This window comes from Leeuwenhoekiella polynyae (assembly GCF_004104075.1).
Lineage (GTDB): Bacteria > Bacteroidota > Bacteroidia > Flavobacteriales > Flavobacteriaceae > Leeuwenhoekiella > Leeuwenhoekiella polynyae.
Genome location: NZ_QOVK01000008.1, coordinates 1 through 115,343, shown reverse-complemented (window position 1 = coordinate 115,343; position 115,343 = coordinate 1). Strand labels below are relative to the sequence as shown.

Here is a 115,343-nt window from a genome sequence, read left to right as displayed (position 1 = left end):
CCACTCGTGGCCACTCTCGTGAATGATGATATAATCAAATTTTAAACCCCATCCGCTACCAGAAAGATCACGACCTAAATAGCCATTTCCGTAAGCATTACCATAGGTGACATTGCTTTGATGCTCCATACCTAAATAAGGTACTTCAACTAATTTATAGCCGTCTTCATAAAATGGATAAGGGCCGAACCAATATTCAAAAGCTTCAAGCATTTTAGGTACTTGCTTGAATTGTTCTTTGGCTTTTTTAAGGTTTTTCTTTAGTACATAAAAGTTTAAGTCCAGACTTCCTTTTTCACCTTCATAAATTTCTGAGAAGTGCGCATAATCTGCAATATCAGCACTAATACCGTAATTATTGATAGGATTTTTAACAGCCCAGTGAAAGGTTGTTTTATCTTTAGTTGAAGTAGAGTCTATGAGTTTACCATTGCCCACGCCTGTCAAGCCTTTAGGAACTGTAATATAGAAATCCAGACTTTCTATTTCGTCATAAGGAATATCCTTGTTAGGCCACCAAATTGACGAACCCACACCTTGATTTGCGTTAGCTGCAAAGGCTTTGCCGTTAGTGTCTTCTTGCCATGTCCATCCACCATCCCAAGGTAAGCGTTTACCAACCACGGGTTTTCCTTCAAAATTTACTTCGAGTTTATTTACAGCATTTTTTTTCTGTTTTGCTTTCAGCGAAATAAAATGGGCTGCTCCATCTTGTTTGATCGCTAATTTTTTACCGTCTTGAGTCGCACTCAAAAGTTTCATGGGCTCTTGCAGATCGATTTGTATCGTTTGGTACGGATTGATCACTTTATAGGTAATAGTATTAGTTCCTGAAATAAATTCTTTATCAGGATCTATATCAACCTTTAAATCATAATTGGAAACATCCCACCAAGCACGCTCAGGAGTGATACTACCTTTTAAAGTATCTTGATGTGTGAAGGTTGTTTTTTGAGCAATTGCTGACACAGTTAATAGCCCAAGTGCCAGAGAAAGTAATTTATGCATGGTATGTATTTAGAATATGGAATTCAAAAGTTGTTCCAAATATTTTCTATCTCATTATTTCATTAGGAAAAACTACTGGACTCTCGTGACCATTTGCACCTACCGCTGAAACACCAAAGAATGAATTATCAATTACAATCCCGTCTAAAGTTATTTCTGAAATATCACCCACATAACGGCTGTGGTCCCAAGTAGGAGATGTAGTATCTCTCCAGTAAACTTTATAACCAAAAGCACCTTCTACTTTAGTCCATTGCAGTTTAACGTCTGCCTCTACGATGCCACCAATTTTCACTGTTTTGGGTGCTGGTGGTGCCCAGGCTAAGCTTGCCAGATTAATAGCGTTAACTGCTGTAAGCTTTGCTGCGTAAGGGAAATTAACGTGCTCAATAACGTCTCCATATTCAATACCATCTTCCGTACGGATGTCTTGATGCTGTTGTGTATAATTTTCATGAGCTTCCATAATTCTGATTCCGGCGAAGCCTAAATCATTAAAAGGTCTATGATGACCACCACGTCCAAAACGATCCAAACGATAAATCATCATCGGGTTCATTTCGGGCATATAATTAGAGACATTTTTATGAATGTAACGCGCCAATTGGCGAGAATTTCCATCAACTTCACCCCCGTAAAAACGACGGGCATTACGCTGTTTTTCAGTTTCATTGGCCGGTACCGGTTCAGAGAAAATTCTAAAATCCCGATTACTGATTACTCCATCAACACCTTCAATATTACCAATCATATCGTTGTTTAAAATCCCGATGATATCCCAACCTTGTTTAACCGCATACTCTGCCAATCCTTTCCCTCCAAAAAGTCCTTGCTCTTCACCAGATAAGCCTACATAAATGATGCTATTCTCAAATTTATATTTAGAAAGCACACGAGCAGCTTCCATAGTTCCTGCCATTCCGCTTGCATTATCATTTGCTCCGGGAGCATCTGTTGTAAAATCTGTAGCATCACTTGCGCGAGAATCTATATCACCGCTCATAATAATATAGCGGTTAGGGTATTTAGTTCCTTTTTGAATCGCAACAACATTTACCACATAGGTTTCTTTAGGAATACGGCCACCCATATCTGGAGTAACTAAATCTTTCTGATAAAACACATCTAGGCAATTTTCGCAGTTTTGAGAAGTTTTTTCAAATTCAGCTTTAATGTATCTTCTAGCAGCTCCTATACCGCGTGTATTACTTAAGGTGTCGCTAAAGGTGTTTCGGGTACCGAAACCTGCAAGAGTGCGTACATCTTTTTCTATGCGATCTGCAGATACCGCATCAATAATCCCATAGATGCGTAAATCTGTTTCTGAAGGGACATTGTTTTGAGCCAGAAGGACTGTAAAACAAGAAAGAAAAATAAAAGTAAATGTATATTTCATATCAATTGTTAGGATTAAAAAAGGCAAGCAGAAATTTAAAATAAATCTGCTCGCCATAAAAGTAAATCATCTTGGGTCAAGCCTAAAAGACATTATAAAGAAATAGACCTTGATTTCGATGCAAGCCTTAAAAGCGTTAAAAACTTGATTATCGAGTAAATTATCTAAGTATAATTTTATTAGGTTGTTGCAAACTTTTTAAGCAAATCACGCACACGGTCTGTATCATCTACATAATATTTAGCTGCTGTTTTTTGCAGACCAACTTTAATAGTAAATGCATCATCGGGTAAATCCTGAAACATGTATTCATCGGTCCAGTCATCACCTATTGCAAACTTAAAACTATAGTCTTTGCCAAAAATATGTTTGGTAACCGCCTTACCTTTATGAATCGTACTGTCTTTAATTTCCAATACTTTGTTCCCGTCTAAAACACCCAACTCATTATTTGCTGAAAGTTCTTTAAGAACATTAGAGAGTTCGCTAGCTCGTTTCTCACCTAAATCTGGATCAGCATTGCGATAATGCCAAGCTAAAGAATAGTTTTTTTCTTCGATGAATGTACCGGCAGTACGGTCTACAAACTGTTCAAGAATAGGCCGAACCGTATCCATCCAATCGTTTTTAAGATTTTCTGTGACAGCCCATTCACCGCCAACAGGTCTTTTCCAAACACCGTGTTCTGCGATAAGCGTTATAGGTACATCTTGCCACCAGGTTCCTAAAGTATGGCGGTCACGACCGCTTATGATTACTACTTCGGTATTATCTTGATTGTGTATGGTTCTAACCAATTCTATTAAATCATCGTCAGGACTGGCATCTTCAGGGTTGTTTACAAAACCTCTTAAAGTTCCGTCATAATCCAAGAAAAGAATACGTTTGTCTGCTTTTTTATAAGTCTCAAACATTTCATCTTCCTGATCAGTGCGCATACGTATTGCTTTTACGATGTCTGATTTGTGTGCAGTATCACGTAATGAGGTCATAAAGTCGTTAGCCCATTTTTCTACGTTATATCTTTTTAATCGTTTTTGAAGAAATTTATTGCGTTTGATTTGTTCAGCTTCAGGCATTTCTATTGCTTGTTTTAAAGCATCTGCAATTTCCTCAAAATTATTCGGATTTATAATGAGTGCTTCACTCATTTCTTGAGCAGCACCGGCCATTTCACTCAATATCAAAACTCCTTTTTTATCGGTTCTCGTTGCGACATATTCTTTAGCAACCAGATTCATTCCGTCTCTAATAGGCGTTAAAAGTGCCACTTCACAAGTGGTGTATAAATCAATTAAGTTTTCAAAAGGCATTGAGCGGTAAAAATACCAAATCGGTGTCCAGCTTACGGAAGCAAACTTTCCGTTAATACGACCTACCAGTTCGTCAACTTCTTTTTTCAACAATTGATATTGCGGAACATTAGATCGGGAAGGAACAGCAAGCATAACCAAGCGAACTTTCTCTTTAAATTCAGGATACTTTTCAAGGAAATATTCATAAGCTCTGATGCGGTTTGCGATTCCCTTACTGTAATCAAGACGATCTATAGAAAGAATCATTTTTGCATCTGGCGTAGAATCTATATGCAGATCGAGACGGCGTTGCAATTCTGATTGGTTTTTTGCTGCGTCGTGTTTTGCCGCAGCTTCAGAGAATTTATTATAGTCAATACCCATAGGGTACGAGTTAACCGTAACAATACGATCTTTAAGAGTAATTTCGTTAAAGCTGACTTCGTTTCTTAATATACGAGAAACAGAACTTAAAAAGTGACGCTGATAATCATAGGTATGAAAGCCGATTAGATCTGAACCTAATAACCCCTTTAAAATTTCTTCTCTCCACGGAAGGGTTCTGAAAACTTCATAAGAAGGGAAGGGAATGTGTAAAAAGAAACCAATTTGTACATCTGGTCGCTCTTTTTTAATAAGCGCCGGAAGCAGCATCAACTGATAATCGTGCACCCAAATCGTATCACCTTCTTCAATATTATCAAGAACTACCTCAGCATATTTTTGGTTTACGGTAACATAGCTTTGCCAACTTTCTTTTTCGAACTCTGTATATTCCATAAAATAATGGAAAAGCGGCCAAATAGTACGGTTGGAGAACCCGTAGTAAAAGCCTTCAATATCTTCTTCTGTCAACGAAACAGGTACACATTGTTCTTGTATTGTGGCTTCAACAACTTCATCGCGCAGGTCTGCAGGAATTTCTTCTTCGGTAAGACCGGTCCAACCAATCCAAATACCATTACTGTCGCGGTGAACTGATTTCATCCCCGTTGCTAAACCTCCAACACTTGGAGTTGCTTTAATGGTTTTATTATCGATTTGTAATTGTAAAGGCAGTCGATTTGATATAATGATAGTTTTACTCATAAAAACAGGTAATCGGAGGGTTAGATTTTTTGTTAATGCTTAAATTTCGGAAAATCGAAGCGGTTACACTAGCCGTTTAATAGAACTTTAGAATATTTTAAAAATTTTCATGGATAATTTAAACTACGGAATCATAGGAAACTGCAAAAGCGCAGCCTTAATATCAGAAAAAGGATCTCTCGATTGGTGTTGTCTTCCCATCTTTGACTCTCCATCAGTTTTTGCAAAATTACTGGATGAAGAAAAAGGAGGTTCTCAGAGTTTTGAAGTGGGGGAGGACTATAAAATCTCTCAAAAATACATGTGGCAGACTAATATTTTGCGCACTATGTATGACAACGGGACTGATGCTTTTGAGGTATTTGACTTTATGCCGCGTTATGAAAAAAGAAGCGGGTCTTTTTATGCTCCGCCAGATATCATCAGGTTCATCAGATTAGTAAAAGGTGCACCCAAGTTTGTTTGCAACTACGATCCTAAGTTAGAGTATGCCAGTGTAAAAACGATTACCGTAAACAAAGGAGAATATATAGAAAGTTATACCGATGATGGTAAATACGATTCGCTCTATTTATATACGAATCTCGAAAAAGAGGATATTCTCAATAAAAAGACCATAACACTAGAGGCAAATGCTTTTTTGTTGATGTCGTATCACGAGAAGTTGATGGAACAAACACTAGATCGTGCGTATCTTAAATTTCAGCGTACTAAGGTCTACTGGATGAACTGGAGTGAGGTGACTACAAAATATCCGCTTTATCAAAATGAGATAATGCGTAGTGCACTCACTCTAAAAGCACTCACGTTTGAAAAATCTGGAGCGGTGCTTGCTGCTGCGACAACCTCCTTACCAGAAACTATAGGTGAAGTGCGCAATTGGGATTATCGTTTTTGCTGGGTACGCGATGCATCGATGGTGATACGCGTGATTTCAAATTTGGGACACACGAAATATGCACATAATTTTTTGCAATTTATTATAGACACCTTGCCCGATAAGGATGAGAAAATGCAAATAATGTATGGTATTAATGGCGAAAAGAATTTAGAAGAATATACCCTAGATCATCTTTCTGGTTATAAAGATTCTGCACCGGTACGTGTAGGAAATGCTGCGTACATTCAAAGGCAAAATGATATCTATGGAATTCTGATGGAAGTTATTTATCAGCAATTTATACAATTTGAGACTACTTTAGAAAACAGTGAAGAACTTTGGACGGTTGTTCTGGGAATTATCAAAATTGTAAAACAACACTGGCGAGAACCCGATAAAGGGATCTGGGAACTACGCACTGAAGACCGCCATTTTACATTCTCTAAATTATTATGCTGGGTTGCGATAGATCGTGCTATTAAAATAGCCGAAGTTTTAAAACGCCACCGTAATCTGGAAGAATGGCAAGCGCTGCGAAAAGAGATTCACGATGATATCTGCGAAAATGCCTGGAACGAAGATATGCAGGCTTATACCCAATATTACGGTTCAAAAGATCTGGATGCTTCTACCTTACTGATGGAACAATACGGTTTTATAGATGCGAAGAATCCACGGTTTGTATCTACAGTTGAAGCAACAGAGCGCGAACTCTGTAAAGACGGTTTGATGTATCGATATAAGAATGAAGATGACTTTGGAGAGCCTAGCTCGTCTTTTACCATTTGTACATTTTGGTTTATTGATAGTTTATTTAAAATAGGAGAGCGCCAAAAAGCAATCAAATATTTTGATCAATTGTTATCGTATAGTAATCACTTAGGTTTATTCAGTGAAGATATTGATTTTAAAACCAAGCGTCTGCTGGGGAATTTTCCGCAGGCATATTCACACCTCGCCTTAATTGAAACAGCAACGAATTTCGCCAAGTATGGAGGGGATGAGGAAGAAGAAATTCATTTTAAACCGATATTGTATTAAAAAGTATACGTATTTAGAAAGAAATCAAAACCCCGTATTTACGGGGTTTTTTGATTTTAAAAAGTCTATTAATATCTTGCTTCCATAATACGCTTCATACTTACATCTTCATAATTACGCTTTACAAAAGCCAAAGCAGTTTTTACGATTTGCCCCATAGACTTTGCACGCTTAAATTTCATATCCATCGTGTAGTCGTATAACTGACTACGCAGTTGTTTGAGGTTTTTTTCTGAAGAAATTTGGTCTTGCGTCATACATTTTAATAGACGGCGTAAGCGATTTTTAGAAGTGATAATTCGTTTTGCGAGTACAGCACGTTCTTCTTCACGGTATTGCTCTATAGATTTATCTCTCAGTCGGTTAGAAACCAGTTCTACCATTCTAAAGTTCTCTTTAAAAATGTGTGGTTTATAGACTTTAAAATTTCCTTCATAACACTGTTGATCAAAATCAATAGCGCGTATTTTATACTTAATATGATCAAAATCATGAGTAGGAATCACGACGTAGTTATACGATCGCATATCGCCTAATAACAATATCATACAGCGCTCATTAAACTTTACAAATTCTTTGGCCAATTGCGCTTTACCTACATCATCACAATCTTCCAGATAATCTGAAATAAAAACATCACCGGGAATACCCACAATATGTTCCTCTATAAGCGTGTCTTTATAAACCAAAAAGTTAATGCGGTTGGGAGATAAAATATGCTCCAGGTCTAAACCATAGATTCTGCTTGCATCGGCTTTTTTGACATAGAAATACGTATAGTTGTCGTTAAAAATATTATTGACTTTTATGCGGAAAGGCTTTGAGTTACCAAAGGTGCAATAATCAATTGCCGTAACACTTAAGAACGGCAGTACATTTTCATTTCCATCAGAATGTAGAATGGCATAAACACGCTTGAGGCTTTCTTCAATCTCTCTACGTTCATGTTCTGGGTAGTACACACTGATCCATAAGGTATCTTTATCATTTTTATCGTAAATATTTATTCCGCCGGAAAAGCGCAATAAATCATCATAAAAGACAGGGATTTGTGTAGCTCTGTTATACTTGTTCAAATATTCCTGAAGCTTCTCACCAACGGGATAAGTTGGCTTTTTGCGCGACATTAATTTCTCTTCCATAGACTACATATTTAAGCTCAAACTCAGACTTTTTTAATATCCAAATAAGTCAGTTTGAATTGTAAAGGTACTAATGTGATGTAACAAAATAGTGGTTCTTCCGTCTTGTTACTGAACGTTAATTCTAAAAATACGCTTTTGGAAACAATTCTTACACTAAATAATCTCACCAAACATTACGGTAAAGTAAAAGCGGTCAATGACTTGAGCTTTACTATTGAGAAAGGCAATGTCTACGGTATTCTTGGTCCTAACGGAAGTGGTAAATCTACCACTTTGGGTATGGTTCTTAATGTTGTGAATGCAACCTCTGGCGATTTTAAATGGTTTGACGGGAGTGATACCACACACCATGCACTTAAAAAAGTAGGAGCTATTATTGAGCGACCTAATTTTTACCCATATATGACTGCTGCTCAAAACCTCGAATTGGTTTGTACGATAAAAGATGTTGACACCGGTAAGATTGAAGAAAAATTAGAAGTTGTTCACTTACTGGATAGAAAAGACAGTAAATTCAGCACTTTTTCTTTAGGAATGAAGCAACGCCTGGCAATAGCTTCGGCTTTGCTTAATGATCCTGAAATTTTGATTCTTGACGAACCAACTAACGGTTTGGACCCTCAGGGAATTCACCAAATCAGAGAGATCATAAAAAATATTGCAAGGGGCGGTACCACAATTTTACTCGCTTCACATTTGCTAGATGAGGTTGAAAAAGTGTGTTCCCACGTTGTAATTATCAGAAAGGGAATTAAACTCTACGCAGGCCCTGTAGAAGAATTAAATGCCAGTCACGGCTTTTTTGAGTTGCGTTGCGAAAAGCAACAAGAACTTATAACAGTTCTCGAAGGGCATCCTGATTTTACTTCGGTTAAAGAAGAGAACGGTCTTGTAACAGGATTTCTTAAAAACCCCCTTTCTGCAGAAGCCTTAAACACATTTTTATTCAATCAGGGATTGGTGCTTTCTCATATGGTTAAACGTAAAGAAAGCCTAGAAGAACAATTTTTACAACTTACTGCCAACCTAAATTAAGCCACACATGCTACGATTACTTACTATAGAATTTTACAAACTAAAACACAGCCGTTCTTCAAAAGTATTGAGTATCGCTTATTTTGTGATTTTATCTTTTATAGCCCTTATCGCTTCAATAGAATTTAATCTTGGAGATTTTCAGATACGTATTGCAGATCAAGGTATTTTCAACTTTCCGTTTATTTGGCATTTCAATACCTGGGTGGCAGCGACGCTTAAATTCTTTCTAGCCATTGTAATCGTTTCGATGATTTCAAATGAATACAGCAATCGTACACTCAAACAGAACTTGATTGATGGGTTGAGTAAGAAAGAATTTATGCTTTCTAAGTTCTATACTGTTGTGGCTTTTGCTTTACTCTCTACACTGTTTATTTTTATAATGAGCCTTATTCTGGGTTATTCCTTTTCAGACTACACAGAGTTTAGTATTGTTACCCGAGAAATGGAATTTCTACTTGCATATTTTTTCAAGCTGGTTGGTTTTTTCTCATTCTGTTTGTTCTTAGGAGTTTTAGTGAAACGTTCTGCTTTTGCATTAGGGTTTTTATTCGTTTGGTGGATTTTTGAAAACATAACCTACGGTATTTTACGTTGGAAAGGCAGCGCTGAAACAGCAGATGCTATCGTGCAGTTTTTCCCGCTTGAAGCGATGAAAAATCTGATTAATCTACCTTTTCAGCGTTTAAACTTTATTGAAACAGCGGCCAACCAGTTACAGGCAGATATCGCTATTGATTATGCTGTACATTGGTATGAAGTAGCAATTGTTTCGGTATGGATATTTTTATTTATTTATGGAGCATATGCTCTGCTTAAAAAAAGAGATTTGTAAGTGTTGAGTTTACCGTTTTAAAGCTTTGCTTTGCCGAAACTATTTCGCTAAACGAAGAATATCATTTAAATTGTAATTGTATTTAAAATAACTACAATCACACGGTCAAACTTTTTAATGCGCAGCATTCCCTTTTTTTTGTTTTTCTTCCTTTCGGTAAGTCTCAATACTTTTTCACAAAGTCAGGCGAATAACTGGTATTTTGGGAATGGAGCCGGCTTAAACTTTAGCTCAGCTACACCAACGGTACTTACAGATGGTCAACTTAACACGCTAGAAGGTTGTGCAACAATATCTGATGATGACGGTAATTTACTTTTTTATACCGATGGCATAACTGTTTATGCAGCAGACCATTCTATAATGCAAAATGGGACAAATTTATTTGGAAATCCTTCAAGTACCCAGTCTGCCATAATAATACCCCAGCCCAATACACCGGGTATATATTACATATTTACAGTTGATACTCGAACACAACCAAATGAGGTAAGTGAGGGGCTAAATTACAGTATCGTGGATTTTAATTCCAATCCTGATGGTGTTGTAACTACAAAAAATAATAAGCTTTTGAATTTCTCTTCAGAAAAACTGAGTGCGGTGATCAAGAGTTGTGTTACTAACAGCGTATGGATGGTAACTTTCTCTAGCGCTAGCGGTAATGAGAATTTATTAAATACGATATACGCATATGAATTGAGTAATACAGGTTTAAATACTACACCTGTAAAATCACAGATAACTGTGGCTGTTCAGGATCCAAGAGGTAATTTAAAATTCTCTCCAGATGGTTCAAAATTGGCAATAGCAAATGCTGCAGATGGATTATTTTTGGCCGATTTTGATCCGAATACCGGAATAGTTTCTAGTGCTAGTCGTCTTGCGATTAACGGAACAAACTATGCATCTTATGGCGTTGAGTTTTCTCCTAATAATCGTTATTTGTATGTAAGTAGTTCAAATAATGAAGATTCTAGATTACCACCTGGAAACCATTTTTCAACTTTACTTCAGTACGATACCGAAGCTACAGATATATCTACAAGTCAGGTTGTGTTAGATGAACAAAGCTATTATCGCGGTAGTTTACAATTGGGGCCTAACGGAAAAATATATAGAGCTTTAAGTACTGCGTATCAAGTGGGTTCTAATTATTTAGGCGTTATTGAAAATCCTAATAGTGCAGGATTGGCAGCCAATTATAATGATAAGGCAATCAATTTAGGAAGCGGCATAAGTTATCAGGGTTTGCCTCCTTTTAATCAGTCTTTATTTAATGAGCTTGATATCATTCAAAATGATCTGGATAGTAAGAAGTTAGATCTTTGCGATGGAAATAATTATACGTTAGGGTATGAACCCGTTACAGGAGCATCCTATTCCTGGTACAAAGATGATGTTTTAATCGCTGGTGAGACGGGTTATGAAATTGATATCACTCAACCTACGGGAGTTACTTTACCTTATACAGAGACGTATGAGTTTAGATTAGATCCTAATGATGGTAGTTGCGAAAAAGTAGGAGTAGCACAAGTAACGTATTACGCGTATCCACCTAAAAACCCCACAATATTAACTCAATGTGAAGATGCTGCTACTGCAGATGGCTTTAGTATATTTAACCTTACGGAAGCTGAAGAGCAATTAACAGGTAATGATCCAGATTTTACAATTACGTATCACGAGACCTTGAATGAGGCTCAATTGAATTTGAATATATTGGACCCCATAGGTTATAAAAATACAGCACCAACCCAAACGTTATATGCTCGAATAGAAAATCCGGCAGGATGTGCAGTTTCGGTAGATGTGACCCTGGTTGTAAGTAGTACTGTTGCAAATTCAGCTTTGCTAGAGGATTGTGACCTCGATGATACCGGCTTTGGAGAATTTGATCTAAGTGAAGCTAATACTCAGGTTTTGGGTGGAATTTCAGGAAGTTATACTGTAAATTATTATCCTAGCGAAGAAGCAGCACTGCTTGAAGATGCTAATCTGAAATTGCCAACAATTTATACCAATCAAACACCTTATAAGGAAACCGTTTATGCACGAGTTGAAAATAATAATGCTTGTTTTGCAATTAGTCCGGTTGCTCTTGTATTGATTCCCAGACCAGATTTTAGTTTAGAAGAAGAAGCTATTTACTGTGCTGTAAATTTTCCGGAGTTAGAAACGTATTATCCTGATTATTCTAATTTAGATACATCAAGAACCTACATCTATAAGTGGCTTCCTGAAGGTCAGACTACACCATACTTGGAAACCAATTTGGCAACTACACACACTTTGAGGATAACAGATGTCGTGTCGGGATGTTTTAGAGAAGAATCAATCACTATTTTAGAAAAAGGACTTGCAGTTATTGAAAATATAGAAGTTACAGACGCTACTGAAAATAATACCGCAACATTTACCATTTCAGGAAATGGCGAGTACGAGTTGGCGATAGATAACGAGTTAGGGCCTTATCAGGACGACACAACGTTCTACAATCTTGCTCCCGGCTTTCATAGGGTTTATGTAAGGTCTAAAGAAAACTGTGGTTTCATTGAACAAGAATTCAGTATCATTGGTTTTTCAAAATATTTTACGCCTAATGGTGACGGTTATCACGACTACTGGCAGATACAGGGAATAAGTGATTTAATACAGCCTAATACAGTCATTCGTATTTTTGATCGCTATGGTAAATTATTAAAAGAACTGAATCCATTATCAGAAGGCTGGGACGGAACCTATATTGGTGAAAATTTACCGTCTGATGACTATTGGTTTCGAGTTTTACTTGAAGATGGTCGGGAATTCAAATCGCACTTCACTTTAAAACGCTAAATAGTCCTTTTATAAATTTTAAGTTAATCCTAAGATAGCGAGACTTTACCTTGACCTTCAAATAGTTTAATTTTACGTAAGAACCGAGATTCAAAACATTTCATGTTTTATTGGCATCGCCAAAGAGTTCAATACCCTGAGGCTTGCCACCAAATTGAAAATTTGTTTCTAACGAATGCTTTATGGGCTTTCCACGAGGTAGTTTATAAAAAAATAAGAACTCGGAATCAAGTTTAAAACTGCTATACTTTGAAATTTAAGATACAATCAGAATTTAAGCCTACAGGAGATCAGCCATCAGCAATAAATCAGCTGGTGGGCGGTATTGACGCTGGCGAGCGCTACCAGACTTTATTAGGTGTTACGGGTAGTGGTAAAACCTTTACAGTGGCAAATGTCCTACAGGAAGTTCAAAAGCCTACATTGGTTCTGGCGCATAATAAAACATTGGCCGCACAGCTCTACAGTGAGTTTAAGGCTTTTTTTCCTGAGAATGCGGTTGAGTATTTTGTGTCTTATTATGATTATTATCAGCCGGAAGCTTATATCCCAACTTCAGGAACATATATTGAAAAAGATCTTTCAATAAATGAAGAGATCGAAAAATTACGACTGAGTACAACATCCTCGTTACTATCTGGGCGTCGTGATATCATCGTGGTGGCTTCGGTTTCTTGTTTATATGGTATCGGTAATCCGGTGGAATTTCAAAAGAATGTTATTGCTCTAGAGCGAGATATGGTAATTTCTCGAACCCAATTACTGAAACGTCTCGTGCAAAGTTTATACAGTAGAACCACTGCTGAATTCAATCGGGGTAATTTCCGCATAAAAGGGGATACGGTAGATATTTACCCGGGATATGATGATCATGCATTTAGGGTGCATTTTTTTGGTGATGAGATCGAAGAAATTGAAGCTTTTGATGTAACTACAAATGAAATTCTCGAGAAATACGACCGCTTGAATATTTACCCTGCAAATATGTTTGTGACCAGTCCGGATGTACTGCAAGGAGCTATTGATCAGATTGGCTTTGATATGGTAAAGCAGGTAGAATATTTCAAAGAAATTGGCAAACATTTAGAAGCAAAGCGGCTGGAAGAACGAACTAATTTTGATCTGGAAATGATTCGCGAACTTGGCTACTGTAGCGGAATTGAGAACTACTCGCGCTATCTCGACGGGAGAGAGCCGGGAACACGTCCTTTCTGTCTTTTAGATTACTTTCCTGATGATTATTTGATGGTGGTTGATGAAAGTCACGTAACTGTTTCTCAGGTAAGCGCAATGTATGGTGGTGACCGAAGCCGTAAAGAAAATCTTGTAGAATACGGATTTAGGCTTCCCGCAGCGATGGATAACAGACCTTTAAAATTTGAAGAATTTGAAGCCTTACAAAATCAGGTGATTTATGTGAGTGCAACACCGGCAGACTACGAATTGCAAAAATCTGAAGGAACTTACGTTGAGCAAATTATAAGACCTACCGGACTGCTTGACCCAATTGTTGAGGTGCGTCCCAGCTTGAATCAAATAGATGATTTGATTGAAGAAATACAAAAGCGGGTTGAAAAAGATGAACGTACTTTAGTCACTACGCTTACTAAACGTATGGCTGAAGAACTTACTAAATATTTGACGCGTGTAGACATTAGAACGCGGTATATACACTCTGATGTAGATACGCTAGAGCGTGTAGAAATTATGTCTGATTTGCGTAAAGGAATTTTTGATGTTCTCGTAGGTGTAAACCTTCTACGTGAAGGACTGGATTTACCTGAGGTTTCGTTAGTAGCTATCTTAGATGCAGATAAAGAAGGCTTTTTGAGAAGTAACCGTTCTTTAACTCAGACTATTGGTCGCGCTGCACGTAATATAAATGGACTCGCGATTATGTATGCAGATAAAATTACTCGGAGTATGCAAGAGACCATTGATGCGTCAGAATATCGCAGACAAAAGCAAATCGCATATAATGAGAAGCATGGATTAAAACCAATGGCTATAAAGAAATCACTGGATAGTGCTTTAGCTAAGAAGGAAAAATTCAAGTTTGAGGCAGAAGAACTTACCAATATGGCAGCAGAACCCGACACGGCTTATATGAGCAAACCGAAGTTGGAGCAGTTGATACGCGATACCCGTAAGAAGATGGAAACCGCTGCGAAAGAGCTTGATTTTATGGAAGCGGCAAAATTACGCGATCGTATAAAATCATATCAGGAGCAGGTTAAGGAACTGGCTTAAACTACTCGTACTTTGTCAAAAATTTTAAAACGGAATCTCGATAGCTTCGGCTTATGGGTAATGTTTTTGACTTGAGTTCTATATGTTCTGCGGTATAAGCTTTAATTGCCGAAGCAGCGATGATAAAAGAGCGGTGGATGCGTATAAATTGGTTTACGGGTAACTTTGCTTCAAAATTAGAAATCGTTTCTCGGGTAACGTGAGTCTGTGTTTGGGTATGAATTTTAATGTAATCACTCAGACTTTCCACATAAAGAAGTTCGCTAAAATCAATTTTAATCATTTTTCGATCAGAACGTATAAACACAAAGTTGTTGGCGTCTTCCTTTGCAATTATTAATTCTTTTTGTTGTTGCTCAACATCTTGTCCCACACATTTATAAACGGCCTGCAGCAAACGGTCAAATGAAATAGGTTTCAATAAATAATCTACCGCCTGAAGCTCAAACCCCTCTAGAGCATACTCGCGATGCGCTGTTGTAAAAATGAGTTTGATTTCTTTTTGAATAAGTTTTCCTAATGACAAACCTGAAACTTCAGGCATATTGATGTCTAAAAAGATTATGTCAACCGTATTTGTCTTCAAAAAGTAAAGCGCTTCCAATGCATTTTTAAATTCTCCCTCAATGTGTATTAACGCGATATTTTTGAGATGAGTTCTCAGAATTTCGCGCGCAGTGGGCTCGTCATCTACGATTATAGCCTTGAGTTGTTTACTCATGAAGATCGATTTTTAATGCTGCAACAAATCTATTTTTAAATTGCGTTGTTTTTAACTCGTAACGATTTGGGAATAAGAGATCCAGTCGTTTTTTGATATTTTCTAAACCTATACCGTTTTGATGATTTTCTATATTTTCAGTGATCGTGCTGTTTTCAATTCTGAAATTCAGACGTGAATCTGAAACCTCAAAATCGATCCTGATCTTTAGTTTTCCATTTAGAATATTTCCGTGCTTAAAGGCATTTTCAACAAACGGAATAAAAAGCATCGGCGGAATACTGCAATTTTTTTCTATTTCGTCTTTATTGATAATCACGTCTAACGTGTCCTGAAAGCGAATTTGCTCCAGACTGATGTACTCTTCAATATGATCTAATTCTTGTTGAAATGACACTTGCTTTTCTGAAACCTGATACAAAATATAATCAAGCAGATTAGAAAGTTTTAAGATGATTTCTGGGGTTTGAGCAGATTGTTTCAGGGCAAAACCGTAGATGGTATTGAGTGAATTGAATAAAAAATGTGGATGAATTTGTTTCTTGAGATAGCTCAGTTCTTGTTCTTTTATGTGGAGCTGTGTATCTAAAATTTTATTCTCTAAAGCTTTGTTTTGGGTAAGTGTATTGAAGTTGTGATTCAAAATATGAATGAAACTGACAAGACCCACAACCAGATAAATAAGTATGAGAATAAAAACGAGATTTCTACTCATCATTGGTGTGTCTTCAACATTGAGGTTAGAAATAAAAATAAAACTGCCTATCATCGTAACTGTTACGAGAAAAGCAGTAAAAATCACTACATAAACTGAATATAATCCAAAAAGCCAATAGCGTTTTTGAAGTAGGAATTTTGGAATTAAATAGTAAACTGTTGCATATGTTGTAAGCATGGTTAAGGGTAGTAATATACTTGAAAACCAAGTGACATACAGCGTATTATTTGTGTTATAACTAAAGAAATACATATAAAAAAACCAAACACCAATCCATAATAGACAGTGGGATGCAAATAGTTTAGTTTGATTAAATTTGAGTAAATCCATCACTGCAAGATGCTAAAAATTGCTAAATATCAATTGGTTTTTGAGACGAATGACTGTTTAAATTGGGTTTTCTCCAGCGCTGTGCTTATTGTCAAATCCCTTAATAAACACGTTACTGGTCGCAAATAAAAATGAAGAGCTTTTAAAACGAATACTTTTGGAGTGTATTCATTCTTAAAAAAATCAAATTATGTTAGACAGAATCCAAGAAGGAGGTCCTTTTTTTATGTGGCCTATTGTAATTATTTTTATCATTTTAGTAGCCTTGTTTGTTCGACAATTGATAACCAAAGGAGATAAAGCACATACTATTGTTTTACTAAGCAACATCAGTTTATTCATTCTGAGTTGGGGAATTTTAGGAAGTGTGATTGGCTTAATAGAAGCATTTGATGCTATTGATTCTATGCAGAACGTTTCTCAGGGAATGATGGCTGGCGGCCTCAAAGTGGCTTTTTTATGTACTGTGTTTGCACTGGTTACGTTTATTTTCGGTCGCTTGTTTATTCTGATTCTCAATCTCAAAAAGTAATTCTCATTCATCAATCAAAAACGAAAAAGCCGAATCTAATTTTAGATTCGGCTTTTCTATTATTAATTTTAAGATTTTTGTTCTTTATTGAAATAAACCAGATAATAATACATCTGTCTTTCTTCGTCCCATCCTTTTTCTACAAATTTCTCTGCACTTTCCGGATTGACAAAGTCCAGTTTTATCTGAATGTTAGTGTCTAATTCAATTACGCTTTTAATACGTTTACGTGCACCGGTTACCGCGGTATTTGAAATCGGGAATGTGGTAAGATCTTCAATTTTATACTTGGGCGCTTTTTCTATTTTATAATTGTTGAATTCAGGAATGAGCGCAGGATTTTCCATCACCTCATTCATAAAATTTTGCTCTACAAACTCATCATTTTTAGCAAAGTGATTCACAGCACGGTTCATAAACATCACCTCTTCCTTTTTATCTTCTGCAGGTAATACCACATCTTTAGCGAAATCCTGACAGAATTTTAAATACTTCTTGGTGTAGAAATTTTCATCAGCAAGAATATCTACTCCTAAGAAATTTTCTAACCAGTATTTAGTGTCATATCGGTTAGAATCTATAGAAAGAATTTTATAACCGTTTTCAGAATTCTTATTCAAGATCAGACAACCTTTGTCTAATTTATTCAGGTTAACGCCTTGTTCTAATTGCATTTTCAGGTTGCTTTCCCCTTCCTGGAACTGTAAAAAATCTTGTTTTAATTCCGATTTAAAAATTCCAATAGCATCAACCTTTTCATTATCTGCCATTACATTTTCAATATGTGCAACATAAACCTCACCCGGTTTTATATGAGGATGACTAGATTGTTCATAAAGCAATTTTGCAACTTCTATAGAAAGCTCGTGCGATTGAGCAGGATTATTAAAAATTGAAGCAATAAGGTTAGCTAACGAGTGAAACTCCAGATCTGCCTCGTGAACAAATTGATAGTAGTTTTCTTCTTTATCTCTAAAAGGCTTGAAGAAAAACTCTTTGATCAAGGGTGTGATCTCGTCATTGAGTTGGTAACGTTCTTTAGAGAGAAACGCCCCTTCGTTACGACTTTTATTTCCAATACGGTGTATAGAAAGCGACTCTATCTGAGCCGAATATAAGTTGATCATTATTTTGTTGTATTTAGATTTTAAGATTTAGTAGTTAGACTTCTTATGTCTAAAATCTAATATCTATGATCTGAAGTCAATTTTTAGTTCCAGTTTTCGTCAAAGTCGAGGCCATCATAATCTTCAATGTCGTAGTCATCGTCATCATCAGCAAAAGGATCATCCTCATCAAAATCATCTTCATCACCAGAAAAATCAGCTTCAGGAGCTTGAGCGGGAATCTGCCCATGAACGTACATTAAATTAGGATAGGATTTGCCATCTTCAACTTCAGCAATCTCACCAAGTTCTACAAAAAACGTCCACAGATTTAAGAAGTCATAGACATAAATCATACGGGTCTGATCTTCAGAAAGAACTTCTTCAAGGGGCGTTTCAATCATAGTGCGTAAAGGTGTCTGACCTTCTCCCATATCAAAAAGTGCGATCTCTTCGCCCTGACGCCACTCATCGTCACTTATGTAAAATGAAGCCATTTCGGTTCCGTCAAAACCAAAACTCTGCGTGATGCTGTTGTGCAGGTCTTCACAGGTAGCAGTTTGCTCGATCTCGATATCTCTAAAGATATCCTCTTCGGTATCTAAAATGATGCGAAAACGGTAAATCATATTCAAAATTTTTTAAGCGGGTAAAGATACAATTTAGTGTGCAGCTGCCACGGTAGGCTTGGTATTTTCTTTAAAGGCAGTAAGCAAAACATAAAACTGAATGCCGAATAAAACCGAAGCAATTACTAAATGTAGCGGCTGGGTTAAAAACGGAAAATCAAAATAATACATTAAAATACCGGTTAAAATTTCTATGGAAATTAAAACTACGACCCAATTGAAGGTTTTATGACCTAAAACAGATTTTCGATTCTTGTAGAATAACCACATATTTAGTAGAAAAACCACAACTGAAAAAGAGCGATGTAGGTAAAAAGAAACTTCGGGATTCTCAAGCCAAAGTGACTTTGCCGAATAGCCAACCAAATCCACTTGCTCGTCTATATGTTGTCTTACTTGTGTTCCTAAAACAATCTGAATCAGGGTTAGCACAATTGCAACCAGCATTCCTGTTTTAAATGATTTACTGAATTTAAACCTGTTTTTTAGGTTAGATGCTTCATAGAGCATGTAAATAAGCAATGCAACAATGAGCAAAGCAATAACCATATGTATAGAGATACGAATAGGTGATAAAACTGAATAGACCACAGTAGCACCGATCCATCCTTGAAAACCAATCATAAACACGGCAAGTAGCGATAACAAAATGCGTTTGCGATTTCGTTCTTTAAAAATAGCAGCGACTAGCATAACGAGAAAAGCAATACCAGCCAGAGCTCCACAAAGTCTGTTTATATATTCGATCCACGTGTGCCATGGGTTAAATATAGCGTAGTCGTGTTTATCGTAACCATTCCAGTTTTGTGGGTTGAAGGTGTCTGCTGTTGTAAAATCGGTTTTGGCAACGCGTAAGGTTTCTTCAACAATAATAACCTGACCTTTTTCAAAGGACTTTTCTGCTTTCCAGAGGAGTTCACTGGCATCAGTAGGAGGAATGATATAACCAAAACATTTTGGCCAGTCTGGACATCCCATACCGCTACCTGTCATACGAACAACCGCACCGGCAATGATTACCAGATAGATAAGAATGAGCGAGACAAAGATTGATTTTTTATACACCCGATTTGAATTATAATTACATTTCTTAATAATCTTCTTTCTGAAATCAGCCTGCGACTTCAAGCCCCAGATCAGCTCCTTTTTTAAGCATAAATGCGTGAGCAGCTTCGTACTCATTAGGGATTTCACCTTCGAGAATTGCTTCTTTAATCGCTTCTTTAATAATTCCTATCTCACGGGAAGGCTTCAGATTGAAAGTCTCCATAATTTCCTCTCCACTAACCGGCGGTTGAAAATTGCGTAAATGATCGCGTTCTTCAACTTCTCCAATTTTTTGACGAACCGTCTTAAAATTATTGTGATACCTGCGGTATCTCTTAGGGTTTTTCGTCGTAATATCTGCCTCACAAAGCGTCATTAAATCTTCAAGATATTCTCCAGAATCAAATATTAACCTTCGCACTGCGCTATCTGTCACAAAATCCTCAGCGATAACGATAGGGCGTGAACTCATCAAAACCAATTTTTGAACGAATTTCATTTTTTCATTCAACGGCATTTTTAACCTTTTGAAAAGTTTGAATACCATTTTAGAACCTTTAAACTCGTGCCCGTGGAATGTCCATCCTATTTTTTTATCAAAACGCTTAGTAGGAGCTTTACCAATGTCGTGTAATAAAGCAGCCCAACGCAGCCAAAGATCTTCAGTGTTTTCTGAAATATTATCTACAACTTCAAGCGTGTGGTAAAAATTGTCTTTATGCTTCTGACCTTCTTTTTCTTCTATTCCTTTTAAAGCAGTAAGTTCCGGAAGAATGTACTTTAAAAGGCCTGTTTTTTCTAAAAGTAAAAATCCTTTTGACGGCTTTTTACTCAACATTATTTTGTTGAGTTCGTCTACAATGCGTTCATTCGTAATAATCTTGATGCGTTCTTTATTTTCAGAAATGGCGTCTAAAGATTTTCGCTCAATTGTAAAATCCAATTGCGTAGCAAAGCGTATTGCACGCATCATTCTTAAAGGGTCATCACTATAGGTGATATCAGGATTTAAAGGGGTTCTAATAATCTCACGCTCTAAATCAACAAGACCGCTAAAGGGATCAACCAGATTTGCACGAGTAGCTTTGTTAAGACTTAGAGCCAAAGCATTAATAGTAAAATCTCTGCGGTTCTGATCGTCTTCCAGAGTGCCATCTTCTACTACCGGGTTGCGGCTGTTCTCATTGTAGGACTCTTTACGTGCACCTACAAATTCAATTTCGATATCACCATCGCGCAGCATGGCAGTACCATAGGTTTTAAATACCTGAACTTTGGGTTTATGCGGAAGTAATGAAGCTACTTTTTGAGCAAGTTCAATACCGCTTCCTACCGCAACAATATCAATGTCTTTAGCAGCACCTCTTTTAAGTAAAAAATCTCTAACATAACCCCCAATGACGTAGGTTTCAAGGTTTAATTCTTCCGAAGCCTGCGTGATTGTATCAAAGATTTTTGGCTTTAAAGCCTCCGGAAAATGGGGAACTGGCATGTACTCTTATTTACTCGGTAATCGAGATTAATATTTCAGGTCAAAACCCGAATTTAAATATTGACTAATACGATCTTTTGGAATTACCCTTAAGACTATTTGCGTAAAACCTTAACCTGACCATCATTACTCAAGCGTATAATCGTAGAGGATTTGGTCGATTTATGTTTACGCTGCAAATTTACGATATAGTCTACTCCTTCCAAAATAGGTTGGCTTATTTCGGGGAAGCGCATAGGAGTTTTTTCTCCACTGATATTTGCCGAGGTAGAAACCAATGGTTTACCAAGTTTTCTTATCAGAGCCCGGCAGAATTCATCTTGCACAATGCGAATGCCTAAGGTATTGTCTTCAGCGATTAAATTTTCAGCAATTCGTATAGGATCGTCATAAATGATAGTGGTAGGCTGATCTGCGTACTTCAAAATATTATAAGCAACCTCAGGGATTTCTTCAACAAATTGGTTGAGCATTTTCATATCGCTTACCAGACAAATGAGTGCTTTACTTTCCTTACGCTTTTTAAGCGTAAAAATTTTATCTATCGCCTCAGCATTAGTCGCATCACAGCCAATACCCCAAACTGTATCTGTAGGGTAAAGTAGGAGACCACCGCGTTTTAAAACAGCCAGGGACTCATTTACTTCATTAATTATATTCTGATCGTATCTTTTTTTTGCCATTTTACTTAAAGCTTAGAAGCTGCAAAGTTATTCTTTAAAGATTGTTTTTAAAGCTTGTTGATCTCTTAATTCATACTTTAGCAAACCAGAAAACAATAATTTTAATTATGACAGTTGCTTTAATAATACCTACTTATAATTGGTGCCAAGCATTAGAAGTGATTTTTTTAAGTGTATTGAATCAAAGTATTTTTCCTGATGAGATTTTAATAGCTGATGATGGCTCCGATAAGAATACTAAAAAAGTTGTAGAAGAGTTTCGGGAAAAATTTAAAAATAAAGTTTATCATATTTGGCAAGAGGATAAAGGTTTTAGAAAGTCTAAAATCCTTAATAAAGCTTTGGTTGCGACTTCTTGCGATTATATAATTCAAATAGATGGGGACTGTATCTTGCATCCAAATTTTATACAGGATCATATTAAATTTTCTGAACCAAATACATTTCTATACGGGAGCAGAGTTAATATTCAAAAAAGTCAACTAAAGTCTATTTTTGAATCGAAGCAAGTTAAATTTTCTGCTTTTTCTAAAGGGATTAAAAAAAGAACTAGAGCATTACATATACCTTTTTTAAGCTCAAGATACAGACCTTTACCTGACTTATCCTCTAAAATAAGAGGCTGTAATTTTTCGTATTGGCGAGAGGATGCTTTGGCAATTAAAGGTTACGATGAATTTTATACGGGTTGGGGAAGAGAAGATTCTGATTTTGCAGCTCGACTTTTACATAATGGAATAATGAGTAAGCGGATACGATATGCGGGAATTATTTATCATATTTGGCACAGTGAAGCATCTAAAGACAATGTAGATCAGAATTCAGCTTATTTGAATGATGTATTAGAGGAGAAGCGTATATATCCGAAACAAGGAATTTAGCGCTTGAATATTTCTTTTATCCAAGAGTTAATTTCGTACTTCTTAATTATTTCTTCAGGCACAGGATCATAACTGGAATTTATGAACTCTTTCAGTATGACTGGATTCTGCGGATCTACAACCAAAATATTTGAAGGATTATAAAAATCGTAAGTGACTATGTCTGGATTGGTAGTGATTAATTTTTTATTATAACCAAGGGATTCCAATGCTCTAAAACTTAAGCCATTCTGGTCAGATCGTTGAATATCAAGTAAAGCTTTACTTTTTAAAAACCTTTTATGCACTTCAGAAATGCTCAGTTTTTGATTAATGAATGTGACTAAACTTGATTTTCTTTCTTTTTTTGAGAAAATCAAAAACTCATACTCAATATTATTTTGTGTCAAATTTTTAGCAATATTTTTGATGTCTGAAAATCTATTATCAAGGGAGGAGATATTGAAGACCTCAGTGTCTTTTGTATAATTTTTACTTTTATCGACACAGCGAGGAATAAAGTTTGTCAAGAATGTATAACCTTGTTCTTTGCAATCTTTCTTTTCATAAGAAAATACTTCATCAAAATATTTAAGTACAGGTTTTTGCCGCGGCATCTTAGCTAAACTATCAAAAAGAAATGTTTTATACCTGTTTGTAATTGATTTGAGAAAGCGATGTGTCTTTTTAGGCAAATATTGAGGATGAATAATTAGAATCTGATCAAAAGTATCATCTTTAAATTTATTTATAATAGCATTGTGTCTAAAGTCCATTTTTGCATTTCTACCAAAGCCCTTCATTATAAAAGCAGAAAGGTGATGAGCTTTACTTTGATACTTGAAATTCAAGGGGGCTTGTCCTAGATAAAGGATTTCAGCATCTATGTTGTTTTGTAAAAGTACGGGTTTTATCAAATCAATATATCCGAAAATATAGCTAGATATAATTAAAACTTTCATATAGAAGTTGATTGTTTAAAAATTCTAATAGTGATTTAGTTACTTTTGCAATCTAAATTTTCTCAATGAAAATCGTTGTTCACAAATCGGTTAAAAATAGTCTTTTAAAACTAAAGGAGTTTTTCTTCAGTTTTGAAAATATGGGAAGCATTCTAGCAGATGGAAACCGAAATCAAATTAAAGTTTTTGAATTAGAGGGTGAAAAAGTTACCATCAAGGCTTTTAAAGTTCCTAATCTGATAAATAAGATTGCGTATCAGTATTTTAGAAAATCTAAAGCGCAACGCTCCTATGAATATGCGTGCAAATTGCTTGAAAAAGGCATTTTGACTCCGTTTCCTTTAGGTTATGCCATAGAAAACAAAGGTTTACTTTTCGGTAAAAGTTTTTACGCGTGCACGTTGGTTGAAGCAGCTGCAACATACCGTACCCTGGTAAACGATGAAAACTACCCCGATAGATTAGAAATTCTCAGAGCATTTACACGCTTTACCTACGACATGCATCAAAAAGGAATTCACTTTTTAGATCATTCTCCGGGCAACACGCTTATTGTTAAAACTGCAGAAGGATATGATTTTTATTTGGTAGACCTAAATAGAATGGAGTTTAAAGAACTTGATTTTGAAACTCGAATCCAGAATTTTGCACGTTTGACTCCTAAAAAAGAAATGGTTGCAATTATGGCTGAAGAATACGCGCGTGTAGGGGGTTATGATACCATTAAAATTAAAAATGCGATGTGGACGGTAACACAAGATTTTCAAGAGTCTTTTAAGAAAAAACAAGAGTTGAAAAAGAAACTCAAATTCTGGAAAAAATAGCACGCTACTTTTTAGATTTTCTTAAAATCCATAATTTAATATAGCGCATAACTACAGCATATGCCTGTAAATAGCTTATGGTAAAACCGGGCAGACCGTCTCTAAAACCTTGCTGCACCAAGTAATGTTTTATAAAACGCCAAGTAGGCTTAAAGAATAGGTGATAAGGTGTAATACGTCCGGTTTTATAATCGTAGTCCTGAGCCTGCCAATTCGCGTATCGGTTTAACTTAGCGATATATTGATCTACAGATATAAAGCTAAAATGCTCCAGTTTATGTTTTAAAAAGGCGAGATTACCTGAAGTCTCAATCTCCGCGTGAACCCTTTTATCTTCATACTGGCATTGATTTTTTTTGAAAAGTCTAATCACCTTATCATTCTGCCAGCCGCTGTAATTAATATGCTGATTGACAAAATGATTTTTTCTGTACACCCAAAATCCGGTTATAGTTTCAGGTGGATTCTGAAGTATTTCTAGAATTTCTTCTTTTAATTCGACAGTAACACGCTCATCGGCATCTAAAATAAAAACCCAATCGTATTTTGCTTGTGGAATTGCCCAATTTTTCTGAGAAGCTGAATATTCATAATCACGCTGAATAATTGTTACCGGGTATCTCTTTGCTAATTGAATAGTTTCATCAGAACTAAAAGAGTCTACAATTAGTATTTCATCAGCAAATAAAACCGACTTTATCGCAGCTTCAATATGAAGCGCTTCGTTATAAGTAGGTATTATTACGGTGAGTTTTTTCATAAAATGTTTAAAGCTAATTAAAATGTGGATTTAGTTAGAAATTTCTTTTCTTTGATTTATGATGGAGAAACCACAAATCGCAATTATTATAAGCACCTATAATGCCGTAGAATGGTTAAAAAAAACATTATGGGGTTACACAAAGCAGAGTTTTACAGATTTTGAATTGATTATTGCAGATGATGGGTCTGATTATCGGACAAAAGCTTTAATTAATAGCTTATCGTCGCTTTTTAAAAGACCTATCGTACATGTATGGCATGAAGATAACGGGTTTCAAAAATCAGTAATATTAAATAAAGCATTATTAGTTTGCAAAGCAGATTATATCCTAATGTCTGATGGTGATTGTATTCCAGAAAAGGATTTTGTTTTGACACATATCAAATATAGAAAACCTAATTATTTTCTCTCTGGAGGCTATTTTAAATTACCAATGGTAGTTTCTCAGGCCATCACAAGAGAAGATATTGATTCACAAAAATGTTTTGATATTAACTGGTTAAAATCGCAAGGTTTAAAAAGATCTTTAAAGAATAAGAAACTTTCAGCTAAAGGAATCCAATCTAACTTTCTTAACATGATTACTCCTACAAAAGCTAGCTGGAACGGACACAATGCTTCTGGTTGGAAAAGCGATATACTAGCTATAAATGGTTTTGATGAGCGTATGCAGTATGGAGGTCAGGATCGCGAATTGGGAGAACGTTTGAAAAATAAGGGAGTGCAGTCAAAACAAATACGCTATTGTGCAATTTGTGTTCATCTTGATCATGCTCGTGGATATGTAAAAGAAGAAATGCTTAATAATAATGCCCGCATCAGAAAAGAAACAAGAATAATGAAAAAGACTTATACTGATTATGGAATTGTCAAGAAATAGTCTCTAAAAAATGTTTAAATTTTGAACTCAGTAATTGAGGTGTAAATATCTTATATAGAGCATCAACATTTGTTTTGATTTCTTTTGTTTTTTTTGATTGAAATAGTTCAGGTTTAAAATCTTTTATGTGTACAGAAAGGTTTTGATCATCACTAAATAAAGCCCAAGCTTCTTTTGATATCCACGGAGAAAAAATCGCAAAAGTAGATACGTTAAGGGCCTTAGCCATATTTACTGCGCCGCCTTCATTACCTATAAGCGCTTTGCAAAAGGATAAGACAGCGATGAATTTTCTTAAATCTTTAGCGTAAATTTCAGGGAAAATTTTGGCTCTTAACTCTGTAGAGCAATATTCTAAAAATTTATTAACTGATTCTTTTTGGTTGGGGATGTAATTCAGTAGTAATTGAGCTTCAGGGGCTTTTTTAACCATAGTTTCCAACAATTCCGCAAGATATTCTAAAGGATAGGTTTTAGTATCAGAACTACCCAGTAAGCCAATCATAAATATAGGTCTATTGAGGTCTAAATTAGATATAGTTAGAAAAGCTTTAGCCTCGTCAAGTTCCACTTGGCTAAGGTATATTTTTGGTTTAATACTTTCTTTAAAGGTTTCTGGAAAAAGTTCTAATAACTGCAACCTGTTTTCAATAGCTAAACCAGCTTGTGTTTTTGGCTCTTTAAGTGGAGTAACGGTTTGCGAGTAAGCAAAACTAGTATACCATTTTTTGTAGCTTATGGTTTTTGTGTTACTACGCAAACAGATATAAGCAGTTCCTAATTTAGAGTATACATCTAGAATATGAGAGTATTTTTCATTTCTAATGCGGGATGCAAATGCATTAAGGCTAACCGGCTTGCCACTTGTATCAGTATTGTCAAAAATAAATTGATTTATAAACGGATTGTTTTTAACGACTGCAAGGGTATGCGGCTTAATAAGGTAGTGTAATTCAGCTTCAGGGTACTTTTGACGTATGGCCTTAAAAAGGATAGATGACGTTAGAACGTCACCTATCATCTTCTGTTGAATTACTAAAATTTTCATATTCTGTAAATGCTATACTGCAACATCGTACTCACGAAGCGCGTCGTTAAGCGATGTTTTCTTGTTTGTACTTTCTTTACGAGTACCTATGATTAATGCACAAGGAACATTGTATTCTCCGGCTGCAAATTTCTTAGTATAACTGCCAGGAATTACTACAGAGCGGGGAGGTACGATTCCCTTCATTTCTTTAGGTTCATCACCAGTTACATCTATGATTTTAGTAGATGCAGTAAGTACCACATTTGCTCCTAAAACGGCTTCTTTACCTACGCGTACCCCTTCTACAACGATACAACGAGAACCAACAAAAGCATTATCTTCAATAATTACCGGCGCTGCTTGCAGAGGTTCTAAAACACCACCAATTCCTACACCACCACTTAAGTGAACATTTTTACCTATTTGTGCACAACTCCCCACAGTTGCCCAAGTGTCTACCATAGTACCTTCATCTACATAAGCACCTATGTTTACATAGCTTGGCATCAGGATAACACCTTTAGATATAAAAGCTCCATGGCGCGCCACAGCGTGAGGTACAACACGTATTCCTTTATCTTGATAACCTGTTTTAAGAGGCATTTTATCGTGGTACTCAAAAATACCAACTTCTAATTTTTCCATCTTTTGAATAGGAAAATACAGAACAACTGCTTTTTTCACCCATTCGTTAACCTGCCAGTTATCTCCTTTAGGTTCTGCAACGCGCAGCGTACCACCATCTATAAGTTCTATAACTTCACGTATAGCATCTTGAGTTACTTTATCAGAAAGTAGGGAGCGATCTTCCCAGGCTGCTTCGATAAGATTTTTTACTTGTTGCATTTTTAAACTTGTTTTTAGTTGATTAGTTCAATTTTTGCGGCTTCAAATATAGCCTAGCTAATTTTAAAAAACCAAGATACAGGTATTTGTTTTCCTTATTAGAGTAGGATTAAACGTTATGCCAGGAGATAGGGAGTTTCAATAAAGAATCCACATTGCAGGTGAATTTATTTCCCTTAAAGCCTGTGTTTTTATTTTAGACTGAAGACTTGATAATCGAGTAAAAGGAATATCAGGTGTTTAAATTCCCTTTGAATGCCTTATTTTTGCCAAAAAATAAAATGGGGCGTATTCTTGCTTTAGATTTTGGTACAAAACGCACAGGTATTGCGGTGACTGATGAACTGCAGCTTATAGCTTCTGGCCTTACGACTGTAAATACTAAAGAGTTGCTGGCTTTTTTGAAAGATTATTTTACTAAAGAATCTGTCGAACTCATTTTATTAGGTGAACCTAAGCGCTTGAATAATGTCGCTTCAGATGTTGAAGTAGATATAGCAAAATTTCGCGAAAGCTTAGAAAAGATTACCACAATTCCCATTGAGCGTATTGATGAGCGATTTACTTCAAAAATGGCTGCTCAATCAATGTTAGATGGTGGATTGAAAAAGAAGAAGAGAAAAAATAAAGCACTTCTTGATGAGATAAGTGCAACTATAATTCTTCAATCGTATCTGTATAGATAACCTTTTGATCAATTAATAATTACGAAAAGAAGTTTAAAATGATATTACCCATTGTTGCATACGGCGATCCTGTTTTGAGAAAGAAAGCTGCTCCTATAACTCAAGATTATTCCAAGTTAGATGAACTTATAGCTAATATGTTTGAGACTATGTATGGCGCGAGTGGAGTAGGACTTGCTGCTCCTCAAATAGGAAAAGCAATTCGGATTTTTGTGGTTGATGCAACTCCTTTTGCAGATGACGAAGATTTGTCTGAAGAAGAACAAGCACAACTTAAAACATTTAAAAAGGCATTTATAAATCCCGAAATTATCGAGGAAACCGGTGACGAATGGGCTTTTAGTGAAGGTTGTTTAAGTATTCCTGGGATTAACGAGGACGTTTTTAGATGTCCCAATATTAAAATTAAATACCAAGATCAAGATTTTAAAGAACACGTTGAAGAATTTGACGGCTTATTAGCAAGAGTGATTCAGCATGAATATGATCATATAGAAGGGATTTTGTTCACAGATAAATTGAGCAGCCTTAAAAAACGAATTATAAAAAGTAAACTGGCAGGCATCAGTAAAGGAAAAACCAATGCAGACTATCGCATGCGTTTTCCGGATAAAAAAGGACGCTAATAAGAAGTGCTGATTTTTTATTTTGATAATTCAAAAAGAGCCTAGATATTTGCGCCCTTTTAAAATAGAAAGTTTACAAATCCGTTTTAAAAAAGTATCCTGAGGAAAGACCGTAGGGAATTATAAAGAAAATACGTTTAGTTTCGAGTTAAATACAACATATGAGTTTAGATAAAATAGTTTCGATTTCAGGAAAACCCGGTTTATATCATTTAAGAGCGCAAACACGTTCTGGCTTTATCGCAGAGTCTTTAACAGACGGCAAGAAAATACCTGTAGGTTTGAGACATAACGTAAGTGTACTTTCAGAAATTTCTATTTACACTTTAGATGGTGAAGAGCCGTTACGTGAAGTATTTGCTAAGATTTCGACTAAAGAAGACGGTGGTAAAGCGATTGATCACAAGGCCTCTAAAGATGAATTAGAAGCTTACTTTTTTGATGTGCTTCCTAATTTTGACGAGGACCGTGTATATGCGAGTGATATTAAAAAAGTGATACAGTGGTATAATTTGCTTCAGGCAAATGATCTCATAGAAGCGCAAGCCGAAGAGGTTTCAGAAGCGCCAAAAGCAGCTGAAGAAGAATAAAAGCTTCAGCATAAACTAGTTTAAAAATCCTGTGATTCTGTCATGGGATTTTTGTTTTTAGAATAATCCTGAAGCGTATTAATACTTAAATTGCAGCTATGAACACTAGAGAAAACCAGTTACAAGCCATAGACCGTTTACTAACCATAATGGATGAACTGCGGGAGCAATGCCCGTGGGACCGTAAGCAGACGATACAAAGTCTGAGACATCTTACTATTGAGGAAACCTATGAGTTGGGTGATGCCATTTTAGACAACGATTTGGAAGAAGTAAAAAAGGAGTTGGGGGATTTGCTTTTGCATATTGTCTTTTATGCTAAAATAGGAAGCGAAACCGAAGACTTTGATATTGCTGATGTAGCTAACGGAATCTGTGAAAAATTAATTTCCCGGCATCCACATATTTATGGGGATGTATCTGTTGAAAATGAAGATGATGTAAAACGAAACTGGGAAAATCTAAAGCTGAAGGAAGGTAAGAAATCAGTTTTAGAAGGAGTTCCAAAATCTTTACCTGCTCTTGTAAAAGCAAGTCGCATACAAGATAAAGTTACCGGCGTAGGTTTTGACTGGGAAGAACCCGATCAGGTTTTTGAAAAGGTTCAGGAAGAGTTGGGAGAATTGAAAGATGAAATTCACGCACAGGATCAAGAAAAGATAGAGGCTGAATTTGGTGATGTGCTTTTTTCAATGATTAATTATGCACGTTTCTTAAAAGTAGATCCAGAAAGTGCATTAGAGCGTACCAATAAAAAGTTCATCAAGCGGTTTCAATATTTAGAATCAAAAGCTAAAGAGAGTAATAAAGAACTTCGGGATATGACTTTAGGCGAAATGGATGTCTTTTGGGAAGAAGCTAAAAAGCTATAGGATTAAACCATCAATTATTGATGGTTTAATCCTAAATCTCTTGTATTCTAATGAGTAAAGTCTATTTTTGAAATTAAACCAACTTTATGGATTTTACAAACCCTTTAATTTACGGAGTTCCCTGTTTTTTAGGTCTCATTCTGGTAGAGCTTACCTACAGTAAACACCACGATCATGACAAGTTATACAACTGGAAAGATCTAGGTGCTAGTCTTACGATGGGTATAGGCTCTACACTTATAGCACCTTTGGTAAAAACGGTTACAGTCATTTTGCTTTTTAGTTGGGTTTATGACGTTTTTAACCCGATTGTTGAGGGGGTACGAACAAATATTTTTGGTTGGGAATCTTTTGGTTATGCATGGTATGTTTGGATTTTATGCCAGCTTGCAGATGATTTTTCATATTACTGGTTCCATCGCCAGAATCATATGGTACGCTTTTTCTGGGCAGCTCATATCGTACACCATTCTTCAGATAATTTCAACTTGGGTACAGCTGTAAGAAATGGCTGGTTTACTATTTTTTATAAACCCTTATTTTATGTGTGGATTGTAGCTATTGGCTTTCCGCCAGAAATGCTTGTGGTTTGTCTGGGTATAGAGGCTTTGTGGCAATTTCAATTACACTCGCAATACATTCCTAAATTAGGAATTATAGATAAAGTATTCAATACACATACGATGCATCAAGTGCATCACGCGCGTAATTTGGAATACATGGATAAAAACCACGGCGGTTTCTTAAATACGTTTGACCGCATCTTTGGAACTTTCAAAGAGCTTGATGAAGAAATAGATATTGAGTACGGTGTGACGCATGCACCAAATAGTTACAATCCGTTAATTATTCTTACGCACGAATATCAAGACATCTGGAGTGATATGAAACGATCTCCAAAATGGAAGCATAAGTTTATGTATGCTTTTGGACCTCCGGGATGGAGTCACGACGGGAGCACGCTCACGATTAAACAAATGCGCAAGAAATTAAGAGAAGAAGCTGAGCAAGAGCGATTAAATTTAGAATTGGCTGCGGAATAAACTTTACTTAGGAGTTAGATTTGACTTCTTAGTTTAGCAAATTCTTTTTCAAGCATAGACAGTTTGTCTTCAATACCAGAACCAATAGAAGTTATACGCTTTTGAAATACAGAAGTTATTTTCCAGACTTCATTAATTTCAGAAAACGGAAATCTCAATTCGTCAATATTTTGATGTTCTGCTTTTAAAATTATCGTATCGCTAAATATGTAAGCTTTGCGCAGTATAAGTTCGTCTTTTGTAAGAGCCAAAACAATTGCGCCATCTTCAATATTTTTGTAATCATCATTTTTTACAAATGTCCCTAAAACCACATCTTTAGGAAAAAGCCCTTGATTTTGACTGGTCATTTCGAGATTAGTCACTACAAAACCACGCATAGTTTCAGATTTATCTACAGGTAATATAACCTGAACCATATCTTGTACAAAACGTTGATTTTGATAATTACTGATATAATCTGTAGAATTTTTTTCTGTAATACACGGTATCTGTTTAAAGGTTTCCGGGTGAGGTAATTCGTATTGTTCAGATAGAGAACTTTTAAATTTCAGTAATTCATTTACTGTCAGTTCTCGAGTTAGCAAGTCATCTATAGGTATGCTAAAATAATTAGCAATTTTGATGATGGTTTCTATTTTAGGTTCACTTCTTCCTTCTTCATAAGCACCTAAAGTGCCTCTTTTTAAGTCAAATAGCTCAGCAAACGCCTGTTGACTTAGCGTTTTTACACTTCGTATCTTCCGAATATTTTTACCAAAAAAGGACATATTTTGCTAATTTTATTTGCAAATTGAAAATATTTAATTATATTTACCTAACAATATTAGCAAAAACTATTTTGTTTAGCTAGTTTTTTTAGTAGCTATTCTAATTGTCAATATTGTTAAAAAACATTCATCAATCAAAAATCAAACAGTATGACAGCATTAATCCACGCATTGTTTACAATAATAATTAGCGTAATCTAAACAATTAAAAACTAGTTTTCGTATTATTAACTTTTAGAAATCCTTAACAGCCTGTAACCAAAAGTCGATGAAAGATCATTTCCTTATAACCAAAAATTATTTACTTGAACTTGATTTTAATGTCACCTTTCAGAACCCTGAAGATGGTATACTGGTCGTTCAAAAAGAAAATTCAGGTATTAAAAATCTGATTTTAGGGGTCGCACCACCCATTCTCATTTTGGAACAATTCATTTTTAAAATTAACAATCAGTCAGAAAAGATTTTTAAAAGTCTTTTGCAAAAAAACCGGGATATTATTCACGGCGCTTTTGTACTCAATGAGAGTGGTGAAAAAGTAATCTTTAGAGACACGCTTCAGATAGAGAATATGGATCTAAATGAGTTGGAAGGCTCTTTAAACTCACTCAGCCTTTTGATGAGTGAATATTCAGATAAAATAATAGAATTTTCAAAATATTAAAACCTAGAACCCATGAACATTTTTAGACGCTTATTTAAAATAGGAGAGGCAGAAGCAAATTCTGCAATTGATAATATGGAAGATCCCATCAAATTAACCGAGCAGGGCATCCGGGATATGAAACAAGACCTGGATAAAAGCTTAGAAGCTTTGGCTCAGGTTAAAGCTTTAGCAATACGCGCAAAAAACGATCAGGAAGAATTTCAGGATAAAGCCGAAGAATACCAGAGCAAAGCGATTGTCATTCTTAAAAAAGCACACGCCAAGCAAATGGATGCTGCTGAAGCAGATCGTCTGGCTAAAGAGGCTTTACTTAAAAAAGAAGAGTCTGAAAAACAGGTTGCTCAGGCTAAAACCGAATCGGAGAAGTTTGACAACAATGTAGCCCAGTTACAGAAAAATATTCAGAACATCAAAGCGAATATCAGCAAGTGGGAAAACGAACTCAAAACGCTTAAAGCGCGTGTAAAAGTGAGCAACGCTACGAAAAATCTCAACAAACAAATGGCAGAATTAGATAGCACCGGCACGGTGTCTATGTTGGAGCGTATGAAGGAAAAAGTAGCTCAGGAAGAAGCGCTTGCAGAAGCCTATGGTGATATCGCCAATGCCTCAAAGTCTATAGACGATGAGCTTGACAAAGCAGCGGATACCACGGGTGCAAAGGCTGAAGATGAACTCGAAAAATTAAAAGCACAACTGGGTCTTGATGACTCTAAAAACCAGGGATAATAGTGAACGCAACATTAACAGAAGTACTTTTTTCTCAAGTTAATATAGTACTGTCTATATTACTGATGATACTCATCTTGTATTGGATAGTGACGATGATAGGCGGTATTGACTTCGATCTGGATATTGACGTGGATGTCGATGTCGATGTTGATCTCGACACAGGCCTCGAAGGTGGTAATATGGACTTTGAAGACGTGTCTAATGTTGAGGTGACCAAGGATAATGTAGTAGGAAAAAGACGCAAGCCGTTGAAAGGCTGGCAAATATTTCTCATCTACTTCAACTTTGTTGGGCTTCCGTTTATGTTCACCTTTACGTGCTGGATTTTTATCTGGTGGCTGATGACGACCGTCACAACAGCGCTGACGTTTACGTATGATAGCGTATTTGGCTTTGCGGTTATGCTGATCGCCTTGTTTCCGGCTTTAATCGTAAACAAATTGTTTACCACACCCTTTAAAGGTTTTTTCAAACACCTCAATAAAGATGGTGATGTAGCTGTTGATTTTTTGGGAAGAAAAGCTACCCTGCTATCTTCAATTTCCGGAGAAAAAATGGGGAATGCCGAAGTGCTTGCAGACGGCAACGCTATGTCGGTTTATGTGAAATCTTTGACAGGTGAACCCCTTGTTTATGGAAGTACAGTACTGATCATCAAACAATCTGCAGATCAAAATTATTACCTCGTAGAAAATTATAACGACTAAATAAATCAATCAAAAATGAATCAAGTATTACCAATTATTGGCATTGGATTAGGAGTTCTCTTGTTCTTAATCATCGTTTATTTCGCGATCATCGCGATGTTTTACAAAAAAGTGCATCAGGGACAGGCACTTATACGTACCGGTTTTGGGGGTACCAAAGTGGCAACAGATAAAGGACTTTATGTGGTGCCAGTCTTCCACAGAGTGGAAATTATGGATGTTTCAGTTAAGAAAATCCAAATTGAACGCCTGGGAGTTGAAGGCCTCATCTGTAAAGACAATATGCGTGCTGACATTAAAGTGGCATTTTTCGTTAGGGTAAACAATGATGTGGCTTATATCAAGAAAGTGGCGCAAACTATTGGTGTCGCTCGCGCATCACGTATTGAAACCCTTGAAGACCTTTTTGAGGCTAAATTTTCTGAAGCGTTGAAAACAGTAGGGAAAAAGTTTCAGTTTATTGAATTGTACGAGGCACGTCGAGAGTTTCGGGATGAAATTGTAGACATCATTGGTACAGATCTCAATGGGTATACCTTAGAAGATTGTGCTATTGACTTTTTGGAGCAAACTCCGGTTACCCACCTAAAGCCAGACAATATTCTGGATGCGGAAGGGATCAAGAAAATTACTGAATTGACCGCGGTTCAAAACGTGAAGGCCAACCTGATCAAGCGGGATGAGGAGAAAACCATTCGCAAGCAGGATGTGGAGGCGCGTGAAGCAATTCTGGAATTAGACAAGCAATTGGCTGAAAAAGAAGAGCAGCAAAAACGTGAGATCGCAAACATCAAAGCGCGTGAAGAGGCTGAAACGATGAAGGTAGCAGAAGAAGAGCGTCTGAAATCTGAAACAGCACGTATCGCTACGCAGGAGAAAGTAAAAGTTGCCGAAGAGAATATGGAGCGCCAGATTATCGTGGCAGCTAAAAACAAGCAACGTACCGATGCGGTTGAGACCGAACGTGTAGAAAAAGATCGTTTACTCGAAGCTACCGAAAGAGAGCGCGTCGTTACTCTGGCTCAAATAGAGAAAGAGAAAGTAGTAGAAGTAGAGAAGAAGAATATTCAGGATGTGATCCGTGATCGTGTGATGCTGGAGAAAGGTGTGGTAGAAGAACAAGAGAATATGAAAGATATTCAGGCCTTTAAAACTGCAGACCGGGATAAGCAGGTGAAAATTACAATCGCGGAAGCGAACGCTCAGGAAGATTTGATCAAAACCATCAAGGCTGCAGAAGCGCAAAAAGAAGCAGCTAAGCAAAAAGCAGAAGAGATCAATATCGAAGCGCTTGCTCATAAAGAAGCTTCAGAGAAAGAAGCACAGGCTCGTAAGATTTTAGCCGAAGCACAAGCGAAAGAAGAAGCAACTGTAGGTATGTCTGAAGCTCAGGTGATGCACGCAAAAGCTGATGCACACGAGCGTCAGGGTATTGTTGAAGCGTCTATTATCGAAAAGAAAGCTAAAGCAGAAGCTGCCGGTATGGAAGCCAAAGCAGATGCAAAACGTAAAGATGGTATGGCTGAAGCCGATGTGATCAAAGGGAAAGCCCTGGCAGATGCTGCTGGTATCGAAGAAAAAGCTAATGCGATGAAGAAACTGGACGGTGTAGGTAAAGAACACGAAGAGTTCAAATTGCGTCTGGATAAAGAATTGCAAGTGGATCTGGCTCACATCAACATTCAAAAGGATATTGCCGATGCTCAGGCACAGGTGATAGGAGACGCGTTAAAAGCGGCGAAGATTGATATTGTAGGTGGAGAGACGATGTTCTTTGATCAAATCATTGGCCAGATTACAAAAGCCAAAGGTTATGACCGTCTGGTTGAGAACAGTACTAATATTCAGGATGTAAAAAATGCAATCTTAGGAAGCGACGATGTCAAAGGGAATTTGCTCGAAAAAGTAAAGGAATTTGCAGATAAATACGGAGTTTCTTCAGAGGACATTAAAAACCTAACGATTGCAAACCTGTTGATGCATCTTAAAGAGCAATCGCACGACAGCGAAGAGCAGACGTTGTTCAGTAATCTGTTCAACCTGGCAAAAGGTTTGGGTATCGACAGCAAGAAGCTGAAGTAGCACTTCGACAGGCTCAGTGTGATACTAAAACACTTTATTAAAATTGTATGTTAGTCTATCCCAAAGCTTCGGGAGTCGAAGACTTATAAAGTATTTTTTAACTGTCAGGCTGAGCTTGTCGAAGACCTATACAACCAATGAACATTCTATGAAAAACTATTTCGTTTACATACTAAAGTGCAACGATAATAGCTTTTATACAGGAGTAACGAATAATCTGGAACAACGTATTGAACAACATAGTTCAGGAATAAAAAAAGATTCCTATACCTATAAAAGAAGGCCTGTAACCTTAGTTTGGAACGAAAGCTTTAATGAAATTGGTCAGGCAATTTTGTGGGAGAAAAAGATTAAAGCTTGGAGCAGAAGAAAGAAAATAGCTCTTATTGAAGGTAATTGGGATGATTTGATTTTGTTTTCAAAAAATTATACGCAGTTTGGTAATAAAATTGAAAAATAAGCTTAGAGTTTAGGTCTAAAGTTAAGTAGCACTTCGACAGGCTCAGTGTGACATATGTTTTCAATTTGTGATTAGCAAATGTCAGTCTGAGCCTGTCGAATACCTATAGAATTTGAAATTTTCCAATCTAAGATCCACTCAATTGCCTAAAAAATTAAATTAAAAAATGGCAGAACAGTCACAAACTACTCTAAATAATCCCGAAGAAAAAACTGCTGGCGAAACACTAGATGGCGGAACCTACGCGATCATACGCGGTCGTTTACAAAAGCGAAAGCAGGAACTTCAGGATAAACTGGCAAAACTCAATGCGTCCCGAAAAATGGTTTTTGGTTCGTTAGAAACCAAACTCATTGCAAACGACCGTATCAATACCGAGAACAACTGTATTGCGCGGGATATCGTTTCGCTGGGAGATACCTGTATTTTTGGTTATAACGTGCATTTTGGCCTGCGTACTGAAATAAAACTTTCAGATGTGTTCAGTATGTATCGCTTTACTGAAAATCGATTTGAGCCCATTGCGCTGGATTTATTGGAAGATGATACTTTCAAAACCGATTTTTCCAACCTTTACAAATACTACCGCAATACCATTTTTTCGCGCTTTGCGATCATCGGCAATTATTTGCATATGGTTTTTCAGCTGAGCGAGAGCGTGACTGATATCAAAACATTTAAGTGGCTCATTAAGGAGCATGAGCTGGAATATGTAGACAATCGCAGTGATCACGAGTACCGTTTTCCCCCACAGCACGAGTTTAAATGGCTGCCGGTTACCCGCGATATGCATCGCTACGGGGTGCACTCGCATGTTTCGATTTTAGATCGGGTTTTTGTAGAGACGATAGGTGGCGATCTTACCATCAAAATAGAAGATAATACTGAAGACGGTAAGGGTATTTTATCTGAGCCTGTAGAACAGTACGATCAGACGCTCGATGACGGGCAGTATCGCTTTGCAGATTTAGGTAACTTAATCGTACTGGAGATAAAGCCTTTTCAAGAAGATGAACGGTATTTTGTATACAATCACAAGATCAGGCAGGTACACAAAATTCAAAGTGTAGGGGTTGCAGCTGTACTGCTTCCAGATGACCAGGGCATTATTTTCCCAAACGGATACTACCTCCAAACCGGGGAATATAAAATCTTTGATGACGGAATTTTCGAATTGAAATTTCAGCAAAAGATTGTTTCGCCAAATGGAGAAGATTTTATGTATGTGTTTTATGAGCCCGGAAAAGGGGTGTATAAACTGATGTCGTATAATATCATCAGTCAGGAGATTAAAACACCGATAGTGTGTAGTGGTTTTACGCTGCTTGAAAATGGCGAACTTTGTTACTTCACGGCAGAAGATAACCAGACCAAACACCACGTAGTGCAGATCTGGCAAACACCGTTCCTCAAGGGTGATTATATGCCCTCACAGCACACCGATTCGCTTCTATACAAAATAGGGAACAAGGATATTGTTAAAGCGATGGCAGAGTCTCAGGCGCTGATTACCTTGCTTAACAAAGAGGATAATTATGACGGACTCTATGCAGATGTTGCCAAGGCCTCAAAAGATATTCAGGATGCGTATTACTGGTTGAATGAAGAAGATACGCAGCGCTTAGATCTTCCGCTACGCGAAATCAATAAAGCAGCAAATGCTGCGATAGATGAGTTTGAAAAAGTAACCGAACTCCGCCGCAATGCCGCTCGGCAAACCAAAGAATTACAAAAGGAAGCCGAAGCCATTTTTGGTAAGATTAAAAGTTCGTCTTTTAAAACCATTAATGATTTCGTAGCGCTCTTGACCCAGCTGCGTATGTTGCGCGGTAAAGTCATAAGCTTGCGTGATGTACGTTACGTAGACCTTGATTTTCTAAATGCGCTGGAAACTGAAATTGGTGAGCAAACCCAAAAGATTTCCCGCAGATGTGTTCAGTTTTTATTGGACGACAAAGCCCTGCAGCCCTACCATGATCAGGTGGCTGAGAAAAACAAAAAACTAGATTCGGTTAAAAAAGTTATCGAGGCCAAGCAGCTGGAAGAAGAGGTCAATCAGATTGCTGCAGATCTGGAATTGTTGATTGATATTGTTACCAATCTTGAGATAGAAGATACCGCTCACGCGACTCAGATCGTTGATGCGATTTCGTTGATTTTTGCAACGATTAATCAGCTAAAAGCGGCACTTAAGAATAAAAAGAAAGCGCTGGGAAGTGCAGAAGCCCAAGCCGATTTTACCGCACAACTTAAGCTGATAGACCAAAGCATCATCAATTATATTGATATCGCTTCTACGCCGCAAAAGTGTGATGAGTTTCAGAATAAAATATCCATACAGCTTGAAGAACTTGAAGGCAAATTTGCCGATTTTGAAGAGTTCATAAGCGTAATTCTGGAGAAACGGGAAGAAGTTTATGCAGCTTTTGAGGCCCGAAAAAATTCGCTGGTAGAAAAGCGCAATAAAAAAGCGCTGGCTTTACAAAATGCATCAGAGCGTATTTTAAAGGGTGTTTCAAAACGCGCTCAAAGTCTGGGCTCTGCCGATGAAATCAATGGGTATTTTGCTTCAGATTTAATGATCAATAAGTTGCGGGATATTATTGTGCAGCTTAATGAACTCGAAGATAGTGGTAAGGCCGAAGAACTGGAAACCGCGCTTAAGGTAGCGCGAGAAGATGCACTGCGAAAGCTTAAAGACAAGCTTGATCTCTATGAAGATGGCGAGAATATAATCCGTTTAGGCAAACATAAGTTTGGTGTAAACCGGCAACCTTTAGATTTAACCATCGTTTTAAAAGATGGTGTGCTGGCCTATCACCTTACCGGAACTGATTTTTATCAAACGCTTAATCATCCTGTATTGCTCAATTCACGCCAAATCTGGGATCAGGAATTCGTTTCAGAAAACGATCAGGTGTACCGGTCGGCGTATTTAGCATACCGCATTTTTAACGCATTAGATAAAAATGCCTTGCATCAGGCTTCAGAAGAAGAATTGCTTGCGAAGTTGCAGGAATTTAGCAGTTCAAACTACAGTGAAGGTTATGTAAAAGGTGTTCACGATCAGGATGCAGTTCAGATATTAAAAGCTTTGGTACAGAAGCATACTGACTTAGGATTGTTACGTTATCATCCTAAAATTCGAGCGTATGCGCAATATTTCTGGAACAGTTTGGAGTCTGAAATGCAGCAGCAGATTAATAATAAGCTGAAGGCTAGTGGAGAAGTTTTACAGTTCTTTCCAGAAGATGAGGAATATGATTTTATCATCGAGATGCTTCGTAAGAAATTGGAAGCTTTTAGTGAAAAGACACAGCTTTTTGAAATCAAATCAACTACGGTCGTAGCTAATTATCTCTTTGCAGAATTTCAGCGTGACGATAATTTCGTGAATAGCGAAGTGGCCATTGAACTCAAAGATGCTTTTAATCGAAATTTAAAAAGTAAACAGGCCGATCTCAAATTTAAAAACAGCTACGAATCTCAGGCTGATTATGAATCTAAGATTGTACTGGTTCGGCAATGGGTTGGTGCTTTTATACGCAATGAATCTCAGGCGAAAAGCGGAATGCTTCCTTGCCAGCTCTTGCGTTACACAGATGAGGTGGTGTGTTTAATTTTATTTGAAGACGATTCCGTTTCTAAGGTGAATGCTATTTCGCCAGGCGAAATCATTACTGATCTTAAGGGTGATCACAAAACATTAGAAAACGGAAGTTTTGTATTTAACTACCATGATTTTACGCAAACTTTAAGTCAGTTTATAGTTGAAGATGTACCTGCTTTTGAAGCCTTTCGCAAAGCGAAACACGAAGTGACTGAAAGCCTTAAAGAAGAACTGAAACTTGAAGAGTTTAAGCCGAAAGTATTGACGTCTTTTGTGCGTAATAAGTTGATTGATCAGGTGTATTTTCCGCTTTTTGGAGACAACCTGGCCAAGCAATTGGGAACGGTAGGTGATACCACGAGAACCGATCGTATGGGAATGCTGCTCTTGATTTCGCCTCCAGGTTACGGTAAAACCACTTTGATGGAATATATCGCCAACCGTCTGGGATTGGTGTTTATGAAAATAAACGGTCCGGCGATAGGGCACCAGGTAACTTCGGTAGATCCTGCTGCTGCGACCAATTCCGCTTCGCGGGAAGAGTTGAAAAAGCTCAATTTAGCTTTTGAAATGGGAAATAATGTGATGCTGTATCTCGACGATATTCAGCATTGCAATCCTGAGTTTCTACAGAAGTTTATTTCACTTTCTGATGGTACCCGTAAAATTGAAGGGGTATATAAAGAAAAGCCGAAAACCTATGATTTACGCGGAAAGAAATTCTGTGTGATTATGGCTGGGAATCCATATACAGAGAGCGGTGCTAAATTTCAAATTCCTGATATGTTGGCAAACCGGGCTGACATTTATAACCTTGGAGATATCATTGGCGACACTGCAGATCTGTTTAAACTCAGTTTAATTGAAAACTCGTTAACTGCAAACCCGGTGCTACAGCAATTGAGCAGCACACATTTTGAAGATGTGTATACCTTACTGCAACGTTTGGAAACCGGAAATAACGAATTGCAGTTAAAAGGAAATCACAGCAATCGGGAATTGGAGGAATATACCTCAATACTTGAAAAGGTGTTGAAAATAAGAAATACGATTCTTAAAGTAAATGAAGCCTACATCAAGTCTGCCGCAATGGAAGATGCCTATCGTACGGAGCCTGCTTTTAAATTACAGGGTTCGTATCGGGATATGAATAAACTGGTAGCGAAAGTCGTATCCGTGATGAACGACAGCGAATTGCAAACTTTATTGCTGTCCCATTATGAAAGTGAGGCGCAAACCCTAACCGGTTCTGCAGAAGCCAACTTATTGAAATACAAAACACTTATCAATTCAATCTCAGAAGAAGAAAAAGAACGCTGGGAATCAATCAAAGAAACCTTTGTCAAAAACAATAAGCTCAAAGGTTTTGGAGATGCCAACGAGATGGCACAAGTACTGGCTCAAATGATGCAGTTTTCAGATAATCTTGAGGGAATCAAAAATGTTTTACAGAAGGGATTGAAAAAGTCGTAAGCCTTACTTTTTACGCTTTTTGTATTTCTTTTTGATCGTTTCTTTATTTCGGTCAGCAAAAATAACGGCGTAGTAGCCTATTTGCATAGCGGTTGTAAAAAGGAAAAAACGGCTGATGAGTTGTCTGGGTTTCATAATTTTTAGTTTTATCAAGTATACGTTTTGAGTGATGCATTCTTAGTTAAATAAAACCTATAATTGAGATTTCTTGTTAAAATCAGTATTTTGAGGCTCAACTAAACTTTTATGGAACCACAATTACAAAAAATAGAACCCCGTAAGATAGTAGGTAAATGCCTAACTACAACTCTTTCTTTTGATGATACAGCTGAGCTGTGGAAGGAATTTATGAGCAGGCATAAAGAAATTAAAAACAGAATAAATTCTGGGTTTTATTCCATGCAGGTTTATCCTTTTGGTTTTAAAGTTGAAGAGTTTAGCCGTGAAACTAAGTTTGAACGCTGGGCAGCGGTAGAGGTAAGTAGTTTTGACGATGTGCCAGACGGAATGCAAACCAAAACGATTGCAGGTGGTTTGTATGCTGTTTTTAAGCACGTGGGGCCGGTGAAACAATTTGTTGAAACTTCCAATTATATTTACGGCACCTGGCTACCGCAATCAAAATATAAATTGGATGAGCGCTCGCATTTTGAACGCCTGGGTGAAAAATATTACGGCCCTGAACATCCGGAATCTGAAGAAGAGATTTGGTTACCTATTCAATTAAAGCCTGAAAGTAATAAGTAGAAAGTTGAACCAAAGATTTTAAATTCCTCTAACTTCTAGCGATGATGATACGGTTCATTGCGTAAAATGGTAAACGCTCTATAAACCTGTTCGGTCATAAATAGCCGAATCATTTGATGGGAAAAAGTCATTTTTGAAAGTGAAATCTTTCCGCGTGCTGCAGCATATACCTGTGGCGAAAAACCATAGGGACCACCGATTACGAAAACCAAAGTTTTGATGCCGCTATTCATTTTCTTCTGAAGGTAGTCGGCAAATTTCACACTGCTCAGCTCTTTTCCGTTTTCATCCAGCAAAATTAATTCATCTTGCTGCTGTAGTTTGTTCAGTATGAGTTCGCCTTCTTTTTCTTTTTGTTGTTCTTCAGAAAGATTTTTGGTTTTCTTGAGATCGGGAATAATTTCGATTTCAAAATTCACATAAAACTTCAACCGTTTAGTATAAATAGAAATGAGTTCTTCCAGATTTCGGTTGTCGGTTTTACCGATGCAGAGCAGTTTTATATTCATTCTTCAAAATTAGTATTTTTCAATTCTGAGTTCTTTATAAAAGCATATAACTTAACAATATTTGCAATTAGGTGTTGTAAATTGCCCGGTTGTTTGTCTAACTTAGCAAAAAATCGTTCCATATTTATGATTTCAGAAATTAAGCTTTTAGAAGAAGTAGATTTAATTATAAAAAATGCCATTCGGGAAGATATTGGTCCTGGTGATTACAGTTCTTTAGCTTGTATCCCAGCAGATGCAACAGGTAAGGCTAAGCTTTTGGTAAAAGAAGCTGGCGTTATTGCAGGAGTAGAGTTTGCTAAGCGTGCTTTTGATTATGTAGACTCAGAACTTGAAGTAGAAGTTTTGATCAAAGACGGAGAATCTGTTGACGAAGGTGATATTGTTTTTTTTGTTTCTGGCAGTTCTCAAAGTATTTTAAAAGCCGAACGGTTGGTGCTCAACGCTATGCAACGAATGAGTGCGATAGCGACCAAGACTAGACAGTATGTGAATCTTTTAGAAGGAACAAATACTCAAATTCTAGATACGCGTAAGACCACACCGGGTTTTAGAGCTTTAGAAAAAATGGCTGTAAAAATAGGCGGTGGTGAGAACCATCGTTTTGCCTTATATGATATGATTATGTTGAAAGATAATCATATTGATTTTGCAGGAGGTATCGCTGAAGCAATAATGAAAACTAAAACGTATTTAGCGGAAAACAATCTTGATCTTAAAATTATAGTCGAAGCTCGAGATCTTAAGGAGGTTGATGCAATACTTGATGCAGGTGGAGTTTATCGCATTTTACTGGATAATTTCAATTATGATGATACACGTACTGCAGTAAAAACGATTGGCGATAAATGTCTTACTGAATCTTCGGGAAATATAAATGAAGCGACTCTCGCGGCATATGCTAAATGCGGGGTAGATTATATTTCAAGTGGAGCTTTAACGCATTCGGTTTATAATATGGATTTAAGCTTAAAGGCAGTTTGATGAGTGACGAGTGGGATGATAAATTAAAGACGATTCCATTATTACTACCTCTGGTCAAATGGGCAAAGACAATTATTTTACCCGGCTTTGAAGGCTTGTCGCTTTATGACTTTTGGGAAATGTATGCCATTGGCATTATTAAAGGAACTTTTGCAACCCGTGCAAGTGCAGTTGCATTCAGTTTTTTTATGGCGCTTTTTCCTTTTTTTCTATTCATTTTGAACTTGATTCCATACGTCCCAATAAATGGATTTCAAACCGATTTTCTTTCTTTTATAAATAATTTATTACCGCCCCAAACTCAGGAATTTTTTGATCCTATTCTCTTGGATATTGCAGCGAACCAGCGCGGCGGACTTTTATCATTTACTTTAATATTTGCTATATTCTTGATGGCAAACGGCGTGAACGCGATATTCACGGGCTTTGAATATAGTTTTCATTCGGTCACTAATAGAAATATGTTTAAGCAATATGCTGTGGCTCTGGGGGTTTCGTTAATGTTGGCACTGTTATTGCTCCTAGTAGTTATAGCAGTACTGTACCTTCAGTTTTCTATTACAGAATTAAAAAGGCGCGGTATCGTAAATGAAGATAATTTGTGGATGTCCAGACTAGGAAGTTTTATTTCCCTTTTAATTCTGATTTATGGAGTGGTAGCAACGCTGTATTATTTTGGAACCAAAGAAGGAAAAAGCACCCGATTTTTTTCAATAGGAGCAACTCTAACCACTATATTATTTGTTGTGACAACTTATTTGTTCGGTATTTACATTAATAATTTTGCAACGTATAACCAGTTATACGGTTCAATAGGTGCGTTATTGATTATGATGGTTTATATCTGGCTTAATTCTAACTTATTGCTTTTGGGTTTTGAATTAAATGCTACGATGTATCGCCTGAAAAAGCGGAGAGATCTTAAAAAATCGCAAATATCTTCAATTTAACTTTTGAATTATTAAAAATATCTTATTATTGGTATTAGTATCTTGTTGAATTAAAAATTATAACCCCTTTTAAATAACGATTATGAAAAAAATATGCGCTTTTTTAATGTTTGCTCTTATTTCTACAGCAGGAATGTTTGCTCAAGATGTTACCGGTAAATGGAAAACTATTGATGACGAAACCGGTGAAGCAAAATCAATTGTTGAAATCTATAGACAAGACGGAAAGGTTTACGGTAAAATTGCGGAGATCTTAAATAAAGATCGTCAAGATGCTAAATGTGTAGATTGCCCCGGTTCTGATAAAGGGAAACCCATTCAGGATCTTGTGATCATCAAAGGTTTAGAAAAAGATGGTGACGAGTATAATGATGGCAAAATTTTAGATCCTCAAAGTGGAAAACTCTATAAGTGTTTAATTGAACTGGAGAATCCAGATAAATTAAAAGTTCGTGGTTATATAGGTTTTTCGTTACTAGGAAGAACCCAATATTGGACACGAGTGAAATAACACTAAACTTCTTATAAACTAAGGCTGTTTCTAAAACTGGAGACAGCCTTTTTTTTATCTTTACCTTCGTGTATTTTGTAGATGTAATCTTACCTATTCCTGTTGAAAATGCGTTCACGTATCGCATCAGTGAAGCCGAATATTCTTTCATAAAGCCGGGGATGCGACTCGCTGTGCCTTTTGGCAAAAGCAAGATTTATACAGCTTTGGCTATACGCGTACATCAGGAAGAGCCGCGTATTTACGAAGCTAAAGAAATAGAGCAAATTCTTGATGAAGTACCTGTTGTTCATCTTGCGCAATTGAATTTTTGGCAGTGGATGGCAAGCTATTATATGGCTACCTTGGGTGAAGTTATGCGTGCTGCTCTGCCCGGCGCTTTCCTGTTAGAAAGTGAGACCATAATAAAAAGACTTTCTAAGAATTTCACGGAAGAACATCTTGAGGATTTAGATGATGAAAGTATTACCATTTTAAATGCTTTTAAAGATCAGTCTATTTTGCGCATTAGCGAAGTGATGCAGGTTTTGGGAAAAAAGAAAGTGCTGCCTAGTATAAACCGCTTGATAGACCTTGATCTTGTGGCACTTGATCAGGAGATTTATGAAGCTTATAAGCCTAAGTTGGTAAAATATGTGCGTCTTACTAAAGAATATGAGGAAGAGGTAAATATGCATATTGCACTTGACGAACTCAATAGAGCTCCAAAACAGCGAGAGTTATTACTCAATTATTTTTCGATACAGGCGCGTGCTAAAAAACCAATAAAGGCCAAAGAGTTGCAGGAGCAAAGTGGAGCTTCTTCTGCTCAGTTAAAAGCGCTAATAAGTAAGGGGATCTTTGAAACGTATAAGATTCAGAAAGATCGTATTACCTATTCCGGGAAGGAAGATAGCGCCGTTAAACAATTAAATGACCAGCAAGAGCAGGCTTTAAATGAAATAAAAGCGTCATTTGATCTGCACGAGGTTTGCTTGCTACACGGTGTGACAGCTTCTGGTAAGACAGAAGTTTATGTTAATCTCATAAAAGAGTATCTGGCTGAAGGAAAACAGGTACTCTATTTATTACCTGAAATCGCTCTTACAACACAGCTTGTTTCCCGGTTGCAAGAGTTTTTTGGAAACCAACTTTCGGTTTATCATTCTAAATATTCCGTTCACGAGCGTGTTGAAGTATGGAATAATGTTTTAAATAAAGCACCAAAAGCTCAACTTGTTTTAGGCGCGCGTAGTGCTTTGTTTCTACCTTTTGAGAATCTGGGACTCGTTGTTGTTGATGAAGAGCATGAGAGCAGTTATAAACAATATGACCCTGCACCTCGTTATCAGGCTCGTGATGCAGGTATCGTTTTGGCCTATCAGCAAGGAGCAAAAGTGCTTTTGGGTTCTGCCACCCCTTCATTAGAAACATATTATAATGCGAGTACGGGGAAATATGGTCTGGTCACGATGAAAGAACGCTATGGCAACATTTTAATGCCAGAAAATAGCATCATAGATATTCAGGAAAAACACCGTAAAAAGCGAATGACCGGTCACTTTAGTGACGACTTACTACGTGCGATAACTGATGCTCTTGACCTTGGAGAACAAGTGATCTTGTTTCAGAATAGAAGAGGATATTCTCCTATATTAGAGTGTAATACCTGTGGGCATGCTCCGCAATGTCCTAATTGTGATGTGAGTTTGACCTTTCATAAGCACCGCAGTCAGTTACGCTGCCATTACTGTGGTTATCATATTGCGATGTTGCAAAAATGCATGGCCTGCGGCAGTGAAGAATTAGACACTAAAGGTTTTGGTACAGAACAAGTAGAAGTAGAGCTTAAAGACTTGTATCCTGAGCATAATATAGGTCGAATGGATTCTGACACGACTCGGGGTAAATATGGTTTTGAGAAAATTATTACAGCTTTTGAGCAGGGGGAGATAGATATTCTTGTAGGAACGCAAATGCTTACAAAAGGGCTTGACTTTAGAAATGTGACTCTTGTAGGAATTTTGAATGCAGATAGTATGCTTAATATTCCTGATTTTAGGGCTCACGAGCGTAGTTTTCAATTGATTCAGCAAGTTTCTGGTAGGGCAGGACGTACTCAAAAGCGTGGTACGGTATTAATTCAGAGTTACAATCCGCATCATCAGATCTTGCAACAAGTTTCTATGAATGCTTATGAAAAGATGTATCATGAGCAACTTGAAGAGCGTCATGTATATAAGTATCCTCCTTTTTGCCGAACAATTAAGATTACACTCAAACATCGAGATTTTCAAAAGATAGAAGAATCTTCTGTATGGCTGGGGCAAGCGTTGAAGAATGTGTTTAAAGATCAGGTTTTGGGGCCAGAGCCTCCCCCGGTTTCAAGAATTCGTAATGAATATTACAGAAACATTCTTATAAAAATTCCTAGAAAGCAAAGTCTTGAAAAGACTAAGAAAGCAATTTTAAAGATTCGAAGTACCTTTCTGAGTATTTCTCAATACCGAAGTGTCAAAATAGTTCTTGATGTAGATAACTATTAGACAAAAAAAAACCTGCTTGAATAAAGCAGGTTTTTTTGTCTTTTTTAACTTGAAAGTGCTTCCATAAGTTTTGTTTTCTTATGTCTGCTTAAAGGGATTTTGTCTCCCTCAATCTCTATATTTCTACTATTGTATTTTTCAACCTTATCCATATTAATAATATACGATTTATGGATACGCATAAAACGATCTGCCGGAAGCTGGGCTTCAAAAGCTTTCATCGTTGAAAGTACTATGATAGGCTCGTTGTAAGTAACCAACTTCACGTAATCTCCTAATGCTTCGATAAACTTTAGATCGTTCAAAAACACTTTTTTCTTCTTCAAATTACTCTTCACGAAGATATAATCATCATCTTCTACATTACCTTCGGTTTTAAGACGGTGTAGATTAATGGCTTTATGAACGGCATTTAAGAAACGGTCTTTAGTAAGCGGTTTTCTTAAATAATCAATAGCATTATAATTAAAAGCCTTATATGCATATTTTGTTTTACCGGTCACAAATATAATTTGTGGCTTGTGCACCAGATCATCAAGTAAATCAAACCCGGTTAAAATAGGCATTTCAATATCTAAGAAAATAAGGTCAACCTTAGTTTCCAGAAGTCCATTTTTTGTTTCAATTGCGTTATTGTATTGTGCAGCAAGACGCAGGTTGGGATGATCTTTAATCATCTTAACGATTGCGAGGCGTTGCAGACTAGAATCGTCTACAACAGCACAGTCTAAAATTAGTTCTTCCAAAGTTGTGTTTTGAGATGGCGTTAGTGCATCAAATCTAGTTACAATATATGTATAAAACAACTTTTTTGTGTAGTTCATCGATATTTTTTCAATAAATCTACTTTTGTTTATAAAAAGAATTGTTTATAGTCGAATATTCTATTTCAACTTTTGTTATCTGAAAAATTAAAAGTACTTTTGCACTCATTTTTAAATAAACTATTTTATGAATCATTACGAAACTGTTTTCATCTTGAATCCCGTTTTATCTGATGACCAGGTAAAGGAAACAGTAAAGAAATTTGAAGATTTTCTTGTTTCTAACGGCGCCAAGATGATAGCTAAAGAAGATTGGGGGCTAAAAAAATTAGCTTACGCAATCCAAAACAAAAAAAGTGGCTTTTACCACCTTTTTGAATTCACGGTACCGGGAGAGGTTATCGCAAATTTTGAACTAGAGTTTAGACGTGACGAGCGCATTATGCGTTTCTTAACGGTAAGCTTAGACAAGCACGCGATTGAGTGGGCTGAAAAGCGTAGAAAAAGAAACAAAGAAAAAGCATAGTTATGGCATCATCTATTGAGCAACAAGCGAAAGCTAAGAAAGATGGGGAAATCAGATATTTAACTCCGTTAAATATTGAGACCTCAAAAGCAAAAAAATACTGTCGTTTTAAGCGTTCTGGTATTAAATATATTGACTATAAAGATGCAGATTGGTTAGGATCTTTTGTAAACGAACAAGGTAAATTGTTACCACGTCGTCTTACAGGTACGTCATTAAAATACCAACGTAAAGTAAGCGTAGCGGTTAAGCGTGCGAGACACCTTGCCCTTATGCCTTATGTAACGGATTTATATAAATAAAAACTAGATAAAGATGGAAGTTATACTTAAGAAAGACGTCGACAATCTAGGATTTGTTGATGATTTAGTTACTGTAAAAAACGGTTACGGAAGAAACTTTTTGATTCCACAAGGTCACGCTGTTTTAGCTACTCCTTCTGCAAAGAAAGTACTAGCTGAAAATTTAAAGCAACGTGCGTATAAAGAAAAGCAAGTAATTGATGCTGCTAAAGCACAAGCTGAAAAATTAAACGGTTTAGAGATTAAACTTACAGCTAAGTCCGGTGAAGCTGACAAATTATTTGGTTCTATTACTGATGCAGATCTTGCAAATGCACTTTCTAAAGAAGGTGTTGAGATTGATAAAAAATACATCACGATTGCTGGTGGTAATATCAAGCGTTTAGGTCAATACGATGCCAGTCTTCGTTTTCACCGTGAGGTAGTATCAAATCTTACATTTGACGTGGTAGCAGAGGCTTAAGCCTTTTAAACTATACTTAAAAGCTTCCGTCTGACGGAAGCTTTTTTTATTTAAAAAATTCTCAGATTATGAAATATATCAGACTTTCAAAAGAACAATTAGATGAGATGCATCAAGAATTTATAAATTTTCTTGCAGCACAATCTATTACTGCTGATGAGTGGGACGATATTAAAAAAAATAAACCTGAAGTAGCAGAGCAGGAGCTCGATGTTTTTAGCGATCTGGTTTGGGAAGGTGTTTTAGGAAAAGTAGAATATCTGGAGCATTTCTCGCAGCAGCATATGTTTTTATTCAAGGTTGGTGATCTAAAAATAAGCATGATCTCTATTGAAGTAGAAAATAAAAGTATAGATATCACTACTGCGCAAGGTTATAAATGGTTGCAGGAAAACTTTATGAAAGACGAAGTGAACTTGTATAGTTCTAGTAAGCTTATATCTGATGACCGCAACAACGATATTTTTGTGTTGATTCGTCAAGGAGCAAATATTACTCAAGGCGACTTATACAAATGGTTTGAAGAATTTGTTGAAGTGGATTAATTCAGACCTTTTAAACTATTAAAGCCTGATTGATAATTTCAATCAGGCTTTTTTTATTGGCACCGCCAAGGGATTTAATACCCCCGAGGCTTGCTGCGAAATTGAAAATTTGTTTCTAACGAATGCCTAGTGAGTTTGATCCGAGGTAGTTTACTCGTATCTAAGCGATTCTATAGGGTCTAATTTAGCCGCTTTCAAAGCCGGAAATAAACCTGCTACAACGGCTACAATAAGCGTTACAGTTACTGCGGCTAACATTGCCATCCACGGAGTTGTAAAATTGAAATTGGCCACAGTAGAAATTAACAAGCCAATACCGATTCCTAAAATGATTCCTAATATTCCGCCAAATTGCCCAATCATTATAGTTTCCATCAAGAACTGACCCGCAATAATAGATTTTTTAGCACCCAGCGCTTTACGTACGCCGATCTCCCGGGTACGTTCTGTTACAGAAACCAGCATGATATTCATAAGTGCTATAGATGAACCTAGAATTGTAATCAGGCTGATGATCCACGCTGCCATCGAAAGATATCCACTAATCTGTGAGATCTGATTGATAAGATCATCGCTGCGCCCAATACCAAAGTTGTTTTCTTCAATAGGAGCGAGTTTTCGTACGTTTCTAAAGGTAATTATAGCATCGTCTAAAGCCCCGTCAAGCATATCTTTATTTTCAACCTTTACACTCAGGGAATAATTAATGTTAGGTTGCGTAAACATAGAGCGCGCAATTTGAATCGGAATGATAACCCTTAAATCCTGATTGTTTCCAAAGGTGGAGCCCTTTTCCTCAAGAACACCTATCACTTTAAATTTAGTTCCGCGAATGCTTATCGTTTTTCCTATAGGATTAACGTTTTTCAGAAGTCCGTTTTTAAAATCACTACCTAGAATACAAACATTATTATTATTCTTAACATCAAATAAGTTGAAATTTCTTCCGGAATCTAATTCTAAACCGGCATTGTCCAAGAAGTTTTCATTGGTTCCGAGAACAGTAACTTCAGGATCTGTATCCTGATTTTCATACTTTACTTCAGCAGCAGTAGTGCCGGTAAATGAAACAGAAACTTTAGTTAATGGATAAGTGTAGCGCTTTTCAAAATCGCGCACTTCGGTATAACGAATCACAGGATTTATTTTCTGTTTTTCACCACTCCCACGACGTTGTGTAGTAAATTCATAACGCTGAATATTAAAAGTATTGGCGCCCATAGATGAGAAGTCACTGCTAATCGTGTTTTCTAAAGCTTTTACAAGACTTAAAATAGCCACAAGAGCAGTAATCCCAATAGCGATGATTACTACTGTAAGAATGGTTCTAAGCAGTTGGCTGCGTATAGAATCAAAGGCTATGCGAATATTTTCTCTAAAGAGTGAGAACATAGAGTATGCGATTTGAACTCATAGGTCTACTAAAATCTAAAAAAGTTACCGTTTTATAAAATTAAGACAGACAAACTCTCAAATTTTAAGATATTTGCAGCCCCTATCGGGCATTTATTTAAATAGACAACAAATTATAAAATGGCTCAAAAACCTAGTATACCTAAAGGAACGCGTGATTTTTCACCTGAAGAAGTTTTAAGACGTAATTATATCATCAATACGCTTAGACATAATTTTGAGCTTTTTGGTTTTCAACCTATAGAAACACCATCATTTGAAAACAGCAGCACCCTGATGGGAAAATATGGAGATGAAGGAGATCGCCTTATTTTTAAAATTCTAAATAGTGGAGATTATTTAAACAAGGTTTCTGAAAAAACATATGAATCTAAAGATAGTAATGCATTAACTTCTGAAATCTCAGAAAAAGCATTGCGTTATGATCTTACTGTGCCTTTTGCGCGTTATGTTGTGCAGCATCAGAATGAGATTGAGTTTCCGTTTAAGCGCTATCAAATTCAACCCGTTTGGCGTGCAGACCGTCCACAAAAGGGACGTTTTAGAGAGTTTTTTCAGTGTGACGCAGATGCTGTAGGTTCTGATTCATTACTTCAGGAAGTTGCTTTTGTACAGTTATACGATTCAGTTTTTACTGATTTAGGACTGAAAGGAGCACTTGTAAAAATAAACAATCGTAAAATACTTTCGGGTCTTGCCGAAACAATTGGGGCAGCAGATAAGCTGATCGATTTTACAGTGGCTTTAGATAAATTAGATAAAATAGGGGAGGAAGGTGTAATTAAAGAAATGCTTGCAAAAGGCATTACTGAAGAAGCTATAGCGCGTGTAAAACCTATTTTTAATGCAAGTGGAAGTTTTGCTGAAAAATTAAGCTTGCTTAAAGAGTTGCTTGTTGATTCAGAAACCGGAAAACAAGGTATAGAAGAGCTGGAATACATCAACACAAAAATTGAGGCTTTAGGACTTAAGACTGTTGGTTTAGATCTTGATGTAACTCTTGCCCGCGGTTTAAACTATTATACCGGTGCTATTTTTGAAGTTTCGGCACCAGAAGGAGTTAAGATGGGGAGCATAGGCGGCGGTGGTCGTTATGATGATCTTACCGGGATTTTTGGCCTTAAAAATATGAGTGGAGTAGGGATTTCTTTTGGTTTAGATAGAATCTACCTGGTTCTTGAAGAATTAGGTTTATTTCCAGAGCAAGCTATTAAAGGAACACGCTTGTTATTTATCAATTTTGGTGAGAATGAGGCCTTGTATTGTTTAAAAGCGGTGCAGTCTTTACGCGAAGCGGGAATCACGGCAGAGCTTTACCCGGATGCTGCAAAAATGAAAAAACAGATGTCTCATGCAGATAAACGCAATATAAAATTTGTTGTCCTTGCAGGAACTCAAGAAATGGAAGAAAGCGTTTATACTTTAAAAGATATGAAAAGCGGTGAGCAACACCGTGTATCTATAGAAGGATTAATCGAAGCTTTAAGCTAATTCATAAAAGATAATGTAAAAAAAATCCCGAATTCAATTCGGGATTTTTTTATGCTTTTATTGAAGTCTTATTCGTTTTCTACAGCAGCAGGTGGCTTGTAATCAAACAAGCGCTGATCTTTTATTTGCTCAGAAATACCTTTAGGTAGCATAGCTTCCCAGCCATCTTCTCCGCTAGAAATCATTTTTAATACTTGTCTTGAAAATACATTTAAAATGTCAGGATTATAATCTTCAATATCTACTACGCGGCCATTGTATTTAAAGAACTTGTACAGTTCTTTCATACGTGGGTGTACTTTGAGATTTTCGCTGGTGAAGAATTCCCCTGTTTCCGGATCACGCATAGGGTATAAATAAACACGTAAATCTTTAAAAAATAGTTTACCAAAAGCTTCCAGAATACCTCCACTCAAATGGCGGTAATACGATTCGTCAAAAATATCGATCAGGTTATTCACGCCCATCGCAAGTCCCATACGCTCTTTAGTATAACGTGAGAAGTACTCAACCAGGCGATAATATTCCTGAAAGTTTGAGATCATTACCGTATGACCCAGATTGCAAAGTAAACGGGCACGCGCCATAAAATCTTCTTCGTCAATCTCACCTTCAGCTCTGAGGTTAGAAAGTGTGATCTCAAAAATCACTTCTGTATTATCTTCTTTAACCCTATTTTCATTTAGGAAAATCTCAAGTGATTTGCGATACATATCGGTATTCACTTTAGTTACGGGTCTAAAACTTCCACGAAGTGCAAGAATGTTCTTTTTGTAAAGAATTTTAGCAGAAAGAATGTTGTTTCCGTCAGGCCCAAACATTACGGCATCTGTAAATCCGTTTTTTACCAGCTGTAAACTCATCAAGCGATTATCAACTTTAGAGAAAACAGGGCCAGAGAAATTGATCATATCAATCTCGATCTGGTCTTTATCAATATGGTCGTATAAGTATCGTAATAATTTTTTAGGAGAGTCGTATTTGTAATACGCTCCATAAATTAGGTTTACACCCAGAGTACCTAGTGTTAACTGTTGTAAACGGGCATCAGTCTCGTGAAAGCGTATATGAAGAATGATCTCATTAAATTCTGCCTGTGGCTCAGTCTGATATTTAATTCCTACCCAGCCGTGGCCTTTATATTTTTTAGCAAAATCTATGGTAGCGACCGTGTTTGCATAGGTAAAATAAATTTTATTAGGGTGTTTCTCACGTGAGATACGATTCTCTAATAAATTAGTCTCGTGAGCAAGCATTTTTTTAAGCCTTGCTTCGGTTACATAGCGCTGATCTTGTTCAACACCATAAACCGCATCACTAAAATCTTTGTCATAAGCAGACATCGCTTTTGCAATAGTACCACTGGCACCACCTGCTCTAAAAAAATGCCTTACTGTTTCCTGACCCGCACCTATTTCAGCAAAAGTACCGTAGATGTTTTGGTTGAGATTTATGCGTAGTGCTTTGTTGTTTATTGAAGGGATATTTTCAAACTCTTTGTCACCTTGAATTGTGATCGGCATACTGCTTTTTTTTTTGGTGAGTACTGGTAATTCCTTTGCGGGTTAAAGGTAGCAAAATGGTAGGGCTTACAAAAAAATAAGTGTAGTTTTGTGCTAAATTTCACAGGTTTGAAAATCACCTTTCTAGGCACAGGCACATCACAGGGAATCCCCATTATAGGTAGCACACACCCGGTTTGCATGAGTACAGATCCTCGAGACAAACGTTTGCGTGTATCCATTTTAATAGAATTTGAAGGCGCAAATTATGTTATCGATTGTGGGCCAGATTTTAGACAGCAAATGTTGACATATAAGGTTAATCATCTTGAAGCCTTATTGTTTACTCATGAACATGCAGATCACACTGCAGGTTTAGATGATATACGTCCTTTTTTCTTTAGACAGGGTGATATTCCTGTATATGCACACAAACGTGTTGTTGCAGAATTGAAAAAACGTTTTGATTATATCTTCAAGACCGAAAATCGGTATCCCGGTGCTCCCGCAGTAGCTATTCACGAGGTTATAAATAATAATTTGTTCACTATTAATAAGCTTGAAGTAGAACCCATAAATGTGATGCACGGCAAATTGCAGGTTTTTGGGTATCGCTTCGCAAATTTTGCTTATCTGACAGATGTAAAAACCATAAGCGAAGCTGAAAAAGCAAAGCTGAACAATCTTGATGTTTTGGTCGTAAATGCATTACGGGAAGAACCACATTATTCGCATTTCAATCTACAGGAAGCCCTTGCCTTTGTTGAAGAAATTAAACCGAAACAAACGTATTTTACTCACATCAGTCATTTATTGGGTTTTCACGCTGAAGTAGAAGCGAGATTGCCCGAAAATATTCACCTAGCCTACGACGGTTTACAACTAGAACTTTAGAAAATATGCGCAGAAATATTTTTATGTATTTGTTTTTATTTACAGCCTTGTGGGTTGTATTTCAATACGTGAATTCAACAAAGGTTTATGAATCTCAAGACGCTCAGATAACCCGACTTAAAGACCGTCTGGAAAAAGCTGAAGATTCTATACAATCGCTAACCGAAAATAGTGACGGACGTTATTTCAAATTAGAAGATAACGAGCACGCGTATACCTATTTTGAACGTTTCGGCATAGATATTACGGATCTGGAAGCAAAAATTGAATCTGCTTTGGTAAGTGAGAATCAAGCATCGGGAAATAAATTGATTCCATATGAAAACGCGACAGGAGTTTTTCAAATCAATAAAGTAGAAGTGTTAAATCACAAGTGGATTATAGCTGACTTTAGCGATGGTACGCGTTGGGGGGAACTCATTTTACTTTATGATGTAGCAAAAGACGGAAGCATAGGTTTTGAAACCTTGCAAAGCGTGATTTATCCTTAAGCGTGTTTCAGCAGCCAATCTTTTAGATCGTAAAAATTTTGTGGAGCGACACCGTGACCTACAGGATATTCGTTGAGTTTTACCTCAATATTTAAATCAGCTAAATAAGCCGAAATTTTACGCGCTGCATCCACAGGGATGACCTGATCTACCGTACCATGAGAACTGAATACAGAAAGGTGTTCATATTTAGATAAGTCGGTTTTTGGTTTAGTAATCGCTTCATTAACGTAGCCACTTAAACCTATAATATTTTTTATTTTTTCAGGGTATGTTAGCGCTACAGCATAGCTTAAAATACATCCCTGACTAAATCCTAAAAGCGTCACGTGTGTTGCATCAAGATCATATGCGGCAACTGCCTCATCAATAAAATTAGAGATCAGTTCACGTGCAGCAATGGCTTCATCATCATCAGACCATTTGCCATCTGTCGCATCCCAGTGAATGGTATACCACGCATTTCCATAAGGTTGCATAGGTAACGGTGCTTTAGCTGAAATCACAAAATAATTATCGGGTAATTCTGGGGCAAAAGAAAATAAATCCTGCTCATTGCTACCATAACCGTGTAAAAGTAGCAGCAGCGGTGGTTTAGAATCAGATTGAACTCGGGGTTTTTGTATAAGATGTTCTAGCGATAAAGTGCTCATATTATTCTATAAATGTAAACCATTTCTGAAAGTATTTCCCCAGCAGTGGGACGGGTACGATGTTTCCTTGAAAAGCGTTAGTAATACCATAGCCCCAAAGCACAAAAATAAAAACATAAAAACCTATTGATGCTGGCCAGCTGTTTAGGAATGAAACTAAGAAGCCTAAAGCAAAAAAGCTAAGGAAGATCCCAAACGCTTGTCTGATGTGGAATCGCGCAAACGGATTTTTAGGTTCCATATTCATAAATATTGCAATGATGGTGCCTAGCATGGTAAAGTAAGCAACAACAGCTGTTGTCTTTCCTGTTTTAATATTTTCTTCTGTCATTATTAAGAGGCTATAAACTGCTTGTTAGCGATAATTCCATAAACTTTCCCTTTCAGTTTTGCACCTAAGAAAGCCGCATTTTTAGATTTAGAAAGAATCATTTCTTTAGTGAATGTGTTGCTTCCTTTTGTAGTAAATAAGCTCAGGTTTGCAGGTTGACCTACTTCAATTTTAGAAGTAGTTTGAGTGAAACGCTTACGGCCTGCGGTTAATAACTGCACAGCTTTTTTCTCTGAAACCAATGTTAATAATGCTCCTAAAGTTGCTTCTTGAGCAATTGTTCCAAATTTTGCGTGGTCAAACTCTAGTTTCTTTTGTTCAATATCCAGAGGATTGTGATCACTGGTAACCATATCAATTGTACCGTCTTTAATACCGGCAACAAGAGCTTCTCTATCCGCTTCATTGCGCAATGGCGGTGTAACTTTATAGCGGGTGTCAAAGTCTTCTAAAGCTGCGTCTGTAAAAAAGAGATTTGTGATGGCAACGCTACACGTTACATCTAAACCTTTTGCTTTAGCATCCTTGATTAATGCAACACTTTGAGCAGTTGAGATTGTCGGGATGTGCAATTTACCCCCTGTATATTCTAAAATATAAAGATCGCGAGCAATTTGTAAATGCTCAGCAAGTGCCGGCATTCCTTTTAAACCAAGTTTGATCGCAGTTTCTCCTTCGTTTGCCATTCCTTTTATAATTAAATCATCTTCCTGCGGAAAAGACAAAACCAGACCATTAAAGCCTTGTGTGTATTGCAAAGCAATTTTAAGCAAATTAGGATTTTTAATGGCGTGCTGATAATCTCCAAAAGCGATTGCACCCGCTTGCTGCATATCGTACAATTCTGCAAGATCTACTCCTTCAGATTTTTGTGTCAATGCGCCAATTGGATAAAGCTGCACAGCATTATTCGCCGCTTTATTTTGTAGAAATGCAATTGACGAACTCGTATCAGGCACTGGATAACAATTCGGATTCAAAGCAATTCCCGTAAATCCGCTTTTTGCAGCAACAAGCAGTCCGTTTTTTATAGTTTCTCGTTCTTCATATCCCGGTTCTCCTATGCTTACACTGCTATCAAACCAACCTGGTGAAACTGAGAGATTTTCAAAGTTGATGAGGTCTTCATTTTTTTTTGCTTCCAGCGTTGAAGCAATCTCGGTGATTATACCTTTTTCAATACGGATATCTACTTGTTTACCATGGTGCGGGTTAGATCCATCCAGTAGCGTTGCCTGAGTGATGCGTGCGTTCATTTAAACTTTTTTAGGATAAGCATTTCTAATACAAATGCGAGCAGTGCAAAAATAACAAACCATTTGTAAAGAAAATTGAGATTTGTTTCTTGTTCTAATGTATTCAATAAGTCAGGTATATTTGAGTTTTGAGATACCCCTTTAATGGGCTCAAGGATAACTTCTTGCAACTTACTTTCGTTTCGATTATAATTATAAGCAACGGTAGCCAGGGTATCATTTTTATATTTTAGAGCATACAAACCGGCTTTTTCAATACCTTCTTCTGCTGAAATGCTAATTTTATTTCCTTGTTTTTTCTGAAGCGGAATGAATTGCTGGTTGTCTTTTTCAAGAACTACAACCGCATCTTCAGGAATGGTAGTGTTGATATCAAACTTATTCTGCGTACCCAAGGTATAATAGGTTTGTGGAAGCGAAAGTGCTGCTCTCGCAATTTTATCGAAGGTCGGTACAATGAGTTGCCCGTTAATAAAATTGCTATTGGTTATGTTAAGTCCGCCTGTAAAAATATAAAGATTATTATTTTCTGTTAGAAACGGTGCGCCATTCTCTAAGCTTAGAATTGAATTGGTTTTTTCTAAAGGGAAATACGTCTGTATGACGTGAGATTGTAAATTAGAAGACCTTTCGTTGAAAACATTTTGATACAACGGGTGATCATAATTGATATCTGTAATGCGTTGTGGGAGGTCACTTTTCTCCGAGAATGCAGTGAAACCAAATGTATTCAGAAGATTAGTGTAAGTACTTGAAGGCACATACATCGCAGGAATCAAGATTAACGTTCCGCCTTGTTGGGTGTGGGTTTTGAGAAGATTAGCCAGCGCTGCCGGTACTTTTTGTGTTTCGTTTAAAATAATGAGGTTTTGTTCCGACAACATACCATAATCCAACTGATTTTCAGAAACAGAGGTGAACTGGTACTCTTCTGATTTGTACAACCTCTTTAAAAAATCGTCGTCAGCATTTGAAATCGCTAAAACCTTCAGTGGATTTGTTTTATTGATACCGAAATAAAAATCATTATCAAAACGTAAATCAGGGTCTGCGATACTCAATTTTCCGGCTATTGCCTGATCTGTATCCAACTGAAAATTCACAGAAGCAGTATCCCGTTCTTTAAACTGAACCGAAGCCTTAGCAATAAGTTTTTCCTTATCAAACAGTGAAACCGGAAGTTCTGTCTGAGTAGGAAAGGAGCTGCGCAAAAGCACTTTTAGATTGTAACGCTCCCCGGTTCTTTCTAAACTTAAGCTTTCTAAAGCATAGTTTTCTAATGTAGTTGATTGTAAGACAACTCTGTGTTGAGAAACTTGATTGGTATCTAAAGCTTGTCGCAAACCCGTATCTTGAAAATCTGAAATAAGGATAAGCTGTTTGGCAGTTGTTTGATCGTTAGAAAAATAAGTGTTTAACCGTAATAATAAACTTTCGGCATTTGTGGTTTTTGCTGTAAAATCGAGATCTAATAAAAGATTGCGGTCTGTTGCAGGATCAAAATCTTTTATAGCATTATCCCAGGTTACTAAAGTTAAGCGTTCATCCTGAGGCAGGTTTGTTAATAGATCTTGTTTGGCTTCGGTTAACAGATTTCCTTTTTTACCCGTTGCCTGCATGCTAAACGAATTATCAATAAAAATAACCGTTTCACGAGGTTTTACTGCTGTTTCCGAGGCAGGAAAAAAAGGTTGTGCAAAAGCCAGTATCAACAAGCCTAAAGCTAAAATACGTGTGCATAGAACGAGCCACTTTTTTAATGAGCTGCTTTTGCGCGTATTCTGTATGATTTTTTCTAGAAAAGCAACGTTAGAAAAAAGAGTCTTTTTAAAGCGTCTTAGCTGAAATAAATGAATGAGAATGGGGATAAGCAGTAGAAAAAGCGCGTAAAGAATTTCTGGATTTTTAAACTGCATAAGTAAGCACATTTCGGCTAAACGAAAATACTGGTTTTGATTTTTTAAAGCTTGTGTTTTCCTGCTTTATTTTGTTATTCTGTTAAATCTGAATTGTCTTTCTCAGGACCGCTAATCAATGTTGGGATGTTCTTTTTTCGAGCTGAAAATCTAAAGGTGCTTCCTTCACCCAGGGTAGAAGTAACACTGATTTTTCCGCCTAGATTAGCAACCAGCTTTTTAACAGTAGAAAGACCGATACCGTTACCGCGATTTCCATTTTTGTCTTTTGAAGCTACAATAGAAAACAGGTTAAAAATCTCTTCTATTTTCTCTTCAGGAATCCCGATGCCGTTATCAATGATTTTAAAATGGTAAAAACTCTCATCTTCTTTAAAATCAACAGTAATTACCGGTTCTTCTTTATCATTGTATTTGATACTGTTGCCTAATAAATTAATAAAAATTTGATGTAGCGCAGCACGGTTACAATGTATGATGTAATTTGCTTCCGGTAGGTTGATTACAGTCTTGTAATCGTGATTGAGCATATCTTCAATTTGCTCTAATAAATCGTGAATATCAAACGACTCCCGCTGATCTATTGTTAGATTATCGCTCTCATAATGCTGTAAAATTCCGTTTATATATTCGCTTAGCGAAAACGAAGAGCTTTTAAGATAATTGAGATAATCTAATCCTTTCTTGTCTAACAGCTCTTTGTATTTTGTCTTCAACAAATCTGTAGTGGTAATGATATTAGCCAAAGGCATTTTCATATCGTGAGAAACCACACCGGCAAAATCTTTTAGAAGGCTATTTTTCTTAAGTAGATTTTCCTGAAGATTTTTGTTTTCAATGTTTTGACGACGCAGTTCAAAGAGGCTCACAACCTGACTCGCAAGAGCAATCATGGTGTTTATTTGCTTATCATTGAGTTCGCGCGGTTCATGATCAAAAACACATAACGTTCCTAACGCATGACCACCTCTATCTATAAGTGGTACACCAGCGTAAAAAATAGCTTTCATATCACCGGTGACTAAAGGATTGTTTTTAAATCGATCATCTAATCGCGCGTCTGGGATTATAAAAACAGGATCTTTAGTTTGTATGGCGTGGGTGCAAAAAGAAATCTCACGAGGAGATTCATTAAAAGGAACTCCATAGTGAGACTTTAAAAAGTTGCGGTTATAATCAAGCATGGTGATTAGCGCAATGGGAGTGCCACAGATGTATGATGCTATCTGCGTGATGTCATCATAACTCTTTTCTGGTAGCGTTCCTACAAGTTTGTATGAATCTACAGCTTTTTGTCTTTTTTGTTCGTCTACTTGCAACATTGTTATAAAATGAATGTAAATATAACAAACAAATATTCAGATTATGCGCTTACTTTTTTTATTGTAAAGTCAAAAGTAGCTCCTTCCTTTTCTTTACTACTAACACTGATAATCCCGTCTAAAGAATGAACCAAATTACGTACAGTAGAAAGACCTATGCCGTTACCTTTTTTACCTTTATTGTCTGTTTCTGAGGCTGTGCTAAACAAATCAAATATGCTTTCTATTTTATCTTGCGGAATACCTTTACCGTTATCAGAAACCTGAATGTAATAATAGGCATGATCTTCAACGCAGTTGATGTCTATAATACCAGTTTCTTTATCATTATACTTGAGGCTGTTTGTGATCAGGTTTAATAAAATCTGGTTTAATGCTGACTTATTGGTTTGTATATCGATTCCGTTTTCAGGTAAATTGATTATATAATCTTCGTTGATGTTCAATAAATCAATAATGTCTTCTAAGAGATCGTGCAGATCAAAAACTTCGAGATTTTGCACTGTAAGTTCTTCGCTCTCGTAATACGAAAGTAAATTGTCTATATATTCGCTAAGCGAAAATGAAGATTGCTTTAGATAAGAAAGATAGTTATTGCCTTGCTCATCAAAACTAGGGGCGTACTTTGCTTTTAAAATATCTGTGGTGAGAATCATATTTGCAAGCGGCATTTTCATGTCGTGAGATACGGTGCCGGCAAATTTTCTCAATTGTTCATTTTTCTTCTGAAGCAAGCTTTCTACTTCTCGCAATTGAAGATTGCTTTTGCGCAATTCAAAAAGACTTTCAACTTGAGAAGCCAGATCTTTTAAAGAAGTAATCTGGGAGTTTGAAAGCGTTTTTGGCTTGTGATCTATGATACACAATGTTCCTATAGCATTTCCCTTTTTAGTAAGTAAAGGAACTCCCGTATAAAATATTACCGGATAATCTGAAGTCAGCAGCGGGTTATCTTTAAACCGCTCATCTAATCTAGAATCTGGAATTATAGTTATGTCTTTTGGCTGAAGAATCGCGTGTGCACAAAATGAAATATCACGTTCTGTATCGCAAATATCCCAGCCCGTTTTAGACTTGAACCATTGTTTATCTGCATCTATTAATGAGATCAAAGCGATTGGAACATCACAAATAGCCGAAGCGAGTCTGGTAATGATATCAAAGTTAGCATCTGCTTCTGTATGCATCAGCTTCAATTGCTGAAGTTCTAACAAACGATCTTGTTCATTTATGGGTTTGGCTGGTATTTGCATATTTAATTTAGGAGTCTTGATAAAGAATAGTGCTTGAGAGGTTAGGTTTGCACTTTTAATCTAAATTTCTAAGTAAAAAGGCATAGTCTTTATCGAGAATAAATTTACTAAATACTATTATGAATACTACTTAATGATTTAAAATAAATCATTCTCAAAAGCGCTCAAGCCAAAGAGTGCAAAATCATATTTAACAGGATCTTCTACGTCTAGTTTTCTTAACTGTTTGTCTAATTCAGCGAGGGCTACAGCATCATTTTGTTTTCGTTTTAAAAGGCCTAGATCACGAGCAACTCTTCCTGAATGTACGTCTAAAGGACACGATAATGCAGCAGCCGGAATTTGATTCCAAATCCCAAAATCTACTCCTGCGCTATTGGGTCTCACCATCCATCTTAAAAACATATTGATGCGTTTTGCCGCAGATTTTTTTGAAGGGTCACTCACGTGCTTCTGAGTGCGTTGTAAATGCTCTATTTCAAAAAATATCTTTTTAAATTCAGTTATAGCGGGTTGTAAAGAGTTTTTTGATCTGTATTTTGAAAAAACCGCTTCTAGTCCGCCGTGCTTCAAATAAAGATTTTTCAAACTTTTTATAAAAGTCATGAGGTCAATACCGTTAAAAGTTCGGTGGACAAAATTTTGCAAATGATCTAGCTCTGCTTCAGAATGATTGATTACAAAATCATATGGATTCCCCTCGAGGAGATTTACAAGTTTATTACCATTAGTAATAATGCTTTTGCGATTTCCCCAAGCGATTGTGGCTACCAAAAAACCTATAATTTCAATATCTTCTTTTTGGGTAAACTGATGCGGAATCTGAATAGGATCTGTACCTATAAATTTTGGACTTTCATATAGTGCCGCCTTTTCATCCAGAAATTCTTTGAGTTGAGTTTTATTAAGCTTAAGCGATGATTTTGCCATCTACCATAGTTAGTTTGCGATCTGCCATTGCAGCGAGATCTTCATTATGCGTCACAATTACAAAAGTCTGGTTGTAGGTGTCGCGTAGTTTAAAAAAGAGTTTGTGTAAATTTTCAGCAGATTCACTATCTAAATTGCCAGAAGGTTCATCCGCTAAAATCAATGCGGGTTCATTGATTAAGGATCGCGCTACAGCAACGCGTTGTTGTTCACCACCAGATAATTCACCTGGTTTATGGTTAATGCGATGATCAAGCCCCAAAAAGCCTAATAATTCTTTAGCCTTAGCTTCTGCTTCTGCTTCACTTTTTTTGGCAATAAATGCTGGGATGCATACGTTTTCTAGTGCTGTAAATTCAGGCAGAAGTTGATGAAATTGAAAAATAAAACCAATATTGAGGTTTCTAAATTTACTGAGTTCTTTCTCGCTCAATTTAGTAATTAGTGTATCGTTTATGCTTAAGCTGGTGTTGGGTTTTTTGTCTGCAAGATCCAGAGTACCTAAGATTTGTAAGAGCGTGGTTTTACCGGCACCGCTAGCACCTACAACAGATATCACTTCGCCATTTTTAATTTCTAAATCAACTCCTTTAAGCACTTCAACAGAACCGTAGGATTTATAAATATTTTCAGCTTTAATCATTGTATTTCTAAAATCAGCTTAAGTTGATATTTGACTCCAATTATATTTAAAATAGTCATGAGGCATTACTCGTGTTCGTATATAATTATAGGCTTTTTCGCCGTAAGATAAACTACAAATTACCGACTAGTTTGTTGCATTTCAATCTTAATAAAGATCTATTTTGATAATGCTTTTCAAAGATAAGACAGTGTGAAAGATTAGAGGGTATGCAGAAGGGTTTTATCATTTTGTTTAACGATTTGATTAAATGTATTAACAAAAGGTTAAACTAAACTTTAAACTAGTATCAGGTTATATATTTGTTATGATGAGTGAGAAATTAGAAAAAGCTACATTTGCTAATGGTTGTTTTTGGTGCACCGAAGCAGTTTTTCAGCGTTTTAAGGGAATTTATAATGTAAAAAGCGGTTATACCGGTGGATTCATAAAAAATCCGCCATACCGGGAAGTGTGCCAGGGGAGAACCGGCCACGCTGAAGGAATACAGTTTGATTACGATCCAAGTATTATATCTTATCAAGAGTTACTTCAGGTATTTTTTACCACGCACGATCCTACTACATTAAACCGTCAGGCTAATGATGTGGGTACACAATACAGAAGCGCAATCTTTTACCATAACGAAGAACAAAAGCAGAAGGCTGAGAATTTTATTAAATATCTGGATTCTGAACAGGTTTTTGACTCTAAAATTGTTACAGAGGTGACCGATGCAGAGGTGTTCTATCCGGCAGAAGAAGCGCATGATTCTTATTATAATAGAAATAAGATGCAGGGTTATTGCCAGTTTATTATAAATCCCAAAGTCAATAAAATAAAACAACTTTATCAAGATAAACTTCAGGAGGTTTATCTATAAAAAAATAATTTATGACTCCATACAAACAATTTGAAGAGTACAATGTTGAAGTTCAGGAAGATGTAAGGGATTGCTATAAGTCTATTATTGGAGGGCTGGGTGAAGATGTAAACCGAGAAGGGATTGTGAAAACCCCAGAGCGTGCTGCTAAGGCGATGATGTACCTTACTAGTGGTTATGATGTAGATGCGAGTGAGATTTTGCGCGGTGCAATGTTTAAAGAGGATTATAATGAGATGGTAATCGTTAAGAATATAGAGTTGTATTCTTTATGTGAGCATCATTTGTTGCCTTTTTTTGGAAAGGCACATATAGCTTATATTCCTAATGGTCATATTGTAGGACTTAGTAAATTGCCTAGAGTTGTAGATGTTTTTTCCCGAAGGTTACAAGTACAGGAGCGTTTGACTCACGATATTTTAGAGTGTATCAATACTACTTTAAAACCTCAGGGCGTAGCAGTTGTTATTGAAGCGTCGCATATGTGTATGATGATGCGTGGTGTTCAAAAGCAAAATTCAACAACTACAACATCGGGTTTTAGAGGGCAGTTTGAGCATAATGAAACGCGTAATGAATTTTTAAAGCTTATAGGTTCAGATTTAAATTAGTTTGGCAGGTTATTTGCTTATCTTTAAACGTCTTATCCCGCTATAAATCATATAGCAAGCAAGGATAATTGAACATGAGAATGGTCTCCGTATTTTAATGCTGTTTAAAACAACTTTAAATGAAAACATTAAACTATAATTTATTATTAAAAGGTATTCTTTTTGATTTGATAGGTATGCTAACTATGGTTATACCCATTGTAGGTCCTTTTTTGGATTTGGCTTGGGCACCCTATGCAGCAAAACAAATGGGGAACATGTATCCTGGTAGAAATGGTAAGATTGCTTCAATCTTAGTATTTATAGAAGAGATACTTCCGTTTACAGATATAATACCATCATTTACCTTAATGTGGATTTATACATATTTAAGAAGCTCACAACCCGAAAGAAATGCGCGAGTAATTCCTATTCGTGTTAATGATCGATAAAAAAAAGGATCCTTTTTTTTATCCTCTGTTTAAAATACTCAACGCCCATTCTTTTGCTTCATTAGTTTCAGTAAAGCATTTGAAGGGTTTCTTTATAAACTGAGCTTCGATGTGGGTACTTGAAATACCTAATACGCTATTGGTTACAATTGCCATAGCTTTAAAATTTTCAAGTTTCGATAATTCTATATAAACTAACGGATCCACGCTGTATGAGTGTTCTCTTATAGTGATATATGCGAAAGGTTTATTAATAAAATGTTCTAAACAAGCATTGAAGATTTCATTAGCCTTATCAAGATCAAGTTTAATCCCATGATTCATTCTGCCAATGGCTAAGGAACTTTCAAACGTAATATATCCAAATTGGAATTGAAGCATCAAGTTGAGGTTGAGTATATACAATATATCTTAATTACCTGTAATATAGTGTTTTGTTTAGGTATAAAAAAAGTCGCCATTTGGCGACTTTTCTAATATAGTTGAATTTTGCTTTAAGATTGAGCTGAATTTTCAGTCTTCTCAATTCTAATTGTTAATTCGTCTTTACCTTCTTCTATGTCCATAAAGATGTTATCACCTTCGCTAACTTTAGAGGTTATGATCTCTTCTGCAAGGGCATCCTCAATATATTTTTGAATTGCTCTCTTAAGAGGTCGTGCACCATATTCTTTATCAAATCCTTTATCACTAATAAAGTCTTTAGCTTTATCGCTAAGCTCTAGATGATAACCTAGAGTCTCAATACGCTGATAAAGTTTTTTAAGTTCGATATCAATAATTAAGTGAATCTCTTTGCGGTCTAATGCATTGAATACAACAACATCATCTACACGATTCAAGAATTCTGGGGCGAAAGCCTTTTTAAGTGCTTGTTGAATCACACCTTTAGCGTTATCATCTGCTTGTTGTTGACGTGCAGCGGTGCCAAAACCAACTCCCTGACCAAAATCTTTCAGTTTACGGGCACCAATATTTGACGTCATAATGATTACCGTATTTCTAAAATCGATTTTTCGGCCTAAAGAATCTGTTATGTAACCGTCATCAAGAACCTGAAGCAACATATTGAAAACATCTGGATGTGCTTTTTCGATCTCATCTAATAAGATCACAGAGTATGGTTTTCTTCTTACTTTTTCGGTAAGTTGGCCACCTTCTTCATAACCTACATATCCCGGAGGAGCACCAATTAAACGAGAAATGGCAAACTTTTCCATGTATTCACTCATATCAATGCGCACAAGCGAATCTTCGTTATCAAACAATTCGGTTGCTAAAATTTTTGCAAGTTGGGTTTTACCAACACCAGTCTGACCTAAGAAGATAAATGAACCAATCGGTTTGTGTGGATCTTTGAGTCCGGCGCGGTTACGCTGAATCGCTTTAGCAACTTTCGCGACAGCCTCATCCTGACCAATAACCTTAGATTTAATAGATTTAGGTAATTCGGCAAGCTTATTACTTTCGGTTTTTGCAATTCTATTAACCGGTATTCCAGACATCATAGAAACTACATCAGCGACATTATCTTCTGTTACTGTTTCTTTATGTTGCTTAGAATCTTCTTCCCAGTTTTGCTGAGCAACTGCTAATTCCTTTTCAATGTTTTTCTCGTCGTCACGTAATTTTGCTGCCTCTTCATATTTCTGTTTTTTTACAACAGAGTTTTTACGTTCGCGCACTTCTTCAAGTTGACGTTCTAAGTCTAAAATCTTTTTAGGAACATCAATGTTTACAATGTGTACACGAGAACCAGCTTCATCTAAAGCATCAATTGCCTTATCTGGGAGAAAACGATCTGTAATGTATCTGCTTGTAAGTGTAACACACGCTTTAATAGCTTCTGGAGTGTATTCAACATTATGATGGTCTTCATATTTATCCTTGATATTGTTAAGGATTTCAATGGTTTCTTCTTCATTAGTAGGCTCAACAATTACCTTTTGAAAACGACGCTCTAAAGCACCGTCTTTTTCGATATACTGTCTGTATTCATCAAGCGTAGTAGCACCAATACATTGTATCTCACCACGAGCTAAGGCAGGCTTAAACATATTACTTGCATCAAGCGAACCTGTAGCTCCGCCTGCACCTACAATAGTATGAATTTCATCAATAAACAGGATGATGTCAGAATTTTTTTCCAGTTCATTCATCACTGCTTTCATGCGTTCTTCAAACTGACCGCGGTATTTAGTGCCGGCAACAAGGCTAGCAAGGTCTAAGGTTACTACGCGCTTATCAAAAAGAATACGTGAAACTTTACGCTTAACAATGCGTAAAGCAAGGCCTTCTGCAATTGCAGATTTACCTACACCAGGCTCTCCTATAAGTAGCGGGTTATTCTTTTTACGTCTACTCAAAATTTGAGAAACGCGCTCTATTTCTTTCTCACGGCCTACAACCGGGTCCAGTTTATCTTCTTCAGCCATTGCTGTAAGATCTCGACCAAAGTTATCTAATACCGGAGTTTTAGATTTTTTATTCGATTTATTTCCAGGAGCATTAAAAGGATTTTCCTTAGAAGAATCTGTAGTGCCGTCGTCTTCACTAAACGATTCACTTTTAATAGGCTCTATATAATCGTCATCACTAGTCATCATAAGCTTAAATTGATCTTTTACATTGTCATAATCTACTTTGAGTTTATTAAGCAACTTGGTCGTTGGGTCGTTCTCGTTGCGTAAAACACAAAGTAAAAGATGCGCTGTGTTAATAGAAGAACTTTGAAAAAGTTTAGCTTCTAAAAAAGTTGTTTTTAAGGCACGTTCTGCCTGTCTGGTGAGATGTAAATTCTTTTTGTCGTTACTAGCCAGGCCAGAACCGGGATTTGCAGGGCTTAGGATTTCAACTTTACGTCTTAAGTGACTCAGGTCTACATCTAATGCTTGTAAAATCTCGATAGCTTTGCCGCTCCCGTCGCGAAGAAGGCCTAACATTAAATGTTCGGTTCCTATAAAATCGTGACCTAATCGCAAAGCTTCTTCTTTACTAAAGGCTATTACATCTTTAACTCTTGGGGAAAAATTATCATCCATAAACGCTCCAATCTTTTTCTTAGATTTTTAAATAGAATAATTCAAAAACCGTTCCGTTCATAACTTTGTAAGTAAATTGACAAAATTACTTTCAAAGCCACAATGGAAGTTAAGCATACTTATTAAAAACCAAAATTAATTTTTGTTAATAAAAAGCGGTATGTGGCTAGAGGTGAAATACCGAAAACACACGAGAAAAACGTATATTGCCCCTTACTGTTTAAACCAATTATTTAAAGATAAATACATATGGCTGAAGGAGAGAAGTTAATTCCTATCAACATTGAAGATGAAATGAAATCAGCCTACATTGATTATTCAATGTCGGTCATCGTGTCACGTGCGCTACCAGATGTTCGTGACGGTTTAAAACCTGTACACAGACGTGTTTTGTTTGGAATGCACGAATTAGGTGTTCGTTCGAATACTGCTCATAAAAAGTCAGCAAGAATCGTAGGGGAAGTATTGGGTAAGTATCACCCACACGGGGATACTTCTGTATATGACACTATGGTACGTATGGCTCAGGAATGGAGTTTACGCTATATGCTTGTAGATGGTCAAGGAAACTTTGGTTCTGTAGATGGTGACAGCCCGGCAGCTATGCGATACACTGAAGCGCGTATGCGTAAGATTTCTGAAGAAATGCTTGCGGATATTGATAAAGACACTGTAGATCATACGCTCAACTTTGATGATACTTTAAAAGAACCTACTGTATTACCTACAAGGATACCCGGACTTTTAGTAAATGGTGCATCTGGTATTGCAGTGGGGATGGCTACAAATATGCCACCTCATAACCTTACTGAAGTTATAAACGGTATTACCGCATATATCGAAAATAACGATATCGAAATAGACGAACTGATGCAGCATGTTACTGCTCCAGACTTTCCTACCGGCGGAACTATTTACGGGTACGATGGTGTACGTGAGGCATTTAAGACGGGTCGTGGTCGTGTCGTACTCAGAGCTAAAGCGATTATCGAAGAGGTCAAAGGAAGGGAATGTATCATTGTAAGCGAGATTCCATATCAGGTGAATAAAGCTGATATGATTAAGAAGACTGCAGATCTTGTAAACGATAAGAAAATAGAAGGTATAGCTTCTATACGTGATGAATCTGACCGTAACGGTATGCGCATCGTTTACGTTCTTAAGCGTGATGCAATTCCTAATATTGTACTTAATACTCTTTATAAGTATACCTCGCTACAATCTTCATTTAGTGTAAATAATATAGCTCTTGTTAAAGGGCGTCCACAGATGTTGAATCTTAAAGATATGATTCATCATTTTGTTGAGCACCGCCATGAGGTTGTTGTAAGACGTACAGAGTTTGAGTTGAAGAAAGCTGAAGATCGTGCTCACATATTAGAAGGTCTTATTATTGCCTCAGATAATATAGACGAGGTAATTGCATTAATACGAGCAAGTAGTAATGCTGAAGAAGCTCGTAATAAATTAATTGAGCGTTTTGAGTTGAGCGAGATCCAAGCTCGTGCTATTGTTGAAATGCGTTTGCGACAACTTACTGGTCTAGAGCAAGATAAGTTGCGTGATGAATATGATGATATTATTAAGCTTATAGAAGATCTTAAAGATATTTTAGCGCGTAAAGAGCGTAGAATGGAAATCATTCAGGATGAATTAGAAGAAATCAAAGCTAAATATGGTGATGAGCGCCGTACCAATATAGATGTTGCTGGTGGAGATGTGAGTATTACAGACTTGATTCCTGATGAGAAGGTTGTTCTTACTATTTCACACGCAGGCTATGTTAAGCGTACTTCATTAATGGAGTATAAAACTCAGAATAGAGGCGGTGTAGGTCAAAAGGGATCAACAACACGTAATGAAGATTTCTTAGAACACCTCTTTGTAGGCACAAACCATCAATATCTTATTTTCTTTACTCAAAAAGGAAAATGTTTCTGGATTCGTGTATTTGAAATTCCAGAAGGAAGCAAAACTTCAAAAGGTAGAGCGATTCAAAACCTTATTAATATTGAGCCAGATGATAAGGTAAAAGCATTTATTTGTACAAATGACTTGAAAGATGAGGAGTATATCAACAGTCGTTATGTCATTATGGCAACTAAAAAAGGACAGGTTAAGAAAACTTCTCTGGAGCAATATTCAAGACCGCGTACAAATGGTATTAATGCGATAACCATCAAAGAGGGTGATGAATTACTTGCAGCTAAACTTACAACTGGAGACAGCCAGGTGATGCTAGCAGTCAAGTCTGGTAAGGCTATTCGCTTTGAAGAAGAGAAGACCAGACCTATGGGTAGAAACGCATCTGGTGTGCGTGGCATAACTCTTGCAGATGATAATGACGAAGTAATAGGAATGGTGGCTGTGAACGATTCAGAGTCTAATGTTCTTGTTGTTTCAGAAAACGGTTATGGTAAGCGTTCTCTTGTTGAAGATTATAGAGTTACCAACCGTGGAGGTAAAGGAGTTAAAACAATTTCTATTACCGAAAAAACCGGAAATCTAGTCGCGATTAATAATGTGACTGATGAAGATGATCTGATGATTATTAATAAATCTGGTATCGCAATAAGAATGGCTGTCTCAGAATTGAGAGTTATGGGGCGTGCAACACAGGGTGTTCGCTTGATTAATCTTAAGAATGGAGATACCATTGCAGCAGTTACTAAAGTCAAGAAAGACGAAGATGATATCGAAGTTGATGAAGACGGAGAAGTAATTGTAAAAGATGCCGAGAATACGGAAAATCCAAGTATTGAAAAACCTTCTTCTGACGAGGAAGAATAATTAAAGTCGAATATAAATTTAACAAATAATGAAAACTAAATCTTTATTGCTGGCGGCACTATCGTTTAGCGCTGTTACTTTTGCGCAGAAGAGAGAGATAAAATCTGCCGAAAAAACAGTTGAGTCTGGTAGTTATGCTGAGGCACAAACTGAAATTAATGGTCTTGAAAGTATGATGGGCCAAATGGATGAAAAGGAAAAAGAATATTACTACTTCGTAAAAGGTAGAGCATATTTAGGCGGAGAAGATAATAAGAACGCAGAAGATCTTTTAAAGGCTATGGAAGCTTTTACTAAGGTTAGCGAATTTAATGACGGAGATAAGTATGGAGATGATGCTACAACGTATAAACAAACTGCTATGAATGCCGTTATTTCATCTGCTGTAGACGATCAAAATGCTCAGAAATATGATGAAGCAGCTACTAAATTGTATACGCTTTATACGCTAACGCCTAAAGACACTTCTTATCTTTATTTTGCTGCTTCTAATGCGGTCAACGGTCAGAACTTTGATACGGCATTAGACTATTACGGTCAATTAAAAGACTTGGGCTATACAGGTATTGAGACTAAATACACTGCTAAGAATAAAGAGAGTGGTGAAGTAGAGAGTTTCCCTTCTGAACAACAAAGAGATTTATTCGTAAAATCTGGCACCCATGAAGATCCTAAAACTGAAGTTACTGAGTCTCGTTCTGGTGAGATTGCTAAGAACATTGCTTTAATTTATGTTCAGGAAGGTGAGGATGAGAAAGCTTTAACTGCAATTCAAGATGCTTTATCAGAGAATCCAGATGACGATGCTCTCTTAAGATCAGCTGCAGATGTATATCTAAAAATGGGGATGACTGACGAGTATGAGGCTGCTATGAACAAGGTGATTGCTAAAGATCCTAATAACCCTGGTTTATATTTTAATTTAGGTGTTGGGGCTGCTAATGCAGGAAACGCTGAAAAAGCATTGGGGTACTATAAGAAAGCTTTAGAAATTGATCCTAACTACGCAGGTGCTAATTTAAACATAGCTGCATTAATGTTAGGTCAGGATAAAGAGATTATTGAGCAAATGAACTCTTTAGGGAACACTAAAGCAGATAATAAGAAGTACGAAGAACTTAAAGATAAGCGTTTGCAGCTTTATAAAGATGCTATTCCTTATTTAGAAAAAGCAACTTCTGGTGAAACTCCAAATATCGAAGCTGTACGTACTTTATATAACATCCACATTCAGTTAGGTAACGATGAAGAGGCTAAAGCCTATAAAACTAAACTAGATGCTATGCAAGGCTAAAGTTTAGCAAATAGCTTATAAATAGAAAGTCCGATTCAGAAATTGAATCGGACTTTTTTTATGCTCTTAGTTTTAAAAGAATCTATTCTGTTCTTTCGTATTTTTCCATATAGCGTCTCCAAAGCTCAGTTTGATGCGATTCAAGACTGATGCTTCTTCCGTTTATAAAAGCATGGGTGATATTGTTTCCCATCATTTCCAATGCGTTTCCGGTGCTTACAAAAAGAGTAGCGTCTTTACCAGCTTCTAGCGTTCCTAGTTTGTCTCCAACTCCTAATATGGTAGCAGCGTTCTTTGTGATAAGTTGCAAGGCATCTTCAAAACTAAGACCGTGTGCAGTAGTTTGCCCGGCATAAAACGGAATATTACGGGATTGCCAGTATTCACCGCTATTTCCTAAAGCGACTGTAACACCAGCATCAACTAACGTCTTAGCCATTTTAAATGAAATGTCATAGTCATCGTCTTCAGCTTCCGGAAGGCTGTGCACACGTGCAAGAATAACAGGTACATCAGCTTTTGCAATTTGATCAGCAACTTTATAAGCGCGGTAGGCACCTACTACAACCATTTTATCTAAATTCATTTCCTTTTTGAATTTCAATACATCTAAGATTTCTTTTTCAGAATCGACGTGTATGTAAAGGTTTTGTGTTCCGTCTAAAACATCTTGCATAGCTGCAAATGGCAGGTTTTTGATAGATGAGTCGCCAGATTCGTATGCACGGGACTGCACCATAAAATCTTTCAATTGGGTGATATCAGAAGCATAATCTTTGTTAGGGCTATAGCCAGCATCTTCCCCTAGCCACCAGCGACCGCGTTTGTAACTGTTTGGCCAGTTGAGATGAATGCCATCACCTCTTTTTACTGCAGCGTCTTCCCAATTCCAGGCATCTAGCTGTACAACAGAAGACTCGCCAGAAATAGTTCCGCCCTGCGGCACAGCTTGTGCGATAAGCACCCCGTTGGGCCTCATGCTTTCAACCACCTTAGATTCAGCATTATAAGCAACAATAGCTTCAATATGTGGATTGTACTCACCAATCTCATCCTGATCTTCAGTAGCACGTACCGCAGAGATTTCAACAAGCCCTAAGGTTGTGTCAGGAGCTATAAATCCAGGATATACATGTTGTCCATCAATTTTTATAATCTCGCCTTTTAAGGGGCGTTTAGTCCTAGTAGCATCATAAACGCCTGTAATCTTTCCATCGGTGATAAAAATAAGACTGTTTTGTATCACTTCACCATTACCAATGTGAGCGATACCTCCGGTTAGAGTGATGTCTCCACTTTGTTTAGGAGCCGGTGTTTGCTGAGCTTGCAGGCTAAAAGCTGCAAATAACAGGAGTATATATAGTTTTTTAATTGTTTTCATGATTAGTTTAAGGTTTCTAATGTGTCACAATCTAAACGCTGTTTTTCATCTTTTTTAGCAGGCTGCGTTTTTAAACCTTTATTTTTGGCACCGAGCATCATTGTGGTCAATTTGTTCTTTTTCTCAGCTACTTCTTGCTTCAGTTCTTTATCTTTTTCAATATCAAAATAAACAACACCTTCTACTAAAGTTTTTTCAGCAACTGCACTTACAGACATTGGGTAGGTTGACCAAAGTACAAGATCGGCGTCTTTTCCTTCTGTAATACTGCCGGTACGATCATCTATATGTAGCATTTTTGCCGGATTTAAGGTGACAAACTTCCAAGCTTCTTCTTCAGGGACACCACCATATTTCATTGTTTTTGCAGCTTCCTGATTCAATCTACGGCTCATTTCTGCATCGTCACTATTGATTCCTGTTAAGACTCCCTGACTCCACATAATTGCTGCGTTGTACGGTATTGCGTCATTTACTTCATATTTGTAAGCCCACCAGTCGCTAAAGGTGGAACCGGCAACGCCATGTTCGGCCATTTTATCTGCTAGTTTGTAGCCTTCAAGAATGTGCGTAAACGTATTGATTCTAAAATCGAAATCTTCAGCAACTTTCATCAACATATTGATCTCACTTTGCACGTAAGAATGCGAAGTGATAAAGCGTTCTGCATTTAAGATTTCAGATAAGGTTTCCATCTCATAGTCTTTGCGAAAAGGCTTGCCACTGTTCTTTTTATTTTGATATTCCCGGGCACGCTGAAAATAATCTGTAAACATCTGTTGCACTCCCATACGAGTCTGTGGGAATCTGCTGTAGCTCCCCCAATTGGATTGCTTCACATTTTCTCCTAAAGCAAATTTGATAAATTTGGCATCGTCTAAAACCATCTCGTCAATACTAGAACCCCATTTGAGTTTCATAACTGCAGATTGACCACCTATTGGATTAGCAGAACCGTGAAGTAACTGAATGGTTGTTACACCACCGGCAAGATCTCTGTAGATATCTATATCATCTGGATTCACAGCGTCTTTCATGCGAACTTCAGCTGAGGAGTTTTGACCCGACTCGTTAATTGAAAATGCAGCAATATGCGAATGCTCATCTATAATTCCGCTTGTTAAATGCTTTCCTGTTGCGTCTACGGTCATAGCACCACCGGCACTAAGATCTTTGCCAACTTTAGCTATTTTTCCGTTCTTAACTAAAACATCGGTTTCTTCAAGAATTCCAGCTTCTTCGTTTGTCCAGACTGTTGCGTTTTTAAATAAAATAGTTTGTGCTTCTGGCTTTTTATCATAACCGTAAGCAACATTAGGATAGGTGAGGGGGATAACTACTGGAGAAGTTTCTTCTTTATTATCGTCTTCATCTTTCTCTTCTTTAGTTTCTGAATCAGCTTTTTTAGTAGCAGTAAAAGTGGTTTCTTTTCCGTCAGGAAGAATTGCTTTCCCGCTCCATGGAGTGGTCGCACTTACTTGTGTGATGATGCGCGTGTATCCTTTTGTGTTGGAATCAATACCGGTAAACATAACATTCAGCCATCCATCAGCATAACTAATCTTTGAACCTAGTTTGGTATCACCACTTTTCACGGTTACCGAAGGTTTATCGGTAGATTTAGAGAGAGTCATCTCATAGGATTTACCGCTTACATTCAAAGTGTAGCTCCCATCAATATCAATAACTGAAGCATCTTTTAAGACGTTTTGAGAACCTTGAACCCAGTTTTCGTAAACTATAGATTCTTCATCAAAAATATTGCCTGAGGTTATCAGGATGTTTGCCCAAGCCCCTTGCTTTAACGTTCCTAAAACATCAGATTTACCAAGTAATTCTGCCGGGATCGTAGTTAAAGCTTTTAATGCTGTATCTTCTTTTAAACCATATTTAAAGGCTTTACGAAGCATTGGGAATAATTCATCTGGAGACTTAAGATCATTTGTTGTAATCGCAAACTTCAATCCGGCATCTTGTAGTTTGGCAGGATTGGTAGGTTCTTGATTCCACTCCAGCATTTGGCTTAAACTGACATAGTGAGCCTGGTACGGATCTTCAACATCATATGCATCTTGAAAATTTACAGGAATTATGTAAGAAGCTTGCGTAGCTTTAACTTCGTCAATACGCTTATACTCGTCACCGCCGCCCACAATGATAAATGAAACTCCGGTCTCTTTAGAAAGACTGGCTATGCGTAAATCGTCATACAGCCCATCACCTACAAAGATTTGCGGTAAATCCATATTTGCATTTAAAGCTTCAAGTGAAAGGTCTCGAGTATCTATATTCCCTTTTGCGTACCAATCTGCATCTACAAATACCTGTCTTATGAGTGCAGTAGCGCCCATAATAGAACCCGGATACGATTGTTGTGAAAGATTACTTTTATCAAAAGAAAAGAACTGAGCAGAGCGCGTATCTATCAAACGCTCAGCAGTATTTCCGTCAGAATTTAAAGCTACAAGAATACCATTACCTCGGGCAAGACCATCTGCTTTATGTGAACTCACTACACCAAAACCCGCTTTTAATAAATCTTCAGCAGCTTTGCTGTCATATTCAAAATCGTTTAATGCATTTGTCTCAGCGCGTATATGGTCATTCCAGTAATAGCCGTCGCGTGTTGGTTCGTACTGAGGACTGCGACCGCCTCCTTGTCTTTTAGGAACTTCGACTCCAAATGTAGAATACATTTCAACGAACGAAGGATAAATGTGTTTGTCTTGCAGGTCAATAACAACAGCATTTTGAGGAGCTTTTACAGATTTTCCTACCGAAACTATTTTGCCATTTTTAATGAGGAGGCTTCCGTCTTTAATAGTTTCACCCGGAGCAGGATGCAGCGTTGCATTTTTAAAGAATGTGTAATTCGTGTTGCTGGTTTTTACCCCATCGTTTACCGGAAAATATTCTTGGGCTGAAACCAGACAGAACATGAATACTAACCATCCGGTCAAGAATAGTTTTTTGTTCATAATTTAACTTAATTTAAGAGAATTCTTCTAAATTAAGTTATGGCTAGCTTCTTTAGGGCTTTTTAAGTGTAATTAAGATATTTTTAACGCTTAAAGAATTTGAGAATTTCCTTTAAAATAATTTACAAGTAATGCAACAACATAGCTGTAGCTCTGCATACCAGCAGGTTGGTTGTTGGCTTTAAGGTAACCGCCATAAACTTTAGCTAAAAGCGGTTCTAAGGGGTTTTGATATTCAATCCAAAAATCTCGGGATTGCCGGTAGTTTGCGATTATACCAGGACGAATATTTTTAGTGAGTAATTCGCCAGCGTCAGGATTACGGGCATACACATCATTGAGACAATAGCGCAAAGCGAAAATACAACCTGAATATTGAAAGTAAGGATTGGGATTATTGGTGGTTGCCATTACTGCAATAAAATTGGCTTCATTTTCCTTAGCGAAACCCAGTTGATGCGCCTCTTCATGACAGCTTACCAGTGGCCAACGATGAGCAGGTAGCAGCCCGTTTACTTGACCTTCTTGCGAAATGGGGTTGAGATAGCCCCCGAAACCCATATAACTCAGCGGAAGTCGAAATAAAGAGTTTTTAATGCTTTTGGGTGCGTAGTCTAATTTCGGAAAATTGTTTTCTACAATTGCATAGCCATTAGGAGTTTCTTTGAAAATTTCATTTAGAGTGTACGGAAAATCGACAGGAAGGCTGTCGTTTTCTTGTAACTCCTTATGTAGTGCATTAGATCTTTTTATGAGTCTCTGGGTGAGACTTATCAATTCTTCAGTAGTATATTCTTTATCGATATTTAAAGCTTGATGCAGCGGAAGCCGGTAATAGTTTAATCCCCAAAGTATGTGAAAGCTGAAGTAAATAATATTAGCAAAAAGAAGTCCTTCCGTTAGGAATTTGATTCCATTCTTAAAGCGATTTCTGAAGAGTTTTACGATTGAAAATATAAGATAAATTATGATCACGGCATACATCACATCTCCAAAAGAAAATGGAATCCAGCCCAGTACATACCGAAATAATTTTGACGAATACTGGTATAAACCATTGCTGTAATAGGTCTCAATAAACTGTGGAAAACGGGCTGTAAATTTTAAAGCAATTATTTGTAGAATTAGGACACCCGTATAAAGAAACAGTTTTTTGAGTTTCATATAATTTCTAATAAACCTGTGATTCGGCGACTACTTCTTCGTTTGTAATACTCAAATGACCGGGTAATTTGTTGTCTTTTGGCAAAACAGCCAAATACCTATCAAAGTTAGATGTATAAACCAGCTTAAATTGAGGTTTGATTTTTAAATCAAGTTTTGCAATGATCTCGTTTATAAATTCCTGATGATGTATAAGGTCATTGCTTCCTAAGTGAAAGATGCCAAAACGCTTTCTGTTTATGATAAAATGTATTTGCTGTCCCAGCTTTCGGTCTGTGGTAGTATTCATGATTAAATGCGGAAAAACTTCAACTTGTTCCTGAAGTAAAACTGCATTTTTTATCTGTCGAATTCGAGGCGAATTCACGCCAAAAACCATCGGCAACCTGATGATCGCATATTGTTCTTCCGGCAGGAAATTGAGGAAAAAGTTTTCACAACGTATTTTCAACTTTCCATATTTACTCTCAGAAAGTGTTTTATCAAACTCATAACTGGGGTAATTGGTAAAGGCATCAAAGACATTAGCTGAAGATAAATAGATCACAAAAATACCGGTGCGCTGTGCAAAATCACATAAATCTTCGTGCGCTTCCACCTGACCTTCAAAATCTCCTCTTAATGCTGAAATAACCAAAGTAGGTCTTACCTGATTCAACACTTCATAAATACTGTCTTGTGTGACATCAAAATGAATGAAATGCTGATTGTCTGAATAAATTTTCCCCGTATGATACGTGCCATAGGTGTCGTAGTAGCGGTGTAATTCTTTATACAATGCGCCACCCAGAAAACCACTGGCTCCCAGAATTAATATTCTATGTGTATTTTGTGTAGGGATAAATTTTAAGTTTTAGCCTTTATAGAAAGGCAGTTTTACAACTTTAGCAGGGATGCTTTTATTGCGCACTTTGATGAAAATCTCAGTATCAACCTTTGCTAAATCTGTTTTGACGTATCCCAAGCCAATACCTTTCGATAAAGACGGAGACATTGTCCCGGATGTAACTACGCCAATCACCGTATCGTTTGCATCTGCGATCTCATAACCGTGACGTGGAATACCGCGTTCGATCATTTCAAAACCAATTAGTTTGCGTTCGGGACCGTTTTCTTTTTGAGCTTTTAAAGCTTCAGAATTAACAAAGTCTTTAGTAAATTTTGTGATCCACCCCAGTCCGGCTTGAATAGGAGAGGTGGTGTCGTCAATATCATTTCCATATAGACAATATCCCATTTCCAGACGCAGCGTATCACGCGCGGCAAGACCTATGGGTTTGATACCGAAATCCTTTCCGGCTTCAAATACTTTTGTCCATAATTGTTCTGCGTGGTCATTGTGGCAATAGATTTCAAAACCACCGCTTCCGGTATACCCGGTTGCGCTGATGATCACGTGGTCTATTCCTGCAAAAGGCGCTACTTCAAAGTTGTAGAATTTAATAGCTGAAAGATCGGTTTCTGTCAGTGACTGCATCGCTTCAATGGCTTTTGGTCCCTGAATAGCCAGTAGTGAGAAGTTGTCTGAAATATTTTTCAGTTCAACGCCAAAGTTGTTGTGGCTGCTGATCCATTCCCAATCTTTTTCAATGTTTGAAGCGTTTACAACCAGCAAATATTCGTTTTCGCGAATGCGGTAAACAATTAGATCGTCTACGATTCCGCCTTCATTATTGGGTAAACAGTTATACTGGGCACCGCCGATTTTTAGCTTAGAAATATCGTTGCTGCACACCTTTTGAAGCAAATCGAGTGCTTTCTCACCAATTGCCAGGAACTCGCCCATATGCGAGACGTCAAAAACGCCTACGCCATTGCGTACCGTTTCGTGTTCGGCATTTACGCCTTCATAAGAAACAGGCATATTGTAACCGGCAAACGGAACCATTTTAGCTCCAAGATCTTCGTGTATTTTAGTAAGTGCAGTAGCTTTCATCTGTGATTTTTTAAGAGCACAAATGTATCAAAACTGCATTTAAAACGAGGGAGACTAGCCTAACAAAAAAGACTTAAATTCTTCGTAGTTTTTTATGGACGTAGCTTGCTTTTCCTTATGCATAACTTCTTCAATTTGTGGCGGAATCGCAATTTCTGCATCGATCACCGGATTAACAACCGGTAAAAATTTCACCGGATGCGCGGTTTCTAAGAAGATACCATAAGCATCAGGATGGTCTTTAAGATAGTTTTTAAGCCCTAAATAACCCACTGCACCGTGCGGATCTGCAATATATCCGGTTTTTTTGTAGATGTGCTGCATCGCTTCTTTAGTCTGCTCATCGTCGTAAGAGAACGATGATAATTTCTGCGAAAGGGTTTCCAGGTCGTTATTAAACAATTTTTGAATACGAATAAAGTTTGACGGATCACCTACATCCATCGCATTGCTTATCGTCGCTACTGAAGGTTTTGGTTTGTAAACTCCGGTTTTCAAAAACTCAGGTACGATATCGTTTCGGTTTACCGAAGCCACGAAATGCTTGACCGGCATTCCTAGTTTATGGGCTACCATACCGGCGCAAATGTTACCAAAGTTTCCGCTAGGTACTGAAAAAACCAATTCTTTCCCTTTAGATTTAGCCTGCTTGTAAGCAAACAGGAAGTAGAATAATTGCGGTAACCAGCGTGCAATGTTTATAGAGTTGGCTGAAGTCAACTTGCGTTTTGAAGTAATCTCCTCGTCCAGAAACGCGGTTTTAACCATCGCCTGGCAATCGTCGAAAACACCGTCGACTTCAAGTGCTGTAATGTTTGCCCCAAGTGTTGTTAATTGTTTTTCCTGAATGTCACTTACTTTTCCGGTAGGATAGAGGATGACCACATCAACACCTTCCACATTTAAAAAACCACGGGCAACAGCGCCACCGGTATCTCCACTGGTAGCCACCAAAACCGTAACCGGTTCTTTAGCGTCTTTTTGAGCTGAAAAATACCCCAGGCAACGCGCCATAAAACGCGCACCAACATCTTTAAAAGCCATGGTAGGACCATGAAATAATTCAAGAGTTGCGATGTTTTCTTCTAATTCTACAACCGGAAAATCAAATGAAAGCACATCGGCAATGATATCTTTTAAGTCTTCATCCGGGATGACGCCATCTACAAATTGATGGATCGCTTCAAAGGCAATTTCGTTGTTAGAAAGGCTCTCTATGTTTTCAAAAAATGACGCTGGAAGGGGCTTGATTTCTTCCGGAAAATACAAGCCTTTATCCGGAGCAATTCCTCTTACAACTGCTTCCTCTAAACCTACTTCTGGTGCTTTTCCGTTTAAACTGTAATAGTTCATTTTTTCTAGGTATTCGTTTGGGTAATTATGCTGAAAAATCACTTTTCCTACAGCTAGGAATATTTCCGAATCAGACAATTTTACCAATTAGTTTTGTTCTAAAATTCTATTTCCGTGCTTAGAGACAGGAGATATGTAACTGTCGCTGAGCATATTTTTTTCTTTTAAAGATTTTTTTAACGCAAATTCAACTGAACCAGCATTTTGTAAGCCTTTACTTAGTGTGAACATTGAAGGTCCAGAGCCGCTAATTCCGAACGCTAAACCACCATTTTCTAATGCGGTTTGCTTATAGAAATCAAAATCCGGGATCAGGTTTTTACGATAGGGTTCTACCAGAACGTCTTGCGTACTTGATGCGATTAAGTCGTAATCTGATTCGTATAATCCTGCGATTAAACCAGCCAGATTTCCAGTCTGTTTAATAGCATTTTTAAGTGAAACATCTGCCGGTAGAATTTCCCGGGCTTCTTTTGTTTTTATTGTAATGTGTGGGTGAATTACCGTCACATATAACGCTTCAGGAACCGGAAGTGAAACGATCTTTAAAGGCTCGTATCCGGTGATCAATGTGAAGCCTCCGTAAAGGCACGGAGCAACATTATCTGCGTGCTCATTTCCGCTGGCAACTGCTTCCCCTTTCATCCCAAAAGCGGTAAGCTCCAAATTAGTCAACGGCGTTTCTAAAAACTGATTGATGCCGTAAACGATTCCGGCAGCACTTGCAGCACTGCTTCCCACACCACTTCCTAAACGAATCTTCTTATGGATCTCAATCTCGAATCCGAAATCAAGATTCAATGCTTCGACCATAGCCAAACCGGCAACGCCAACTACATTTTCTTTTGCCTCATAGGGCAATTCTGCACCGGTGATTTTTGTGATCTTAATGCCTTTTTCGGCAACTTTACGAATGACCATCTCGTCACCAAGACCGTCAAGTGCAAAGCCCAACACATCAAACCCACAGTTTACATTGGCTACCGTCGCTGGTGAAAAAACCCGTATTTCGTTCATCTGTTCAGGTTTTAAAATGTTGCTGTTCTGATGATGTCAGCAAAAAGACCTGAAGCGGTAACATCACCACCTGCACCAGCACCTTTAATCTGCATAGGCTGTTCCGGGTACCGATCTGTAAAGAACAAGACGATGTTGTCTGATCCTTTTAATTCATAAAAAGGATGCCCTTCGGGAACACTTTGTAATCCTACGCTTGCTTTACCGTTATCTAATTGTGCAACATATTTGAGGCGGTGCTTTTTTGCTTCTGCATCAGCAACCAGTTTTTCAAAATGCGCAGCATCTTCTTTAAGCGTTTCAAAGAAATGCGGAACATCATCACTGTTGAGGTTCTTTTCAGTTAAGAAGGGCTCGTTTTTAATATCTTCTAAATTGATTTTTAAGCCGCTTTCACGTGCCAAGATTAAAATCTTACGCGCTACATCAACTCCGCTTAAGTCAATACGCGGATCGGGTTCTGTAAAACCTTCTGCTTTTGCAGCCTGAACCACATCGTGAAAGCTTTCGCCTGATTTAAAATTGTTGAATACAAAATTTAAACTTCCCGAAAGGACCGCCTGAATACGATTTACGCGGTCTCCGGAGGCGATTAGATTATTCAAGGTGTCGATTATCGGTAAGCCTGCACCTACATTGGTTTCAAATAATAAGGGCGCATTGTAGGCTTTACTCAAGCGCTTCAATTCGCTGTATTTTTCAAAGTCTGAAGAGGCAGCGATTTTATTACACGCAACTACGGCAACACTTTGCTTGAGGTATTTGCCGTACATATCGGCAACGTCTGCATTTGCAGTAATGTCTACAAAAATACTGTTCCGTTGGTTTTGATTCACTACTGCCTCGTGAAAGCCATCAAGAGTTGCGGGCTCACCGCCTTCTAATGCTTCTTTCCAATTGTTGAGGTCAATACCGTTTTCATCCATGTGCATTTTACGCGAGTTGCTCAATCCTAAAACACGCATATTGATGTTTAGGTTTTTCTTCAGGTAGTCCTGTTGCTGCTGTATCTGATTCAGTAATTTTTCACCTACATTACCAACCCCGGTAATGAATAGGTTTAATTGTTTGCGTTGTGCTTCAAAGAAACGCTCGTGAAGGCTATTTAGCGCCTTTTTAACGTCTTTTTGAGCGATAACCGCAGAAATGTTCTTCTCGCTTGCTCCCTGAGCGATAGCGCGTATGTTTACGTTGTTTTTACCTAGGGTGCTAAACATTTTACCGCTGGTACCCTGGTGGCTTTTCATCTGGTCGCCTACCAGAGCGATGATGCTTAGACCAATTTCTAAAGTAAGTGGATCAATCTTGTTCAAAGAAATCTCGTACTCAAATTCCTCATCAATCGCATTTTTAGCACGACCGGCATCTTCTTCCATCACACCTAAGCAAATACTGTGTTCGCTAGATGCCTGAGTGATCAGGATGATGTTGATTCCCTGATTGCTTAGGGTTTCAAATAAGCGTTTGCTGATACCGGGTATACCTACCATACCCCCGCCTTCTAAAGTAAGTAGGGCGATATTGTTGATGTTACTCAACCCTTTTATAGGATTATCACTTTTTCCTTCTTGATTTTGGATGAGTGTTCCTTTGTCTTCCGGTTTCAAGGTATTTTTAATACGAATCGGGATGTTTTTACTCATCACCGGTACAATGGTTGGTGGGTATAAAACTTTCGCACCAAAATGCGACAACTCCATCGCTTCGTGATAGGAGATGTTATCTATAGGTTTAGCTTGTTTTACAATTTTAGGGTTAGCAGTGTACATACCACTAACATCGGTATAGATTTCTACTTGTTCCACTTCTAGAGCCGCCGCAACGATTGCTGCGGTAAAATCTGAACCGCCCCGACCTAAAGTTGTGGTTTCTCCACTTGCAGAACTGGCAATAAAACCGGGTAATACAGTGATCTGTTGTTTTGCTTTAGCAAAGTAGTATTCCAGCTGACTGTTAGTTACTTTATAATTCACACCAGCTTTGGTATGTTTATCATTTGTAGTGATCAGGTCACGACTGTCTTTTCTTGCAGCATCAAGACCTTTGGCGTACATCGCTCGCGCAATAATTGAGGATGATAAAATTTCACCGAAAGCTAGCAATTTATCTATCGTTTTTGGCGAAAGTTCATTGATGAGATAAATACCCTGTAACAGGGATTTCAAGTCATTTAATAAACCTTCTATATCAGCAATAGCTTCTTGATCATTAGGAACAAGTTCCTTAATAAATTCAAGGTGTTTAGACTCTAATTCTTCAAAAACTGAAGTATAATCTTCTTTTGTACTGGCAAGAATACCGCTTTGCATCAATAAATCTGTAACTCCACCCAAGGCAGAAACGACTACAGTTATTTTTTGTTTTTCGGCGCCTTTAGCGACGATATTGATGACTTGATTTATGTTTGCAACACTTCCTACAGAAGTACCGCCAAATTTTAAAACACGCATGGCTTTTGTGTTTGAAATGATTTAAAAATGAGTTGTTTTCGTGTAAACACGAGCAGTTGCGAAGTTATATGTTTATACAATACCCCAAAGGGGTAATACTAATGAAAGCGATCACGATACGAGTAGTCGTAATGGGAGATAAAAAGATGTTCGTATTTGCTTTCATTGCTTGAAACTGTTGCATTCAAAAGTATTATTTTTACACTTAAGCACAAGCCTGACCGGGCATTTTTAAGGAATTATCATGGATATCTTGTTTTACCGAAAATTCACTAATTAAACACGTTTATCTCGCTTTTCCTTACGAATTATCTAATTAACAGACATTTCCTTATGAAAATTCTTAGCAAAGATCAAATTTACGCAGCTGATAAAGCTACCGAACAGGCAGAAGCTATCCCGTCATTTAATTTGATGGAGCGTGCCGGCGGTTATGCATTTCAGTACATACACCAACGCTTGCAAGGACAACCGGTGCAAATCAAAATCTTTTGTGGAATAGGGAACAACGGCGGTGATGGCCTTGTTATTGCGCGCAATCTTGTGGAGAACGGGTATTCGGTTAAGACCTATATTGTGAATTATAGTGAGAACCGAAGCGAAGATTTTTTAAATGCGCTTGAAGAACTCAAAAAGAAAACTACAAAATGGCCAGAGGTACTAAAGTCTGTAGCTGATTTTCCAGAGATTGCTCCAGAGGATTTAGTAGTGGACTGTATTTTTGGAATCGGTCTCAATCGTCCTGCAGCTGTCTGGGTTCAGCAATTATTTAGGTTGATTAATGAAAGCAGCGCATATACTTTGGCGATAGATATTCCTTCAGGGATGGCAATTGATCAGATCATTCCAGATTCTGAAGTTGTTCGAGCAACGGTAGTGCTTACCTTTCAAACACCTAAACTGGCGTTTTTTCTTCCGCAGAGCGGAAAATACATCAATAACTGGGAAGTTTTAGATATTGGTTTAGATCGCAATTATTTGAATTCCGTAAAGACTAAAGCCCAACTTATAGGAAAAACGGAAGCCCAGCAAATGTACCGTCCGCGTCAAAAGTTCAGTCATAAAGGGACGTATGGTCATGCGTTGCTAATTGCCGGGAGTTATGGAAAGATGGGTGCAGCAGTCTTGAGTAATAAGGCCTGTTTAAGTTCTGGTGCTGGTCTTGTAACCGCATATAGTACCAGACAAGGTTTGCCTATTTTACAGACTTCTATCCCTGAAGTTATGGTGGTTACTGATCGACATACCGGGGATTTTATTGAAGAAATACAGTTTGACATAGAACCTGATGTAATCGGAATAGGGCCGGGCTTAGGTACGCATAAATCTACTCAAAAGGCATTTGAAGAATTTTTAAAGGTAAATAAAACACCGCTTGTTTTGGATGCTGATGCGTTGAATATGCTTTCGGAAAACAAAGCTTTACTTGATCTATTACCTAAATACTCTATACTGACTCCGCATCCTAAAGAATTAGAGCGTTTGATCGGGGAGTGGAAGGATGATTTTGAAAAACTCGAAAAAGCAGAAGCCTTCTCAGCTAAATACGATTGTATTCTGGTTTGTAAAGATGCTCATACCATCGTGGTTTTTGAAGGAAATTACTATGTGAATACTAGTGGGAATCCGGGTATGGCTACAGGCGGAAGTGGCGATGTGCTTACTGGAGTACTTACAGGTTTAGTTGCTCAGGGCTATGATCCGTTAACGGCTGCTATTTTTGGTTCATTCATTCACGGGAGAGCTGCAGATATCGCCATTAATCATACCGGTTATGAAGGCTTAACTGCCGGAGTCATTGTTGAATTTTTAGGTCAGGCTTTTTTAGATTTATTCCATGAACCGGAGAAGCAACCTCAGAAGTAAACTATGGATTATCGTGTAAACAGAAAACCCAATCCCATTCTGGAAAGCATTTTCTTTTCAAAAGCATAGAAGAATTTATATTGTCCAAAAATCCAGGCAACAACAAGTAGTAGAACCTGATAAATAGGAAAGATTATAAGGATACGTAGTGGCCAATAGACCCATCCTGAAATTGAATCACCACCGAGACCAATTGCATTCATCACAGGGCTTGATATTCTGCCCGCAGTAGAACCGGTAATTGCAAAAACCATAAACACTGCTATAAATTGCCAGCGGTATTCTAAAATCCATCGATTCTTTAGTTTTTTAAAACACAATAAGCTGATTTTGAGTATCAGATAGGTAATAAGAATTGTTAGCGCAACTAAGTAGCTTGTATGCAGCATTGTATCCGATTCAAAAAAGAAATCGAGTCTAGCAGCAATTAAGTACCCGCAACCTAAAGCTAATAGCACTCCTAATATCGGGTAAATGAGTTGCCAGTTCCGGGTGATCTCCCAGTTGTCTTTAAAGTTTTTCACAGGCCAAATATACTATTCTGTCTTCGAATAGCCTTGTCTAAATGCGTGTGGGAACTCCAAACCGCTGATTGTACTGCCGGCTGAAATACACAAAGTAATTGTAGAGTTTATAATTTACTTCATAGCCATAGTCAATCTGGCTGTTGTAATCAATTTGCTGCGGATAGAGATTGGGATCAAAACGGAAAGGTTGTTGTACCCGCTGGTTGTATTCGATTACCAGAAACTGGTTTTTATTTTCAAGATAAGATTGTGAATAATATCCTTCTGGTCGTGCTATAGAATTGAGAAAGGTGTTGAAGCCGGGCTCTATAATGATAATCTCATATTCAAGACTGTCGTTAGCAATCCGTACGGTGTCGTTATCAGTAGCAGTTGGGGCTGTTTGTGTCATTGGTTTATCGTTTTGTGTACTTGCACAACCGTAAACCAATGCCAGCGCAAAGAGGAAGTATATAATTGTTTTCATAATATCTTTTCATTTAAAGCTACAAAACTTCTGCCACATCTTATTTATTGGCACTACCAAAGGGTTTAGTACTCCGAGGCTTGCCGCAAAATTGAAAATTTGTTTTTAACGAATGCCTCGTGGGCCTGCCTTTGTCGGCATACAGGCTTGCCCCGAAGTCGTTTACTTTCCAAAAAGTCCGCCCAGCATACCGCCCAGGCCGCCTTTCTTTTTGTTGGATCCTAATACCATGTCAGCGACATCGTCCAGAACGCTCCCATCCCCATCAGCATCAATAAGACTTTCGATTAGGCTTTGGTTTTCTTTAGGCTGACCTCCAAGCATACTTCCTAAGATTCCGGTTAATCCATCAGAATCATTAATCCCATTTTCTTTAGTCTGTTTTCCTATAATTCCTAAAAGAACCGGAGCAGCAATTTTTAGAATTTGAGCAATTGTACCCGCATCTAAACCTGTTTTTTGACTCAAGGTATTTTCAACAACCGGTTGTTTTCCGCCTAAAACGTGACTTAATATTCCGGCACCGTCATGGATTACGCTTTGGTCTACGCTTCCACCTCCAAGAAGACTCCCTAAATTATCTAAAATACCTCCATCGTGTTTTCCAGATAAAGCACCCATTAATCCTGAAGCGCCTTCAGGGCTTGATGCATTTTTTTTCATCGCCCCAAGTAAAAGGGGCATTGCCATACTCAAGACATCTGCAGTTTTACTTTCTGAAGCTCCAGTCTGCGCACTTGCACCACTGATTAATTGTTTTCCTAGGTCACTATTTAATAGATCTAATAATCCTGCCATTTTTGTTGGTTTTGAGTTTGCACTCTAAAGATACACACTGGTTTTAAAATCTTTAACTTTTGGGTATAAAAAAAGCCGAATAAAATATTCGGCTTTTGATTTTGTAAATGGATTCTTAACCTTTTAAGATTGAAGAGATCTGATCTGCTAGTTCAATACCAATGCGGTCCTGAGCCTCGTTAGTCGCAGCACCAATGTGCGGAGATAAAGAAATCTTAGCATGCATAAGAATTTTAATTTCAGGTTTTGGTTCGCTTTCAAATACGTCAAGCGCAGCAAAAGCTAGTTTACCAGAATCTAACGCATCAATCAATGCAATCTCATCTACAACACCACCACGAGCAGCATTTACAAGAGCAGCACCGTTTTTCATCTTTTCTAATTCAGGCTTACCTATTACATACTCCTTCTGAGCAGGAACGTGTAATGTGATGAAATCAGCTTCCTGTAAAACTTCGTCTTTGGACTTGCTTTCAAATTTGAAAGAAACTTCCTGACCGTCAAAGAAATCAACTTTAACCTCAGCTTTTTCCATATAAGGATCAGAATAGATCACTTTCATACCTGCACCCAATGCAACTTTAGCGGTAGCCTGACCAATACGGCCAAAACCAATCACACCTAACGTTTTTCCGCGGAGCTCAACACCTTTAGCATATGCTTTCTTAAGCGCGCCAAATTTAGCTTCACCTTCTAAGGGCATATTGCGGTTAGCGTCATATAAAAAACGCACACCACCATACAGATGCGCAAAAACCAATTCTGCTACTGAAGCAGAAGAAGAGGCAGGCGTATTGATCACGCTAAGCCCTTTATCTTTTGCATACTGAACATCAATATTATCCATACCAACACCGCCACGACCTATTAATTTAAGATTTGGGCAAGCATCAATAAGGTCTTTACGCACTTTTGTAGCACTACGTACTAAAAGGGCGTCAACGTTATTTTCGTTTATATACGTCTCCAGCTGCTCCTGGGCAACTTTTGTAGTAATTACTTCAAAACCGGCTGCTTCTAAAGCATCAACACCAGATTGAGAAATACCATCATTTGCTAAAACTTTCATGTTTTAAATTTTAGAGTTTTATTTTGGTTTGTTAAGCTTTACGCTCTAATTCGCTCATTACGTCAACTAAAACACCAACACTGTGTAAAGGAAGTGCGTTGTACATAGAAGCACGATACCCCCCTACACTACGGTGACCATTGACGCCGCTAATACCTGCCTCTTTAATCATTGTATCAAAGGTTTCTTTCAGGTTGTCTTCGGTTAAGTTAAACGTAGCGTTCATAGTAGAACGATCTTCCTGAGCTGCAAAACCGGTGAATAGTGGGTTAAGGTCTATCTCAGAATAAATAAGCGTCGCTTTTTTCTCGTTTTCTTCTGCAGCTCCACTAATACCACCTTTTGCTTTTAACCAGCGTAAGGTTAATAAAGAGGTGTAAACAGCAAAAACAGGAGGCGTATTATACATACTTCCCTTTGAGATGTGTTGCTCGTAGCTTAAGATATTTGGGATCTGGCGTGTTACCTTACCTAAAATATCTTCTTTTACTACAACCAGTGTAGTACCGGCAGGGCCCATATTTTTTTGAGCCCCGGCATAGATGATGCTGAATTTTGAAAAGTCTAATTCTCTGGAGAAAATATCACTACTCATATCTGCTATAAGTGGCGCATCTGTAACCGGAATTTCTTTTAATTGAGTACCAAAAATGGTGTTGTTTGTAGTAAGGTGTAAATAATCTAGACCTTTAGGAATATCAAAACCTTTAGGTATATAGTTGAAGTTTTTGTCTTTAGAACTTGCAACTTCTACAACTTCTCCAAAAACTTTAGCTTCTTTAATAGCTTTATCACTCCAGGTGCCGGTATTTAAATAACCTGCTTTATTTTCAAGCAAGTTATAAGCTGCCATCACAAATTGCTGGCTGGCACCACCTTGTAAAAAAAGGGCTTTATATCCTTTACCTTCCAGACCTAAAAGTTCAAGAGCAAGTTCACGTGCTTCTTCCATCACGTCAACAAAATCTTTACTACGGTGTGAAATTTCTAGAAGAGAAAGATCAAGATTGTTGAAATTTAATACTGCGTCAGAGGCCTGCTTAAGTACTTCCTGTGGAAGAATACTTGGTCCGGCACTGAAATTATGTTTTTTCATGGATTGAATATTTGGTCTGCTAATTTTGGTTTTATTGGCATCGCCAAAGGGTTTAATACCCCGAAGCTTGCCTCGAAATAGAAAATTTATTTTTAACGAATGCCTCGTGGGCCTGCCTTTGTCGTCAGACAGGCTTGCCTCAAGGTATTTTAATCTGTTGGAAAATTACAGCTTTTAGAACAGAATACATAAGATTCCACGCTTATATATAATGCTGAAATAGCGTTGTCAAAAAGCCATGCAAAGATGCTTAAAAGGGAGCCAATAGAGTCTGATAAATCAATAAATTATTGATAAATTCTAACTAATTTTTAATAAAAACGCAACAGTATCTACACCGTCTGCATAATCATTAAGTTTTGGCTGTTGCGCGTGTCCAAAAGGAATCTCATTTTCTGAAAAACCGTCTGCAACAACACATTGAATTTCAGCTTTGCGATCCCTTAAAAACATTTGGAGTTTTGCCTTTGTGTCGTAGCGCTCATAAAATAGGACTGAAATAGGAGAGGAGAAGTTCTCATCTTCTTTTAAGATCATAAATTCGTTATCCAGAATAGGGAAAAGGCTCATCAAATATACCGCCTTATTATAGTCATAATTATTAGCATATTTATGATGATTGATAATTTCTTTATGCTCAAACATCGCTTTAAAAAATGCATCAAAGCTATAGTCTTGAGGAACAAAAAGCTTAGAAACACTGCGGCAGCCCATCCCAAAATAACTGAAAATATCAGCACCTAAAGCCACCAACTGTTCGTGGGTCTCGTTACCGGTTAAAACTGCCACTGCATTGCGGTTTTTGCGAATGATATTCGGTTTGTTCTTAAAATAGAATTCAAAATAACGCGCAGTATTGTTGCTACCGGTTGCGATTACCGCATCAAATTGAGGAAGGCGCTCCTGAGTAAAAGTGATTGAGTCTTTAAATTGTGGTTCAAGCTGTATCAACACTTTTGCCAGAAACGGAAGCAATACGTGATCATCACTAGATAATTTTGCGATGATCTTGTGCCCGGTGATCAAAACACTTAAAAAGTCGTGAAACCCTACTAGCGGCAGATTTCCCGCCATAATCACGGCTACTTCTTTAGCTTTGATTGTAGATATGCGGTAAGGTGATAACCACGTGTTGAGCGATCCAGAATTAAGATTCTGGGACCAACTTGTTAATGCTTGTCGTGTATTTTCAGTAGAGAACCAGGCGTTTTGCCGTTTTGCGGTTTCAATAACAGCACGTAATTCTTCATTTAAACTATCAAAATCGTCTAACTGTAAATCGGTTTTTTTGGCATTAGCCATAAAATCCTTTAAAAATTGTCCGAGGTTTGAGAATGCAGTAATTCTTTGGTTTAAATCCATAAATGGTTTGGTAGAGTTATACTCAGGTCTTAATTTTACACCTTAAAAGTTTTAAAGCCTATATAATTAGTAGGATTTATTATATACTTTTAAAATGCGCTTTGAAGCGTCAAAATTACGGATAAGAAAACGATTATACTATGGCAATTATAATAACTGATGAATGCATTAACTGTGGGGCTTGTGAACCAGAATGCCCTAACACAGCTATTTATGAAGGAGCAGATGATTGGCGCTATTCTGACGGTACTGATCTTGAGGGTAAAGTAGTGTTACCTAACGGAAAAGAAGTTGATGCAGAAGAAACTCAAGAGCCTATTAGCGATGAGGTGTATTACATCGCACCCGATAAATGTACGGAATGTATGGGCTTTCACGAGGAACCTCAATGTGCTGCTGTATGTCCTGTAGACTGTTGTGTGCCTGATGAAGATCACGTAGAAACTGAAGAAGAACTTCTGGGAAAACAAGCGTTTATGCATCATAACTAGAATTTCAGATCAACTATAAATTAGAAAAGCCCGGTTTTTACCGGGCTTTTCTATGTAAAACATGGTGTGAATCTGCTGTATATAATGTTTTTCTTTTAACGTGTTTTGTTTTAGATAAGCTTCCTATATTTGCGCCTCAAAATTCTGAAGCCATGAAAGCAGGTATTGTAGGATTGCCTAACGTAGGTAAATCAACTCTTTTTAATTGTTTATCAAATGCTAAAGCGCAAAGTGCCAACTTTCCGTTTTGTACGATAGAGCCTAATGTAGGTGTGGTAAATGTACCCGATCCCCGACTTTCAAAACTGGAAGAGCTTGTAAATCCTGAGCGGGTACAGCCTGCAACCGTTGATATTGTGGATATCGCCGGGCTGGTAAAGGGAGCGAGTAAAGGAGAAGGGCTGGGGAATCAGTTTTTGGCAAACATACGCGAGACCGATGCTATTTTGCATGTTTTGCGTTGTTTTGATAACGACAACATCGTACACGTAGATAACAGTGTAAACCCGGTGCGTGATAAGGAAACTATTGATATCGAGCTTCAGCTAAAAGACTTGGAAACGGTTGAAAAGAAGCTGGAAAAAGTAAAGAAAGCTTCCCGGACGGGGAACAAAGACGCTCAGAAGGAAGAAACCGTGCTAATGCAAATCAAGGAAGGTCTGGAGCAAGGGAAGTCGATACGCGCATTGGAGTTTTCTGAAGATGCTTATGCTGATTATGTAAAACCGTTACAGTTTATTACCGATAAACCCGTAATGTATGTATGTAACGTAGATGAAGCTGCAGCGGTAAACGGAAACGAATATGTTGAAAAGGTACGTGAAGCGGTTAAAGATGAGCATGCTGAAGTTTTGGTACTTGCCGTAGGTACTGAAGCAGATATCAATGAACTGGACGATTACGAAGAGCGCCAGATGTTTTTACAGGACATAGGTCTTGATGAACCGGGTTCTGCAAAACTCATTCGTGCTGCTTACAAATTATTAAAGCAACAAACCTACTTTACAGCAGGTGTTAAAGAAGTTCGTGCGTGGACGATTAACATTGGGTCTACTGCACCACAGGCAGCCGGAGTGATTCATACCGATTTTGAAAAAGGATTTATTCGTGCTGAGGTTATAGGTTACGAAGATTTTGTAAAATTTGGTAGTGAGGCTAAAGTTAAAGAAGCCGGCAAAATGGGCGTAGAAGGAAAGAACTATATTGTTAAAGACGGCGATGTGATGCACTTCTTGTTTAACGTATAAAACAAAGGTCAGGCTGCAGTTGCAGTTAATCATCAATTTCAAAGATAACTCGCCACCACTCAGAGCGACTCGCCAGATTGTTAATGAAATCTTAAATTTTTACTTTTCAAGAGTGGTTTTCATACACTCTTCATACACTATCCTAGGCTTTGCTATGCCTTTGCCTGGGAGTTGCCCTACTTTAGGGCTGAATTAGCTTTAAAATTAAGGGTAATTCTAGTATAGCTATAAACTTTGTTTTCTTAACCCTGAAAGCACTATACAGATTTAGAGGATTACGTCTAAGACAAATGGTTATTTTTATAAACACAACTTTAAAGTGTTGATATCCCGACGAAAACTTTGATAATCAACTATATTTGTTATGATATAACAAGTTGCCAGTAATTCCCCACACAAGAAAATCTGTTAATTTTTTGGGCTAACGACAAAAGAAAAGTAAGGAAAAAGTGGGCAAAAATTGATAAATTAAAAAATTCAACTTATCGACAATCCTAAACTAAATTTGACATTAGTCCGAATTTGAATGAAACAAATATTTCTTTTCATATTAATCTTTTTGACCTGGAATCTATCTGGTCAAAATACTGTAGTAGAAGAATTTATAAATCAGATAATAAAACTGGAGGCTCCCGGCAATTACAACTATTATTGTCTTGCTCCACAAAGTCGAACACAAGGAGAAGACGGTCAAGCTATAGATTGGAGAGATTACAATTTAGAAAATATTAGATATTTAACTGAGGGCGAATCTATTTCAGGTCCAGAAACAATTAAGAAGGTATATTTCCTTAAATACAACACTCCGGAAACCGAATATGATTCCATTGTAAAAAATAAAAAACCAAATACTCTATATGTGAGAAAAAGATGGTATTGGGGTAAAAAAAGAGTATGGAAAGAAGTTGTTAAAGCTTGGAAGATAGATAAAAACCGACATATAGAGGAACAAGTATTCTACTCAATTTCGAAACCAATTTTTTCAGATAATGGTACTTATGCAAGAATTTCAATATTTAAACAGAAACGATGTAGCGGAATTGGATTTACCGCGCTTTATAAGAATGAAGACGGAACTTGGATAAAAGATATGGAATACGACCATATCAACACAAAAACAGTTATGACCGATTCCTATTGCGGAGAAATACTAGTCTCCTATAAAAATTAAAAACTACTGGCAATAACTAGGTGTTCGTGCGGCCGGTACGGCCTAGCATGAACACCGTGTGTGTGCCCAGCATGGGCATCTTTACTATATCGAAAGATATATTATTAATCTAGAGGGTGCAAGTCCCTTATGGGCAGGGGTAGTGCCTTGAACCATTAGTAAGTCGCAAGGTTGCTATTCGCAAGGATAGGACTGAAGGAAGCGGAACTACAAAACTCGGTACTGACGAACAGAAATCAGATAAGAGGCTATTAGGTTGGATGAGCAAGCACACCATTGTGATGTCCTAAACACTTATAGTGAAAACCAAAATAGTAGATCTGGCAGGGATCGAGTGAAAGAAGATGTTCTTACCTGGGGAGGTCTTCGTAACCACGTGCTGGTATAGCGAAGAAGTCAGCAAAGGTCATAGTACCTAAGGGAAACGAGGTGCAGAAAACTGCACAGGTCTCACAATGGGGGAAGGACTGAACGATAATGGTCTTTAATAAACAGGGGAACGATCTAGTGTTACTGATAGCATTCTTTCTAGCAAGATAGTAGCCTTTGATTAAGCGAGACAGCGAATTGATTTGAGTATTCATGATCAAACAAGTAATAAGTAAAACGAACCTAAACGCAGCCTATCGGCAAGTGTACAGCAATAAAGGAGCGGCAGGAGTAGACGATGTTCAAATAACAGAACTGAAATTCATTCTGAAAGTTCACGGTAAACAGTACGCCCAGCAGATAGAAATGGAACGATATCAGGTAGCTCCAATACTGGGAGTTGAAATACCAAAGAGCAACGGAAAGAAACGTCTACTCGGCATTTCTACAGTTGTGGACAGGGTATTTCAGCAAGCATTACAGCAAGTTCTGCAACCTGTGTTTGAGCCGGATTTCCAACAGCACAGTTATGGTTTCAGACCGAAGCGCAATGCTCACGGAGCTATTGCTCAAAGCCTTGAAAATATCAATTCTGGCTATCAAAACATAGTGGATATTGATTTAAAAAGTTTCTTTGATGAAGTGGAACATTATGTTCTACTGGAATTGATCTACAAAAAGGTGAAATGCAAAGCAACGATGAGGCTATTGCGTTCCTTTCTTAGGGCACCAATACTGATTGACGGTAAATTACAAAAACGTAGAAAAGGAGTTCCTCAAGGATCTCCTCTAAGCCCATTGCTTTCCAATATCCTACTCAACGAGCTGGATAAAGAATTGGAAAAACGTGGCCACCGTTATGTAAGATATGCCGATGACTTTAGTATTTACGTTAAGAGTGAGAAAGCCGCAAAAAGGGTAGGTAATAGTATCTATAAGCTACTGCGCGATAAGCTCCAACTTCCCATAAACCGGGAGAAGAGTGGTATCCGTAGACCTCTAGGCTTTCAAATACTAGGTTTTGGTTTTGTATCGACCTCTAAGAAAGGCGAAAAAGGTAAATATCAACTTGTAGTCAAACCGTCTAAATGGAAGGAGTTTAAAGCAAAGCTAAAATACCTTACCAAAAAGACAAATCCGGTAAGTCTTGAAGAACGTATCCAACGAATCAATATGTTGATCCGAGGCTGGATAAATTACTTTAGACCGGCATCCATTTACTCCAAACTCAAAAAGCTGGAAGAATGGCTTCGTAACCGATTACGGTATTGCATTTGGCATCATTGGAAGAAACCCGAACGTAAACGTAAAAATTTAATACGACTGGGTATTGACCAAGGCCTTGCCTATGCGTGGAGCCGCACTAGAATGGGGGGATGGGCATTGGCCCAAAGTCCTATTCTTCTTACAACGATCACCGTAAAACGGCTGAAGATCAAGGGGTATGTTAGTTTGACCGAATATTACAAGAAAAAAAAAGTTTCATTATCGAACCGCCGTATACGAGATCCGTATGTACGGTGGTGTGAGGGGTGCACTCCGTCATTTGATGGCGGAGCCATCCACTCGATTGACTGAACCGGTTGATTGTCTGTTTGCCCGCTATAAGCCAACAGAGTTATGCAGGCAACATCTGCAGGCTTAGGACTGATGGTTCTGGCTTACAACCTGAAAAGGCTCATCAACCTTGGGATAGCATTCAATACTGCTCTTGACCATTCGATATCACGTGTTATAAGGCTTGCTAAGGCCCTTAGAAGAAGGATATGCAAACTGTATTGCCTAGAGGTCACTCTTTGACTATTATTTAAATTTTATTGGATATCGAACACGCTTCAACTACTTTTAAGGAATAAACAGGTAGTTTTGAGACAGACTGCCGTTATAAGCAATTGTAGAATAGCAACATGACAAACTATAATTTTACAACACTAAATGATAAGGAGTTTGAAGAATTAGCTAGAGATTTATTATCTAGAAAGCTGAATATAGAATTACAGTCATTTAGAACAGGAAAAGATAAAGGTATTGATTTACGCTATTCTACTGTAAGCGATGAGAATGAAATTGTAGTACAAGTTAAACATTATGCAGGTTCTAAATTTTCAAATTTAATATCAGTTCTCAAAAATAGCGAATATGAAAAAATTGAGAAATTGAAGCCTAAACAATATATTATTGTAACAAGCCTACCTTTAAATCCAGACGAGAAAGAAACAATCAAAAGCACTCTTTCCCCTTTTATCCTTTCAACGAATGACATTTATGGTAAAGAAAGTTTAAATACACTGATAAGTGATTATAAAGATGTAGAAGAAAAGTATTACAAGTTATGGCTTTCTAGTACAACAATTCTTACAAGAATTCTTAAGAATGGTATAAAAGGTCGTTCCGAGTTTGTCCAATCAAGAATTGAAAGCAAACTAAAAATATTTGTTCAGAATGAAACTTATAATGATGCTGTTAAAGTTCTTAATAAACGCAATTTTATATTGATTACAGGGGCACCTGGAATTGGAAAGTCAACATTAGCTGATATGTTGACTTATCAGCTCTTAGCTAAAGATTTTGAATTAACATATGTAAGAGCAATAGAGGACGCTGAAGAATCTTATTTAGAAGATAAACAACAAGTGTTTTTGTTTGATGACTTTCTTGGCACAATTACTCTTGACTTAACCAGTTCAAGAAATTTAGATGCTTCAATATCAAATTTCATTCAAAGAGTTAAAAATGATAATAAGAAAAGACTAATTCTAACCTGCAGAACAACGATATTAAATCAAGCAAAAGAGAAGTCAGAAAAGCTAAATAATTCAAAACTTGATATTGCACAGCACGAGGTAAAGATTCAAGATTATTCAGATTTAGATAAGGCTAAGATTCTCTATAATCATCTTTATTTTTCAGACTTAACACAACCGCATAAAAATGTAATATTTCAGAATCAGTTTTATTGGAAAATTATTAAACATCGAAATTACAATCCACGTTTAATTGAATTTTTTACCGATATAGATAGAGTTGAAGATAACGAACAATATGATGTGACTATTACAAATTTCCTTGAAAATCCTGAAAAAATTTGGGAAAAATCTTATGAAAATCAGACTTCAGAAGAGGGGAAAATATTACTTGCAACACTATTTTCATTAAGAGGTTATTACGTTGTAAATGAACAGCAACTTAAAGATGCTTTTGAAAGCAGGTTGGATTATGAAGTAAAATTCAATAATTATACGAAGGCGAGTAATATTTTCAGAAAAACGACAAAGGAATTGCATGATGCATTTATCACTAGAGTTATTGATGCTAAATACAATAGTATTGAATATCGATTTCTTAATCCATCAGTTGAAGACTTCTTAGTTTATTATTATAATCTCAATATTGATATTTATTTTGTTGTATTAGAAGCAGCTAGCTATTTTGAGCAATTCAAAAATAAGATTTCAACAGAACAACCTGCAGACAGGAAAGTTTTATTTGTGTCTGAAAACTACACAAAACTTCTCAGCTTGTTTACAAGAAAAATTGGAGATTTAAAATCATATTCAGGCATTTTAGAATTGGATATTGTTATATGCTTAATACAACTTTTTAAATGGTCAGACATTGAATCTCTTGTTGTGAAATATTTAAAGGAGTGTAGCATTGACTACTTAGATTGGAAGAATAAAAAAGATTTAGTCTTTATATTAAAATATTTTGCAGAAAAAGATATTGTCGATTATTTCCCAATTTCATTAAACCATGTTTTTATAAAACTAACTGAAAACATTCAATCACATTATCTATTGTCTGAAATCCAAGATTTATTCTTGTTTGAAAAGTATTCCGAATTTGTTAGCAAGATGAAAAATTCAAATGTGGAAGAATTTAGTAATTATAGGAATAATATTAAAGAATTTTGGGGTCGCGAGATTGATGTTTATGTTAAAGATGATTGGGATGTTAAGAAAGCCGATAATTTAGAAGATTTAAAAAAAGTTGTTCGTTCTAGGATTAAGGATGCTATTAAAATCAATAAAAAAATTGGGATTTATAATTATATCAAATTCAAGACTTATCAATTTGATTATGAAAAACAGCTGAACGAGAATCTCCTTGAGAAAGAAGCAAATATTAAACAAAGAGGAATAAAGATTAATAAGATTCAACATTCAACTAATCAAAGAGCTGAAATTGATAGATTGTTTAATTATGAACCAAATAAGATAAATGATGAATTAATTTAAAACAAAAGCTTATAACACCGGTAGCCGTTGCACCAGTCTATAATTTGTATAAAACTAATTCATCTAAGCTGCTTTTAAGCGGTTTTCTTTTTTGAAAAACAACAGAATGACTGAATTTGATAAAATTGAATTACTTTTTATAAACAAACTGATAAATAAAATCAAATACCAAAATCTCAGTTTATTTGAATCTAACCAATTTGCGAATAGTCCAATTGGAAATTCTATTCTTGAGAAAATCAAGAATGAATTTGAATCCCAAATTCTAAAATATCATAAGTATAATAAAGAATCTAGAATTGGTGGAATCCAATATGAATTTGATAATCATATTGGAAAATCAATTCAAGAGCGTTTGAATGAAATGGATAACTATTCCTTTCAAGCAATTATCAAATTTGACGAAGAAGAAACACAAAAATTTGCTATGGATATTTTAGGACCAATTGAATACGATCAAGATGAATTTATAAAGTTGGTTGACTTCATTAAAGTAAAAGCAAATGAAAAAACCGGTGGCTAGCACCGGTAAGCGTTGCACAACCCCATAATTCTAATAAAACGTATTTATTTAAGAAAAAATACTAACAATCAATACTTTATTCTGTTTTAAGTATTGTTTTTCTACCTTTAGGGTTAAATAAAAACGAACCTTCTAACATCGAACTATGGAAGAGATCAAACCAAAATGGTACAATAGATATATAGTAGGTTATTTATTGATTTTAGTTCCGCCACTAGGGCTGTACGGCGTTTATAAAAGTGATGTGATCCCAACAAAGTGGAAATATGTAACCTATGGGGCACTTGCTTTAGCTATCTTAGGAGGAGTGCTCATTCATACGTCCTAAGACAGTTTTTACCTACCTATACTGCCATTTCTTTTTCCAACAACTGGATATTACTCTGAATACGTTCGCGCACCAGATTCATCATCCGTTTATTAAGCGCAGACGAATTTTGAATATACGTGCGGTATTCGTCAACTGTGAACTGGCCAATTACCATCCCCTTTAAGCTGTTTCTGAACTTGATGTCCTTTTGAATCGCATTGGCGATATAATCCATCCGGCGTTCAATCGTCAGATTGTAAAACACATTTTTGTGCTTGGTAATGTAATTGCGAAAAGCTTCTACCAGCAGATCATTTTGCAGTTTAACCACGGGTCTGAGCGTACCGTTCTGAAATTGCTCATCTGCACTCATCATGTCATTAACACGGGCAGAAGGTATTTCAGGTCTTAATGCGATTAATTGGGAATCTCGGGTTTCCATAGCGTGAAGTTTTCTAAAATTACAATTATATAAGACGCTTCAAGAATGACGCCAAAAGAGTTGTAAACGACTTATAAACATTTACTCGATAATCGAGTGGATAACTCGGATCAAATTGTGCCACTGATTTCGGTCGGTTAGTGCCAGGCATTTCGGTTTGAATTGTGCCACTTTTGGGTTTTTAGTTAAGCCTGTATCGGTTCGATTTGTGCCAGTTGTATCGGTTTGTTTTGTGCCACTTTAAAAGATCAAGTAAATAATACCTTGTCGCTTAAAACGAAGCGATATGGCCAACACACTTGATCCAATGGACTTAAAACAGATAATATCCTTACACCTCGATGGGTTCAGTAACCGTAAAATTGGAGTTACCCTTGGGATCTCCCGCAATACGGTAAATACCTATATGCGTTTGTTTACCGTTAGTGACTATGCTCTTAAAGAGTTGCTGACTCTTGATAATGCAACCTTAGATAAACTTTTTCCTTCCCACAGCACTATTGACAACTCCCGGTATCAAGAGCTGATGCTCTATTTTAAGGAGCTTAACCAAGCCCGTAACCATCCCGGGTTTACCTTTTTATATCATTATCAGGAGTATGTCTCCCAGTCTAAAAACCCGTATGGCTATACGCAGTTTATGGAACATTACCGCCGTAAATATGCTAAAATCAAAGGCTCGATGAAGCTTGAGCACGACCCCGGCAAGGAACTCTTCATTGATTTTGCGGGTAAAAAGCTTCACATTATTGACAAACAAACCGGAGAATTAGTACCTGTCGAAGTGTTTGTAGCTATTTTGCCCAACAGTCATTACACCTATGTCGAAGCCTGCAAAAGTCAGAAACGCGATGATCTGATCAACTGTTGCCGTAACGCTTTAAATTTTTATGGCGGGGTACCTAAAGCTATTGTCTCTGACAACCTAAAATCAGCCGTTAACCGTGCCAGCAGGTATGAGCCCGAGATCAACCGCAGTTTTAAAGACTTTGCCCGGCATTACAACTGTGTGATCAACCCCACCCGGGGCTACGCTCCACAGGACAAGGCTTTAGTAGAGAATGCTGTAAACCTGGCCTATCAGCGTATCTATTACCCCATTCGTAGGATGAACTTCTTCTCTATAGAAGAGCTCAACAGGGAGATAAAAAAGCAGCTGGAGCATTACAACAACTTGTTGTTCTCCCGCAAGGAATCCAGTCGCAAGGAACTGTTCCAATCGGTGGAGCAACAATACTTGAAGCCCCTTCCAGATACAACTTATGAATTAAAAAGCTACCGAAGGGCAAAGGTCCAGAAAATAGGATACGTGTACTTCTCCCCAGATAAAAGCTATTACAGTGTACCCTATCGCTACATAGGAAAGGAAACCACCTTGCATTATACCCGTTCTTTAGTTGAAGTGTATTACCACTATCAACGCATCGCCCTGCATCAGCGCAATCCCTCAAAAGGCAGTTATAACACCAACAAAGAACACCTGAGCAGCACCCATAAATACTATAGCGACTGGAGTCCTGAATTCTTTAAAAAGAAGGCAGCCTTGCACGGGAAGCACGTGGTGGATTGTGTCGAAAAAATAATCACTGCGGTAGATTATCCTGAAATAGGGTATAAACGCGCTATGGGACTTATTCAGCTTCATAAATCCTACGGCTCACAGCGGCTGGACAACGCCTGTAAAAGAGCTTTACAAGCAGATGCAGCCACCTATCAGCGCATCAAGAACATCCTGAAAAACAATCTGGACAAGAGCTCCCTGTTCTATCAGGATCTGGAAGAAAATAAAACACATATCCCGGAGCACAATAACATACGCGGTGCTTCAGCTTATCAGTAATCTAACCTTTAAACACAGTAACTATGAATAACAATCAGACTATTGAAAAATTAAAAGAAATGCGACTAGGGGCTATGGCTCAGCTGCACTTGCAGCATCTTAAAGACAACCGCATAGCCGGGATCACTGCCGATGAATACCTGGCATTATTGACCGATCACCAGTGGGAAGACCGACACAACCGTAAGATAGAAAGGCTTTTAAAACAGGCGGGATTTAAACAACAGGCCAGTCTGGCTGACATAAACTACTCCCAGAACCGGAATCTGGATAAGAATATGTTTGCTCGATTAGGCAGTCTGGATTTTATGACCAGAAAAGAAAACATCATTCTTACTGGCGCCTCAGGAGTAGGTAAAAGCTATTTAGCTCAGGCTTTAGGGCATCAGGGCTGCATGATGGAATACAAAACCATATACACAAATACCGCAAGACTTTTTAAAAGACTAAAACTTAGTAAAGTGGATGGTACCTATCTTAAAGAGCTGGGAAAACTCATCAAAGCAGACCTTCTAATCCTCGATGACTTTGGCCTGCAGAGTTTTGATAATCACGCAAGGGAAACCTTGATGGATATCATCGATGAGCGGTATAATAAAGCTTCCACAATTATATCCTCACAAATACCCGTATCCGCCTGGTATGATATTATTGGGGAAGGGACTATTGCAGATGCAATTCTGGACAGGATTGTAAACTCATCACACCGCATTGACCTAAAAGGAGAGTCTCTAAGAAAAGGAGCTTTAAAGAACGAGTAACATTAATTTTATATATAATTGCAGTATCTTTTAAAGTGGCACTGTTTGACCGAAACAGCTGGCACCATTACTCCGAAATAGCCAGGGATCAAATATTGTTCGGTATCACCTTCAACAACTAAGAATTTATCATAAAAAAGAAAGTCGCTATTTTTTACATTTAATGATGAATAAATTGAAGTAATATCCTTACAATAGTTAATCTCAGTATATCCATCATTTTTTTGTTTGACACTATTTATCGTGTTCAAACTTGACTTATCAATAAAAATTGTAGAGTGAGTGCTAATTATAGTTTGAACATTTCCTTCTGATAGCTTATTTAAAATATCAAAAAATTCTCTCTGAGCACCTGGATATAAATGTGTTTCAGGTTCGTCAAAAGCCCATATAAATTTATTCAGACTGTCTTGACTAGTATCGGCCTTAGCCTTTATTAATGAAAACCATATTTGTCTTTTTAAGCCCTCTCCTTGATTTTCCAAATGAATCGGACCATCACTATAAGTCTTAGTAACCATTATGTCTGAAATCTTTTCCTTTACATCAAAAAAAACTCTAGAACTTATCCCTTCAACATCCTTAGCAACTTTACTAATTATTTTACTTATTTCTCCAAATTTCTTATTTATTACAATTTCAGCCTCCTTTGCAGAGTCATTGGCTGTTTCTCGTACCGGTTTTAAATGAGCATTTATTTCTTCTTGCATTATAGCATTCGCTGTAGATATGATTTCTTCTAAAGAACTATTCCAATCAAATAAGCTAAAAGAAGGAAACAATTCTTTGTCATTTTTAGAATAATTGTATTCTGTCCAAACTAATTCACATTCTAATGCAGCATAAATTGATCTTAACTTTTCAATATTTGAAAAACGGCCTTTTCCATTTTCATTCTCAATATCGGTTGGTGAGATAGATTTTTCCTTAATTAACTTATTTAAGTTTGTTTGATTCTCATTCCATAATGAATATGACTCATATTCCTTTGTTAGCAGGTAAGTTTGTGTATTACCGTTGTAAAACTCTTTAGCTAACCAAAATTCTTCATTATGGTTAGATTCAAAAGACCATTGTAAATGATTTGAAAGATTTAATTCTTCAAAAAGAATTGCCTCCTCTTCTTGATATTTTAATTTTCCTAATATCAATGTTGACTCCTTTTTAAATGGAAATAATGGCAAATCTTTTCCTAGTAAAATATCTCTCACTTCTTCTTCAGATACTAAAGAGTTTGACAAATCGCTCTTATGGTTTCCCTCTCCATAAAAATTATATTTAGATCTAGGCGATAGTAATAAGTCTATTGCCTGCAAAACTGAAGATTTTCCTGAATCATTTAGGCCAATAAAAACATTAGGTATATCTTCAGAAAATCGGATATCTAAACTTTTGCAGCTTCTATAATTAACTACTATAATATTTTCTAAAAACATAGATTAATTATTTATCATACTTAAACTTAACGTATCTATTTATATAACTGTTAAGACCTCTTCCGTTTTGGGCTAGTTTTTTCATAGCCTCTACATGATTTTGACCTGCTCTTGAGTAGCTATATCTATATGTTCTAATAGTTCCTGAAAACTTTACAACAATATGATCAGCTCCTATTTCAAATTCTGATACATTCGAATCTCCTCCTAAATTTCTATATCTTTTCATAATAATTTTATAAGGAACTAAAACTACCAAAACCCCTCCACTAAAAAGTAAGGAATTCCATAATCCCCTGATTTAAAACTAAAAAAAGGGGAAAAACACCCCCTGTTTTGCTAATCCAGCCTCCCCAAATAGGTAGAGTAGGCATAATCGGTTTCGGCAGCAGTGCTAAAGGTGGTATAGACCTCTAAAGGCTGTGTGCTTAAGGCTTCGGGGAGTTCGAGGGTGTGCGTTGCTGCCACCCGGGTGGCGCAAGCCTTGTAGAACACAAAGTCTTCGGTATCGGGAGCATACAGCAAGACGCTAAGCAGATCGCCGGCTTCGGCAAAAGGCTGTTGGGTGGTTCCCTGCCAGTGCAGCACCACCTGCTGTGCATCGCGCGCCTGCGACACCGGTATATATGCCCGTACCCGCCCCGTACTGATCAATACCTTCTCATAGGCGATGCGCAAAGCTTCCTGCTCGGTCTGGATCACCTGCTCCATATAATAACTGCGCACCGCATCCCGCGCATTGTCCTTCCCAAGGAAATCGGTATAACATTCCTTAAAAATGGGATAGAGCAACCCGGTGAAGTGTTTCATGAGCGCGAACTTGTTCCGGTTTTGTTGTTGTTTAGCACTTATAGGTTTCTTGCTGGGTGTGGGTTTGCTCCGTAAAATGGTTTTGCCGTTACTTTCTTTTACAAACACCACCGGCCCTACCGCTCCGCTTATCATGCCGATTTGATTTTCAATAAACTGTCCCATAGTTTCTGGTATTTAACTGGTTATCAACACTCTAAAGTACTTTTAATTCTTTTAACGTCCTAATATTCAAGGGGTTTTCTTCGGGGTTGATACATAGTTTGTCCATTGTTTCTCCATTCATCCTCCATAAACACTAGAGTTAAATGGTAAAACAATGGAGGATCTATGGGTAATCTATGGTTAAAGTACGAGGGAGTTAAGGGGTATTCTCTTTTTTAAAAGGAGTTTCTTTGGGAATGCGTTTTTTTTATTTCACGAGAACTCGTATATCTCCTAGCGTCGATTTTGATAGTATGTTCTTCTAATCATGTTCTGTTCATTTTCTTTACTCGCGTGATTTCTATTTTAACGGGAGCTCGTGAATCTCCTGTCGTCGATTTGCTTGAGAAACTCCTTCGTCTTTGAGCTTTTATACTTAACCTCAAGTAATGCATTCCTCTCCCTGCGGTCGTCGGATGCAGAAAAGAAAAGAGCCCCTCGCTTCGAAATTTTTCGCTCGATAATCGAGATTAAATTTTTAAGAACTGTCTTGAATCTTGGATTTAGTCTTGTGGTATAAGGCACTCGCTTTACAAAGCCGTTGTACGGTCGAAAACCGGCTTGTCAGCTCCGCGTCTTTATTGCAATTTTTCTAAGAGTAAATTTTACTTAAAATAAAGTAGTCCATTCCAAAGCCAACGCGCCACCTGGCTCATTCGCTAAAAAGGTTTACTAGACCTTTCCTTAACGCTCTGCCCTCACGCCTATTCTGAACCGAGGGAGAATAATTCGTTTAACCCTTCGGGTATGAATAAGTATAGTTTTATTCTTGTATCTACCTTCTACCGTCTCAAGTCTAAGAGAACGCCAGTACCGGCCTATCAGGAGGTTCTCGTTAAATTTGCAGGGAGCGTAGCGTAGCAGGCGGTTCTGTCTGAGGGCGGTGCGCCGCCCGAGTTAAGCGCATGCAGCGGAGGGAGCAAAAAATTTAGAGAAGCTCATGTAAGCCTAGTCCCGATAGCTATCGGGATTGGTTCTTTGGCATCAAGGCAAAAGAACAGAAACACGCTTAGAAGTTAGATTTCTAATGAGGTGTTGATTGATCTCTTATCAGAGATTTGAGTAATGCCTAGTTCTAATTATGTTTGTTCATTTTCTTTGCTTCTCCAAAGAAAACGAACCAAAAGAAAAGAGCCCCTCGCTTAGGAATTTTTCGCCTTAGGCCGAAAACCGGCTTGTCAGCTCCGCGTCGCTACCGCTCCTGTCCTTCGGAGCTTCCTTCGCCTATTCTGAACCGAGGGAAGGACATTCGTTTAACCCTTTGGGTATGAATACGTATAGTTTTAATCTTCTGAATATTATATACAATCTAAATTCTAATAAAACGCCAGTAGTGGCCCATCAGGAGGTTCTCGTTAAATTTGAAACGCTTGCAGCGTAGGGAACGACTCCGGTAACTTCCGAAGATCGTATACCTGTAAGAGTATACTTAGGGCAGGCTTGATCCTGACGTTACTATGCTCTTACCCAGCCTTATCCCCGGGTGGAACACGGGTAAACCTCGGGTGAACCCCGGGTGAACCTTGAGTGAATGGTATTCTAAGATTGTTTTAAGGGATGTTAAAATTTGAGCCTGCGCGGCGGGGCTCATGTAAAGCATATCGTAAAGACACAGCTTTGGACGAACGAAAGCGTTTTGTGGTGTAAATATACTTTATTTGCAAATCCTTGTCAAGCAGCATTTTAAAAAAGTGTCTACACCTGATCAGCGTTATAAACACTACGACAGATCCTACTGAAGGGGTTTCAGCATCGCATCAGGGTTGTAAATCTCTTGTTAGCCTTAAACCTACCGTCAAGCGCTTGCACTAACGAGAGTATTTGGAAAGCCTTTCTGTGGAGTCCACTCCTTACTTCATTTTTACCGATCCTGCACAGACATCGCCCTCTTCTATGCCTTGCAACCAGATCTTTAATTTATCAATCCGTTCCTGGGTCAGGCTTTTTAAGTACGTTGCGCTGCACATCGGTTGAACACTCCCATAATGATGATCCGCATAAGCCGGGTATTTCATGTCGAGTTCGGCATCCCGAAACTGAATCCAGAGGCGTTGGGTCTTCCGTAAGTTTTTAATGAACAAAGGGTCTTGCTTGTATTCCTTTAAAATCTGCTGGTAGACTTTATTGAGTTCGTCATCTACCTCCTGAAAAGACGCAGAAGCTGTCTTATTCATTTCACCCTGCGTTTGTGCAAAACCGCTTAGTGTAAAAGCGAATACGAGTAGGGTTAGTGCATTTTTTATCATACTGGTTTAATTTTTAAAGACGCAAAAGATCGGTCAATTCCGGCTATTTTTGAAGTAAACCGGAGACTCTTATCTTGCAAACGACAGCTATTTAGTTGATCGCTTTACGTTACTAATTTGTATACATGTTTTTTAACGCGTTCCTTAATCTTTTGTTGCTTTTGTAAAGGGAAAAGAAGGGAAGATGAATAGGGGTTATACCTTTTAATGATGTGTTGTTTGATCTCCTAACGGAGATTTGAGTAATACTTACTTTCATTAATGTTTCATTCATTTTCTTTGCTTCTCCAAAGAAAACGAACCAAAAGAAAAGAGCCCCTCGCTTAGGAATTTTTCGCCTTAGGGCGAAAACCGGCTTGTCAGCTCCGCGTCGCTATCGCTCCTGTCCTTCGGAGCTTCCTGCGCCTATTCTGAACCGAGGGAAGGACATTCGTTTAATCCTTCGGGTATGAATAGGTATAGTTTTAATCTTCTGAATATTATATACAATCTAAATTCTAATAGAACGCCAGTACCGGCCTATCAGGAGGATTCGGTTAAGGCATTTTCTCATACCACGCCAGTACTTGTTGCGTTAGCGCTGCGGTGCGTTCGGGTTGTTCGGCAGCACGATTTGTGGTTTCAGAAGGGTCTTTGATGAGGTTATACAACTGCGGGCGGCTGCCGTCATAATCACAAAGCAGTTTCCAGTCCCCCACGCGCACGGCCAAATCCGGTAGGTTTTTAAAGCCGTAATAGTTTTTTCGATCCGGTGGTCTGCTGTAAAAAATAGGAGCTTGCCGGGATCGATTGGCTTTTCCTATGAGGGTTTCTATTAGGTTTTCACCGTCATAATTGACGTTTTCAGGTGCTTGGGCTCCTGTAAATGTTAACAAGGATGGCGTTAGGTCTATTGCTGAAAACACCGATGCGGCATTGCGGGTTCCCTGTGCTTCTTCTTTGATAAAGCCAGGTCCCCAAACGACAAGCGACGAACGGATACCGCCTTCGAACAAATGGGTTTTATAGCCTTTTAAATGCGCCGCGCTTCCGGCACCCAATTCAGGACCGTTGTCTGAGCAGATCAGGATCAGGGTATTGTCGCGTAACTTCTCGTCTGCCTCAATATACTCAAAGAGTTTACCCAATTGCTTATCCATCGCTTCCAACACCGCAAGGTAGAGTCCGCGTTTACCTTGCTCTTTAGCCACTCCATATGCTTCAAATGGAGGCCAGTACGGACTGTGCACATCGTCTGGCCAGACATTTACATAGAAGGGTATATCTGCTTTACTTTTCTCTCCAATAAACTGTATCGCTGCATCTACAAAACCGGTGGTGATCTCCGAGCGTTGCATCCAGGTAACCGGAGATCCCAGATTAACAGCATCTTCCCAAATGCGGCCTAGTTTCCCGGTCTCGTCTTTGGTAAGCGGAAGCAGTTTAGCTCCCATCCCTTCAAAATTGGTTAGCGATTCATCAAAACCGTAATCGGTAATTGGTGGCGCTTCCTTTACATCGCGTTGTCCGCCCATATGCCACTTACCAAAATGACCGGTAGTGTATCCGGCATCCTTCAGGCTGCGTGCAAGCATCGGTGCTTCCGGGTTTAGCCAGTTGGCCATACCCCGTTGTTCATTTACGCGTCTGTTATCTAAATACGAATCGATATTCCACCGTTGCGGATACGTCCCGGTGCTAATGGCTACCCGGGATGGAGAACAAATGGGCGAATTCACATAGAACTGCTCAAAACTGATTCCTTCTGAAGCGAGCCGATCGATATTGGGAGTGGCTGCATCGGTATTGCCGAAGGACGAAAAATCTCCCCAGCCCATATCGTCTATAAATACTAAAATAATGTTGGGTTTGGATACCGGTTCGGGTTGAGAACACGAACTAAAGAGACCCAGGCCCGTAAGTACGGACCACAGTAAACGTTTCATAATAGCGTATTTAAAATCGCGGTTGGTCTCTCGCGGCTTAAAAATAGGATTCTTTTTTTAGAATCAGGGCGTGTTCCCCAGCAAGATCTGAAACTGAGCTTTACCTGTTGACATCAACCACTCCACAGCATCTGTTATTTTAAATATGCGGTTTTGCGTTCTTGTAATGGGTTTGCCAGGTCGCCGGTGTATAACTCAAGTAGAATTGTATACATCCGGAAGCAGGCCCTGCTATTTATAAGGGTCTCCGGAAGCCGCGGTAATAATGCATATCAGATGCAAAATCAGTCCAGGGATTATCAACAAAAAGTAACCTATATACGTAACTATTAGCCAGGCTATACCAGTACCCACATCCCCTTTGTACATTTGACCGACTCCGGGTATAAAAAAACTAAGAAGCGCCGCAACACCCGGACTCCATCTTCTGTACCGCATTACAACCGTATGGTTTTGAGCGGTATGTGTTGCTTGCGTATTTGCATACAACATCTCTCCACAATGCTTACACTTAATGGCATCTCTATTTATACCTTCAGCACAAAATGGGCATCGTTTAGTTTCGTAAGTCATTGGATTAAATAAATAGGTTCCTTTAAATGTAACTAAAACCTATAAAATAAACCTGTATTTTTTTTCTTATTTGAAAGAAACACTCAAAATCAGTTTGCTATATATCCTTGTTTATCAATCGATAACCTTATAATAAAAAAGCATTCCTACAGCACCTGTCTTAATAAACCACCGTGATACACACCCATGGGTAACGGGTGAAAATGGATCCGCCTCCCAGAAAACAGTCCGTTTATACTATCTTTAAACAAATTCGTTTCGATGGTTAAAATTTCCTTAATTGCAGTACTTGCTGTGTTGCTGAGTTCGTGCGCTTCGCAAAACCAACTTGTAAAACCGGGTAGAGAACCGCAGTTGCTGGCCGACACCTTCAGTTTTACCGAAGGACCTGCTGCGGATGCTGCAGGCAATGTGTATTTTACAGACCAACCCAACGACCGTATTTACAAATGGGATGCGCAAGACGGTACTCTTTCGGTATTTATGGAACCTGCAGGTCGTGCCAACGGACTCTATTTTGATACCAACGGAAATCTTTTGGCCGCTGCCGATAATGAATCTGAAATCTGGAGCATTTCGCCCGATAAAGACGTGAAGGTTTTGGTAGCCTCTTTTGAAGACAAACGTCTTAACGGCCCTAACGATATCTGGATCGCACCCAACGGCATCCTGTATTTTACCGATCCGTATTACCAGCGTGACTACTGGGACCGCACGGAAAAAGAACTTGAAGCGGAACGGGTCTATGCGCTAACACCTGAGGGGGAACTGCGTATCGTTGCTGACGATCTGGTAAAACCCAACGGTATCATAGGCACTCCTGATGGCAAAACCCTGTACGTAGCTGATATTGGTGCCGATAAAACCTATGTTTTTGACCTTGCTGACAACGGGGATTTGATCAATAAAAAACTGTTTACAGATCAAGGTTCAGACGGGATGACGCTAGACAGTCGCGGCAATGTGTACCTCACCGGTAAAGGGGTGACCGTTTACGACAAAGCCGGAACGCAACTTGAACACATCGCTATTCCTAGAGACTGGACGGCCAATGTAACCTTTGGGGGTACGAAAAGGCGAACGCTTTTTATCACTGCCCAGCAAGGGGTTTACCTACTGGAAATGGATGTAAAAGGCGCTCGCCGTTAGCTGTTTTAAACCTGTTTAGACTGTTGGTAACTTCCAGCCGTTGTGGTACTGTGCTTGTACCAAAGCATCGGCCTCGGTATTGTTAAACGAACCGCTTGCTGCATCCCAATAGATCTTGTTTCCGGTTTTGTAGGCGATGTTACCCATATGTGCAGTGATCGCTGCAATACTTCCGGTTTCTACGCCACACGCCAGTTTAGACGCATCGTTGTCACGTATGGCGGTTACAAAGCTTTTGGCGTGATTATCCAGGGCATTGCCTTCCGGTTTTCTCAGTTCTACGCGATCTAACTTCGTCACCCACTCGTTGTCTTTGCGTTCTCCTTCCGGAATCACTTCCCAGCCGCCCCGGTTGACTACCAGCGTACCGTTATTTCCGATAAAGGCGATGCCCTCAGTACGGCCGTAAGGACCGCCATCAATACCGGTAGCATGTTCCCACAACAGGTTGAAGCCGTCAAACTCATATACGGTTTGTAAGGTATCCGGCGTTTCAGAAGCATCATCAGGATACGCCAACTTTCCGCCAGAAGCCAAAATAGACTTAGGAGCTTTGGCACCCATCGCAAACAGAGCGATGTCGAGTTCGTGCACTCCCCAGTCGGTCATCAGTCCGCCTGCATAATCCCAAAACCATCTGAAGTTGAAGTGAAAGCGGTTTTCATTAAACGGGCGTTCGGGCGCGGGGCCCAACCACATGGCATAATCCACTCCGGGAGGTGGCGTCGTGTTTGGCTTTTCGGGTACCGGATTCATCCACCCCTGATAGGCCCAGCACTTTACCAGACGTATTTGTCCCAATTTACCCGATTGTACATAGTCAATCGCATCGGCATACTGCTGTCCGCTACGCTGCCACTGGCCCACCTGGATCATGCGGTCTGAAGCATTGGCGGCTTTGAGCATCACGTTACACTCTTCGATACTGTTGGCCAGGGGTTTTTCTACATACACGTGTTTGCCTGCCTGTACGGCATCTACCATATTCAAACAGTGCCAGTGATCGGGCGTACCGATGATCACGGCATCAATATCTTTGTTTTCTAAAAGTTTACGGTAATCGGTATATAATTTGGGGGCTTTACCCGTCATTTTTTGGAGTTCTCCCGCCCGGCGGTCGAGCACCCGCTGATCGATATCGGCCAGGGCGACACAATTTACGTTAGGCAGTTTTAAATGCGCCTGGATATTAGACCAGCCCATCCCGTTACAGCCAATCAGGCCAAAATTCATACGGTCATTGGCACCAAAAAAAGATACCGGATTGGCTAACAGGGACCCGGAAAGTCCCAGTCCTGCAGTGGCTAAAGTGGTTTGTTTTAAAAATTTACGCCTTGGATTGTTGCTCATAGTGGTTGTATTAATATTTCTCGATGTCGTTTGGTTCTTAAATATAGTCATTTTTACTACAACGTTTTTTAGGAACATCTCAATTCTTTTTTACTCCGTACTGATACACTGCAAACATCAGGTTTCTCTAGTTGTAGATCGATCTCCTATCGGAGATTTGAGTAAGATTTACTTCTAATCATGTTCTGTTCATTTTCTTTGCTTCTCCAAAGAAAACGAACCAAAAGAAAAGAGCCCCTCGCTTAGGAATTTTTCGCCTTAGGGCGAAAACCGGCTTGTCAGCTCCGCGTCG

General features: G+C 37.8%; 101 protein-coding genes (1 of these 101 running past the window's edge). 48 read left to right on the top strand and 53 right to left on the bottom strand.

All coding sequences use genetic code 11. The features are described 5' to 3' along the window. From DSM02_RS10830 to DSM02_RS10820, 3 genes are all read right to left on the bottom strand, one after another. On the bottom strand, positions 1-1,008 hold the 5' portion of the coding sequence (locus DSM02_RS10830; protein WP_128765650.1) for a M1 family metallopeptidase. It extends 618 nt beyond the left edge of the window; only the first 1,008 of its 1,626 coding nucleotides appear in the window; it begins with the start codon at positions 1,006-1,008; its stop codon lies off the left edge, out of view. Positions 1,009-1,054: 46 nt separating this feature from the next. After that, entirely contained in the window at positions 1,055-2,404 is a 1,350-nt protein-coding gene (locus DSM02_RS10825; RefSeq protein ID WP_128765649.1) for a M28 family peptidase, read from the bottom strand. A gap of 179 nt (positions 2,405-2,583) precedes the next feature. Further along, entirely contained in the window at positions 2,584-4,788 is a 2,205-nt protein-coding gene (locus DSM02_RS10820) for a bifunctional alpha,alpha-trehalose-phosphate synthase (UDP-forming)/trehalose-phosphatase (RefSeq protein WP_128765648.1), read from the bottom strand. 109 nt (positions 4,789-4,897) lie between these two features. Between DSM02_RS10820 and DSM02_RS10815 the strand changes: the two genes are divergently transcribed. Further along, positions 4,898-6,709 (top strand): glycoside hydrolase family 15 protein, encoded by a 1,812-nt coding sequence (locus DSM02_RS10815; protein ID WP_128765647.1) that lies wholly within the window; start codon positions 4,898-4,900, stop codon positions 6,707-6,709. 68 nt (positions 6,710-6,777) lie between these two features. On the opposite strand, the gene DSM02_RS10810 is transcribed toward DSM02_RS10815, so the two are convergent. Further along, positions 6,778-7,851 carry a hypothetical protein gene (locus DSM02_RS10810; protein WP_128765646.1) on the bottom strand — a complete coding sequence of 358 codons (1,074 nt, stop codon included), beginning with the start codon at positions 7,849-7,851 and terminating at the stop codon, positions 6,778-6,780. 138 nt (positions 7,852-7,989) lie between these two features. On the opposite strand from DSM02_RS10810, the gene DSM02_RS10805 reads away from it, so the two are divergent. The 4 genes from DSM02_RS10805 (at position 7,990) to uvrB (ending at position 14,812) form a co-directional block, all read left to right on the top strand. After that, positions 7,990-8,889, top strand: a complete 900-nt coding sequence (locus DSM02_RS10805) for an ABC transporter ATP-binding protein (protein WP_128765645.1) — start codon at positions 7,990-7,992, stop codon at positions 8,887-8,889. A 7-nt stretch (positions 8,890-8,896) separates the two neighbouring features. Next, a complete protein-coding gene (locus DSM02_RS10800) occupies positions 8,897-9,727 on the top strand; it encodes an ABC transporter permease (RefSeq protein ID WP_128765644.1) in 831 nt (276 codons plus the stop codon). A gap of 117 nt (positions 9,728-9,844) precedes the next feature. Beyond that, a complete protein-coding gene (locus DSM02_RS10795; protein ID WP_128765643.1) occupies positions 9,845-12,562 on the top strand; it encodes a T9SS type B sorting domain-containing protein in 2,718 nt (905 codons plus the stop codon). A 249-nt stretch (positions 12,563-12,811) separates the two neighbouring features. After that, entirely contained in the window at positions 12,812-14,812 is a 2,001-nt protein-coding gene (uvrB, locus tag DSM02_RS10790; protein WP_128765642.1) for an excinuclease ABC subunit UvrB, read from the top strand. 1 nt (position 14,813) lies between these two features. Here the strand turns inward: uvrB and DSM02_RS10785 are convergent, their stop codons facing one another. Together DSM02_RS10785 and DSM02_RS10780 are read right to left on the bottom strand one after the other, a co-directional pair. Beyond that, the gene (locus tag DSM02_RS10785; RefSeq protein ID WP_128765641.1) at positions 14,814-15,533 is read right to left on the bottom strand and encodes a LytR/AlgR family response regulator transcription factor; all 720 of its coding nucleotides are present in this window, start codon (positions 15,531-15,533) and stop codon (positions 14,814-14,816) included. Next, on the bottom strand, positions 15,526-16,428 hold the full coding sequence (locus tag DSM02_RS10780; protein ID WP_240674034.1) for a sensor histidine kinase: 903 nt from the start codon (positions 16,426-16,428) through the stop codon (positions 15,526-15,528). Before DSM02_RS10780 ends, DSM02_RS10785 begins: the two co-directional genes overlap by 8 nt. A 343-nt stretch (positions 16,429-16,771) precedes the next feature. On the opposite strand from DSM02_RS10780, the gene DSM02_RS10775 reads away from it, so the two are divergent. Next, positions 16,772-17,113 carry a MotA/TolQ/ExbB proton channel family protein gene (locus tag DSM02_RS10775; RefSeq protein WP_240674033.1) on the top strand — a complete coding sequence of 114 codons (342 nt, stop codon included), beginning with the start codon at positions 16,772-16,774 and terminating at the stop codon, positions 17,111-17,113. 68 nt (positions 17,114-17,181) lie between these two features. On the opposite strand, the gene DSM02_RS10770 is transcribed toward DSM02_RS10775, so the two are convergent. From DSM02_RS10770 to DSM02_RS10750, 5 genes are all read right to left on the bottom strand, one after another. Next, a complete protein-coding gene (locus DSM02_RS10770) occupies positions 17,182-18,240 on the bottom strand; it encodes a nucleoid-associated protein (protein ID WP_128765638.1) in 1,059 nt (352 codons plus the stop codon). Positions 18,241-18,323: 83 nt separating this feature from the next. Beyond that, on the bottom strand, positions 18,324-18,848 hold the full coding sequence (locus DSM02_RS10765; protein ID WP_128765637.1) for an IS1096 element passenger TnpR family protein: 525 nt from the start codon (positions 18,846-18,848) through the stop codon (positions 18,324-18,326). 33 nt (positions 18,849-18,881) lie between these two features. Next, entirely contained in the window at positions 18,882-19,913 is a 1,032-nt protein-coding gene (locus tag DSM02_RS10760) for a COX15/CtaA family protein (protein WP_240674032.1), read from the bottom strand. A 46-nt stretch (positions 19,914-19,959) separates the two neighbouring features. Next, positions 19,960-21,387, bottom strand: coding sequence for a CCA tRNA nucleotidyltransferase (locus DSM02_RS10755; RefSeq protein ID WP_128765635.1), 1,428 nt, complete (start codon positions 21,385-21,387; stop codon positions 19,960-19,962). Between the two features lie 95 nt (positions 21,388-21,482). Further along, positions 21,483-22,070, bottom strand: coding sequence for an L-threonylcarbamoyladenylate synthase (locus DSM02_RS10750; RefSeq protein ID WP_128765634.1), 588 nt, complete (start codon positions 22,068-22,070; stop codon positions 21,483-21,485). Positions 22,071-22,177: 107 nt separating this feature from the next. Here DSM02_RS10750 and DSM02_RS10745 point away from each other — a divergent pair, with 107 nt between their 5' ends. Further along, the gene (locus DSM02_RS10745; protein WP_128765633.1) at positions 22,178-22,951 is read left to right on the top strand and encodes a glycosyltransferase family 2 protein; all 774 of its coding nucleotides are present in this window, start codon (positions 22,178-22,180) and stop codon (positions 22,949-22,951) included. On the opposite strand, the gene DSM02_RS10740 is transcribed toward DSM02_RS10745, so the two are convergent. Further along, complete coding sequence (locus DSM02_RS10740) at positions 22,948-23,892, bottom strand: hypothetical protein (protein ID WP_128765632.1); 945 nt, start codon at positions 23,890-23,892, stop codon at positions 22,948-22,950. The genes DSM02_RS10745 and DSM02_RS10740 overlap by 4 nt on opposite strands. 65 nt (positions 23,893-23,957) lie before the next feature. On the opposite strand from DSM02_RS10740, the gene DSM02_RS10735 reads away from it, so the two are divergent. Further along, positions 23,958-24,716 carry a lipopolysaccharide kinase InaA family protein gene (locus tag DSM02_RS10735; RefSeq protein ID WP_128765631.1) on the top strand — a complete coding sequence of 253 codons (759 nt, stop codon included), beginning with the start codon at positions 23,958-23,960 and terminating at the stop codon, positions 24,714-24,716. A 4-nt stretch (positions 24,717-24,720) separates the two neighbouring features. On the opposite strand, the gene DSM02_RS10730 is transcribed toward DSM02_RS10735, so the two are convergent. Next, positions 24,721-25,476: a glycosyltransferase family 2 protein gene (locus DSM02_RS10730; RefSeq protein WP_128765630.1), complete on the bottom strand. Its 756-nt coding sequence runs from the start codon at positions 25,474-25,476 to the stop codon at positions 24,721-24,723. Between the two features lie 61 nt (positions 25,477-25,537). Between DSM02_RS10730 and DSM02_RS10725 the strand changes: the two genes are divergently transcribed. Then, positions 25,538-26,359 carry a glycosyltransferase family 2 protein gene (locus tag DSM02_RS10725; protein ID WP_128765696.1) on the top strand — a complete coding sequence of 274 codons (822 nt, stop codon included), beginning with the start codon at positions 25,538-25,540 and terminating at the stop codon, positions 26,357-26,359. On the opposite strand, the gene DSM02_RS10720 is transcribed toward DSM02_RS10725, so the two are convergent. Then, positions 26,349-27,407 (bottom strand): glycosyltransferase family 9 protein, encoded by a 1,059-nt coding sequence (locus tag DSM02_RS10720; RefSeq protein WP_128765629.1) that lies wholly within the window; start codon positions 27,405-27,407, stop codon positions 26,349-26,351. The two genes, DSM02_RS10725 and DSM02_RS10720, sit on opposite strands and share 11 nt — an antisense overlap. 12 nt (positions 27,408-27,419) lie before the next feature. Further along, positions 27,420-28,235, bottom strand: a complete 816-nt coding sequence (locus DSM02_RS10715; RefSeq protein WP_128765628.1) for a 2,3,4,5-tetrahydropyridine-2,6-dicarboxylate N-succinyltransferase — start codon at positions 28,233-28,235, stop codon at positions 27,420-27,422. Positions 28,236-28,516: 281 nt separating this feature from the next. On the opposite strand from DSM02_RS10715, the gene ruvX reads away from it, so the two are divergent. The 5 genes from ruvX (at position 28,517) to DSM02_RS10690 (ending at position 32,052) form a co-directional block, all read left to right on the top strand. Further along, a complete protein-coding gene (gene ruvX, locus DSM02_RS10710; protein ID WP_128765695.1) occupies positions 28,517-28,921 on the top strand; it encodes a Holliday junction resolvase RuvX in 405 nt (134 codons plus the stop codon). A gap of 38 nt (positions 28,922-28,959) precedes the next feature. After that, entirely contained in the window at positions 28,960-29,547 is a 588-nt protein-coding gene (def, locus tag DSM02_RS10705) for a peptide deformylase (RefSeq protein WP_128765627.1), read from the top strand. Between the two features lie 161 nt (positions 29,548-29,708). After that, positions 29,709-30,137, top strand: a complete 429-nt coding sequence (locus tag DSM02_RS10700; RefSeq protein ID WP_128765626.1) for a DUF5606 family protein — start codon at positions 29,709-29,711, stop codon at positions 30,135-30,137. Positions 30,138-30,235: 98 nt separating this feature from the next. Next, entirely contained in the window at positions 30,236-31,009 is a 774-nt protein-coding gene (mazG, locus tag DSM02_RS10695; RefSeq protein ID WP_128765625.1) for a nucleoside triphosphate pyrophosphohydrolase, read from the top strand. 86 nt (positions 31,010-31,095) lie between these two features. After that, positions 31,096-32,052 (top strand): sterol desaturase family protein, encoded by a 957-nt coding sequence (locus tag DSM02_RS10690; protein ID WP_128765624.1) that lies wholly within the window; start codon positions 31,096-31,098, stop codon positions 32,050-32,052. Between the two features lie 14 nt (positions 32,053-32,066). On the opposite strand, the gene DSM02_RS10685 is transcribed toward DSM02_RS10690, so the two are convergent. After that, positions 32,067-32,822, bottom strand: coding sequence for a helix-turn-helix domain-containing protein (locus tag DSM02_RS10685; protein WP_128765623.1), 756 nt, complete (start codon positions 32,820-32,822; stop codon positions 32,067-32,069). A 268-nt stretch (positions 32,823-33,090) separates the two neighbouring features. Here DSM02_RS10685 and DSM02_RS10680 point away from each other — a divergent pair, with 268 nt between their 5' ends. From DSM02_RS10680 to DSM02_RS10655, 6 genes are all read left to right on the top strand, one after another. Next, positions 33,091-33,486 carry a type III secretion system chaperone family protein gene (locus tag DSM02_RS10680; RefSeq protein ID WP_128765622.1) on the top strand — a complete coding sequence of 132 codons (396 nt, stop codon included), beginning with the start codon at positions 33,091-33,093 and terminating at the stop codon, positions 33,484-33,486. A 12-nt stretch (positions 33,487-33,498) separates the two neighbouring features. Further along, positions 33,499-34,218, top strand: coding sequence for a PspA/IM30 family protein (locus DSM02_RS10675; protein ID WP_128765621.1), 720 nt, complete (start codon positions 33,499-33,501; stop codon positions 34,216-34,218). A gap of 2 nt (positions 34,219-34,220) precedes the next feature. Beyond that, positions 34,221-34,928, top strand: coding sequence for an OB-fold-containig protein (locus DSM02_RS10670; RefSeq protein WP_240674031.1), 708 nt, complete (start codon positions 34,221-34,223; stop codon positions 34,926-34,928). A 15-nt stretch (positions 34,929-34,943) separates the two neighbouring features. Further along, entirely contained in the window at positions 34,944-37,010 is a 2,067-nt protein-coding gene (locus tag DSM02_RS10665; protein ID WP_128765620.1) for a flotillin family protein, read from the top strand. 148 nt (positions 37,011-37,158) lie between these two features. After that, a complete protein-coding gene (locus DSM02_RS10660) occupies positions 37,159-37,470 on the top strand; it encodes a GIY-YIG nuclease family protein (protein ID WP_128765619.1) in 312 nt (103 codons plus the stop codon). Positions 37,471-37,636: 166 nt separating this feature from the next. Continuing rightward, positions 37,637-42,553: a DNA repair ATPase gene (locus DSM02_RS10655; RefSeq protein ID WP_128765618.1), complete on the top strand. Its 4,917-nt coding sequence runs from the start codon at positions 37,637-37,639 to the stop codon at positions 42,551-42,553. A 3-nt stretch (positions 42,554-42,556) separates the two neighbouring features. Here DSM02_RS10655 and DSM02_RS20690 read toward each other — a convergent pair whose 3' ends face one another. Beyond that, positions 42,557-42,688, bottom strand: a complete 132-nt coding sequence (locus DSM02_RS20690; protein ID WP_262707849.1) for a hypothetical protein — start codon at positions 42,686-42,688, stop codon at positions 42,557-42,559. A 111-nt stretch (positions 42,689-42,799) separates the two neighbouring features. On the opposite strand from DSM02_RS20690, the gene DSM02_RS10650 reads away from it, so the two are divergent. After that, positions 42,800-43,300 carry a GyrI-like domain-containing protein gene (locus tag DSM02_RS10650; RefSeq protein WP_128765617.1) on the top strand — a complete coding sequence of 167 codons (501 nt, stop codon included), beginning with the start codon at positions 42,800-42,802 and terminating at the stop codon, positions 43,298-43,300. A 35-nt stretch (positions 43,301-43,335) separates the two neighbouring features. On the opposite strand, the gene rlmH is transcribed toward DSM02_RS10650, so the two are convergent. Beyond that, positions 43,336-43,809 carry a 23S rRNA (pseudouridine(1915)-N(3))-methyltransferase RlmH gene (gene rlmH / locus DSM02_RS10645; RefSeq protein WP_128765616.1) on the bottom strand — a complete coding sequence of 158 codons (474 nt, stop codon included), beginning with the start codon at positions 43,807-43,809 and terminating at the stop codon, positions 43,336-43,338. A gap of 126 nt (positions 43,810-43,935) precedes the next feature. Between rlmH and nadC the strand changes: the two genes are divergently transcribed. From nadC to priA, 4 genes are all read left to right on the top strand, one after another. Then, positions 43,936-44,793, top strand: a complete 858-nt coding sequence (gene nadC, locus DSM02_RS10640; protein WP_128765615.1) for a carboxylating nicotinate-nucleotide diphosphorylase — start codon at positions 43,936-43,938, stop codon at positions 44,791-44,793. Further along, positions 44,793-45,743: a YihY/virulence factor BrkB family protein gene (locus DSM02_RS10635; protein WP_128760508.1), complete on the top strand. Its 951-nt coding sequence runs from the start codon at positions 44,793-44,795 to the stop codon at positions 45,741-45,743. The genes nadC and DSM02_RS10635 overlap by 1 nt, the downstream gene beginning before the upstream one ends. An 82-nt stretch (positions 45,744-45,825) precedes the next feature. After that, positions 45,826-46,254 (top strand): DUF2147 domain-containing protein, encoded by a 429-nt coding sequence (locus DSM02_RS10630; protein ID WP_128765614.1) that lies wholly within the window; start codon positions 45,826-45,828, stop codon positions 46,252-46,254. A 68-nt stretch (positions 46,255-46,322) separates the two neighbouring features. Then, positions 46,323-48,779, top strand: coding sequence for a replication restart helicase PriA (gene priA, locus DSM02_RS10625; RefSeq protein ID WP_128765613.1), 2,457 nt, complete (start codon positions 46,323-46,325; stop codon positions 48,777-48,779). Positions 48,780-48,823: 44 nt separating this feature from the next. Here the strand turns inward: priA and DSM02_RS10620 are convergent, their stop codons facing one another. Then, positions 48,824-49,525 carry a LytR/AlgR family response regulator transcription factor gene (locus DSM02_RS10620; protein ID WP_128765693.1) on the bottom strand — a complete coding sequence of 234 codons (702 nt, stop codon included), beginning with the start codon at positions 49,523-49,525 and terminating at the stop codon, positions 48,824-48,826. A gap of 205 nt (positions 49,526-49,730) precedes the next feature. Here DSM02_RS10620 and rpsF point away from each other — a divergent pair, with 205 nt between their 5' ends. From rpsF to DSM02_RS10600, 4 genes are all read left to right on the top strand, one after another. After that, on the top strand, positions 49,731-50,069 hold the full coding sequence (rpsF, locus tag DSM02_RS10615) for a 30S ribosomal protein S6 (protein WP_073096566.1): 339 nt from the start codon (positions 49,731-49,733) through the stop codon (positions 50,067-50,069). Between the two features lie 2 nt (positions 50,070-50,071). Next, the gene (rpsR, locus tag DSM02_RS10610) at positions 50,072-50,371 is read left to right on the top strand and encodes a 30S ribosomal protein S18 (protein WP_128765612.1); all 300 of its coding nucleotides are present in this window, start codon (positions 50,072-50,074) and stop codon (positions 50,369-50,371) included. A gap of 13 nt (positions 50,372-50,384) precedes the next feature. Then, positions 50,385-50,834, top strand: a complete 450-nt coding sequence (gene rplI, locus DSM02_RS10605) for a 50S ribosomal protein L9 (protein WP_073096572.1) — start codon at positions 50,385-50,387, stop codon at positions 50,832-50,834. 68 nt (positions 50,835-50,902) lie between these two features. Next, positions 50,903-51,379 carry a DUF6495 family protein gene (locus DSM02_RS10600; protein WP_128765611.1) on the top strand — a complete coding sequence of 159 codons (477 nt, stop codon included), beginning with the start codon at positions 50,903-50,905 and terminating at the stop codon, positions 51,377-51,379. A 150-nt stretch (positions 51,380-51,529) separates the two neighbouring features. On the opposite strand, the gene DSM02_RS10595 is transcribed toward DSM02_RS10600, so the two are convergent. Further along, complete coding sequence (locus DSM02_RS10595; protein WP_128765610.1) at positions 51,530-52,771, bottom strand: ABC transporter permease; 1,242 nt, start codon at positions 52,769-52,771, stop codon at positions 51,530-51,532. Between the two features lie 141 nt (positions 52,772-52,912). On the opposite strand from DSM02_RS10595, the gene hisS reads away from it, so the two are divergent. Further along, on the top strand, positions 52,913-54,283 hold the full coding sequence (hisS, locus tag DSM02_RS10590) for a histidine--tRNA ligase (protein WP_128765609.1): 1,371 nt from the start codon (positions 52,913-52,915) through the stop codon (positions 54,281-54,283). A 68-nt stretch (positions 54,284-54,351) separates the two neighbouring features. On the opposite strand, the gene DSM02_RS10585 is transcribed toward hisS, so the two are convergent. Next, positions 54,352-55,806 (bottom strand): TonB-dependent receptor, encoded by a 1,455-nt coding sequence (locus DSM02_RS10585; protein WP_128765608.1) that lies wholly within the window; start codon positions 55,804-55,806, stop codon positions 54,352-54,354. A 108-nt stretch (positions 55,807-55,914) separates the two neighbouring features. Here DSM02_RS10585 and DSM02_RS10580 point away from each other — a divergent pair, with 108 nt between their 5' ends. After that, entirely contained in the window at positions 55,915-56,679 is a 765-nt protein-coding gene (locus DSM02_RS10580) for an MBL fold metallo-hydrolase (protein ID WP_128765607.1), read from the top strand. Positions 56,680-56,684: 5 nt separating this feature from the next. After that, a complete protein-coding gene (locus DSM02_RS10575; protein ID WP_128765606.1) occupies positions 56,685-57,170 on the top strand; it encodes a hypothetical protein in 486 nt (161 codons plus the stop codon). Here the strand turns inward: DSM02_RS10575 and DSM02_RS10570 are convergent. The 8 genes from DSM02_RS10570 to DSM02_RS10535 form a co-directional block, all read right to left on the bottom strand. Next, positions 57,167-57,823: an alpha/beta hydrolase gene (locus tag DSM02_RS10570; protein ID WP_128765605.1), complete on the bottom strand. Its 657-nt coding sequence runs from the start codon at positions 57,821-57,823 to the stop codon at positions 57,167-57,169. The two genes, DSM02_RS10575 and DSM02_RS10570, sit on opposite strands and share 4 nt — an antisense overlap. Position 57,824: 1 nt before the next feature. Continuing rightward, complete coding sequence (locus tag DSM02_RS10565; RefSeq protein ID WP_128765604.1) at positions 57,825-58,154, bottom strand: DUF4870 domain-containing protein; 330 nt, start codon at positions 58,152-58,154, stop codon at positions 57,825-57,827. A gap of 2 nt (positions 58,155-58,156) precedes the next feature. Continuing rightward, entirely contained in the window at positions 58,157-59,410 is a 1,254-nt protein-coding gene (locus tag DSM02_RS10560; RefSeq protein ID WP_128765603.1) for a dihydroorotase, read from the bottom strand. Then, positions 59,407-61,326 (bottom strand): vWA domain-containing protein, encoded by a 1,920-nt coding sequence (locus tag DSM02_RS10555; RefSeq protein ID WP_164918292.1) that lies wholly within the window; start codon positions 61,324-61,326, stop codon positions 59,407-59,409. The genes DSM02_RS10560 and DSM02_RS10555 overlap by 4 nt, the downstream gene beginning before the upstream one ends. A 74-nt stretch (positions 61,327-61,400) precedes the next feature. Then, positions 61,401-62,648 (bottom strand): sensor histidine kinase, encoded by a 1,248-nt coding sequence (locus tag DSM02_RS10550; protein WP_128765601.1) that lies wholly within the window; start codon positions 62,646-62,648, stop codon positions 61,401-61,403. A 41-nt stretch (positions 62,649-62,689) separates the two neighbouring features. Then, the gene (locus DSM02_RS10545; protein ID WP_128765600.1) at positions 62,690-63,901 is read right to left on the bottom strand and encodes a sensor histidine kinase; all 1,212 of its coding nucleotides are present in this window, start codon (positions 63,899-63,901) and stop codon (positions 62,690-62,692) included. A gap of 138 nt (positions 63,902-64,039) precedes the next feature. Next, the gene (locus DSM02_RS10540) at positions 64,040-64,831 is read right to left on the bottom strand and encodes a TIGR02757 family protein (protein WP_128765599.1); all 792 of its coding nucleotides are present in this window, start codon (positions 64,829-64,831) and stop codon (positions 64,040-64,042) included. Next, a complete protein-coding gene (locus tag DSM02_RS10535) occupies positions 64,812-65,474 on the bottom strand; it encodes an ABC transporter ATP-binding protein (RefSeq protein ID WP_128765598.1) in 663 nt (220 codons plus the stop codon). The genes DSM02_RS10540 and DSM02_RS10535 overlap by 20 nt, the downstream gene beginning before the upstream one ends. A 310-nt stretch (positions 65,475-65,784) precedes the next feature. Here DSM02_RS10535 and msrA point away from each other — a divergent pair, with 310 nt between their 5' ends. The 3 genes from msrA (at position 65,785) to DSM02_RS10520 (ending at position 67,378) form a co-directional block, all read left to right on the top strand. After that, the gene (gene msrA, locus DSM02_RS10530) at positions 65,785-66,336 is read left to right on the top strand and encodes a peptide-methionine (S)-S-oxide reductase MsrA (protein ID WP_128765692.1); all 552 of its coding nucleotides are present in this window, start codon (positions 65,785-65,787) and stop codon (positions 66,334-66,336) included. An 11-nt stretch (positions 66,337-66,347) separates the two neighbouring features. Next, complete coding sequence (gene folE, locus DSM02_RS10525) at positions 66,348-66,947, top strand: GTP cyclohydrolase I FolE (RefSeq protein WP_128765597.1); 600 nt, start codon at positions 66,348-66,350, stop codon at positions 66,945-66,947. 119 nt (positions 66,948-67,066) lie between these two features. Beyond that, positions 67,067-67,378 carry a hypothetical protein gene (locus DSM02_RS10520; RefSeq protein WP_128765596.1) on the top strand — a complete coding sequence of 104 codons (312 nt, stop codon included), beginning with the start codon at positions 67,067-67,069 and terminating at the stop codon, positions 67,376-67,378. Between the two features lie 18 nt (positions 67,379-67,396). Here the strand turns inward: DSM02_RS10520 and DSM02_RS10515 are convergent, their stop codons facing one another. Beyond that, the gene (locus tag DSM02_RS10515; protein ID WP_128765595.1) at positions 67,397-67,759 is read right to left on the bottom strand and encodes an STAS/SEC14 domain-containing protein; all 363 of its coding nucleotides are present in this window, start codon (positions 67,757-67,759) and stop codon (positions 67,397-67,399) included. 113 nt (positions 67,760-67,872) lie between these two features. Continuing rightward, positions 67,873-70,419: an ATP-dependent Clp protease ATP-binding subunit gene (locus DSM02_RS10510; RefSeq protein WP_128765594.1), complete on the bottom strand. Its 2,547-nt coding sequence runs from the start codon at positions 70,417-70,419 to the stop codon at positions 67,873-67,875. 249 nt (positions 70,420-70,668) lie between these two features. Here DSM02_RS10510 and gyrA point away from each other — a divergent pair, with 249 nt between their 5' ends. Next, complete coding sequence (gene gyrA / locus DSM02_RS10505; RefSeq protein WP_128765593.1) at positions 70,669-73,209, top strand: DNA gyrase subunit A; 2,541 nt, start codon at positions 70,669-70,671, stop codon at positions 73,207-73,209. Between the two features lie 28 nt (positions 73,210-73,237). Further along, a complete protein-coding gene (locus DSM02_RS10500) occupies positions 73,238-74,503 on the top strand; it encodes a tetratricopeptide repeat protein (RefSeq protein ID WP_128765592.1) in 1,266 nt (421 codons plus the stop codon). Positions 74,504-74,585: 82 nt separating this feature from the next. On the opposite strand, the gene DSM02_RS10495 is transcribed toward DSM02_RS10500, so the two are convergent. From DSM02_RS10495 to thrA, 8 genes are all read right to left on the bottom strand, one after another. Then, positions 74,586-75,884, bottom strand: a complete 1,299-nt coding sequence (locus DSM02_RS10495; protein ID WP_128765591.1) for an amidohydrolase family protein — start codon at positions 75,882-75,884, stop codon at positions 74,586-74,588. A 2-nt stretch (positions 75,885-75,886) separates the two neighbouring features. Continuing rightward, positions 75,887-78,862 carry an amidohydrolase family protein gene (locus tag DSM02_RS10490; protein ID WP_164918291.1) on the bottom strand — a complete coding sequence of 992 codons (2,976 nt, stop codon included), beginning with the start codon at positions 78,860-78,862 and terminating at the stop codon, positions 75,887-75,889. A gap of 90 nt (positions 78,863-78,952) precedes the next feature. Then, positions 78,953-80,026 carry a DUF3810 domain-containing protein gene (locus DSM02_RS10485; protein WP_128765590.1) on the bottom strand — a complete coding sequence of 358 codons (1,074 nt, stop codon included), beginning with the start codon at positions 80,024-80,026 and terminating at the stop codon, positions 78,953-78,955. A gap of 7 nt (positions 80,027-80,033) precedes the next feature. Beyond that, entirely contained in the window at positions 80,034-80,843 is an 810-nt protein-coding gene (locus DSM02_RS10480; protein ID WP_128765589.1) for a sugar nucleotide-binding protein, read from the bottom strand. A 36-nt stretch (positions 80,844-80,879) separates the two neighbouring features. Beyond that, a complete protein-coding gene (gene gcvT / locus DSM02_RS10475; protein ID WP_128765588.1) occupies positions 80,880-81,962 on the bottom strand; it encodes a glycine cleavage system aminomethyltransferase GcvT in 1,083 nt (360 codons plus the stop codon). A 54-nt stretch (positions 81,963-82,016) separates the two neighbouring features. After that, positions 82,017-83,315: a threonine synthase gene (gene thrC, locus DSM02_RS10470; RefSeq protein WP_128765587.1), complete on the bottom strand. Its 1,299-nt coding sequence runs from the start codon at positions 83,313-83,315 to the stop codon at positions 82,017-82,019. An 87-nt stretch (positions 83,316-83,402) separates the two neighbouring features. Next, entirely contained in the window at positions 83,403-84,332 is a 930-nt protein-coding gene (locus DSM02_RS10465) for a homoserine kinase (RefSeq protein ID WP_128765586.1), read from the bottom strand. An 11-nt stretch (positions 84,333-84,343) separates the two neighbouring features. Then, positions 84,344-86,782: a bifunctional aspartate kinase/homoserine dehydrogenase I gene (gene thrA / locus DSM02_RS10460; RefSeq protein ID WP_128765585.1), complete on the bottom strand. Its 2,439-nt coding sequence runs from the start codon at positions 86,780-86,782 to the stop codon at positions 84,344-84,346. A gap of 333 nt (positions 86,783-87,115) precedes the next feature. On the opposite strand from thrA, the gene DSM02_RS10455 reads away from it, so the two are divergent. Continuing rightward, positions 87,116-88,648, top strand: a complete 1,533-nt coding sequence (locus DSM02_RS10455) for an NAD(P)H-hydrate dehydratase (RefSeq protein WP_128765584.1) — start codon at positions 87,116-87,118, stop codon at positions 88,646-88,648. Positions 88,649-88,656: 8 nt separating this feature from the next. Here the strand turns inward: DSM02_RS10455 and DSM02_RS10450 are convergent, their stop codons facing one another. The 6 genes from DSM02_RS10450 to DSM02_RS10425 form a co-directional block, all read right to left on the bottom strand. Then, on the bottom strand, positions 88,657-89,172 hold the full coding sequence (locus tag DSM02_RS10450) for a DUF6787 family protein (protein WP_128765583.1): 516 nt from the start codon (positions 89,170-89,172) through the stop codon (positions 88,657-88,659). Between the two features lie 37 nt (positions 89,173-89,209). Next, complete coding sequence (locus DSM02_RS10445) at positions 89,210-89,641, bottom strand: DUF6146 family protein (RefSeq protein ID WP_128765582.1); 432 nt, start codon at positions 89,639-89,641, stop codon at positions 89,210-89,212. 162 nt (positions 89,642-89,803) lie between these two features. Continuing rightward, a complete protein-coding gene (locus tag DSM02_RS10440; RefSeq protein ID WP_128765581.1) occupies positions 89,804-90,439 on the bottom strand; it encodes a DUF937 domain-containing protein in 636 nt (211 codons plus the stop codon). Between the two features lie 115 nt (positions 90,440-90,554). Further along, a complete protein-coding gene (locus DSM02_RS10435) occupies positions 90,555-91,508 on the bottom strand; it encodes a D-2-hydroxyacid dehydrogenase (RefSeq protein ID WP_128765580.1) in 954 nt (317 codons plus the stop codon). A gap of 31 nt (positions 91,509-91,539) precedes the next feature. After that, positions 91,540-92,604 carry a 3-phosphoserine/phosphohydroxythreonine transaminase gene (gene serC, locus DSM02_RS10430; RefSeq protein ID WP_128765579.1) on the bottom strand — a complete coding sequence of 355 codons (1,065 nt, stop codon included), beginning with the start codon at positions 92,602-92,604 and terminating at the stop codon, positions 91,540-91,542. Between the two features lie 300 nt (positions 92,605-92,904). Beyond that, on the bottom strand, positions 92,905-93,966 hold the full coding sequence (locus DSM02_RS10425) for an acyl-CoA reductase (protein ID WP_128765578.1): 1,062 nt from the start codon (positions 93,964-93,966) through the stop codon (positions 92,905-92,907). A 140-nt stretch (positions 93,967-94,106) separates the two neighbouring features. Here DSM02_RS10425 and DSM02_RS10420 point away from each other — a divergent pair, with 140 nt between their 5' ends. From DSM02_RS10420 to DSM02_RS10390, 7 genes are all read left to right on the top strand, one after another. Continuing rightward, positions 94,107-94,457 carry a 4Fe-4S dicluster domain-containing protein gene (locus DSM02_RS10420; RefSeq protein ID WP_128760548.1) on the top strand — a complete coding sequence of 117 codons (351 nt, stop codon included), beginning with the start codon at positions 94,107-94,109 and terminating at the stop codon, positions 94,455-94,457. A gap of 152 nt (positions 94,458-94,609) precedes the next feature. After that, a complete protein-coding gene (ychF, locus tag DSM02_RS10415; RefSeq protein WP_128765577.1) occupies positions 94,610-95,704 on the top strand; it encodes a redox-regulated ATPase YchF in 1,095 nt (364 codons plus the stop codon). A 526-nt stretch (positions 95,705-96,230) separates the two neighbouring features. Then, positions 96,231-96,875 (top strand): hypothetical protein, encoded by a 645-nt coding sequence (locus DSM02_RS10410; RefSeq protein ID WP_128765576.1) that lies wholly within the window; start codon positions 96,231-96,233, stop codon positions 96,873-96,875. A gap of 582 nt (positions 96,876-97,457) precedes the next feature. Continuing rightward, a complete protein-coding gene (gene ltrA, locus DSM02_RS10405) occupies positions 97,458-98,822 on the top strand; it encodes a group II intron reverse transcriptase/maturase (RefSeq protein WP_128765575.1) in 1,365 nt (454 codons plus the stop codon). Positions 98,823-99,151: 329 nt separating this feature from the next. Then, positions 99,152-101,482 carry an nSTAND3 domain-containing NTPase gene (locus DSM02_RS10400; RefSeq protein ID WP_128765574.1) on the top strand — a complete coding sequence of 777 codons (2,331 nt, stop codon included), beginning with the start codon at positions 99,152-99,154 and terminating at the stop codon, positions 101,480-101,482. 106 nt (positions 101,483-101,588) lie between these two features. Next, complete coding sequence (locus DSM02_RS10395; RefSeq protein WP_128765573.1) at positions 101,589-102,005, top strand: hypothetical protein; 417 nt, start codon at positions 101,589-101,591, stop codon at positions 102,003-102,005. A gap of 145 nt (positions 102,006-102,150) precedes the next feature. Further along, complete coding sequence (locus tag DSM02_RS10390) at positions 102,151-102,333, top strand: hypothetical protein (RefSeq protein ID WP_128765572.1); 183 nt, start codon at positions 102,151-102,153, stop codon at positions 102,331-102,333. 16 nt (positions 102,334-102,349) lie between these two features. Here the strand turns inward: DSM02_RS10390 and DSM02_RS10385 are convergent, their stop codons facing one another. Further along, the gene (locus tag DSM02_RS10385; protein WP_128765571.1) at positions 102,350-102,757 is read right to left on the bottom strand and encodes a glyoxalase; all 408 of its coding nucleotides are present in this window, start codon (positions 102,755-102,757) and stop codon (positions 102,350-102,352) included. Between the two features lie 286 nt (positions 102,758-103,043). Here DSM02_RS10385 and istA point away from each other — a divergent pair, with 286 nt between their 5' ends. Further along, a complete protein-coding gene (gene istA / locus DSM02_RS10380; protein ID WP_128765570.1) occupies positions 103,044-104,597 on the top strand; it encodes an IS21 family transposase in 1,554 nt (517 codons plus the stop codon). Positions 104,598-104,620: 23 nt separating this feature from the next. Then, positions 104,621-105,358, top strand: coding sequence for an IS21-like element helper ATPase IstB (gene istB / locus DSM02_RS10375; protein WP_128765569.1), 738 nt, complete (start codon positions 104,621-104,623; stop codon positions 105,356-105,358). Positions 105,359-105,366: 8 nt separating this feature from the next. On the opposite strand, the gene DSM02_RS10370 is transcribed toward istB, so the two are convergent. The 6 genes from DSM02_RS10370 to DSM02_RS20505 all read right to left on the bottom strand — a co-directional run bounded on the left by DSM02_RS10370 (position 105,367) and on the right by DSM02_RS20505 (position 112,552). After that, the gene (locus DSM02_RS10370; protein WP_128765568.1) at positions 105,367-106,794 is read right to left on the bottom strand and encodes an ATP-dependent nuclease; all 1,428 of its coding nucleotides are present in this window, start codon (positions 106,792-106,794) and stop codon (positions 105,367-105,369) included. A 7-nt stretch (positions 106,795-106,801) separates the two neighbouring features. Continuing rightward, the gene (locus DSM02_RS10365; RefSeq protein ID WP_128765567.1) at positions 106,802-107,023 is read right to left on the bottom strand and encodes a hypothetical protein; all 222 of its coding nucleotides are present in this window, start codon (positions 107,021-107,023) and stop codon (positions 106,802-106,804) included. 110 nt (positions 107,024-107,133) lie between these two features. Next, positions 107,134-107,769, bottom strand: a complete 636-nt coding sequence (locus DSM02_RS10360; protein ID WP_128765566.1) for a DUF6266 family protein — start codon at positions 107,767-107,769, stop codon at positions 107,134-107,136. A 1,889-nt stretch (positions 107,770-109,658) separates the two neighbouring features. Beyond that, positions 109,659-110,054: a lysozyme inhibitor LprI family protein gene (locus DSM02_RS10355; RefSeq protein ID WP_128765565.1), complete on the bottom strand. Its 396-nt coding sequence runs from the start codon at positions 110,052-110,054 to the stop codon at positions 109,659-109,661. Between the two features lie 536 nt (positions 110,055-110,590). Next, complete coding sequence (locus DSM02_RS10350) at positions 110,591-111,979, bottom strand: sulfatase family protein (protein ID WP_128765564.1); 1,389 nt, start codon at positions 111,977-111,979, stop codon at positions 110,591-110,593. Between the two features lie 231 nt (positions 111,980-112,210). Continuing rightward, positions 112,211-112,552, bottom strand: coding sequence for a TM2 domain-containing protein (locus tag DSM02_RS20505; protein ID WP_205875133.1), 342 nt, complete (start codon positions 112,550-112,552; stop codon positions 112,211-112,213). Between the two features lie 261 nt (positions 112,553-112,813). On the opposite strand from DSM02_RS20505, the gene DSM02_RS10340 reads away from it, so the two are divergent. Continuing rightward, positions 112,814-113,701, top strand: coding sequence for an SMP-30/gluconolactonase/LRE family protein (locus DSM02_RS10340; RefSeq protein ID WP_128765563.1), 888 nt, complete (start codon positions 112,814-112,816; stop codon positions 113,699-113,701). A gap of 15 nt (positions 113,702-113,716) precedes the next feature. On the opposite strand, the gene DSM02_RS10335 is transcribed toward DSM02_RS10340, so the two are convergent. Next, on the bottom strand, positions 113,717-115,051 hold the full coding sequence (locus tag DSM02_RS10335; protein ID WP_128765689.1) for a Gfo/Idh/MocA family protein: 1,335 nt from the start codon (positions 115,049-115,051) through the stop codon (positions 113,717-113,719). Between the last annotated feature and the right edge of the window lie 292 nt (positions 115,052-115,343).

Bases quoted from the DNA above. Each gene is read 5' to 3' on its own strand.
- DSM02_RS10825 (WP_128765649.1), bottom strand. From the start codon at position 2,404: ATGAAATATACATTTACTTTTATTTTTCTTTCTTGTTTTACAGTCCTT.
- DSM02_RS10820 (WP_128765648.1), bottom strand. From the start codon at position 4,788: ATGAGTAAAACTATCATTATATCAAATCGACTGCCTTTACAATTACAA.
- DSM02_RS10815 (WP_128765647.1), top strand. From the start codon at position 4,898: ATGGATAATTTAAACTACGGAATCATAGGAAACTGCAAAAGCGCAGCC.
- DSM02_RS10810 (WP_128765646.1), bottom strand. From the start codon at position 7,851: ATGGAAGAGAAATTAATGTCGCGCAAAAAGCCAACTTATCCCGTTGGT.
- DSM02_RS10800 (WP_128765644.1), top strand. From the start codon at position 8,897: ATGCTACGATTACTTACTATAGAATTTTACAAACTAAAACACAGCCGT.
- DSM02_RS10795 (WP_128765643.1), top strand. From the start codon at position 9,845: ATGCGCAGCATTCCCTTTTTTTTGTTTTTCTTCCTTTCGGTAAGTCTC.
- DSM02_RS10785 (WP_128765641.1), bottom strand. From the start codon at position 15,533: ATGAGTAAACAACTCAAGGCTATAATCGTAGATGACGAGCCCACTGCG.
- DSM02_RS10780 (WP_240674034.1), bottom strand. From the start codon at position 16,428: ATGCTTACAACATATGCAACAGTTTACTATTTAATTCCAAAATTCCTA.
- DSM02_RS10775 (WP_240674033.1), top strand. From the start codon at position 16,772: ATGTTAGACAGAATCCAAGAAGGAGGTCCTTTTTTTATGTGGCCTATT.
- DSM02_RS10770 (WP_128765638.1), bottom strand. From the start codon at position 18,240: ATGATCAACTTATATTCGGCTCAGATAGAGTCGCTTTCTATACACCGT.
- DSM02_RS10765 (WP_128765637.1), bottom strand. From the start codon at position 18,848: ATGATTTACCGTTTTCGCATCATTTTAGATACCGAAGAGGATATCTTT.
- DSM02_RS10755 (WP_128765635.1), bottom strand. From the start codon at position 21,387: ATGCCAGTTCCCCATTTTCCGGAGGCTTTAAAGCCAAAAATCTTTGAT.
- DSM02_RS10750 (WP_128765634.1), bottom strand. From the start codon at position 22,070: ATGGCAAAAAAAAGATACGATCAGAATATAATTAATGAAGTAAATGAG.
- DSM02_RS10745 (WP_128765633.1), top strand. From the start codon at position 22,178: ATGACAGTTGCTTTAATAATACCTACTTATAATTGGTGCCAAGCATTA.
- DSM02_RS10740 (WP_128765632.1), bottom strand. From the start codon at position 23,892: ATGAAAGTTTTAATTATATCTAGCTATATTTTCGGATATATTGATTTG.
- DSM02_RS10735 (WP_128765631.1), top strand. From the start codon at position 23,958: ATGAAAATCGTTGTTCACAAATCGGTTAAAAATAGTCTTTTAAAACTA.
- DSM02_RS10730 (WP_128765630.1), bottom strand. From the start codon at position 25,476: ATGAAAAAACTCACCGTAATAATACCTACTTATAACGAAGCGCTTCAT.
- DSM02_RS10725 (WP_128765696.1), top strand. From the start codon at position 25,538: ATGGAGAAACCACAAATCGCAATTATTATAAGCACCTATAATGCCGTA.
- DSM02_RS10720 (WP_128765629.1), bottom strand. From the start codon at position 27,407: ATGAAAATTTTAGTAATTCAACAGAAGATGATAGGTGACGTTCTAACG.
- DSM02_RS10715 (WP_128765628.1), bottom strand. From the start codon at position 28,235: ATGCAACAAGTAAAAAATCTTATCGAAGCAGCCTGGGAAGATCGCTCC.
- ruvX (WP_128765695.1), top strand. From the start codon at position 28,517: ATGGGGCGTATTCTTGCTTTAGATTTTGGTACAAAACGCACAGGTATT.
- def (WP_128765627.1), top strand. From the start codon at position 28,960: ATGATATTACCCATTGTTGCATACGGCGATCCTGTTTTGAGAAAGAAA.
- DSM02_RS10700 (WP_128765626.1), top strand. From the start codon at position 29,709: ATGAGTTTAGATAAAATAGTTTCGATTTCAGGAAAACCCGGTTTATAT.
- mazG (WP_128765625.1), top strand. From the start codon at position 30,236: ATGAACACTAGAGAAAACCAGTTACAAGCCATAGACCGTTTACTAACC.
- DSM02_RS10690 (WP_128765624.1), top strand. From the start codon at position 31,096: ATGGATTTTACAAACCCTTTAATTTACGGAGTTCCCTGTTTTTTAGGT.
- DSM02_RS10685 (WP_128765623.1), bottom strand. From the start codon at position 32,822: ATGTCCTTTTTTGGTAAAAATATTCGGAAGATACGAAGTGTAAAAACG.
- DSM02_RS10680 (WP_128765622.1), top strand. From the start codon at position 33,091: ATGAAAGATCATTTCCTTATAACCAAAAATTATTTACTTGAACTTGAT.
- DSM02_RS10675 (WP_128765621.1), top strand. From the start codon at position 33,499: ATGAACATTTTTAGACGCTTATTTAAAATAGGAGAGGCAGAAGCAAAT.
- DSM02_RS10665 (WP_128765620.1), top strand. From the start codon at position 34,944: ATGAATCAAGTATTACCAATTATTGGCATTGGATTAGGAGTTCTCTTG.
- DSM02_RS10660 (WP_128765619.1), top strand. From the start codon at position 37,159: ATGAAAAACTATTTCGTTTACATACTAAAGTGCAACGATAATAGCTTT.
- DSM02_RS10655 (WP_128765618.1), top strand. From the start codon at position 37,637: ATGGCAGAACAGTCACAAACTACTCTAAATAATCCCGAAGAAAAAACT.
- DSM02_RS20690 (WP_262707849.1), bottom strand. From the start codon at position 42,688: ATGAAACCCAGACAACTCATCAGCCGTTTTTTCCTTTTTACAACCGCT.
- DSM02_RS10650 (WP_128765617.1), top strand. From the start codon at position 42,800: ATGGAACCACAATTACAAAAAATAGAACCCCGTAAGATAGTAGGTAAA.
- rlmH (WP_128765616.1), bottom strand. From the start codon at position 43,809: ATGAATATAAAACTGCTCTGCATCGGTAAAACCGACAACCGAAATCTG.
- nadC (WP_128765615.1), top strand. From the start codon at position 43,936: ATGATTTCAGAAATTAAGCTTTTAGAAGAAGTAGATTTAATTATAAAA.
- DSM02_RS10635 (WP_128760508.1), top strand. From the start codon at position 44,793: ATGAGTGACGAGTGGGATGATAAATTAAAGACGATTCCATTATTACTA.
- DSM02_RS10630 (WP_128765614.1), top strand. From the start codon at position 45,826: ATGAAAAAAATATGCGCTTTTTTAATGTTTGCTCTTATTTCTACAGCA.
- rpsF (WP_073096566.1), top strand. From the start codon at position 49,731: ATGAATCATTACGAAACTGTTTTCATCTTGAATCCCGTTTTATCTGAT.
- rpsR (WP_128765612.1), top strand. From the start codon at position 50,072: ATGGCATCATCTATTGAGCAACAAGCGAAAGCTAAGAAAGATGGGGAA.
- rplI (WP_073096572.1), top strand. From the start codon at position 50,385: ATGGAAGTTATACTTAAGAAAGACGTCGACAATCTAGGATTTGTTGAT.
- DSM02_RS10600 (WP_128765611.1), top strand. From the start codon at position 50,903: ATGAAATATATCAGACTTTCAAAAGAACAATTAGATGAGATGCATCAA.
- DSM02_RS10595 (WP_128765610.1), bottom strand. From the start codon at position 52,771: ATGTTCTCACTCTTTAGAGAAAATATTCGCATAGCCTTTGATTCTATA.
- hisS (WP_128765609.1), top strand. From the start codon at position 52,913: ATGGCTCAAAAACCTAGTATACCTAAAGGAACGCGTGATTTTTCACCT.
- DSM02_RS10585 (WP_128765608.1), bottom strand. From the start codon at position 55,806: ATGCCGATCACAATTCAAGGTGACAAAGAGTTTGAAAATATCCCTTCA.
- DSM02_RS10575 (WP_128765606.1), top strand. From the start codon at position 56,685: ATGCGCAGAAATATTTTTATGTATTTGTTTTTATTTACAGCCTTGTGG.
- DSM02_RS10570 (WP_128765605.1), bottom strand. From the start codon at position 57,823: ATGAGCACTTTATCGCTAGAACATCTTATACAAAAACCCCGAGTTCAA.
- DSM02_RS10565 (WP_128765604.1), bottom strand. From the start codon at position 58,154: ATGACAGAAGAAAATATTAAAACAGGAAAGACAACAGCTGTTGTTGCT.
- DSM02_RS10560 (WP_128765603.1), bottom strand. From the start codon at position 59,410: ATGAACGCACGCATCACTCAGGCAACGCTACTGGATGGATCTAACCCG.
- DSM02_RS10555 (WP_164918292.1), bottom strand. From the start codon at position 61,326: ATGCAGTTTAAAAATCCAGAAATTCTTTACGCGCTTTTTCTACTGCTT.
- DSM02_RS10550 (WP_128765601.1), bottom strand. From the start codon at position 62,648: ATGTTGCAAGTAGACGAACAAAAAAGACAAAAAGCTGTAGATTCATAC.
- DSM02_RS10545 (WP_128765600.1), bottom strand. From the start codon at position 63,901: ATGCAAATACCAGCCAAACCCATAAATGAACAAGATCGTTTGTTAGAA.
- DSM02_RS10540 (WP_128765599.1), bottom strand. From the start codon at position 64,831: ATGGCAAAATCATCGCTTAAGCTTAATAAAACTCAACTCAAAGAATTT.
- DSM02_RS10535 (WP_128765598.1), bottom strand. From the start codon at position 65,474: ATGATTAAAGCTGAAAATATTTATAAATCCTACGGTTCTGTTGAAGTG.
- msrA (WP_128765692.1), top strand. From the start codon at position 65,785: ATGAGTGAGAAATTAGAAAAAGCTACATTTGCTAATGGTTGTTTTTGG.
- folE (WP_128765597.1), top strand. From the start codon at position 66,348: ATGACTCCATACAAACAATTTGAAGAGTACAATGTTGAAGTTCAGGAA.
- DSM02_RS10520 (WP_128765596.1), top strand. From the start codon at position 67,067: ATGAAAACATTAAACTATAATTTATTATTAAAAGGTATTCTTTTTGAT.
- DSM02_RS10515 (WP_128765595.1), bottom strand. From the start codon at position 67,759: ATGCTTCAATTCCAATTTGGATATATTACGTTTGAAAGTTCCTTAGCC.
- DSM02_RS10510 (WP_128765594.1), bottom strand. From the start codon at position 70,419: ATGGATGATAATTTTTCCCCAAGAGTTAAAGATGTAATAGCCTTTAGT.
- gyrA (WP_128765593.1), top strand. From the start codon at position 70,669: ATGGCTGAAGGAGAGAAGTTAATTCCTATCAACATTGAAGATGAAATG.
- DSM02_RS10500 (WP_128765592.1), top strand. From the start codon at position 73,238: ATGAAAACTAAATCTTTATTGCTGGCGGCACTATCGTTTAGCGCTGTT.
- DSM02_RS10495 (WP_128765591.1), bottom strand. From the start codon at position 75,884: ATGAAAACAATTAAAAAACTATATATACTCCTGTTATTTGCAGCTTTT.
- DSM02_RS10490 (WP_164918291.1), bottom strand. From the start codon at position 78,862: ATGAACAAAAAACTATTCTTGACCGGATGGTTAGTATTCATGTTCTGT.
- DSM02_RS10485 (WP_128765590.1), bottom strand. From the start codon at position 80,026: ATGAAACTCAAAAAACTGTTTCTTTATACGGGTGTCCTAATTCTACAA.
- gcvT (WP_128765588.1), bottom strand. From the start codon at position 81,962: ATGAAAGCTACTGCACTTACTAAAATACACGAAGATCTTGGAGCTAAA.
- thrC (WP_128765587.1), bottom strand. From the start codon at position 83,315: ATGAACTATTACAGTTTAAACGGAAAAGCACCAGAAGTAGGTTTAGAG.
- DSM02_RS10465 (WP_128765586.1), bottom strand. From the start codon at position 84,332: ATGAACGAAATACGGGTTTTTTCACCAGCGACGGTAGCCAATGTAAAC.
- thrA (WP_128765585.1), bottom strand. From the start codon at position 86,782: ATGCGTGTTTTAAAATTTGGCGGTACTTCTGTAGGAAGTGTTGCAAAC.
- DSM02_RS10455 (WP_128765584.1), top strand. From the start codon at position 87,116: ATGAAAATTCTTAGCAAAGATCAAATTTACGCAGCTGATAAAGCTACC.
- DSM02_RS10445 (WP_128765582.1), bottom strand. From the start codon at position 89,641: ATGAAAACAATTATATACTTCCTCTTTGCGCTGGCATTGGTTTACGGT.
- DSM02_RS10440 (WP_128765581.1), bottom strand. From the start codon at position 90,439: ATGGCAGGATTATTAGATCTATTAAATAGTGACCTAGGAAAACAATTA.
- DSM02_RS10435 (WP_128765580.1), bottom strand. From the start codon at position 91,508: ATGAAAGTTTTAGCAAATGATGGTATTTCTCAATCTGGTGTTGATGCT.
- serC (WP_128765579.1), bottom strand. From the start codon at position 92,604: ATGAAAAAACATAATTTCAGTGCCGGACCAAGTATTCTTCCACAGGAA.
- DSM02_RS10425 (WP_128765578.1), bottom strand. From the start codon at position 93,966: ATGGATTTAAACCAAAGAATTACTGCATTCTCAAACCTCGGACAATTT.
- DSM02_RS10420 (WP_128760548.1), top strand. From the start codon at position 94,107: ATGGCAATTATAATAACTGATGAATGCATTAACTGTGGGGCTTGTGAA.
- ychF (WP_128765577.1), top strand. From the start codon at position 94,610: ATGAAAGCAGGTATTGTAGGATTGCCTAACGTAGGTAAATCAACTCTT.
- DSM02_RS10410 (WP_128765576.1), top strand. From the start codon at position 96,231: ATGAAACAAATATTTCTTTTCATATTAATCTTTTTGACCTGGAATCTA.
- ltrA (WP_128765575.1), top strand. From the start codon at position 97,458: ATGATCAAACAAGTAATAAGTAAAACGAACCTAAACGCAGCCTATCGG.
- DSM02_RS10400 (WP_128765574.1), top strand. From the start codon at position 99,152: ATGACAAACTATAATTTTACAACACTAAATGATAAGGAGTTTGAAGAA.
- DSM02_RS10395 (WP_128765573.1), top strand. From the start codon at position 101,589: ATGACTGAATTTGATAAAATTGAATTACTTTTTATAAACAAACTGATA.
- DSM02_RS10390 (WP_128765572.1), top strand. From the start codon at position 102,151: ATGGAAGAGATCAAACCAAAATGGTACAATAGATATATAGTAGGTTAT.
- DSM02_RS10385 (WP_128765571.1), bottom strand. From the start codon at position 102,757: ATGGAAACCCGAGATTCCCAATTAATCGCATTAAGACCTGAAATACCT.
- istA (WP_128765570.1), top strand. From the start codon at position 103,044: ATGGCCAACACACTTGATCCAATGGACTTAAAACAGATAATATCCTTA.
- istB (WP_128765569.1), top strand. From the start codon at position 104,621: ATGAATAACAATCAGACTATTGAAAAATTAAAAGAAATGCGACTAGGG.
- DSM02_RS10370 (WP_128765568.1), bottom strand. From the start codon at position 106,794: ATGTTTTTAGAAAATATTATAGTAGTTAATTATAGAAGCTGCAAAAGT.
- DSM02_RS10365 (WP_128765567.1), bottom strand. From the start codon at position 107,023: ATGAAAAGATATAGAAATTTAGGAGGAGATTCGAATGTATCAGAATTT.
- DSM02_RS10360 (WP_128765566.1), bottom strand. From the start codon at position 107,769: ATGGGACAGTTTATTGAAAATCAAATCGGCATGATAAGCGGAGCGGTA.
- DSM02_RS10355 (WP_128765565.1), bottom strand. From the start codon at position 110,054: ATGATAAAAAATGCACTAACCCTACTCGTATTCGCTTTTACACTAAGC.
- DSM02_RS10350 (WP_128765564.1), bottom strand. From the start codon at position 111,979: ATGAAACGTTTACTGTGGTCCGTACTTACGGGCCTGGGTCTCTTTAGT.
- DSM02_RS20505 (WP_205875133.1), bottom strand. From the start codon at position 112,552: ATGACTTACGAAACTAAACGATGCCCATTTTGTGCTGAAGGTATAAAT.
- DSM02_RS10340 (WP_128765563.1), top strand. From the start codon at position 112,814: ATGGTTAAAATTTCCTTAATTGCAGTACTTGCTGTGTTGCTGAGTTCG.
- DSM02_RS10335 (WP_128765689.1), bottom strand. From the start codon at position 115,051: ATGAGCAACAATCCAAGGCGTAAATTTTTAAAACAAACCACTTTAGCC.